This is a genomic window from Nocardia sp. NPDC056611, assembly GCF_042792755.1.
Classification (GTDB): domain Bacteria; phylum Actinomycetota; class Actinomycetes; order Mycobacteriales; family Mycobacteriaceae; genus Nocardia.
The window spans coordinates 1,232,172-1,345,410 of the sequence record NZ_JBHTVV010000001.1; the positions used below are offsets into that span (position 1 = coordinate 1,232,172).

Below are 113,239 nucleotides of genomic sequence, written 5' to 3' on the forward strand. Positions count from 1 at the left end.
AACGGCAAGCCGGCGATCAGACCCGCTACCACCCCGATGACCGCGCCGGTCGCGGCGATCGGGCTCACGGCGGTGGCGCCGACGCTCGCGCCGATGAGGGCGTCGGTGATCACGGTCTTCGCCGTGTACGTGGCCCGGGCATGGTCGACCCCGGCCGCTTCCAGGGCTTGCGCCACCACCGATTCCGCGCTCGCCGAGGTGTCGTTGATCTGCTGTGTCTGCTCGGGCGTGAGGAAGAAGGGCTGGTCGAGCTTCATGGTGCCGATCCGGATCGACGAATCCGGGATGGGGGTGGCGGGCTGGACGGCCGGGGCCGGCTCCTCGGCGAGAGCGGGTGCGGCACTCAGCAGGGACAGGGACAGGGGAAGTGCTCCGGCGACGGCGTAGGCCGCCGCGCGCCGAAATGCCGGACGAGCCGGACTTTTGGCCTGATGAAGGCCCATGGGAAACCTCATTCCGATGCATCGGTGTCTGTCGCATCAGGATTCGAAGCCGGAGCCGGTTCGGATATGTCTCGGTCCCAATTTGCTGGAGATATGCCGGTGCGCTTCGGGGTGGACCCGGCAAATCGGGAATGGGCATGGCAGAATCGAATTCGAATTTGCCTGGTCAGAACGTCATCGATTACTGCATAGGAGATTCGGATATGAAATTCGCTCGTCGGTTGGCCGCTGCCGGAACGGCGCTCGCCGCCTGTGGACTGGCGGCCACCGGGACGGCCGCGGCCGACACCGTCACCATTCCCTTCCAGATCGACGCCGCGCCATACGGAAACCCGAACGGCAGTTTCGACGCCTTCCCCGCCCGCTGCGCGGCGGTGCTCGGCGGACAGCCCGGGGCCGTGGTGGTCACCGGCGCCAAGTCCGGTGGCTGGGGCTGCTTCGTGTCCACGCCGGTCAACTGGATCAACCTGTCGACGGGGGCGACCGGGGTGGCGATGCTGTCCGACGGCCTGAACGGAATCCCCTCGGCCGCAACGATCGACACCGGCCCCGGCCGGGTGGCCCTGATGCTGGCGCCCGGCGGCACCTACACCCCCGGATTCGCGACGTTCACCGTGCAATAGCGCGACCGCACCGAACCGGCTAGGACGGTCCTGAATTCGTTGGTCTGAATCGCCTGCGTGACGAGCGAATGAGGATCTGTTGAGGTGTCCGGGGTGGTTGGCCGGCGGCGTCGCGCCTAGTGGAGATCGTCCGACAGGGCGGCGGCGACCTCCGCCAGCAGCGGCGCGGCGCGCTCGACGAGTTCTTCGGTCATTCGGCCGACCGGGCCCGATACCGAAATGGCGAGTCGGGCGGGGGCTTTCGGGACGGCGACCGCCACGCACCGCACTCCCAGTTCCTGCTCGCCTTCGTCCATGGCGTAGCCGGTTCGGGCGGCCTGGTCGAGCTGGCGGGCGAACTCCTCCGGGTCGGTGATGGTGGTGTCGGTGTAGCGGGGCATTCCGGTGCGCCGCAACAGCTCCCGGGTCAGATCCGGCGGGGATCCGGCGAGGATCGCCTTGCCGACCGCCGTGCAGTGGGGGAGGACCCGCCGTCCCACCTCGGTGAACATGCGCATGGAGTGGCGTGACTGTACCTGCGCCACATAGACGATCTGGTCGCCGTCGAGCATGGCCATGTTCGCGGATTCGCCGAGTTCGTCGACCAGTCGCGCCAGGTGCGGGCGTGCGAGGACGGACAGCATCTGGGAGGAGCTCTCGCCGAGTTTGATCAGCTTGGGGCCGAGCACGTACTTGCGGGACGGCTCCTGGTGCAGATAGCCCAGGTCGACCAGGGTGCGGACCAGGCGGTGGATGGTGGGCAACGGTAGCCCGGACTCGGTGGCCAGCTGGGACAGGCCCATCATGCCGCCCTCGTCGGCCATGAGTTCCAGCAGCCCGAACGCGCGCTCGATGGATTGCACACCCCCGGAACTGCCCTTCGGCTCCTTCGCTGCGGGCACCCCGGTCCTCCTTAGTTTTTCCGAATGCCGGAATAGTAGCCTGGGGCGCATGCGGCTACGCGCGGAGTTCACGACCGAACCGTTCCACGGCGAAGGGGAGGCCCCGCCGCATGCCCTGGCGGCGCTCGAGCTCGCCGAATCGGCCGGTCTGGAATGCGATTTCGGTCCGCTCGGCACCTCGGTGGCCGGGTCGGACGAGCGGCTGCTGCCGGTGCTGGGCGAGATCATGGTGACCGCCTTCGCGCACGGCGCCACCCGGGTGACCATGCAGGTCGAGCAGGATGACTGAACATTCGCCCGTGGACGCGTCGCATCCGGTCCTGGTGACCCTCGCGCCCCTGCTGGAGAAGACCGGTGCCCGCCTGGTGCCCGCCGGCGAGGCCGCCGCCGACGACGTCCCGCTGGTCTGGGAGGGCGAGACGTTGGCCTGCGTGCGTTTCGGTCAGCCGGAGGCCGACACCCTGGGCGGCCTGGAACGGCTGCTCGACGAGGTGGCCGGTGAATTGGGCGGCCCGCTGGCCGACCTGCCGCGTGCCGAGAAGCAGCGTGCCGTGCGATTGCTGGAGGAGCGCGGCGCGTTCACCTTCCGTAAGTCCGCGGAGACCGTGGCGGCGGCGCTGGGCGTCACCCGCTTCACCGTCTACAACTACCTCAACCGCGAGCGCGCCTGATCGGTCCCGCGGCTCGGGCATGGCGCTGACCGGGGAACTCTGTATATCTTCAACGAACTGTTGACGACCAGTGTGGCCCATGCCACTCTTCTCGGCTAGCGGAATGACCCTTCCGCGATCCGAGAGAGGCTGCGTTCCCATGGAAACAGAAGCGCCGGAACGACATCCGGTCGACGTCATCCCACCGCCCTGGCAGCTGGTCGCGGGCGGCCTGCAGCACATCGCCGCCATGGTCGCCGGAGTCGTGGCGCCCCCGCTGATCGTCGGCGCGGCCGTCGGGCTGGGCACGAGCGACACGGTCCTGCTCATCACCGCGAGCCTGTTCACCGCGGGCCTGGCCACCCTGCTGCAATCGCTGGGCTGGTGGAAGTTCGGTGCGCGACTGCCGCTGATCAATGGCGGCTCCTTCGCCGCGGTCGGCCCGATCCTGGCCATCGCCAAGGATGCCGCGCCGGGGGAGGCGCTGCCGGTGATCTTCGGCGCGACCCTGGTGGCGGGCATGCTGGCGGTGTTCGCCGCACCGTATTTCTCACGGCTGCACCGGTTCTTCCCGCCGATCGTGGGCGGCACCGTCATCTCGCTGATCGGGTTGTCGCTACTGCCGGTCGCGCTCGGCTGGATCAGCGGCACGGGGGAGGGTGCGATGGGGGAGGCGCATGTGCCGTTGAAGAACCTCCTCGACGCCGCGATCGCCCTGGTCGTTGTGTTGCTGTGTCATCGCTTCCTGAAGGGATTCGGGCGGCAGCTCGCCCTGTTGATCGGCCTGGTCGCCGGGTCCTTGGCGGGATGGCCACTGGGACTGCTGGATACCGGCCCGGTGCGCACCAGCGCACTGGTCGGCTTCATTCCGCCGCTGCACTTCGGTGTGCCCCAGTTCCAGATCGGCGCGATCATCTCGCTGTGCATCGTGATGCTGGTGGTGATGACGGAAAGTACGGCCACGATGCTCGCGCTCGGCGAGATCGTGGACCGGCCCGCCGAGGAACACCACATCGCGGGCGGTCTGCGAGCCGCTGGTCTCGGCACCATGCTGGCCTCCGTCATGGGCGGATTCGCTTGTGGCGCATTCGCGCAGAACGTCGGCCTGGTCGCGCTGACCAGGATGTACAGCCGTTTCGTGGTGGCCGCCGGCGGTGCCTTGCTGGTGCTGCTCGGGTTGTTCCCGGTGGCGAGCGCGGTGGTCGAGCTGGTGCCCAAACCGGCTCTGGGCGGGACGGGTCTGGTGTTGTTCGGGACCGTCGCCGCCAGTGGCATCCGCACCCTCGCCAAGGCCGATCTCGGCGACCCGGTCAATTCGCTGATCGTGGGCGTCTCGTTGTTTGTCGGCATGACTCCAACGGTGGCCCCGTCGTTCTATGCCGGTCTGCCGGGCCCGGTGTCGATCATCATGGCGTCCGGAATCAGTGCGGGCTGTCTGACGGCGCTGGTTCTGCACCAACTGTTCCGCTCGCGCACGACCCCCGCCCTGGCCCCCTCGGTCTGAGCCGAACCAGCGCTCTGACCTGCGGCCCGTGTATATATTCAACAAACTGTTGACGAGTTGTTGTGGCCCGTGACACTCTTCTCGGGTGGCGGAATCACCCTTCCGTCATCCGAGAGAGGTAGCGCCGATGGTGACGTTGAGCGAATTCAATTCGACAGCCGGTGAACGACTCCGGCCGGATCTGCTGACCTGCTGCGACGTGCCCGAATGGGCCGACGCCGTGCTGGCGGACCGGCCCTACGCCGATATCGACGGCGTGCTCGCCCGAGCCGACGAACTGGCCGCCGGACTGTCCGGCGCCGACGTGGACCGAGCCCTGGCCGCGCACCCCCGGATCGGCGAACGGGTCACCGGCACCGGCACCGGATCGGCGTGGTCGCGCCAGGAACAGGCCGGGGTCGGGCAGGACGTGGCCATCGCCGCCCAGCTGCTGGACGGAAACCGCGCCTACGAGAAGCGATTCGGCCGAGTCTTCCTGATCTGCGCCACCGGCCTGTCGGCCGAGCAGATCCTCACGAACCTGCACGAGCGCCTCGCCAACGACGATGCCGCCGAGGCGGCCGTGGTGGCCGGAGAATTGCGCAAGATCGCCGTCCTGCGCCTGCGAAAGGTCTTCGAACAATGAGCACCATTACGACGCACATCCTGGATTCCGCGCTCGGCAAGCCCGCCGCGGGCGTTCCGGTCCGGCTGGAACACCTCGGCCCCGAGACCCGGGTGCTGGCCGAGGGCAAGACCGATGACGACGGCCGCATCCGCGACCTCGGCCCCGAGGGGCTGGAGGCGGGGCACTACCGGCTCACCTTCGACATCGAGTCCTATTCCGCCGCAACGCGACAGACCTACTTCTATCCCACGGTGTCGATCACGTTCACCGTGGCCGGCGAGCCGGGCGAGCACTACCACGTGCCCCTGCTGATGAGCCCCTTCGCCTATTCCACCTACCGAGGAAGCTGAACGCACATGGCAATCAAGCTGGGACAGAACCAGTACGGCAAGGCCGAGAACCGGGTCGTGCGGGTCTACCGCGACACCCCGCGCCACCAGATCCGCGACCTGAACGTCTCCTCGGCGCTGCGCGGCGACTTCGCCGACGCCCACATCACCGGCGACCAGGGCGACGTGCTGCCCACCGACACCCAGAAGAACACCGCCTTCTCCTTCGCCAAGGAGAAGGGCGTGCACTCCATCGAGGAATTCGGTCTCACCCTCGCCGACCACTTCATCTCCCGCGCCCCCACCGCCACCGGCGCGCGCGTCGAGATCGAGGAATACGCCTGGGACCGCATCGAGGTCGACGGCTCCGGCCACGACCACTCGTTCGTGAAGTCCGGCCGGGGCATCCGCACCACCGTGGTGAACGTCGACGGCGTCGGCCCGGATCGGGTGGCGCACGTGGTATCCGGCGTCCGCGACCTCACCCTGCTCAAGACCACGGGCTCGGAGTTCCACGGCTTCTTCAAGGACAAGTACACCACCCTGCAGCCGACCAACGACCGCATCATGGCGACCTCGCTGGTGGCCAAATGGCGCTACAACCACACCGACGTCGACTGGGACAAGACCTACGACGCCATCCTCAAGACCATCCTGCGGCAGTTCGCCGTGGTGCACTCGCTCGCGCTGCAGCAGACCCTGTACTCCATGGGCCGCGCCGTGCTCGAGCAGTTCACCGAGGTCGCCGAGATCCGTTTCTCCGCACCGAACAAGCACCACTTCCTGGTGGACCTGAGCCCGTTCAATGTCGAGAACCCGGGCGAGGTCTTCATCGCCGCGGATCGCCCCTACGGCCTCATCGAGGCCACCGTCGAGCGCGACGACGCTCGTGAGTCCGGCAACGCCTGGCTCGCCACCCCCGGCTTTTGCTGACCAGGCAGAGCCTGATCCCCCTCTTCCTGATCTAGGAGGTGCGGCGATGGGTGATGACCAGAGCCGCGTGTCAGTGACCGTCACCCGACCCGAGGATGCGCGACATTCGTTGGGGCAGTTGGCGATCTACGGAACTCAACACATTCTGACGATGTACGGCGGAGTGATCGCGCCGCCGCTGATCGTCGGCGGCGCGGCCGGGCTCTCGGTGTCGGACATGGCGCTGCTGGTGACAGCGGGCCTGTTCGTCTCCGGCCTGGCGACTCTGCTCCAGACCCTGGGCATCGGGCCGATCGGCTCCAGATTGCCCATCGTGCAGGGTATTTCGTTCGCGAGCGTCTCGACGATGGTGACCATCGCGAGCGACGGCGGACTCCGGCCGGTGTTCGGGGCGATCATCGTCGCCGGATTGATCGGCCTGGCGTTGTCCAGCTTCTTCGCCAAGCTGGTGCGCCTGTTCCCGGCGGTGGTGACCGGGACGATCATCACGGTGATCGGACTCTCGTTGCTGCCCACCGCGTTCCGGTGGGCGATGGGCAACAATCCGAAGGCCGCCGACTACGGATCGGTGGGCAATATCGGTTTCGCCGGGCTCACGCTGCTCATCATCCTGGTGATCAGCCGGGTGTTCCAGGGCGCGATCTCGCGGCTGTCGATCCTGCTGGGCCTGGCGGTCGGCACGGTCATCGCCCTGCTCACCCACCATGCCGACTTCGGTGCGGTGAGCAAGGCGAAAATTGTTGCGCTGCCGCCGATCCTGCACTTCGGCGGCCCGACCTTCGAGGTCGGGGCGATCGTGTCCATGACCATCGTGGTGCTGGTGATCATGACCGAGACCACCGCCGACATCCTCGCCATCGGCGAGATCGTCGGCACCGAGGTGGATTCGGCGCGGGTGGCGGCCGGGCTGCGAGCCGACATGCTGTCCACCACGGTCGCGCCGGTGTTCGGCAGCTTCCCGTGCAGCGCCTTCGCGCAGAACGTGGGGCTGGTGGCACTGACCGGCATCAAGAGCCGATTCGTGGTCGCCGCGGGCGGTTTGGTGCTGGTGCTGCTGGGCCTGTTCCCGGTGGTGGGCGCGGTGGTGGCCGGGATTCCGTATCCGGTGCTGGGCGGTGCGGGCATCGTGCTGTTCGGATCGGTGGCGGCGAGTGGCATCCGCACGCTGGCGCGGGTGGATTTCACCGACAACCTGAACATGGTCATCGTCGCGGTGGCGCTCGGGGTCGGCTTGATTCCCATTGCGGCGCCGACGTTCTGGGACAAGTTTCCGACCTGGCTCGGGGTGATCATGCACTCCGGGATCAGTGCCACCGCCGTGGTGGCGATCGTGTTGAACCTGGTGTTCAACGAGATCACGCGCGGAAACAAGGCGGGCGCTTCGGTATTCGCCGCGGTCGAGGATCGGAAGGACGATCTGGGCGAGCGCCTGGAGGACGATATCCGCGACTGAGTCGCGCGAGATCCGCACCGGATTCCGCAACTTCGTATATTTCCCGCTCTACCGGCCGGTAGCTCCCGGAACTCTCTTGACGGGCCTGTTCCGGGAGCTCTAGCATTTTCATATCCCGAAAAAACATTTCCGCATTATGGAAAACAGCGGAGAACCTGCGGGAACGACTGGAGGGATTCCTGATGACCCACACGCTGAACTACGCCGTGAACTGTTCGCTGCTGTTCACCGAACTGCCCATCCTGGAGCGCCCGGAAGCCGTGCGCCAGGCCGGATTTGACGCCATCGAGTTCTGGTGGCCGTTCGCCGAGGCGGTCCCGTCGGACAAGGACGTGGACGCCTTCGTGGCCGCTGTCCAGAACGCGGGCGTGCGGCTGATCGGCCTGAACTTCTTCGCCGGTGACATGCCCGGCGGCGACCGCGGCCTGGTCTCCTGGCCGGCTCGCGCCGCCGAGTTCGAGGACAACATCGATGTCACCGTGGGCATCGGAGAACGCCTGGGCACCAAGGCCTTCAATGCCCTCTACGGCAACCGTGTCGACGACGCCACCGCCGAGCAGCAGGACGAGGTGGCCGTCGAGAACCTCTCCGCCGCGGCGCTGGCCGCTGCCCGCATCGGGGCCACCGTGCTGGTCGAACCCGCCTCCGGCGCACCCCGTTACCCGCTGCTGACCGCCGCCGACGGCCTGGCCGTCATCGACAAGGTGCAGGCGCATTCCGGGGTATCGAACATCGGCCTGCTCGCCGACCTCTACCACCTCGCCGTGAACGGTGACGACGTGGACAAGGTGATCGCCGAGCACACCGACCGCATCGCCCACGTGCAGATCGCCGACAACCCCGGCCGCAACGAGCCGGGCACCGGCGAACTCCAGCTCGAGCTCCAGCTCACCGACCTCGCGTCGCGCGGCTACCGCGGCTGGGTCGGCCTCGAGTACAAGCCTTCCGGCCGTTCCGAGGACGCGTTCGAGTGGCTGCCGCGCGAGCGCCGCGCCGCCAAGTAGCCGAAAACTTTTGACATTCAACGACTTAGGGAACAGATCATGACCAACATCGCTTTCATCGGCCTCGGCATCATGGGCAGCCCGATGGCCGTCCACCTGCAGAACGCGGGCCACTCGGTCAAGGGCTTCGACCGCAACCCTGCCCAGGCGCAGCCGCTGGTCGACGCGGGCGGCCGGGCCGTCACCTCCATCGCCGACGCCGTGCGCGGCGCGGACGTCATCGCCGTGATGGTGCCGGACTCCCCGCACGTGCAGGAGGTACTGGCCGGGGAGAAGGGCGTTTTCGAGACCGCCGAGCCCGGCGCGCTGATCATCGACTTCTCGTCCATCCGCCCGGACGTCACCCAGGAGCTGGCCAAGCAGGCCGCCGAGCGCGGCTTCCGGCTGCTCGACGCCCCCGTCTCCGGCGGTGAGCCGGGCGCGGTCAACGCCACCCTGTCCATCATGGTCGGCGGTTCGGCCGAGGACTTCGCTTCCGCCCAGCCGCTGTTCGACAAGGTCGGCAAGACCGTCGTGCACGTGGGCACCAATGGCGCGGGCCAGACCGTGAAGGCCGCCAACCAGCTCATCGTGGCCACCAATATCCAGGCCGTGGCCGAGGCAGTGGTCTTCCTCGAGGCCTACGGCGTCGAGCTGGGCCCGGCGCTCGACGTGCTCGGCGGCGGCCTGGCCGGTTCGGCCGTGCTGAACCAGAAGCGCTCCAAGATGATCAACCGCGAGTTCGCGCCCGGCTTCCGCATCGACCTGCACCACAAGGACATGGGCATCTTCACCACCGCGGCCCGCGAGGCCGGTCTGGTGACCCCGGCCGGCTCGCTGATCGCGCAGCTGGTCGCCTCGGCCCGCGTCAACGGCGACGGCCACCTGGACCACTCTGCCCTGCTGCGCGGCGTCGAGCGCCTGAGCGGCACGCTGGACAAGGAGAACTGAGTATGGCGCGCATGCGCACCGTCGACGCGGCGGTCCTGATCCTGGAGAAGGAAGGGGCCACACAGGCTTTCGGCCTGCCCGGCGCCGCGATCAACCCCTTCTACAGCGCCATGAAGGCGCACGGCGGCATCAAGCACGTGCTGGCCCGCCATGTCGAGGCCGCCTCGCACATGGCCGAGGGCTACACCCGGGCCCGGCCCGGCAATATCGGTGTCTGCATCGGCACGTCGGGGCCCGCGGGCACCGACATGGTGACCGGCCTGTACGCCGCCTCCGCGGATTCCATTCCGATCCTGTGCATCACGGGCCAGGCGCCCGTGGCCAAGCTGCACAAGGAGGACTTCCAGGCCGTCGACATCGCCTCCATCGCCAAGCCGCTGGCCAAGTGGGCGCACACGGTGCTCGAGCCCGCGCAGGTGCCGGGGGCGTTCCAGAAGGCGTTCTGGCTCATGCGCGAAGGCCGTCCGGGCCCGGTGCTGCTGGACCTGCCGATCGACGTGCAACTGGCCGAGATCGAGTTCGACATCGAGACCTACGAGCCGCTGCCGGTCGTGCGGCCCGCCGCCACCCCGGCGCAGGCCGCCAAGGTGCTGGCGATGCTCAACGCCGCGCAGCGTCCGCTGATCATCGCGGGCGGCGGCATCATCAACGCCGACGCCTCCGAGCTGCTGGTGAAGTTCGCGGAGCTGACCGGTGTTCCGGTCGTCCCGACCCTGATGGGCTGGGGCGCCATCGCCGACGACCACGAGCTGAACGCCGGCATGGTGGGTCTGCAGACCTCCCACATCTACGGCAACGAGTCGCTGCTGGCCGCCGACTTCGTGCTGGGCGTCGGCAACCGGTGGGCCAACCGCCACACCGGGGCGCTCGACGTCTACACCAAGGACCGCACCTTCGTGCACGTCGACATCGAGCCGACCCAGATCGGCCGGGTCTTCGCACCCGACTACGGCGTCGTCTCCGATGCCGGCGCCGCGCTGGAGCAGTTCATCGCGGTGGCCGAATCCCTCGACAAGGTGGGCGGTCTGACCGACCACCGCGCGTGGGTCGAGCAGGTGCGCGCCAAGCGCGCGACCGGTCAGCGCAAGACGCACTTCGAGAACGTGCCGCTGAAGCCGGCGCGCGTGTACGAAGAGATGAACAAGGCGTTCGGCCGGGAAACCCGCTACGTGACCACGATCGGTCTGTCGCAGATCCAGGCGTCGCAGATGCTGCACGTGTACAAGCCGCGGCACTGGATCAACGCCGGGCAGGCCGGGCCGCTGGGCTGGACCCTGCCCGCCGCGCTGGGTGCGGCCACCGCGGTGCAGGACGAGCCGGTCGTGGCGCTCTCGGGTGACTACGACTTCCAGTTCCTGATCGAGGAATTGGCCGTCGGCGCCCAGTTCAACATCCCGTACATCCATGTGCTGGTGAACAACTCGTACCTGGGCCTGATCCGTCAGGCGCAGCGGGCGTTCGACATGGACTACTACGTCCAGCTGGACTTCGAGAACATCAACTCGCCCGAGGTCAACGGCTACGGCGTGGACCACGTGAAGGTCGCGGAAGGCCTGGGCTGCAAGGCGATTCGCGTCTTCGAGCCGCAGGACATCGGTCCCGCGTTCGAGAAGGCCAAATCGCTGATGGCCGAGTACAAGGTGCCCGTCGTGGTCGAGTGCATTCTCGAGCGGGTCACCAATGTGTCCATGGGCGCGGCCGGGATCGACGCGATCACCGAGTTCGAGGAACTGGCCTCCGCCTTCGCGGACGCCCCGACCGCCACCGTTCCGCTGGACTAGAGGATTCCCATGGCTCGTGTGCTGATCGCCTCCGACAAGTTCAAGGGCTCGCTGACCGCGGCGCAGGTCGGGGCCGCCGTGCGAGCCGGAATCCGGCGCGGGCGACCCGATGCCTCGGTGTCGGTGGTGCCCGTCGCCGACGGCGGTGACGGCACCGTCGCCGCCGCCCTCGCCGCCGGGTTCGACGCGGTCCCGCTGACCGCGTCGGGCCCGACCGGGGAACCGGTGCTGACGGCCTACGCCCGCCGCGGCGACCTCGCCGTCGTGGAAATGGCCGACGTGTCCGGACTGGTGCGGCTGCCCGAAGGCCGCCCGCACCCCATGACCGCCACCAGCCGGGGCACCGGCGAGGTGATGGCGGCGGCGGTGGCGGCCGGCTGCCGCCGCATCGTGCTCGGGATCGGCGGCAGCGCCGGAACCGATGGCGGCGCAGGACTGTTGGAGGCGCTCGGCGCCCTGCTGCTGGACGACAAGGGGCGACCCATCGGCGACGGCGGGGCGGCGCTCACCCGGGTGCACTCCATCGACCTGACCGCCCTGCGTGAGCGGATGGACGGCGTCGAGGTCGTCGTGGCCTGCGATGTCGACAATCCGCTCACCGGGCCCTCCGGGGCCGCCGCGGTCTATGGACCGCAGAAGGGCGCCGATCCGGCCCAGGTCGCCGAGTTGGACGCCGCGCTCGGGCAGTGGGCGCGGCGGCTGGCCGGCGAACTCGGGTCGGATCAGCGCGACGTGGCGGGGGCCGGCGCCGCGGGGGGCGTCGGATTCGCCGCGCTCGCGGTGCTCGGCGCGACCCTGCGGCCCGGCATCGAATTGATGCTGGAACTGGTCGGTTTCGACGAACGGCTGGCCGGGGTGGACCTGGTCGTCACCGGGGAGGGCAAACTCGACGAGCAGACCCTGCACGGCAAGGCGCCCGCCGGTGTCGCCGCGGCCGCGCGGGCGGCGGGCGTGCCCGTGGTCGCGGTGTGCGGCCGGAACACCCTGCCGCCGGCGCGTTTTCACGCGGCCGGTTTCGCGGCGGTGTATTCCCTGCTCGAGATCGAGCCCGATGAGCAGCGCTGCCTGAGCGCCGGGTTGATGTTGTTGCAGCAGTTGGGCGTTCGCATCGCGGACGAGTACCTGCCGGGCGGTCGCCGCGTGGCCGCCACGGTATCCGAGCAGTCCGGAGGCGACGCGTGAAACTCATGCGAGTAGGGGCCAAGGGGTCCGAACGGCCCGCGGCCATCGACGATCACGGCGTGCTGCGCGACGTGTCCGCGGTGACCGCCGACGTCGACGGGGCGCTGCTGGGCGATCCGGTCGCGCTCGGCGCGATCCTCGGGGCGCTGGCTTCCGGCGCCCTGCCCGAGGTGGACCCCGCCGCCCGGATCGGGGCGCCGATCGCCCGGCCCGGCAAGGTGATCGGCGTCGGACTCAACTACACCGACCACGCCGCCGCCATCGGCGCGGCCATCCCGGAACGGCCCGTCGTCTTCCTCAAACCCGGCACCACGGTGAGCGGTCCCTACGACGCCATCGAACTGCCGCGCGACAGCGCCACCACCGACCACGAGGTGGAGCTGGGCGTGGTGATCGGCCGCCGCCTGCGCGACTGCCCCGACGCCGCCACCGCGCTGGGGGCGGTGGGCGGCTACGTCACCGCCAACGACGTCACCGAACGCGCCGGCATCGCGGGTGAACCGACCTGGGTGAAGGGCAAGTCCTTCGACACCTTCACGCCCATCGGGCCCTGGCTGGTCACGCCCGACGAGATCGCCGAACCGCAGGCGCTGAGCCTGCAGCTGTGGGTGAACGGGGAACAGCGGCAGGCGGGTTCGACCGGTGACATGGTGGCCGGGGTCGGCGAGGTGCTGCGCTACCTGAGCACGCTGATGACCCTGGAACCCGGCGATCTGGTGCTCACCGGCACGCCCGCGGGCGTCGCGGTCGGCCGCCCGGAGCCGAAACCCTATCTGCGCGACGGCGATGTCGTCGTCGTGGAGGTGGCCGGACTGGGCAGGCAGCAGACCCTCGCCACCGGGGTGCGCGGCTGAACCCGATGCGGTGACAGACTTCCCGCGACGACGCCGGACGCGCTGCTGGGGCGCAGACCACGTCGCCACGGGATGATTCGAACGGCCCGGTCGCTGTGGAGACCGGGCCGTTCGTCCCCTTTCCGGGTCAGGACTTGTTGCCGCCCAGGCTGAATCGCACACCGGCCGGATCGGCCACCGCCGCCAGCCGGCCGTACGGGGTGTCCTCCGGCGGGCGCACCACGCTGCCGCCCAGCTCCTGCACCTTCCGCACCGACGCGTCCACATCCTCGACACCGAAGTAGACCGCCCAATAGCCGGGCATGCTCGGCGGCAGGAAGCCCGAGGAATCCATCACGCCACCCAGCATCGGGCTCACGGAATGGATGGTGGTGTACCGGAATTCGGGGGTGTCGGCGATCGTGAACGGGTCCTGCCAGCCGAACGCCTCGCGGTAGAACTTCAGCGCGTCGTCATAGCCGCGGGTGTGCAGTTCGAACCACGACGGCGCACCCACGTGCCCCTCCCAGTGCCCGTCGCCGACGATGCCGCGCTGCTCGAAACCGGTCATGGTGCCCGGCTCCCACACGCCGATGCCGACGCCGCCATTGTCGCCGAACACCCCGAACTTGCCGAGCTCGGACACCGGCATCACCGGCACCACGGTCATGCCGCCCGCCGCGGTCACCTTCTCGGCCGTCTTCTCGGCATCGGTGCTGGCCAGGTACACCATCCACTGGCTGGGGCCGCCCGAGCCGTCACTTCCCATCCCGCCCGCCACGGCCTTGCCGTCCTTGCGGAAGGTGATGTAGTCGCCGTGCTCCGGCGCGATCTCGGCGGTCCAGCCGAGCAATTCGCCGTAGAAGGCGATCGCGCCCTCGGGGTCGGTGGTGAAGATATCGGTCCAGATCGGATCGCCGGGCTGCGTGGGGTACGACATGGTCAACTCCTCGAATCGGTGTTCGCTCGGTATTTCGGCCGCTGCGAATGGAGACGACGTTCGGCACCGGAAATCATCGCCGCCGCTCCCGCACGAGGCCGGGATGGCGGGACCGGCGTGTCAGCCGGGACGGCCGTCGTGGCGCGCGGGTACGTTCGAAGTGTTTGCCGCTCATTTGCTTCGGTCGACGACCCGGGGAGGAGGCCGCATGGGTTCGGTCATCGATGATGCGCCCTTCACCGCCTTCCACGCACGGCTCGCGGTGGCGTGCTCGGGCGGGCCGCTGCTGGACGGCTACATCCTCAGCATCGTGGGCACCGCGCTCATCGGCATGAACGCCGAGCTGGATCTGACCACCCGGGACACCCAGCTGATCGGGGCCGCCGCGCTGATCGGGATGTTCGTCGGCGGCGCGCTGTTCGGCGTGCTCACCGACAAGATCGGGCGCGAGATCATGTACACCGCCGACCTGGTGGTGATGGGGGCGTGCTCGATCGCGTCGTTCTGGGCCGAATCCATCTGGCTCATCGTCATATTGCGGTTCGTGCTCGGCATGGCCGTGGCCGCCGACTACCCAATCGCCACCTCGTTGCTCGGGGAATGGCTGCCTCTCAAACAGCGCGGGACGCTGCTCGGCTTCCAGATCGTGGCCTGGTATCTGGGCTCGGTGCTCGCCTACGTGGTCGGCTATCTGATGCTGACCTTCGGCGGCAACGGCAGCTGGCGCTGGCAGCTCGCCAGCGGGGCGGTGCTGTGCGCGTTATTCCTGATCATCCGCCAGAGCACCGCGCCCGAATCGCCACGGTGGCTGGCCCAGCACGGCAAACAGGACAAGGCCGCCGCCATGATCGAGCAGTACCTGCACGTGCGGGTCGATCCGGCCACCCTGGTCGAGGCGGGCGAGGAGGGGCATCCGGCGCGGCACGGGTCGCTGCGCGAACTGTTCCGGCCGCAGTACCGCAAGCGAACCGTGTTCTGCTGCGGCTTCTTCCTGTGCCAGGTGGCGGTGCTGTTCGCCATGCTCACCTTCGGGCCGCAGATCCTGGCCGCCTTCGGCATGCCGGCCGGCACCTGGATGGATACCCTGGGCACCGCCCTGATCAGCCTGGTGTTCCTGATCGGCTGCCTGCCCGCCATGCGCCTCATCGACACCATCGGGCGGCGGCCCACCATCGTGTGGTGCTTCGGGCTGATGATCCTGCCGGTGCTGTTCATCGGCCTCTGGCCGACCATGCCGACCCTGCTCGCCTTCACCATGCTGCTGCTCTACGCGTTCTTCTGCGGCGGGCCCAACGTGCTGGACTGGACGTATCCGAACGAGTTGTTCCCCACCCACATTCGCGCCACCGCCGTCGGATTCGCCACCTCCATCAGCCGGATCGGCGCGGCCCTGGGCACCTATCTGCTGCCGTGGTCCCTGGACCATCTCGGGATGGGGCCGACGTTTCTGTTCGCCGCGGTGGTCACCGCGATCGGTTTCGTCATCTGTCTGTGGGGCGCGCCCGAGACCAAGGGGCGCAACCTGGAATCGGCGGCCACGGTCGCGGCATGACACGGCCACCGTCGCGGCATGACACGGCCACCGTCGCGGCATGACAACTGTCATGGCCGGGAGGTGATGGTTGGCAGATTCGGCGCGGCGACGGTCTCCGTAGCGTCATTCCTGTAGCGCAGAAACCGATTACAGGAGTTCGCATCATGGCTGACAACACGCTCGCCGCGCCCGCGTCGCAGGCCCTCGAACGACCGAATGTGCTGCGCGTGCTCGCACCGACCATGCGCGACATCCTGGTGCCGCTGGCTGTCTACTTCGCCCTGCACGCCGCCGGGTACTCCGATTTCGTGGCCCTGCTGGCGGGGGCGTTGTGCTCGGGGGCGGTGGTCCTGGTGGAGGCGATCCGGGCGCGGCGGGTCGACGCCCTGGCCGCTCTGATCCTGGCGGGGTTCGTCTTCGGCATCGCGAGCTCGCTGATCAGCGGGGATGCCCGGATGATCATCGTGCGGGACTCGATCACCACCGCGGGGATCGGCGTGGCCTTCGGCATCAGCGCCTTGGTGGGGAAGCCGCTGACCTACGTCGCGGCGCGCAAGGCGTTCGCGGGATCCCCGGCGAAACTGGCCGACATGGAGCACAAGTTCCGCACCAACCCGGTGGTGCGGCGGCTGCACAACCGGATCGCCGTGATGTGGGGCGCGGGCCTGCTCGGCGAGTCCGTCCTGCGCGTGGTGCTCGCCTACCGGCTGCCCGTCCACACCATGGCCTGGCTGTCGAGCGCCCTCATGATCGGCACCACCGCGATCCTGATGCTGATCACGGTGCGAACCATCAAGCGGCTCAAGGCATCCGAATCGATCACCGAACCGGGTTACGCTGCGATGCATGAGTGAGGGATCGGTTCCGGAACGCACGCTTGCGGGAACCGCTCGGGTGGAAGCTTTCAGCGACGGGGTGATGGCGATTGCCATCACCCTGTTGATTTTGGAGATCCGGGTGCCCGAGCACGAGCCCGGGCGCTTGCTGCAGGCGCTCGGGCACATCTGGCCGTCGTATGTGGCGTATCTGGCGTCGTTCATGACGATCGGGGTGGTGTGGATGAACCACCACACCTTCTTCGGGCGGTTGCGGCGGATCGACCATGTGTTGCGGTGGTGGAATCTTCTGTTGCTGCTGGGGATTTCGCTGGTGCCGTTCCCGACCATGGTGGTGGCCGAGAACGTCGTGCACGGGACGCACCGGGACGCGGTGGTGGCGGTCGCCCTGTACGGGATCGTGGGGGTGCTGATGACCGTGCCGTGGGCTCCCATGTGGTGGCGGCTGGCGAAGCGGCCGGAGATGCTGAAGTCCGGCTTGGGGGCGGATTACGCGCGGCGGGAGAGCTGGCGGGCCTGGCCGGGGATTCTGGTCTACGCGGCGTGCATCGGGGTCGGATTCCTGTCGCCGATCGCGGCGCTGGTGCTGTATCTGCTGGTGGCGACCTTCTACGGGCTGAGCAACAAGGGGTGGACCGCTCCCTCGGAAGCCGATCCGGACGACGAGTAGCCCTTGCCAAATTAAGCGATTGTGATTAACTGCCGAAATGGACAGCACGAGCGTGGCCGATGGGCCCGTCACCCAGATCGCGTGGGTGGTCGAGGACATCGAGGCCGGAGAACGGTTCCTGACGACGACCATGGGCGTGAAGGGCTGGATGCGCATGCCCGACGTGCACTTCGGGCCCGAGACGTGCGTGTATCGCGGCGAGGCCGCCGACTTCACCGCGCACATCTCGCTGGGGTACAGCGGGGACATGCAGCTCGAACTCATCCAGCCGGTGACCGGGCGCTCCATCTACACCGAATTCCTCGAACGCGGAGGATCGGGCCTGCACCACATCTGCCTGGAGCCCCAGGACTTCGACGCCGCGCTGAAAGACGCCGAGACCCGGGGGATCCCGGTGGTACAACAAGGCGATATGAGCGGGCAGATGCGGTTCGCCTACCTCGACGGCGCGGACTCGGGCGTGCCGTTCATCGAACTCGCGGAGATCGGGCCGAATATGCGCGCGTTCTTCGAGCAGATCAAGAAGGGTGCGCAGTGAGCACGCAGATTCCGGAAACCGTTGCGGCGGAGTCCGTTACCGAATGGTCCGACGAGGTCGACGTGGTGGTCGCCGGATTCGGCATCGCGGGTGGGTGCGCGGCGGTCGAGGCGGCCGCGCGCGGGGCCCGCGTGCTGGTGCTCGAACGCGCCGGGGTCGCGGGCGGGACCACGGCCCTGGCGGGCGGGCACTTCTACCTGGGCGGCGGCACCGCCGTGCAACAGGCGACCGGGCACGACGACTCGGTCGAGGAGATGTACAAGTACCTGCTGTCGGTGGCGCGGGATCCGGAACCGGAGAAGATCCGCGCCTACTGCGAGGGCAGTGTCGAGCACTTCGACTGGCTGGAGAGCCTCGGGTTCGAGTTCGAGCGCAGCTACTACCCGGAGAAGGCGGTCATCCAGCCCGGTACACAGGGGCTGATGTACACGGGCAACGAGAAGGTGTGGCCCTATCGGGAACAGGCCGTGCCCGCGCCCCGCGGGCACAAGGTTCCGGTGCCCGGCGACACCCAGGGCGCGGCCATGATCATCGACCTGCTGGTGAAGCGGGCCGCCACGCTCGGCGTCGAGGTGCGCTACGAGACCGGCGTGACCAACCTGATCACCGACGCTGCCGGCGCGGTGGTCGGAGTGGAGTGGAAGAACCTCGGGAAAACCGGTGCGGTGAAAGCGAAGTCGGTGGTGCTGGCCGCCGGCGGCTTCGTCATGAACACCGATATGGTGGCCGAGCACGTGCCGTGGCTGACCGAAAAGCCGTTCGTGCTCGGGACGCCGTTCGACGACGGGCTGGGCATCCGGCTCGGAGTGTCGGCGGGCGGCGTGACCCGCATGATGGATCAGGCGTTCGTCACCGCGCCGGTGTATCCGCCGTCGAAGCTGCTGACCGGAATCGTGGTGAACCACAAGGGCGAACGGTTCGTCGCCGAGGACTCCTACCACGCGCGCACCTCCGCGTACGTGCTCGATCAGCCCGGCGCGGTCGCCTATCTGATCGTGGACTCCGAGCACATGGAACGGCCCATGTTCCCGCTCGCGCCGTTCATCGACGGCTGGGAGACCGTGGACGAGATGGCGACGGCGCTCGGAATCCCCGCCGACACACTGCGATCCACACTCGACCGGTACAACGAGAACGCGGCCCGCGGTGAGGACCCGGACTTCCACAAGGCCGCCGAATGGCTGCAACCGCAGGACCAGGGCCCGTGGGCGGCCTTCGACCTGACCCTCGGCAAGGCGCTGTACGCGGGCTTCACCCTCGGTGGGCTGCGCACCTCGGTCGACTCGGAGGTGCTGCGGGACAACGGATCACCCATCCCCGGCCTGTACGCGGCGGGCGCGACCGCCTCCACCCTGGCCCAGGACGGCAAGGGCTACTCCAGCGGTACCCAGCTCGGCGCGGGCTCGTTCTTCGGCCGCCGCGCCGGACGTCACGCCGCCAGTCGCTCCAGCTGACGGATCAGCTCCGAGGCGGACACGGCGTCGAGTGAGTCGAACGTGCCGCCCCGGAGCTCCACCGAGAGCACCCGCTGTAGCTCGGGCTCGTCGCGGAAACCGCCTTCGAGCCCGGGATCCAGCGTGACGACCACCTCCCGGACCGGTCCGAACCGGCGAGTGAGGACCTCCCGCGACACCTGCCAGCCCAGCTGTTGCAGACCGAACACCCGATCCGTGCGAATCTGCTGATCACTGAAGCGGGACAGGCGATTCGACTCCGCATCGTCGCTCGTGAGCAGGTTGATCGGTCGTTCCAGCTGCTCGAACGGCTGTCGTAATCGATTGTCGTCGAACAGGTCCCGCCAAGCCGCGAGCGTCTCACCGAGCTGAATCGGGTGAGCCACGCCCACCAACGCTTGGTCCGTCAGTTCGACCGGCGCGCCCTCGAGATCGCGCAGCACGCGTTCCTCGTCCACCCGGAACGCCCCCGTCACCGCGCCGCGGGCATCGAAGACCGCCCACACCAGCAGCCGCGCGGCCGGCCCGAGCGCGGGATCCTCGAGCACCAATCGCCGATGTGCGGCGGCCCGCCACCGCCTGCCGTCCACCATGGCCGCCTCGAGCCGCCGAATCTGATCGGTCGTCACCGACTTCGGCTCCGGCGCGACCCGTGCCGCCCCCTCGGACGCGCTCCCCAGACGTTCCCGCACCCGGACCCGCAGCGCCTCGGCGGCGGGCTCGACATCCTCCCCGGGCTCGATCACCCGCAGCCACGCCGTCATTCGCCCCGCCCGCGGATCGGGTTCCTCCACCCGCACCCCCACTCGGGCCGCCGCGACCTCGCTCGCGAACGCATGCCCGAATTCGACCATCCAGCTGTCGATGAACCGATCGATGAATTCCCGCTCCCGCCGCACCCCCGTGCGATAGGCCACCGCCGCGTACTGCGCGATGGCGAACGCCGCCGCCGCCCCCACCGCCGTCGCCGCCCGCTCCGGCGCCGCCACGTATCCGGCTGCGGCATCGGCGAGTTGATCCAGCCCATCCACCCGCGCGGCCGTCAGCACCGTCTCCACCGCCCCCCGATGCCGCCGCAACAGCTTGCGCACAGCCTCGGTCGCCTGCGGATCGGCCCACCGCTGCTCGTCGGTCATACCCGCGATCTTGCCGCCCGGTACCGACAGATCTCCGCGCCCGGCACCGACAGATCCCGCGCCACCGGGCGTCGGCGACCTCCCGTGGGGTCGCGCGACGGCTAGTCCGTGTCGCGGGAGATCAGGGCGACCGTCATGGGGACGAGGACTTCCACCAGGGAGCGCACGGGCGGTCGCGGGTCCGACAGCAGCCACTCGTGGGCGAGGCCGTTGATCGCGCCGATGAGGGCGCTGGTGGCGAGTTCGGGGGCGCCCCGGAGGGACGCGGAGTCACCGGCCAGGGGCTGCACGGCCAGGCGCAGGGTGTCGCCCCACAGGTGGCGGCGGGCGCGGCGATGCTGTTCCATGCGTTCGCTGACGCCGACGACCTCGACGAAGGCCACCTTGGCGCGGAACGGGTCGGCGCCGATGGAGTCGAGGAAGGCCGAGAGGGCCAGGGTTACGGTCTCGGTCGGGTCCGGGTCGGGACCCATGGAACTCAACGCGGTGGCGAGGGCGGCGGCCGACTGGTCCTGGATCTGGTCGTAGGCCGCGACCAGCACGTCCTCGCGGGTCTGGAACTCCTCGTAGAACTGGCGTTTGGACAGTCCGGCCGCGGCGCACACATCGGCCAGCGAACAGTTGGCGTAGCCGCGCTCGCCGAAGATTCGGATGGCCGCGTCGAGGAAACGCTGCCGGCGCTCGGCTTTTCGTTCGGTCACGGCGCGTCCGCCGTACTGCCTGCCTTCGATCGTCACTGTCGTTTCTCGATCGTCACGCCTGAAAGGTTACGGGTGCGGAGGCCACCGATTTCGGGGGCGGCGGCGCGGTACCGCGTTTTGTGAACCGCGCGTCAGCGTCGAGAACGCAAATGTTTCAGCGTCGAGGACGCAAATGTTTCAGCGTCGAGGACGCAAACCGTTCAGCATGTGGGTGACCATCTCGTCGAACAGTCCGTCCGCCTCCGCGGCGTCGACCAGCCCCGACCCGAGGATCGCGGCCAGCCCCTGCAGCGCCGCCACCGCGGACAGGCAGATCCGCCGCGGCTCGCCCGGCACCACCTCCCCGCGCGCCTGCGCGTCGGTGACCATCTCGATCGGCACGGTGAACGCGCGGGCGGCCGCCTCCTCGATGGCCGGGGTGGGACTGTTCTTGCGGGCGAACATGAGCGCCAGCAGTTCCGGATTGTCGATGGCGAACCGCAGATAGGTGTGGGCCATGGCGCGCAGGCGTTCCAGGAAGGTGCCCGCGGCCGCCGCCTTCTCGAATCCCGCGCCGAGCCGGTCGAATCCGGCGACGGTCAGCGCGTCGAGCAGCGCCTGCTTGTCGCGGAAATGCCGGGCGGGCGCGGCGTGGCTGACGCCGGTGTCGCGGGCCAGCTGCCGCAGCGAGAGGCGTTCGATCCCGCCGCCGCGCAGGGTCTCCTCGGCGCGGCGGAGGAGTTCGGCGCGCAGGTCCCCGTGGTGGTAGGAACGGGCGCGCTCGACCACCTCCCGGGCCTTGCGCTTGGTGATGCTCATGGTGAGAGCAGGATATCGGACACACTCCGGGATGTTGGCGTTGACTACTTTGTTGTCGCTGCCTACATTCGTGCCCATGGCGAATGAGAACCCGGTCCAGCGCGCCGTGCCGCTGCGCGGCTGGATCGGCCCGATGGTGGTGCTCGGCCTGCTCGCGGCCCTGATCGGCACCATGTACCTCGGCTACACCTCCGACCCGGAGAAGAACCTGCACGACTTCCCGGTCGCCCTGGTCAATCAGGACGTGGGCGACGTGATGGACGGCCGCACCGTCAATATCGGCGACCAGATCGCCGACGCGCTCACCGCGCGCATCCCCGCCGACAAGATCGACCTGCGCGTGGTCGGCATCGGCGAGGCTCGCCGGCAGTTGAGCGACGGCCAGGTCTACGGCGCCATCATCATTCCCGGCGACTTCACCAAGCGACTCTCGATCCTCGCCGCGGCCTCGGTGGTGCCCGGCGACGTGGAACGGCCGGTCATCACCGTGCAGACCAATCCGCGCGCCGGCACCTACGCCTCCTCGATCACCCAGCGCATCGCCGATCGGGCCATGGCGCAGGTCAATTCGACGGTCGGCGCACAGCTCACCGACCAGGTGAAGGCCAAGCTCGCGCCGCAGGCGGGCGCGCCCGCCACCGAATTGTCCGGCGCGGCACGGCTGCAGCTGGCCCAGCCCATCGATGTGGTCACCAGCCCGTACCGTCCGCTCCCGGCGGGCACCGGGCAGGGCCTGTCCGCGTTCTTCTACACCCTGGTCCTGCTGTTCGCGGGCTTCAGCGGCGCGATGATCATCCACTCCATGATCGACAACGTGCTCGGTTACGTCCCGGCCGAATACGGCCCGTGGTTCCGGGCCCCCGAGCCCGCCTCGATCAGCCGCTGGCGCACGCTGCTGGTGAAGTGGGCCATCGCCGCGATCACCGCGCCTTTCCTCTCCGGCATGTTCATGGGCATCGCGCGGATCTTCGGTATGCCCATCGACGAACCGCTGCCGCTGTTCCTCTGCGGCACGCTGGCCATCGTCGCGGTGTCGGTCACCGGGTTGTCGGTGCTGGCGGCTTTCGGCACCGCGGGCCTGCTGATCAATATGATCGTGTTCGTGGTGCTGGGTCTGCCCTCGTCCTCGGGCTCGATTCCGGTGGAAGCGATTCCGCGCTGGATCGCCTCGCTGTCGAGCTTCGAACCGATGCACCAGATCTATCTGTCGGTTCGCGCCATCCTGTTCTTCGACGGTCACCTCGAGGCCGGACTCGGTACGGGCATCTGGATGACGCTGTTCGGGCTGGCCTTCGGAGCGGTGCTCGGCGCGGTCGCCACGCATCTGTACGACCTGCGCGGCCTGTACCGGCTCGGCGTGCCGCACCGGCCGGTCGCGGTCGCCGTTAGCGCTGACCCACAGTGACTTTCGGCCCTGTTCGTTGTCGAGCTGTGACGGAGATACTGGCCTCGGGCACCGAATAACTCATCGCCGGGCGATGATTGTGGGGCGGTTCGATGGTGATGGCTTCGTCGCAGTTCGATCAGCTGACAGGACAGTTCCTGCGCGCCGTGCGCGACGCGGGCGGCGGATTGAACGCGGTGTGCACCGCGTGCGTGCGGGTGTTACCGGTGCGCCGCGCCGCCATCGTGCTCGAGGAACGCGACGCGGGCATGCAACCCTGGTGCGCCAGTGACGAATTCGCCGAACAGGTGGAGCGAGCACAGGCGACGGCGGGGGAGGGCCCCGCGGTCACCGCCGTGGCCGACGGGATGCCGGTGGTGGTCACCGATCTGAGCGCCGACTGCGAGCACTGGCCCGGCTTCGCCGAAGCCCTCTCCGGTACCCCGGTATGGGGCTCGCTGTTCGCGGTGCCCTTGCGGCTGGGCGCGATTCGGCTCGGCGCGGTGGACCTGTATCGCGAATCCGTCGGGCGGCCCGGGCCGCGGCTGTTGTCGGCGTCGCTGCACATCGCCGATCTGGTGACCGCCAGCCTGGTGCTGGCCACCGGCGACGACGCCCGCCAGTGGGCACAGCCGTTGTCCAGCCGATGGATTCACCAGGCGGCCGGCATGACCAGCGCACACCTCGGCATCGAGATCCCAGACGCCTACGCCCGCCTGCGCGGATACGCCTTCACCCATGGACTTTCGCTGGTGGAGGTGGCACGGCGGGTGGTGGAGCGCAGCATCCGGATCGAGGCCGAATGAGCGCAACTGTTCCGCGACACCCCGCCCGGCAAATACCATGGGCTGACGGCAAGAGCGGCACAGGAATACTTTCGTGGCGGGCGCCCGGCGTTCGCCGATGCGGGGTGAATGCGGTGTCCGACAGTGAGTTGCTGGTGACGGTGCTGGCCAGATTCGCGCGGCTGCTACCGGCGGCGAGCGAACTGCCCCAGATTCTGGACGAGTTGATGCGCAGCGCCATCGATGTGCTGGAACCGGGCGGGGTGACGGTGGCGCTGTCCGCCCAACTACGAGGCGACCGGTCCGAACTCTTCACCGGTAGGCCCGAGGACCTCCTGGATCTCGAGGTCTGCCAGCGCGACCACGACCGCGGACCCGGCGTGGTCGCGCACGCCTGCGGAGCGCCGGTGACCGTCACCGACATCGGCAGCTACGGCGACCTGTGGCCGGAGTACACCACCCTGGCCGGGCAGCACCGGATCGCCTCGGTCGCCGCCGTCCCCATGCGCCTGGACGCCACCGAAGCCGGTGTGCTGAGCCTGTATTCGCGCGAGGCCCGGCACTGGACCGGCCAGGACCTGTCGGTGGCGACGCTGCTGGCGGGCATGGCCGCCGGGCACATCGTCACCGCCAATCTGGTGCACCGCCACCAGCGGGTGACCGAACAGCTCCAGCACGCGCTCACCACCCGCATCGTGGTGGAACAGGCCAAGGGCGTGCTCGCCCACGCCCACCACACCACCCCCGACGCGGCGTTCGAGTTGATCCGCGCGCACGCCCGCCGCAACCGGGTGACGGTGCACGCGGTCGCGCACGGCATCGTCGCACTGGGGCTGCGGATCTGATCCACGCCCGGTTCGGCCGGGTTTGCCGGGATGATGTCCGGTTAATCGGATCGGTGCGGGCATCGGGAACCGGGGCGTAGCCTGGATTCTTGGCGGAACCGAAAGCCCCTGTCCCCGGCCGGTTTCCGCATAGGCCGTCCCAGTCCTCGACGGCTCGTTTCGACATATCCGTATCCGGACACCGTCGATCCGCTCGCTTCGTCGACCTGGGGGCAATCGTGAATTCCTCACGTGCACCACACCGTTCCGCTGCCCACCCGGCAGTCCGTCCGCAATCGGCCCACCCCGTCCGACCCTCGACCGTCCCTGCCCGCCGCTCCCGGCGCGGCAGCGAGTTCGACAGCCTCGTCCGCCGCATCGCCGAGCGGGACCGCGCCGCCTACGAGGAGCTCTACCGCCGCACCCGCGGCCTCATCTACTCCCGCGTCCTGAACATCGTGTGCGACTATGGATATGCCGAGGAAACCTGTCACGAGGTCTACCTGCAGGTCTGGCGCAGCGCCCCGAAGTTCGACCCGGCCCGCGGCAACGCGCTGACCTGGCTCACCACCCTGGCCCACCATCAGGCGGTGGACCGGGTCCGGCGCGAGTGCAGCGCGGCCGGGCACGAACACCGCTGGGGCGTCGGCGATTACCGCCCCGCCACCGATGTGGTGGCCGAGGAGATCCTGCGCCGCCAGGAGGAGCGCGCCATCCGCCACGGTCTGTCCACTCTCACCCCCAATCAGCGCGAGTCGCTGGTGCTGGCGTTCTACGGCGGGCTCACCTACCCGCAGGTCGCGGACCGGCTGGGGATCGGCCTGCCCGCCGTGAAGGCTCGCATCCGCTCCGGCCTGGCGCAGCTGAAAGTCGCACTGGCATAACCGGATACATCCCCGGGGGAAGGGGGTCTCAGTGCGCGGCGGTCGCCTTGAAGCCGCGCGGAACCAGGATCACGGTGAGCACCGCGACCGCGCCCACCAGTCCCGTGGAGATCCAGGAGGTGGTGGTGAGCGCCGCGTCGTAGGCGTGCTGGGCGATGCGCAGCACCTCGTCGCCGGCGGGTCCGCCGATCCGCTCGGCGACGTGGGCCGCGCCGCCCACCGAGCCCTGCGCCTCGGCCAGATCGTCGCCGTGCAGCGGCAATCCGGTCATATGGCCGGTGAACAAACGGCCGTGGATGCTGCCCAGCAGCGCCACACCCAGACCGATGCCCAGTTCGTAGTTGGTCTCCTCGACCGCCCCCGCCTGCCCGGCGCGCTCGGCGGGCACCGAGGCGACCAGGACGGCGGCGGCCGTGGTGATCGCGATGCCGTCACCGATGCCCAGGCACAGCAGCACCAGGGCGACGATCGGGTAGGTGGTGTCGGGAATCGCGGCCAGCACCGCGAAACCCGTTGCCAGCGCGCCCAATCCGAAACCCATCAGCGCGCGCACGCCCACCCGCCGCATGAGCCAGGGGGTGGCCAGCGAACCGAACAGGGTGGCCAGCGCGGCGGGCAGGGTGCGCATACCGGCCTCCGACGGCGAGTAGCCGTGAATGTATTGCAGCCACAAGGAGATCAGGAACAGAGCCGCGCCGATGGCCAGCATGGCGAGCAGGGTGGCGAGCGCGGCGGCGGTGAAGGCGCGATTGCGGAACAGCCGCACATCCAGCAGCGGGTCGGGTGACTTCGACTGCCGGTAGGCGAACAACCCCAGCAGGAGTGCCGACGACACCATGATGATCAGATCGACCGGGGCCGGATTGCCCTTGGCCACATGCTTGATGCCCCACGCCAGCGCCACGATGCCCAGCACCGACAGCGCCGCGCCGGTCCAGTCCAAGCGGCCCTGCTGCGGGGCCCGGTACTCCGGCAGCAGCCACAGTCCCGCGGCCACGGTGAGGATCACCACGGGCACATTGAGCCAGAAGGCCGCCGACCAGCCGAACGCCTCGACCAGATGACCGCCGACCAGCGGGCCGATGGCCGCGCCACCGCCGGCCACCGAGGCCCAGATGCCGATGGCGAGGGTGCGTTCGTGGTCATCGGTGAAGATATTGCGGATCAGCGAGAGCGTGGACGGCATCACCATGGCTCCGCCGACGCCGAGCAGCGCCCGGCCCGCGATGAGCTGGGCGGGGGAGTGCGCGGTCGCCGCGATCACCGAGGCGACGCCGAAGAGCAGGAAGCCGAGCAGGAACAGCAGTTTCCGGCCGTACCGGTCGCCGATCGCGCCGCAGGTGATCAGCAGACCGCCCAGCACCAGGCCGTAGAGGTCGACGATCCACAGCTGCTCCATGGGGGTGGGCGCCATGTGATCGATGAGCGAGGGCAGTGCGACATTGAGGATGGTCGCGTCCATCGCCACCAGCAGCAGGCTCGCGCAGAGCACGGCGAGCATGGCCCACCGGCTCGCCGGTGCGGACCGCACCGGGTCCGCCAGATCTCTCGCCTGTTCCCGGGGTGGAATGCGGCCCACGGTTCCCGCCTCCTCGACTAAACCTCTGTCCGGTTGTTGGCAACAACCTGGCTAAGCCTAGTCGAGGCGCTCGGCGGAACCGTGGCCCGACGGTGGGGAACTATCGGCTCGCGTTCTGCTTGGCGAGCAGGTCGCGGATCTCGGTGAGCAGTTCCAGCTCGGTCGCGACCTTCTCCTCCTCGGCCTTCGCGAAACGGCTCTTGATGGTGTTCATCGGCAGGATGAGCACGAAGTAGAGCACCGCCGCGACGCACAGGAAGTTGATGCCCGCGCTGATGATCGGCCCGAGGGCGACGAAGGTCGACGGCTTGTCGGCCAGTAGCTGGAAGCCCAGACCGAACTCCTTGTTGCCGCCGAGGGTGGCGAGCAGCGGCTCGATCACGCCCTTGGTCACCGAGGTGACGATGGCGGTGAAGGCGGTGCCCATGACCACCGCCACCGCGAGATCGATGACATTGCCCCTCATCAGGAAGTCTTTGAAGCCCTTGAGCATGATGCGCGCAGTTCCAATCCGAGACGTTTTCGTTATGTTCTGGATGGGAGTTTAAATGCTGGTCGGAGCCTCGTGTGCACACGGCACACCCCCTTGACGCGCGTCACCCCGATCACCGGAAGGGTGCTGGCACATATTTGGCAAACCGGAGGGTCCGAATCAGCGCCCGCGACCCGGCTTCGAGCTCGCGGCATCGGCCCGGAAGGTCTTCACCAACGCCACGCACATGGCCAGCAACACCACGCTGAACGGCAACGCGATCAGGATCGCCACCGTCTGCAAGGTGGTCAGCGCGGCCGTGCCGGTGCCGCTCGCCACCAGCAGCGCCGCCGCCACCGCACCCTGTGCGGCGGTCCAGAACGCGCGACTCCAGGTCGGCGGCTCCGGATTGCCGCTCCGAGGACAGCATGTTCACCACCAGCGCCCCCGAATCTGCGGAGGTGACGAAGAACAGCACGATCACCAGGATCGCCAGCCCCGCCGTGATCGATCCGCCCGGCAGCGTCTGCAGCAGCTCGAACAGCGCGCTGTCGCGATCGGGTCCGTCCGGACCGACCAGCCCGCCGCCGAACATCTCGCGGTGCAGGCCGGCCCCGCCGAACACCGCGAACCACACGAAGGTCAGCAGCGTCGGCACCAGCAGCACCCCGGCCACGAACTCCCGCACCGTGCGCCGCGCGAGATGTGCGCGATGGCCAGCCCCACCACCACGTAGATGGCCCACGGGTGGATGCCCCAGTGCAGGAACGTCTGCACCATGGCCGAATCCGCGCGCTGCGCCGGGGTGGACCCGACCCCGGGGCGCGGGTCCTCGTAGTGGAACAGCGGCTCGGCCACGCCCCAGAACACCAGGCCGATCCCCATGCCCGCCGCGAACAGCATGGAAAGCCAAGCGCCGATGGAGTATTCGGCCTTCTCGCCGTCCTCGCCGAGGGTGATGTCGCCGAACCGGCCCAGACCCAGCCAGATCGCGAACACCACGAACAGGCTGACGATCAGGATGTAGTACCAGCCGAAGCCGCCGATCACATTGTCCTGCAGCGCTTTCGCCTGCCGGGCCGCGGTGTCGCGGAAGACGATGGCGTACACGGTGAAGGCGGTCACCCCGAACACATGCGAACAACCCCGGTTCCGGGCCGTGTGGCCCGGAACCGGGGTTGGCTGAACTACTTTCCGGCCCTGTTCTTCAGCGCGGTGACGATTTCGTTGACCGCCGCCAGCACGTCCTGTGCGGCGTGGTCGAGGTTGGCCCGCACCTGTTCGAGGGTGACCTGGAGGTCCTCGGGAGTGATCTTGTCGGCGAAGGACTTCGCCATATCGGCGAGGTCGGCGGCCGCGGTCTGAGCTCGATCGGCCAGTTCGGCGGCGGCGCCGCTGGCCCGTTCGGCCAGCTGCCCGGTCACCGCCCCGGCCCGCTCGCGCAGGTCGGCGGCGGTGACCCCGAGATCGGTGGTCAGGTCGTCGGCGGTGGTGCGCAGGTCGTCTGCCAGGCGTTCGGTCGCGTCCTCGAACTTCGAAGCGCCGTCGCCGAGATCGTCGTCGTTGGTCGGCATGGTCGAACCCCTACTTCGATCCGCGGTCGAACATCCCCTTGACCTTGTCGGTCAGGCCGCCCGCCCATTCCTTGACTTCGTCACCGGCCTTCTCGGCCCACTCCTTGACCTCGTAGCCCGCCTTCTCGACCCATTCCCTGGCGTCCTCGGCTCCGCCCTTGAAGGCCTCCTGCGCTTTGCCGCCCAGATTCTGGGCCGTGCCCTCGGCCTGCTGGCCCGCCTCGTTGCCGTCGCTGAAAGAAGTCATCGAACCTCCTACGTGGGTGGTCACGCCCGGAAGAGCAGCGATCTTTCAGCAACCGATACTAGTCGGTTTGTCCTACCCTCGCGCGGACTCAGTTCACCGGGCCCAGGACGCGTTCGATGTAGGCGTTGGTGAACCGGCCCTTGGGGTCGAAGCGGCCGCGCACCTCGGCGAAGCGGTCCCACTCCGGGTAGCGCTCACGCAGCGTCTCGGCGGTTTGGAAGTGCCGCTTGCCCCAGTGCGGGCGGCCGTTGTAGCGGTCGAAAACGCGTTCGCAGGCGCGGAAATACGGCTCGTAGTTCATGCCCTCATACTGGTGGACCGCGATGTAGCAGGTCTCGCGGCCGCCCGCGGGGGACAGGAAGGCGTCATCGGGGGCGACCCAGCGCACCTCGATCGGCATCGGGGTGTCGAAATGCTTGGCCACCTCCTTGATCTCGCGGATGGCGTCGACCGAATGCTCGCGCGGGATGGCGTATTCCATCTCGGTGAAGCGGAACAGCCGGGGGCTGGCGAAGACCCGGTAGGAGCGTTCGACCTGGCGGCGGTAGCTGCCCGCGTAGGCCGCGCTGCGCTGGACCATCGGGATCAGGCTCGGGCGCCACCGGGTGAGTTTGCACAGCGCGTCGAAGGTGTAGTTGGTCATGAGGATGTCGGAGAACCAGTCCATGGCCTTGCCGCGCGGTTGCTCCGGGAGCTCGACCCGGTTGTTGCGCTTGGTCATGGCCAGCGGGCTGTGGGCGAACATGTAGAACTCGAAGTGCTCGTTGTCCTCGACGTAGCTGTCCAGATCGGCCAGCACGTCCTCGACCGGGATCGGCCGCTCGATGCCCTCGAGCACGAACGACGGCACCATCTGCAGCGTCACGGCCGTGACGACGCCCAGCGCACCGACGTTCACGCGCGCGGCGCGCCAGCCGTCGGGATCGGTCTGCTCGTTGAGCTCGACCCGGCTGCCGTCGGCCAGCATGAGCTCCACCGAATGCAGTGCGGCGGAGAGGTTCTGCAGCTTGGATCCGGTCCCGTGGGTACCGGTCGCGGTGGCGCCGGCGATCGACTGCACGTCGATGTCGCCGAGGTTGGGGAAGGCCAGGCCCAGCGGGTGCAACGCGTTGCTGGCGGCGTTGAGGGTGATGCCGGCCTCGGCGCGGACCAGGCCGGTGGCGCGGTCCACGTGCAGGATCTTGTCGAGCTGGTTCAGCCGCATGAGCGTGCCGTCGGTGAGCACGGTCTCGGTGAAGGAGTGCCCGGATCCGGCGACCCGGACGGTGTGGCCGTTCGCTTCGGCCTGAGCGAGTACTGCCGCGACGTCCTCGGGCGAGCTCGGTTCGGCGATGGACGCCGGGGTACAGCTCTGATCCCCGGCCCAGTTCACCCAAGAGTTGGTCATGCGACCAACTTTAAACCGCGAGTGTGATGCGCGCTACCGTTTGCGCGGGTTGAAGGCGGCCGCCTTCGCGCGCTCGACCTCGTCCTCGGACAGTGGACGCTGCGTGAGCGGCAGGCGAGGCACGCTGTCGCCGCGCACGCCATTGAGGATCACCGCCATGTAGCGCTCCCACACTTCGGGATTGACCGGCCGCGCGAAGCCCGCGATGCCGTCGACCATGTTCACCATGGCGAAGAAGTCGGCCGGTTCGATATCGGGCTGCAGCACGCCCGCGTCCTTGGCGCGCGCGATGACCGCCTGCATGCCGGGCCGGATCTGATCCTTCATGCACACGAAGCGTTCCATGCTGTCGTGCAATTCCAGGATCACCTCGCTGAAGCCCCGGTTGGCGGCGACGTGACGGCAGGAGTACTCGAACAGGTCGGTCAGGCCCTCCCACGGATCCGGGTGGTGCAGCGCCACGTTCACGGCCTCGGCCAGTTCGGTGACCATCTGGTCGAAGACCTCGGAGATGAGCTCCTGCTTGTTGGCGAAGCGGCGGTAGACCGTGCCGACGCCGACGCCCGCCCGCTCGGCCACATCGTCGAGGGTGACGTCCAGCCCGCGATCGGCGAACAGCTCGCGGGCGGCCGCGATGATGCGCTGCTGATTGCGGGCGGCGTCCGCGCGCAGACGCCGAGGTGGGGGCGCGGTGGTGACGTGATTCACAGGCTAATCCTATCAGCAATCGGGATTATCCGGAGGAGTTATCTCCGTTTAGCTGATAGCTTGATCGATAAGCGGAGATGGTTTCTCCACTAAGTCTAGGGGACGAGGACACCAACCATGACTACAGCGCTCGAGAAAGACGTCACAGCCCCGGCTGCGCCCGAGGACAAGGCAGGGCGGCGCGGATCGCACGCCCTGCGCTGGTGGGTGCTCGCCGTACTCGGCGTCGCCCAGCTGATGGTCGTGCTCGACGCGACCGTCGTGAACATCGCGCTCCCGCACGCGCAGGCCGATCTCGGCTTCTCCAACGGCGACCGGCAGTGGGTCATCACCGGCTACGCGCTGGCCTTCGGCTCGCTGCTGCTGCTCGGCGGACGGCTCTCCGACCTGTTCGGCCGCCGCACCACCTTCATCACCGGCCTGATCGGCTTCGCGGTCGCCTCCGCGGTCGGCGGCGCGGCCGGCAACTTCGAGGTGCTGGTCGGCTCCCGCGTCGCGCAGGGCGTGTTCGCCGCGCTGCTCGCACCCGCCGCGCTCTCGCTGCTGACCGTCACCTTCACCGAACCCGCCGAGCGAGCGAAGGCCTTCGGCATCTTCGGCGCCATCGCGGGCGCGGGCGGCGCGCTCGGCCTGCTGCTGGGCGGCGCGCTCACCGAATGGGCCTCGTGGCGCTGGGTGATGTACGTGAACCTGGTCTTCGCGGCCGTCGCGCTGGTCGGCGCGATCCTGCTGCTGGCCAAGCACACCGCCACCACCCGCCCCAAGCTGGACTTGCCCGGCACCGTCACCGTGACCGCCGCGCTGTTCGGCATCGTCTACGGCTTCTCGCACGCCGAATCCGACGGCTGGACCAACGGCGTCACCCTGGCCTTCCTGATCGGCGGCGTCGCGCTGCTGGGCCTGTTCGTGTGGCTGGAACAGCGCGTCGCGCACCCGCTGCTGCCGCTGCGCGTGGTGCTGGACCGCACCCGCGGCGCGTCCTACGTCGCCGTGTTCACCATCGGCATCGGCATGTTCGCCATGTTCCTGTTCCTCACCTACTACATGCAGCAGCAGCTGGGGTACTCGCCGATCCGCACCGGCGTCGCGTTCCTGCCGATGGTCGCCGGCATGGTCGCCGCCTCCACCACCGTGCCCGCACTGCTCATCCCGCGGGTGGGTCCGAAGGTGACCGTGGTGACCGGATTCCTGCTCGCCACACTGGGAATGGCGCTGCTGACCCGCATCGGCGTGGACACCGGTTACGCGAGCCACATCCTGCCGAGCCTGCTGCTGATGGGCCTGGGCCTGGGTATGGCGATGTCCACCGCGTTCAGCGGTGCGACCGCGGGCGTGGAGCACGCAGACGCCGGCGTCGCCTCGGCCATGGTGAACACCAGCCAGCAGGTGGGCGGCTCGATCGGCACCGCGCTGCTGAGCACGCTGGCCGCGACCTCGTTCAACGACTATGTGGCCGGGCACGTTCCGCCGTCGCCGCGGGTGCTGGCCGAGGCCGCGGTGCAGAGCTACACCACCACCTTCTGGTGGGCCGCCGCGATCTTCGTGGTCGGCGCGGTGGTCACCGGGCTGATCATGCCGAACAAGGTACCGGTCCCGGCCGAGGGCGAACCCGTTCTCGCGCACTGAGATCCGAACCCCTGGACACCGTGGTCCGACCATGAAAGCGGCCCCGCTCGCCGATCCGAGCGGGGCCGCTTCGTTTTCCTTCTCACCGCGATCAGCGGCAGTTGGAGGGCGGGGCCAGGCCCGCGAACCGGTCGGACAGATAGTTCATGGCGTTGAGCGTGCCGGGGAAGATGGCGGTGCCGTGGTCCGCGCCCGGGATGACGCCCCGGGGAACGGGTGGGCGGGCACCTGGCGGGAGTTCAGCACGTCGCCGTTTCGAGCGGCGTCGAGATTCCCTGCGGCGTAGTAGAACCCGTCCGGATCGCGGAGGGGGAAGATCGCCCCGGCGTGCGCCGCGGGCGCGGCCGCCATGACGGCCACCAGGACCGTCGCGATTCCGAAGCTCTGGACCAGCATATTTCTGATCGGCTGGCGCACCGCCAACTTGGCTCTCCTCCAGGCCGATGGGACAACACCGGGCAAGCCGCACTATCCTCGCAGTTCCGGGCTGTTGTTCGGGCTCAGCAACACGCCAGACAGCGGCGATTGGGCCAGGCAGATCGAAGGGAGGGTGATGGCGGCGAACACCGCGGGCGTCGACGTCGCCCTGCTCGGCGTCATCGCCCTGGGAGGCGCGATCGGGGCGGAGGCGCGCTACGGGGTGAGCGTGCTGCTGCCGCAGCGCGGTGCGATCCCCTGGCACACCTTGGCGGTCAACGTGATCGGTTGCTTGCTCATCGGGGTACTCATGGTCTGCATCACCGAGATCTGGGCGGCGCACCGGCTGCTGCGGCCGTTCCTCGGGGTCGGTGTACTGGGCGGATTCACCACCATGTCCACATACGCCGGGGAAGTTCGTACACTGCTCGAATCGGGCCGAATCGGCTACGGGCTCGGCTACCTCGGGGGGACGGTGGTGACCGGGCTGATCGCGGTCGTGCTGGGCGTGGGTGCGACACGATGGATATCGGGAACGGCGCGACGATTGGGGGCAGGACGATGAGCACGGAGTCCGACACCGACGCGGTCGGGCGGTGGATACCGGCGTCGCGGCTGACGGTGCTGCTCGGCGAGGACGACACCTATCGGCATCGGCCCCGCTATCACGAGATCGTGCGGCGTGCCCGGGATGCCGGATTGGCCGGGGCGAGCGTGTGGCGCGGCGTCGAGGGGTACGGGGTTTCCTCCCAGATCCACACCACCCGACTGCTCGATCTGGCCGAACGGCTGCCGGTGATGGTGATGATCATCGACGACACCGACCGGTTGCGTTCTTTCGTGGAAACCAATGCGGACCTGCTGGATTCGCTGACCGTCGCGCTCTCGCCCGTCGACCTCTTCGACGGGGTGCGGCGGTGACCGCGCTGGCGGTGATCCTCGGCGCGCTACTCGGTGCGCCCGCCCGATATCTGGTGGATCGCGCGTTGGCCCTTCGATTCGATAGTGTTCTCCCCCTGGGCACACTGACGGTGAACATGGGCGGTTCGGCCTTGCTGGGCGCGTTGATCGGTGCGGGGGCAAACCATTGGCTCTTCGCGGCCGCGGGAACGGGCTTCTGCGGCGCACTGACCACGTTCAGTACGTTCGGATACGAAACGGTTCGATTGGCCGAGGAGGGCGCTTACAGCTATGCGGTGGCGAACGTCGTGATCGGCGTCGGCGCGAGCCTGGCCGCGGCCTACCTCGGTGTCCAACTCGGGCAGTGGGTACGGCCGTGATCCTGATGACCAGCCGGGCGCAGGCGATACGGAAGGGAGGTGCGGGCATGGCCCACGATCGAGCCGGACGACCGGCGCGGGCCACGGACCTCGAGGACATCGCGCACCTGGTGACCGCCTACTACAGCCGCATCCCGGATCCGGCCGATCCCGCGCAGCTGGTCTCCTTCGGCACCTCCGGGCATCGCGGATCCAGCCTGGACTGCGCGTTCAACGAGGCGCACATCCTGGCCATCACGCAGGCCATCGTGGAATACCGGGCCTCGCGCGGCATCACCGGGCCGGTGTATCTGGCCCGGGACACGCACGCGCTGTCCGAGCCCGCCTGGACCACCGCCCTGGAGGTGCTCGCCGCCAACGATGTCACCGCGGTCATCGACGCCCGCGACAGGTACACGCCCACACCGGCTTTGAGCCACGCCGTGCTGCGCCACAATCGGGGCGGCACCCGGCATCAGGCCGACGGCATCGTGGTGACGCCCTCGCACAATCCGCCCCGCGACGGCGGTTTCAAATACAACCCGCCGCACGGCGGCCCGGCCGACACCATCGCCACCGACGCCATCGCCGCCCGCGCCAACGAGCTGCTGCGCACCGGGCTCTCCGAGGTCAGGCGCACCTCGCTGGCGCACGCGCTGGCCACCAACGTGGAGCGCTACGACTATCTGGACCGCTACATCTCGGACCTACCCAACGTGCTGAACCTGGACGCCATTCGCGGCGCCGGGATTCGGCTGGGCGCGGATCCCATGGGCGGGGCCTCCGTGGACTACTGGGAGGAGATCGGGCAGCGCTACGACCTCGAGCTCGAGGTGGTGAACCCGTTCGTCGACCCGACGTGGCGGTTCATGACGCTGGACGCCGACGGGCGGATCCGGATGGATCCGTCCTCGCGCTACGCCATGGCCTCACTCGTGGCGATTCGCGACGATTACGACATTTCGACCGGCAATGACGCGGACGCGGACCGGCACGGGATCGTGACTCCCGATGCGGGACTGATGAATCCGAACCACTACCTGGCGGTGGCGATCGAATACATGATCGCCAACCGGATGGGGTGGGACGCACTGACCAAGATCGGCAAGACCGTGGTGACGTCCTCCATGATCGACCGGGTGGTCGGCGTGCTGGGGCGCGACGTGTACGAGGTGCCGGTCGGGTTCAAATGGTTCGTGCCCGGATTGTTCAGCGGCAGCCTCGCTTTCGGCGGCGAGGAGTCCGCGGGCGCCTCGTTCCTGCGCATGGACGGCACCGTCTGGACCACCGACAAGGACGGCATCCTGCTGGCCCTGCTGGCCGCGGAGATCACCGCCGTCACCGGCCAGAGCCCGTCCACCCGCTACACCGAACTCGAGAAGCGCTACGGCTCACCCGCCTACGCCCGCGTCGACGCCACCGCCACCGCGGAACAGAAGACCCGCCTCGCGGCGTTGACGCCGGACATGATCACCGCGACCGAAATCGCCGGCGAACCCATCACCGGTATCCAGACCCGCGCCCGCGGCAATGGCGCGGCCCTGGGCGGGCTCAAGATCACCACCGAGAACGCGTGGTTCGCGGCCCGGCCCTCCGGGACCGAGGACAAGTACAAGATCTACGCCGAATCCTTCGAGGGCCCCGAACACCTCGTACAGGTGCAGGCGGCCGCGGAGGAGATCGTCGGACACGCGTTGTCCGGTGGGTAGTGCGGCGTTCGGCCGGATGTTCGGAATGAGTGGATCGGTGTGTGTGGTGGAGTTGTCGCGGTGTGCCGGGGCGATAGCGCGACTAGGTCAGCGCGAGGTGTCGACCGGTGAGTGACGTGCTGGAGACGCGGCGGCGGCTGCCCGTGGAGATCTGGGTGCTGGTGGGCTCGGCCTTCACCATCGCCATCGGGTTCGGTTTGGTCGCACCCGCCCTGCCGCAGTTCGCGCGAAGCTTCGATGTCGGCGTGGCGGCGGCCTCGTTCATCGTGAGCGCGTTCGCGTTGATGCGCTTGATCTTCGCCCCCATGGCCGGGCGGCTGTTGCAGAAACTGGGCGAGCGCCCGGTCTACCTGACCGGCCTGCTCATCGTCGCGGTCTCCACCGGCGCGTGCGCCCTCGCCCAAAGCTATTGGCAGCTCCTGGTTCTGCGTTCCCTGGGCGGCATCGGATCCACCATGTTCACGGTGTCCTCCCTGGGCCTGGTCATCCGCATGTCCCCGCCCGCCGAACGCGGCCGCGTCTCCGGCGTCTACTCCACCAGCTTCCTCATCGGCTCCATCAGCGGCCCGCTGGTCGGCGGCGCCCTGTCCTTCCTGGGCCTGCGCGCCCCCTTCCTGATCTACTGCGTAGCCCTCCTGATCGCCAGCCTCATCGTCTATGTGGCCCTCCGCGATTCCCCCTTGGCCCTCCCGGAGAAGACCGACGGGGCCCCCACCATGTCCTTCCGCGAAGCCGCCGCCCGCCCCGCCTACCGAGCCGCCCTCTGGGCCAACTTCGGCAATGGCGCAGCGGTATTCGGCGTCCGCATGGCCCTGGTCCCCCTGATCGTCGTAGAGGTCCTGAAACAGGATGCCGCCCTGGCAGGCGTCGCCCTCACCGCGTTCGCCCTCGGCAACGCCTCGGTCCTGTTCCTCTCCGGCCGCTGGTCGGACACCCTGGGCCGCAAACCCTTCCTCATCGCGGGCACCCTGGTCTGCGCCGTCGGCACCGCAGGCATCGGCCTCGCCTCGACCCTGCCCTGGCTCCTCGCCGCCTCCGCCCTCGCCGGCATCGGCTCCGGCATGTTCACCCCCGCCTTGCAGGCGGCGGTCGCCGACATCATCGGCCCCGGCCGCCGCGGCGGCCCGGTCCTCGCTGGCTACCAGATGTCCGCCGACCTCGGCACCTTCCTCGGCCCGTACGCCATCGGCCTGCTCGCCGACCGCGTCTCCTACGGTGTGGCGCTCGGCGTCACCGGCGTCCTCCTCGCCTCCGCCTCCGCGGTCTGGCTGGTCGTGCCCGAGACCCTGCGCCGCAAGGAAGCCGCGCTCGCCGTCGACCGTTAGGGGCGGGTATCGGTGGGGTGGGGGTGTCGGGCAGAGTGGTGCGGGTGAGCAATCCGACTTCGAAGCACACGCCGCGGCCGGTGTCGAGCAAGACCACCTATGCGCTGGCCGGTGTGGCGGTGGTGGTGATCGTGCTGATCGTGTTCGCGGTGTTCCAGTGGAACCGCGGTGGCGGGGACGCGGTGCGCAACGACGGGTACGGGTCGGCGCACGATCCGGCCGTGGAGGTGGCGCTGGACTCCGACGGGGCCATCGTGCTGGGGAAGCCCAAGGTGGCGAAAACCCTTGACATCTACGAGGATCCGCTGTGCCCGGCGTGCGGCCAGATGGAGAAGGTCAACGGCCAGGAGATCGCCCAGCAGGTCGACGAGGGCAAGATCGCGGTGCGGTACCGGCTGGTGAACTTCCTCGACTCCCGCTCGGGCAGCAAGGACTACTCCACCCGCGCCGTCGCCGCCAACGAATGTGTGGCGCAGGACGGGAACGGCCCGGTGTACGCCAAGTTCCACGAACTGCTCTTCACCACGAAGCAGCCCTCCGAAGGCGGCTCCGACCACGACAACAAGGAACTCGCCGCCATCGCCAAGGAAGCGGGCGCGAGCGACTCCGTCGCCAAGTGCATCACCTCCGGCGACCGCGCCGACACCGCCCGGGCCCACGCCACCGCTGCCCTGAAGGCCCTCGGTGACGCTCTAAACGGCCCGGCGGCCACCCCGTCGGTCTTCCTCGACGGCAAGAAGGTCGACCGCGGCAACGCGGACTGGGTCCTCAGCGCCACGAAATAGGCTGCGGAACAGCGGTCTTCGAATAACCGGTTCAGGCCGGGCAGCGACTCCTGCGAGTCGGCTGCCCGGCCTGTCTCATGCGGTGGCATCCACTGCGATTGGGTGGGGTGCGGCCCATCGAGGGAACGGGGACTGTGAGCCGCACCCCGGGCAGGGGGCCGAGCCGGGGCTCGGTCCCTTGGTTCGGGGGGTGGACGGTCAGTGGGGGACCGGATGGGAGGGGGATTCGGGGATGTCGTTGTCGGCGGTGGTGCGGGACAACTGGGGGTGGATCAGGACATGGGATTCGAGCGGGTAGGCCAGGTCGGTGGTGAAATAACTTCCGGCCGTGGCGGGTTCGGTGGGGACCGGGCGGAGATGAGGCGGCCTGGCGGGAGCGTCTATGTCGGTGTGGGGGAAGAGGTAGCGGGCGCCCTCACGGATGGTTTCGTGGGTTTCACCGCTCGGGTCGATCCAGCGCATGCGGTCGGTGTCGGCCAGGAAGACGCGCCACGGGTGTTTTCCTTTGTCCGCCAGGGACTTCAGGCGGTTGTGATGGGTGCAGAGCACGGCGCGGTAGCCGGAGTTCGGTTGCGCGGGGAGGTGGGGGAGCGGGCCGAACTGGATGAGTGAGGTTTCGGCCGCGGGCATGGTGCAGCCGGGGAAACGGCAGAATCCGTCGAGGGCGCGCACCTCGCGGGCCGGGGCGTTCGAGAAGGGGCGCACCGCGGCGACTTTGGCGCGTGTGCGCCGTGGCGCGGCCGGGGGAGCCGGTTCGGTGGGCCGGGCGGGCCGTTCCTGGGCGGCAGGGCTGTCGGTGGTGGCGGGACCATCGGTGGTGAGGCGGCCGCGATCCACCCGGGGTGCGGTCGGGGTGTCGTCCTGCACGCGACGCTCGCGGAGGTGGGCGGCGGCCGCTCGCTCCCAGGGGGCTTCGGCGGCGATTCGCGTCCGCCGGGTCCGGCGCGGGCTCGGAATGCCGCCAGCGATCACGGATTCCTTTGTCTCCGAAGCGCTCTTCTCAGGGGGCGAAGGGGCGTCGTCCTCGCTCGGGCCCGGAGTGGCGTCCTCCGGGAAGTACTCGGGGATGACCTGGAACCGGGCGTGTTCGGCGAGCGAGCGGGCCAGGTCGGCGTCGATGGGTCCGTAGCCGGAGAGGAAGGCGGGATCGTCGCGCAGGCCGAGGAGGGTTTCGGCGGACACGCCGACCTGGATGAGTGGACGGCGAGGCGTGGTGGGAGTGCCGGCCTTGGGGCAGTCGAGTTCCTTGCCGCATTCGCAGAACAGGCGGCCCGAGCCGTCGGCGAGGGCGATGAGGGCGTCGGCCCGGCGCTGGGACATGGTGCGCGGATCGTCCTCGCACACTTGCAGGCTCATCTCCCGCAGCCGCATGGCGAGCGCCTGCGCTCCCGCGGCGGGCAGCAGCCCGTCGAACACTGCCATCCCGTCCTGCACCGCGCGAATCCGGACGTCGCGATCCTGTTCCCGGGCCTCACGCCGCCGCGTCTCGCCGTCGGGATCGAGCCGCGTCACCCAGCGCTGCGCGGTCTGCCGCAACCGGACCGGGTCGGACCGTAGCGCCGCGTCGATCAGCTTGGGCTCCAGGACTTCTCGTATTTCCCGCGGCATCCCCCGCAGGCAGTCCGTGATCACCTGCACCCGGGACAGATCGATCCGTCCCGCCGCGAACGCCAGTTTGGTCTGGGGTAGCGAGTCCAGCGCGAGCCCGATGTCGATGAGCGCCGCCGCCACCCCCTCCGGCACCTGTACCGCTACCGCGATCTCCGCCGCCGCGAACTCCCCGGCCCGCACCCCGCCGGCGCCCGGTGCGGCGTTCGCGGCCCGATGGCGGCGATACACCTCCCGCACCGCTGTGATTTCCGCCGCCTGCGCGAACGCCGCCGCCCCGTGTGCCCGCCGCAGCGCGTCGACCAGCTCGTCCTCGCCCATCGCCTCCACCTCTCGGCTATCGAACATGCGTTCGAGACTACCTCCCGATGATCGTCACCGCCAGCCTCTGTGCAGGCGATTTGGTTTGTTCCGCATCGGTCGTGTAACTTCGTTCAAGCAAGCGGGGCAACGCCCGGCTGGCAGAGAAGTGAATACGGGGCTATGGCGCAGCTGGTAGCGCACCACACTGGCAGTGTGGGGGTCAGGGGTTCGAGTCCCCTTAGCTCCACTTCGAAAGACCCGGTCCATCAGGACCGGGTCTTTCTGTATTTGCCCCGTATTCTGAGTCCTCGCGCCGATGCGGGTAGGCGCGGGCGCACGTACGAATCTGGTTGGGCGGAACGGCCTTCGACTACCGGGCGACCCTGGCCGCCGCGCTGAACTTCGTCCACGATTGCCGCCGGAGATGCTGGTGCGCAATCGAATTGAAGATGCACGAGCTCGAGGGGGCGCTGCCGGACACGCGGTTGCCGAATGAGCGACTGTTCTTCGATCCGGAACCTGTTCGGCCCGTCGGACGATAACGGCGCGAGCCGTTCAGGATCGAGTCTGATCGGCCACCCAGGTCGCGATTTGCAGGCGCGAGGTGAAATCCAGCTTGGTGAGAATATGTTCGACGTGCCCTTCCGCGGTGCGCTGCGAGATCACGAGTTGAGTGGCGATCGCCCGGTTGGACAAGCCTCGGGCGACGAGCTCGGCGACCTGGCGCTCACGTTTGGTCAGCGTCGCGCCGGGACCCCGAGTGGGGGTGGGTATGCCGGATCGCTCGCGAAGCGCGTACGCCACAGCGGAGTCGAAGGTCATCGCGGCGCCTTCCCGGCGACCCGCCTCGAACACTTTCGCGCCGAGCGCCTCCCGAGCGCGGCGCTCGCAGTCTTCGCGGTGTACGAGCAGAACAGGAAATACGAACGCCGAACTGCCGGACACGCTGACCAAGGCATCGGCGGCGCCCATCAGCACAGCCGCGCGTCGATCGGGGTGCCGCTCGGCCGTGACCCAGGCCAGCGCCTCGGTACAGGCCGCCGCGACCAGCGGATCCGCCACCAGCCGGGCCAACCGGATGCCTTCCTCGAGTAACCGCACAGCGCGGTCCGGCTCGCCTCCGCGCCACACCGTGTACCCCGCCGCCCACAGTGCCCAGGACCGGAGCATGGTTTCGTGAGCGGATTCGGTGATCGCCAGCACCTGCTCGAAATACCCGGTCGCCCGCGCCGCGTCACCCAGGATCGCGCAGGACCATCCGAGCGAGATCAACGCATCCAACTGCAAGGCGAGCTCACCGAATGCCGCGTAGATCTCGACGGCGTCGGCTACGAGGCGGTGGGCGTGGTCCACGTCGGCGTCGCCCGTCATCAGAAGGGTGTTGCCCTCGGCGTGGGACAGCAGAGCCGCGACCACCGGATCGGTGGTGTGTTCGGCCACCAGCCTGAGTTGTGTCATCTTGTCCGTGGCGTCGTCGAAATCGCCCTGCAGCGCGGCCATTGCCTGGGCCACGTGGAGTGACTTGGCTCGATCGATGGTCTGTGCCCCGGTGGTGCGGTCGAGTGCCCGGGCGGACCACCGGCGACCTTCGCTCAGCTGTCCGCGCATGATCCAGAAGGGATAGAGGGCGGTGGTCATCCGCACGGCGGATTCCTGCCCCTCGGACACCGAGACTTCCAGTGCTTTCCGGAGATTCGGCAGTTCCCGATCCAATCGGGCAGCCCAGTGCAGCTGGTGCGGTCCGATCCATTCCGCCTCCGCCCGCAGCGTCAGTTGCAGACACCAATCGTAGTGTCGCCGAACGGAATCCGCGTACTCTCCGCGTTTCTCGGCCTGCTGCCGGCCGTATTCCTGGACGGTCTCGAACATCCGGAAGCGAACCGTGTGACCGACCTCCTCGCGGATCAGAATCGACTTGTCGACCAGTGCGGACACCGTGTCGAGCAATTCCGATTCCGGCAGGTCGCCGCCGCACACCTGCTCGGCGGCGTCGAGCTCGAAACCGCCTGCGAAGACCGATAACCGGGTCCACAGCCGTTGTTCGTCCGGCGTGCACAGGTCATAGCTCCAGCCGATACACCAGGCCAGGGTCTGCTGCCGCAGTGGGGCGCCACGCCGCCCCCGCGTCAGCAGACCGTAGCGGTCGTCGAGCCGGGTCAGAATCTGTTCGAGCGATATCGTGCGCAGCCGGGCCGCGGCCAGTTCGATCGCCAGCGGCAGCCCGTCCAGCCGTGCGCAGATCCGGGTCACGCAGGCTCGGTTGTCGGCGGTCATTTCGAAACCGGGCACCACCGCGGCGGCCCGTTCGGCGAACAAGGCCACGGCGTCGTCGCGAGCGGCTCTCGGCGCCGGACTGACCGCCGGATCGGGAATCGCCAACGGGGGCACTGCGAGTACCGTTTCGCCGCTGACATCGAGGGCCTCGCGGCTGGTCGCCAGAATCCGCAGGCGCGGGCTGGCCCGGAGCAGTGATTCACTCAGTTTCGTGACCTCGTCGATCACCTGCTCGCAGTTGTCCAGCACGATCAGCAGCTCGCGCGTGGACACGTACCCGATCAGCATGTCGAGCACCGGCCCGGCCCCTCGGCTGCGCAGACCGAGAGCCTTGGCGACGATGTCCACCAGCAGTGCCGGATCCCGGACCTCGCCCAGTTCGACCAACCACCCGCCGTCGGCGAAACCCTTTTTCACCTTGTGCGCGACCCGCAGTGCGAGCCGCGACTTTCCGACCCCGCCGATCCCGGTCAAGGTCACCAGACGGGATCCGGCGAGCAGGTTCTCGACCTCGGTCACCTGATTGCGGCGACCCACGAAACTGGTCAATTCGAGCGGCAGATTCCCGGCGCCGTGCACCACCCGCTCCGCCGATCCCGCGTCGGCGGAGCCGGTCGCGGGCTCGGCCGGCAGGGGCACGCGGTCGGCGGGCAGACCAAGCCGTTGCTGGACCTGCCGGAGTTGGCCGCCCAAGTCCGCCGCCGTGGGACGGTCGAGCGGATTCCGCGCCATCGCACCTTCGATCACCGTGCACACGTCCTCGGGAATGTCGTTGTCGCGCAGATCCGGAATCGGCTGCCGGGTGATCCGCAGGAACTGGGCGACCATCTGTTCCCCGCTGCGGCGTTCGAAGGCCGCGTGACCGGTCAGTGCGCAGAACAACGTCGACGCCAGCCCGTAGACATCCGAGGCCGGGCTCGGGGCCTCCCCACCGAGCACCTCGGGCGCGGTGAAGGCTGGTGAACCGGTGATCGTGCCGGTCCTGGTCTCGAATCCGCCGGTGATGTGCGCGATCCCGAAATCCGTCAACGCCGGCTCACCGTAGTCGGTCAGCAGGATGTTCCCCGGCTTGATGTCGCGGTGCAGCACGCCGGTGCGATGCGCGGTTTCGAGCGCACCGGCGATCTTCACCCCGAGGTGCAGCACCTCCGGCAGCGACAGCGGACCGTCACGCTGGATGCGCGCTTGGAGCGATCCGCCCGAGTGATACGGCATCACCAGATAGAGGTTTCCGCTGCGGGTGGCGCCGACCTCCAGCATGTCGACGATGTTCGGGTGCCCGGTCAGCCGCCCCATCGCGCGCTGCTCGCGCAGGAAGCGTTCCCGATCCTCGTCGAATTGCTCGGTCAGCACCTTCACCGCCACCGTGCGGTCCACACCGACCTGGCGACACCGGTACACCGCTCCGAACCCGCCCCGCCCGATCTCCACCGCGTCCTCGAAACCGGCAGTACCCAGTTCCGTGATGACATCGACGCCGACATCACGCTGGGTTGGGTAGGGATCGTTCTCGACCATCGGATACTCGTGATCTACCAGCGGGCACCAGCCAGAATATCTCCATGCGACGTTCGGATGCCGCCGCCAGGTCCCGATCAGGGCAGGGTGGCCGGGCGCTGAAGGCCACATCCACACATCGGTGAGCCGATTCGGGTACGGCAACACGATTCATCATTCGGACGCCGGGTCGTAATAAGAGTGGCCTTCGGCAATCTGGACGTGGGCGCCGAAAACCCCGGTGAGCCCGCATAGGGGAGCTGAGGGAATTCGGTGAGTGAAACAAATCGAGAAATATTCGGCTTCGATCTTGCGTCAGATTCTCTCGTTTCAGTATTTCGAATCCCGTCAGCATTCGCCGCGGCAGTTCGGCACGGTCGTATACTCCCGTTATGGCGGATGAGCGGTCCTCCACAGAATTCCCCGAGTCGCCCGTTCTCGTGGTGCAGACGCGAGAACACGTTTATCGGCTACGCGCCGGGGGCGTGTACAACATCGGCCGCGATCCGACCTCCGACGTTGTTGTCACCGATCCGCGTGTCTCGTCTGTGCACGCCGTGCTGGAGCGAGGATCGGACGGTTGGGAAATCGAGGACGCGCACAGTCTGAACGGCACTTTTTTCGACGGTCAGCGCGTCGAGCGGATGCTGATCGACCACGACGAGACCTTCAAGCTGGGTCATGCCAAAGATGGTGCGCGGCTGTCCTGCTCGCTGGAATCACCCAACCCCGCCCCCGCGCCCGAACCCGATGACGATTTCGGCGGGGACACGATGGTCGTCCCGAATCCTGGCTATGACTTGGACGATGAAGCCACGGTCACCCTGTTCGAGCCGGGCCTGCCGCGGCGAGTGTCGCGGTCGTCGCCTCCGGCTACCCAGCCCACCGCGGTGGTACGGATCGTCTCGGGCACACTCCGGCTCGGACGCGCCGCCGACAACGACATCGTCGTGCCCGACCTCATGGTGTCTCGCCATCACGCCGAACTACAGGTGATCGCCGAAGGCAAATATCGAGTCGTCGACCTCGACAGCCACAACGGCACCTATGTCAACGGCCACCGGATCGAGACCGCGGACCTGTCCGAATCCGACTTGATCGGCATGGGACACACCACCTACCGGCTCGTCGGCAACGAACTGCGCGAGTCCGTCGATACCGGTGACATCTCGGTCTGTGTCCAGAACCTGATCGTGCGGACATCGGAAGGCAAAGTGCTGCTCGACGACGTGACCTTCCCCATCGCGCAGCGCTCACTCGTCGGGGTCATCGGACCCAGCGGAGCGGGCAAGTCGACGCTGTTGGGCGCGGTCACCGGGATGCGGCCCGCGACCGAGGGGACGGTCCGCTACGACGGACGCGATCTGTACACCGATTACGACGAGCTGAGACACCGGATCGGGTTGGTTCCGCAAGAGGACATCCTGCACAACCAGCTCCCGACGCGACGCGCCCTGCTCTACGCGGCCGAGCTGCGCTTCCCCGGTGACACACGCAGGGAGGAGCGCGAGCAGCGAGTCGACGAAGTCCTCGACGAACTCGGCTTGTCGCGGCATGCCGACACCCGCATCGATCGGCTCTCCGGCGGGCAGCGCAAACGGGTGAGCGTCGCATTGGAACTGCTGACCAAACCGTCGCTGTTGTTCCTCGACGAACCGACCTCCGGCCTGGATCCCGGCCTGGACAAGACGGTCATGGAAATGCTGTCCGAACTCGCCCACGACGGGCGGACCGTCATCGTCGTCACCCACAGCGTGGCGAATCTCGATTCCTGTGACCGCCTCCTGGTGCTGGTGCCCGGCGGCAAGCTGGCCTACTACGGACCGCCCGCGGAGGGGTTGCAGGAGTTCGGGCAGCGCACCTGGGCCGAGGTGTTCCAGGCATTCGACCGGGACGAGGACCGCGACTGGGCCGGTGAGTTCCGGAACTCCCCGCGCTTCGAGAACTACGTCGCTGTCGGGCCGATCGACGACATCGGACCGGCGGAAGTACACGCACCGGCTTCGCCGCCGCCCCCGCGGCAGTCCAAGCTCAGCCAGCTCAGCACACTGTGCCGGCGGTATCTGGCGGTTATCGCCTCGGACCGCAGTTATCTGGCCTTGCTCGGCGTGATGCCGCTGCTGCTGGGCGGTTTGATCGCCGCGGTCCCGGCGGGCGCGGGATTCACCGGGGCGCCGGGTACCAACACCGATGCCTCCACCAAGCTGATGATCCTGGTTTTCGGCGCCTGCTTCGTCGGCACCGGCAACGCGATTCGCGAGATCGTCAAGGAACAGACGATCTACCGCAGAGAACGCGCGGCTGGACTGTCGGCCGGGGTCTATTTGATGTCGAAAGTGCTGGTCTTGGGTGTGATCACCGTCCTTCAGGCGGCGGTGTTGTTCTTGATCGGCTCCATCGGCACGAGTTTTCCGCCGAGTGGGTTATTCACTTCGGCCCAGCTGGAGTTGGTCTTGGCGATGGCGATGCTGGGCATCGCGTCGCTGACGCTGGGCTTGCTGGTGTCGGCTTCGGTGAGCACCTCGGAAAAGACACTGCCCCTGCTGATCGTGCTGTCGATGGCGCAATTGGTGCTCACCGGCGGGCTGGTGCGGCTGCCCGGCACGCCCGTTCTGGAACAGCTGTCCTTGGTGTCGCCGTCCCGGTGGGGCTATGGCGCCGCAGCGGCCAGCATCGACCTCGATACCCTCTCGCCGCACGATGGCGGGCCCGACCCGCTGTGGAAACACACCATCGGCACATGGCTGCTCGATATGGGAGTCCTCGCCGGTCTCGCCGCGATCTTCCTCGCGCTGGCCTGGTATCGGCTGCACCAGCTGCAGCCACGGCGGCGCGGTGCCCCTGCCGCTCGGATGTGAGCCTGCTCCAGGACTACCGCACCGGTGGAGCCTTCGCGTTGCCCGCGGTGTGAGCCGGACGTGGTGCGTGACCGTCATGGTGGACCATGGACCCTCGGTGGAGGTACTGACGAGTGTCCACCACCATTCAGGGTCGGTGTCACCAGTTACGGCTGAGGAAACTCCTGGCTACCGTTGAGGAGGAAGTCCTTCCTCGGAAAATGGTGCAAGGAGTTGATCAAATGAAAGCAAGAATCGCCGGGACCGTAGCCGCGACCGCGATCATGCTGTCGCTCGGCCTCGCCGGAGCATCGGCGGCGTCGGCCAGCGAACCGCAGGCTACGCCCGTGGATGGATCTGTCGGCATCTGTTTCACCTTCCCGTTGCCAGGATCCGCAGACTTGGTGTGGTGCCTCTGAGGAAGAGGCTCGGAGAAAGGCGTCCCGCGGCGTCGCATGGGAAAGGCCCGGTCCAGCAGGACCGGGCCTTTTCGGTGGCTACGCGTGTGGCGGTCAGAGCGTGCCGTTCTCGATGTCCCGCTTCAGTGCAGCCTGGTACGCCTGGTGGGACGAGACGCCGTTGCTGACGGTGAAGTTGAGCAGCAGGGGGTTGCAGCTGAAGGTGATGTGTTCGTTCACCGCGGTGGTGCCGTTGCCGTTGTCGGTGAAGGTCACCTTCTGATGCGTGATGACACCGGGGGTGTCGTAGCTGTCGGTGAGGTAGTACCGGTCGGCCGGGAAGAGGCGCTGCTCGGCCTGGGTTTTCGCGGGGTAATCCACCGAGCCCATGGGGACGTTCTCCAGCGCGGTGAAATCGATGGTCGTGCTCACGCCGTCGCTGCAGGTGCGGTGGGTGATGATGTCCTTGAGGAACGGGTGGCGGCCGATGTCGTTGCGCAGGTTCGAGTAGACCGTCCACACCTTGTCGATCGGGGCGTTGATGGTGATCGGCAGGTCGACCGTGCGCGAGGCGGAACCGGAGTTCCCGCTCTTCTCCGCGGCCTGGTACGACGCCCATCCGGTCTGCCAGCCGGCGGTATACGAGTTCGGGGTGTCGGTACAGGTTGGTGCGGAATCCGCCTGCGCGACCGGTGAACCTGTCGCCGCGAACGACAGGGCCATTGCGCATCCCACAAGATATTTCACGGCCGGACTGTAACGTGTTCTTGCGATGTTTGCTCGCGCCGTCACGGATTCGAGACCGACCGGCAGGATCGTGCGGCGGATCACCGGCCGATCGGCCGCCGGGCGTCGAGTTGCGCGCGGTCCGCCGCGGCCCGGCCCGCGTCCCAGCCCTCGGCGCTGCGGATGGTGATGCCGCGATTGCGGGCCTGCGGAAACAGCTTGTCGAAGGCCGCGTCGACGGCGAGCTGATGCGAGGCCAGCACAGGTAGCAGCCGTTCGGGGTCGGGTGATTCGGCGATGGTGGCCGCGGTGGCCGCCGCGAGCCGTTCCCCGATACGGGTGGCGTAGGCGACCAGGAACGATTTCCGGAAGGTCCGGCTACGCGCCCCGTCGTCGGGGGTGTCCTGTCCGCTCGCGATCATCGCCCGGGTGGCCTGCACCAGCAGCGAGGTGGTGAGCAGTTCGATGGCCTCCAGATCCGCGTCGTCCCCGACGATGGTGACGAACCCCCATTCCGAGGCCACGATGGCGCGACTGCGATTGGCCTTGGCGACCACATCCACCAGCAGCGCCTTCGCGTCGACGTACGGGGTGTCGAGCCAGATCCGCCGCGCCCCAGGCAGATCGGGCACCGCGGTGTCGGCATCGACCAGCACCCGATCGAGCGCGTACTTGGTCATCAACTCCTGCGCCTTGGCCGACAAGGTCTCGGCCTCCTCGGGAAACGAGGTCGATTCGGCTTTCGCGAGCAACCCCCGCACCCGCCCGAGCACCTTCTCGTCGACGTGATGATGCACCCCGGCCCGCGGCCGCGCACTGCCCGGCAACGGCCTGATGAGCTCCAGTTCCGGCAGCAGAAGCAGCAAGGCGAGCGCCTCGACCACGGTCGTGATGGCCTCGCGCGAGGTCAGCAGGTGCTTGGCCGCCCACTGCCCGAAGAACGGTTGCGAGTCCGACCACCAGACCCGGGCCTCGATGGCGTCGAGCTGCTCGACCCACGTCTCGTCCATGGTGTCGGCCGCGAAGGGCCGCACATGGTCGGCCATCACATCGACGAGGAACCCGACCGCGAACTCGTCAGCCCGCCGCGCCGCCGCCTCGTGCACATCCCCCGGCAGCCACCCGTGCTGAAACACCCGCCGAATGACGTGCCGCCCGGCCAGGTGCACCCCGGATCCGACCACGTGATCCGACAGCCCGCTCTCCGCGACCTCCGCGGCGAACCGCCCCGCGATCCCGGAATCTCCCCGAGCCGTCTTGCTCCCCGCTCCCACCCGCGCCGCGGCCATCGCGGCCGCCAGCACCGCGTTCCCGACTTCCTGTGCGGTCGGCTGCTCTCCCTCGCCGGTCAGGAAGCGAACGTCACCCAGTTGCGCACGCAACTTGGCGGCCCGGTGCTTGCGATTCGGCTTACCCACGGCCATCAAGCCTATTTCACGGCCGGGCGGCCACGGTCGCGTCCCGTGGGGCTGCCGGTCACGCCGAGCGCGACCGGCAGCCCGGCTCAGCCGGCGTCGGTGGATACCGGTTCGGGCGCAGCGGTTTTCGTGCGTCCGGGCACCCACCAGTTGAGGCGGCCCATGGTTTGCATCAGGGCCGGGACCAGGATGGTGCGGATGACGGTGGCGTCGACCAGGACGGCCAGGGTGAGGCCGAGGCCGAAGAGCTGGACGAAGGAGACGTGGGCGAAGACCATCCCCACGAAGGCGATGGCCAGCAGCGCCGCCGCCGCGGTGAAGATTCGTGCGGTGCGGGCGATGCCCACGGCGACCGAACGCCCGGTCTCGCCGGATTCGAGGTATTCCTCTCGGATTCGGGACAAGAGGAAGACCTCGTAGTCCATGGATACGCCGAAGGCCAGGCAGAACATGAGGATCGGCATGGTGGGGACGAGGTATCCGGTGGGGGTGAAGCCCAGGGCGCCGGAGAGGTGGCCGTCCTGGAAGATCCAGACCATGGCTCCGAAGGTGGCTGCCAGGGAGAGCACGGTGAGGACCAGGGCCTTGATCGGGAGCACGACGCTGCGGGTGAAGATCAGCAGGACGACGAACATCGATATCGCGATCAGGGCCAGTGCCAACGGGACTCGTGCGCCGAGGGCGTGGACGGAGTCGGCGTTGCGGGCGGCGGGGCCGCCGAACCGCACCGGTCCGGGGGCGGGAACCGCCCGGAGGCGGTCGAGTTGTTCGGTCGAGGCGGCCGAGTAGGGGTCGAGGCGGGTTCCGATGCGCAGGTAGGTTCCGGCGTCCCCGGCCATGACGGGTTGCGGCCCGGCGACCGGGAGTCCCCCGGCGTAGACGCCGCCGCTGGACAGCACCGAGCTCACGCCCGGGACCTGGGACAGGGTGCGCGCGTAGTCGGCCACGCGCGCGGTGTCCCCGTGGGTGTCGGGCAGGACGGCGAGGATGCCCGCGGTGAGGTTCTCGGAGAAGCCGGTGCGGGAGGCGTCGCCGACCTCCCGGCTGGATCCGGAGGCCAGTACCCGATCGTCGGCCCACCCGAAGCGCACGCCGAGGAACGGCGCCCCGAGCAGCAGCAAGGCCGCGACGACGGCCGCGATGGCGAGGACCGGCCGCTGCATGACGCCCATGGCGAAGCGATACCACCGGTCCCGCTCCACCGGCTGGGGGACGGGATCGGGCCGGCCGAGCCGTCGGCGCAGCCACTGCCGCACGTCGAGCGCCTCGACGCGAGTGCCCATGAGCGCCAGCGCCGCGGGAAGCACCAGCAATGTGGTGAACACCGCCGCGGCGAGCACCGCCAGTCCCGCGTAGGCGAACGACCGCAGGAAGTACAGCGGGAACACCAGCAGCGCCGCGAGTGAAAGCGCCACGGTCAGACCGGAATACAGCACGGTGCGCCCGGCGGTGCGGACGGTGCGGGCGACCGCGTCGACGGTGTCGGAGCCCGCCGCGATCTCCTCCCGGAATCGGCTCACCATGAACAGGCTGGAGTCCAGCGCGACCGCGAATCCCAGCGCCGTGGTCATGTTGAGCGCGAAGATGGAGACGTCGCCGACCGCCGCCAGCACCCGCAGCACGGCCAGCGCCGCACCGATGGTGACCACGCCGACCAGCAACGGCAGCATGGACGCGACGAGGCTGCCGAACACCAGCACCAGCGCGATGCCGGCCAGCGGGATCGCGATGGATTCGATGAGCACCAGGTCGAGGGTGATCTGCTTGCTCATCTGCGCGAGCGCGACGGCTTCACCGCCGGCCCGGACCCGGACTCCGTCCTGGCTGCCGTTGTACTTGTCGGCCAGGGTGCCCGCGAGTTTCGGTGCGGCGGTGTCGTCGCCGCGCGCGTAGGCCACCAGGACCGCGCTGTGGCGGTCGGTGCTGCGCAGCGCGGTGCGCATCTCGGTGGGTACGCTCCAATATGACTGCACCCCTTGGAGATCCGAGTTCGCTGTCAGTTCATCGGTGATGCGCTGTCCCGCCGTGGTGGCGGCGGGCGTGTCGATCCCGTCGGGTGCGGTGAGCACCAGCACCACATTCGGCGCCGCCCCGGGGAAGTGGTCTTCGAGATACCGGTCGACCCAGGTGGATTCGGAGTCCGGCGCCTGGAAGCCGCCGGACTTCAGATGCATCGGCGCCGACCACCCGATGGCGTAGCACAGGATGGCGGCGAGCCCCGCGAGCACCAGGACGGCACGCGCGCGCCGCTGGGCGAAGTGGGCGATGGCGAGCAGCACGCGCGCTCACCGCCGTTCGGCGGGCGGCACCCGCCGCGCGGTCCGGACCAGGTCCTCGGAGACCTGCCACAGTTCGGCGGCCCGCTCGGGGTCGTAGGACTCGGGCGCGCTGGGCACTTCGGTCGCGCCGGTGAAGTACTTGCCGGTGGTGCCGGCGAGGTCGGGTCCGGTGATCAGCCAGGCCAGGTCGGCGGCCGAGCGGGCGACGGTGCGGGCGATGGGCATGACCCGGATGAGCACCGGCGCGAGCAGGCGGAATCCGATGCGGGCGGGCGCCGAATAGCCGCGGGAGAGAGCGGTTTCCGGCATCAGACCCGGGTCGAAGGCGTTGACGGTGATCCCGCGATCGCCCCACCGGGTGGCCAGCTCGTAGGCGAAGTACACATTGGCGAGCTTGCTGGTGGCGTAGGCGACCCGTCCGTCGCGTCCGGAACCCTCACCGGGAGTGGCGAGTTCGCGGGGTGCGCGCCATTGCGGCGCGGGGAACCCCATCGATTTGCGCGGCCCCTGATGCACGTCGCTGGACACCACGAGGACCCGTGACCCCACGTCGAGCAGGTCCGCGCACCCGGTGACGAGCGCGAAATGCCCGAGATGATTGACGGCGAAGGTCAATTCGTAGCCGTCCTCTGAGCTGCGCACCCGGTCCACGATCTGGAGACCGGCATTGCACACGATCGCGCCGAGCCGCGGCTGTTCCCGGCGGTGCAGGGCTTCCACCGCCGCCCCGACCGACTCCAGTGACGCCAGTTCCAGTTCCAGCAGTTCCACCTGGGCCGTGGGCGCGTATTCCAGGATCCGCTGCCGAGCGGCCTCCGCCCGCTCGGTGTCACGGCATCCGAGAATCAGTGGAACACCCTTGGCGGCCAGAATTTTCGCGGTTTCGAGGCCGAGCCCCGAGGTCGCGCCGGTGATGAGAACGGGAAGGCTCATGCCGCGTTCTCCAGCCACTTCATCGTGAACTCGTCGATGGCGGCCGCGGTGCTGGTGAACGTCTTGCCCATATCGGCCTCGATCAGCCTGCCGATCAGGGGAACCCGGGCTTCGATCTGCCCGGACATGGTGAATTCGCACCCGCTGTCGGTGCGTCGCAGCACCAGGTCGGCGCCGAGTTTGATGGTCATGCCCTCGACCTGCCCGTCCATCCGCCCGCGGGCGATGCCGTCGGCGGGTTCGGACCAGGTCTCGCTGTAGGTGTAGCGCACGCCGTTGGGCCGGAAGGTGGCGGCCGGGCCGGGCAGGGACGAGGCCGGGATGACGGTGTTGACGGTGACCAGGGTGCGGTTCGGGGTGATCTCGAAGGCGGCCAATTCGGCGTCGGCGCCGTCGATTTCGAGAATGCGCTGTTCCCAGTAGTCGCGGGAGCCGAGGGCGCGATGGAACTGGACGTCGCTGTACGGGTACGGGGTGGTGTGCTGCACGGAACGCGGCATGGTCAGTCTCCCAGGTGCTTGGCGTAGATGCGGTGGATGTCGAGCATTCGGTAGAGGGCGCGGTCGGCGTCGTCGCGGCCGACCTCGGAGAGCAGGTAGGCGTCGACGAGCCGGTCCATGGCGTCCTCGACCTCGTCGGCGCTGAGTTCGGGGTGGTCGGGGGCGATGAATTCGGTTCCGGCGGAGGTGTGGTGGCCGAGGTCGCGGAAGACGCCGGCGGCGGTGCTGTCGAGCCGGTCGAAGGTGAGGTCGAGGCTGGCGCGGATGTCGAGGGATTGGTAGGACACGACTTCGAGGCGGCGTTGTTCGTCGCTGATCCGGGCCAGCATGCGGGCGAAGGTCCAGTGCGGTCGCGCCGACATCCGGCAGGCGACGGCGCGCAGGGCCAGCGGGATGCCCGAGCAGTGGTCGGCGACGCTGCCCGCGTCCTCCCATTCGGGCAGCACCCGCGCCCGGCCGACGGTGGCGACCAGCACTTGCAGGCCCTGGGTGCGGGACAGCTCGTGCAGGACGTAGGTGCGGACGGTGGTGAGTCCCAGGGCGAATCGGCTGGTGATCAGCGCGGTGCTGGATCCGCCCGCGGGCAGCAGCGGGATGATCTGCGATTCGGTGACGGCGTTGTCGAGGATCACCAGGACCCGTCGCCGCGCCAGCCGCGCCCGGTAGAGGTTGGCGCGTTCGGCGAGGGTGGCGGGCATGGCGTCGGCGGGGATGCCGAGCGCGGTGAGCAATCGGCCGAGCACCGTCTCCGGGGTGGCGTTCGGTCCTTCGGCCAGGTCGGCGAACAGCATCCCGTCGGGGAAGCGGTCGCGCAGGCAGTCGGCGGCCTGCAGCACGAGCGCGGTCTTGCCGACGCCCGCGCCGCCGGTGACCAGCACCGGCCGCGGGGACGGCTCGTCGGTGAGCATGCCGGTGAGGGTGGCCAGTTCGGCGTCGCGCCCGCTGAATCCGAGCGGGGCCAGCGGCACCATGTCGGGTGCGATGCCGAGGGTGACGGTGGGCGGGTCGCCGCGCAGGATCTGGCAGTGCAGGTCCCGCATGCCGGGGCTGGGGTCGGCGCCGAGTTCGTCGGCGATGAGCCGCCGCGCCAGTTCGTACTGCCGCAGCGCCTGGGCGGTCTCGCCATTGAGGAAGTAGGCGCGGATCAGCCGCTCCTGCAACCCTTCCGCGAGCGGTTCCTCGAGCAGGGCGGTGTGCAGCCGGTTGATCACCAGTGAGTGGTTGCCGCGCCGGATCTCGGCGTCGGCCCAGTCGGCGGTGACCTCGTGCTTGAGCCGGTGCAGCGAGTCGCTGAGTCGCCGGGCCCATTCGCTGTCCAGTCCGGTCATGGCGCTGCCGTTCCACAGGTTCAGCCCCGCGGCGAGTTGTTCGACGCGGCCGGGGTCGTCGATGTCGGTGGCGCGGGCCCGGTCCACCAGGTCCATGAAGTGCCGCAGGTCGACGGAATCCGGTGGGGTGGACAGGGTGTAGCCGCCGGAGCCGCGGTTGACCTGGACGGGTGGGCCGCCGTGCCCGGCGGTGGCCTCGGTGAGCACCCCCCGCAGCCGGGCGACGTAGGTGTAGACGGCGTCGCGGGCGGCGACCGGCGGGGAATCACCCCACACGCGGTCGATGAGCGTGTCGATGGAGAGCGGCCGGCCCGAATCCACCAGCAGTGCGGCCAGCAGGCTGGTCTGCCGGGGCGGCCCGAGGTCGACGGGTTTGCCGTGGACGTGGAGCTGTACCGGGCCCAGGAGCTTGAACTGGATCATTGTCACGCCTAACTTCCCCCTGGTTTGGTTGCGGCGCAGCCCATTACATGGACAGCGCCGCGAGAAAGAGTGCGACCAGGGCGATTCCCTGCAGGACGACGCGGACGACGATGACGCTGTCCCAGGTGCGCTGCATCTCGCGGACGTCGGCGGGGACGCGGTCGGCGATGACCGCGGCGGTGAGCTGCTTGTTGACCGGCGCGCTGATCCGGGCGTAGATGCCCAGCCAGACTGCCAGGGTGGCGACGGCCAGCGCCGCGAAGCCCCCCGCGGCGGTCTTGCCGTCGAGAAACGCCAGGCCGGTGGCTACGACCGCGGCGACCACGCCGACCGCGCCCGGGATCGGCATGCGTTTGTCGGCGACCTCGTGGATCCGGCCGGTGACCGCGGCCAGGGCGCGGTCGTCGATGCGGGCGAAGGCCGTCCGCAGCACCAGGGCGCAGAAAAAATCGGTGCCGTAGACGACCGCGGTCGTCAGAATTGAAATACCTATGGCTGACTGGAACAGAATTTCCATTAGCAAATCCTCGGCGAATGGCCAAGGGCGAGAACGGCTACCGCCGATTCTCCACCTCGGCGTCGGTAGTGGTGATCGTCGCAAATTGTCGTGAACATTATGTTGCACCGTGTGGTGCAAGACATTTCACCGAAATGTGATTGTGGCGATGGCCAGTTCTCGCCCGGTGCGCTTTGTGATCGGTTATGGGGCGGTAGGGGGTTCGTTACTCCCGCAACGCCGCGGCTACCAGAATTCCGCCGGCCAATCCCGCTGCTGTGAGCAACTCCCAGGTGTCCGGCGGCCCGGTCACGCCGAGGCGCCCGCGCTTGTTCAGCGTCACCGTGGCATCCACCAGTTCGAGTGCGACGCCGAGCACGAACCAGTGCCGCACCGGGTGCCCGCGCCGCAGCGACCACACGGTGCCGAGCCCGATCACCACGTCCCGGGTGCCGAACGCGCGGGTGGGCAGGGAGGAGGCGTTGTCGTCGTATTCGCCCGACCACGATTTGGAGACCGTGGCGGGCTGGGTGAGCATGCCGGTGCCGATGGCGATCCGGGCCAGCGCCTGCGACCATGCCATCTGCCGGACCATGCCCTGCACACGGCGGTGGGCTAGCATTGAATTACCGTTCATCGTAAGGGTTTTCCTCCTGGCAGGCGGCCTCGTCGACGGCGACCACGACCTTTCCGCGGGCGTGTCCGCCCTGGCTGAGCAGATGCGCCCCGGCGGCCTCGGGCAGCGGGAAGACCGCGCCGACCGGCACCCGGAACACGCCCTTGGCGGCGAGCGCGGCGACCACGGGCAGGTCGCCGGTGTCGGGCCGGGTGAACACGTAGGAGCCGCCGAGTTCGCGGGCCTTCGGGTCGACCACGGAGGCGAACCGGCCGTGCGGGGCCAGCAGCGGCAGCACGGTGCGCTGGATGCGTTTGCCGACCGCGTCGAGCAGCACGTCGATCCCGTCGGGTGCGAGGGCGCGGACCGAATCGGCCAGTCCCACCGTGTAATTCACCGGCTCCGCACCCAGCTCACGCAGGAATTCGTGATTGCGCTCGCTGGCGGTGCCGATCACCCGCGCACCCAGGTGCACCGCGATCTGCACCGCCACGCTGCCGACGCCACCGGCCGCGCCGTGCACGAGCACGGTCTCCCCGCGCTGCACGTCGAGCACCCGCACCAGGGCCTGGTAGGAGGTGAGCGCGGCCAGCGGCATGGCGGCGGCCTCGGCCCAGCCCATGTTCGGCGGTTTGATCGCCAGCGCCCGCACCGGCGCGGGCATCACCTCGGCGAAGCTGCCGCGGCTCAGGTAGTCCTCGCGCACGCAGCCCACGACCTCGTCGCCGACCGCGAACTCGTTGACGCCGATGCCGATCTCGCGCACCACGCCCGACACGTCCGCGCCCGGGACGATGGGGAAGACGGTGTCGGCGAACGGATCCAGATAGCCCTCGCGGGCCTTCCAGTCGATCGGGTTGACCGCGGCGGCCTTCACGTCGAGCAGCACCCCGTCGAGCGCCATCTTCGGAATGGGCAGCTCACCGTATTCGAGGACCGACGCGTCGCCGTAGCGCCGGTAGAAGACCGCCTTCACGAGCGCACCGCCGCACCGATATAGGTGGAGGACAGGTCCGCGGTGGTGAACATGATCAGGTTGCCGTCGCGCTTCTTGCCCAGAATGGTCAGCCCGCGCTGCTTGGCCAGCGGCTTCAGCCCGGCGGCGTCGAGGTGCCGGGCCAGCTCGGCGGGTTTGATGAACTGGTGGTGATGGTGGGTGCCGCGGGCCACCATGCCGGTGAGGTACTCCGGGATCCAGATCATCACGATGCGGGCCAGCAGGGTGCGATTGATGGTGTCGTAGCAGAAGATTCCGCCGGGCTTGAGCACCCGCGCGATCTCACGCACCGCCATGGCCGGGTCGTCCACGTGCTCGAGCACGTCCACGCAGGTGACGACGTCGAAGGTGTGGTCCGCGTAGGGCAGCGCCTCGGCTCGTCCGACGGAGTATTCGATGTTCTTGCCGGTCGATTCGGCGTGCGCTCGGGCGGCGGCGACCAGCCGGGCGGAGGGGTCCATCCCGCTCACCTCGGCGCCGCGCCCGGCCAGGTACTCGGTGGTGAAGCCGCCGCCGCAGCCGACGTCGAGCACCTTCTTGCCCGCCCAGTCCTGGACGAACTTGTCGAAATACTCGAAGCGCGGGCGCTGGAAGGAGGTGAGCCCCTTCATGGCGGAGTCGTCGTCCCACCAGGATTCGGCGAAGTCGCCGAAGAAGTCGGCCTCGGTTTGGGATTGCTTCATGTCAGACACCGTCTTTCTGCAGTGATGCGGTCGGTTCGGGGGTGCGCCAGCGGGTGGCGTAGGCGATCTGGTCGCGTTCGGCGATGCGGAAGACGAGCCACGGCCACACCAGCCGCATGCCGAGTTCGCGCAGCCGGATGAGCAGCGGGTTCTCCACCGCGCCGAGGCGGCCGATCCGCCACGCCACCTTCTGGAGTCCGGCGGTGCGGGCGCGGCGCTGTTTCTCGTAGCGGCGCAACGCCGTCGCCGGGTCGGTGGTGTCGAGTTCCTCGGCCAGAACGAGGGCGTCCTCGAGGGCCTGGCACGCGCCCTGGCCGATATTGAAGGTGATGGGGTGGGCGGCGTCGCCGAGCAGCGTGACCCGGCCGGCGCCCCAGCGTTTGTCGGGAGCCCGGTCCAGCACGTCGCCGCGGATGATGGCCTCGGGCGGGGTGGCGGCCAGGATCTCCTCGACCGGGGCCATCCAGCCCCGATGCCGTTGCGCCAGTAATTCTCTGGGGTCGCCGTCGTCGTGGCCGCCGGGTTCGCCGTTGGCCACGCTCATCCAGTGCACGACGCCGGGGGCGACGTCGTAGAAGGTGAATCGGGTGCCGGGCCCGAACAGCGCGTAGAAGGTGCCGGGCGGGATCTTCTCGTGCCGCAGTTCGGCTTTGCCGCGCCAGGCGATGTAGCCGGTGTAGCGCGGCCGGGCCATGCCGAGCAGTCCGTTGCGGACCATGCCGTTGATGCCGTCCGCGCCGATGAGGACGTCGCCGCGGACCCGGTCGCCGTCGGACAGTTCCACGGTGACGCCGGTGTCGTCCTGTTCGAAGCCGACGACGGCTGCGCCCGTGCGGATCTCGGCGTCGTCGCCGGTGGCGGTGACCGCCGCGCTGAGGATCCGGTGCAGCACCGACCGCTCGACCGCGATGGTCGGGCATCCGTACTTCTCGATGAATCCGCCGACCGGCCACGCGCCGAACAGGTCCCCGCGCCAGGTCCCGAAATGGGTGATCTGCTGCATGGGGGCGGTCTCGAGCACCTCGCGCAGCACGCCGAGGCGTTGCAGCGCGATGGTGCCGTTGGTCCAGATGTGCAGTCCCGCACCGCCGTCGCGTAGTTCGGTGGCGCGTTCGAAGACCCGCACGCGCAGGCCGCGCTGTCGCAGCGCGAGGGCCGCGGCCAGGCCGCCGATGCCGCCGCCGGAGATGAGAACGGTCAGTGGCCGCTGCGTCACGGCCGGCCCGCTTCGGTCGGGGACGCCGCTTCGGTCAGGGACGACACGGTGGCCGCCAGTTCCGCGAGGTCCATGCCGCCGCCCTTGCGGCGCCGGCCCTTGCGGCCCAGCGCGCCCGACATCAGCCAGCCCAGGCCGAGCGCCTCGAGCATGGCGGATTCGACGCCGATGCCCCAGCGTTCGCAGATCAGGCCGTCGGCCAGCCGCCACACCACGACGCCCTTGAACTCGATGGCCTCCCCGGTGGGGTCCATGCCCAGGAATTCGCCGGTGAAGGTGCCGCGCCAGGTGTTGTGGATGACCACGTAGTCGGCGTGCGCGCTGAGCGCCTCGATGGTGACGTGCAGGTCCGGGAAGCCTTCGCGCAGACCGGCGATGGTGTACTTGACGCCCGCGGTGCCGTCGGGCGCGCCGGGCAGCGGCTGGTGGTCGACCATGTCGGGGGAGTAGATCTCGTCGACCACCGAGAAGTCGCCTTGGTTGACGAATTCGTCGAAGACGCGGCGGATGATGCGCGCGTTCTCCTCCGCCGTGAACACGTGATCAGGCGACATGGTCGATCACCTCGGCGGATTCGGCGAACGGGGCTTCCCAGCGCAGCGACAGACCGGCGTAGAGGTAACGGCTGGCCTCCACGGCGAGCAGCAGCAACTGGTCGCCGGGCCGGACCCGGCCCTGGACCCAGCCGTCGTCGAGGGCCAGCGGCACCGCCGCGGAGCCGGTCGCGCCGACGGTGGCCAGGTTCTCGACGATGTTCTTGGCCAGCACCGCCTGGTCCTCGGGCGAGACTCCGGCGGCGTCGAATTCGGCGGTGAAATAGTCGGCATTGCCTTCGGGCAGCACGCAGGCGTCGATCTCGGCGACGGTGAGCCCGGTGCGCGCCAGCATGTCCTTCATGCCCGCCACGAACACCTGCGGCCCGAAGGTGGCGGTCCCGTTCACGTCGAGCTTCATCTCCACCAGGCGCTTGCGCTTGGCCTGATCGAACACCGGCTCGTGGGTGCCGCCGCCGACGATCTGCATGCCGGGCTTGCGGTCGCCACCGAGACAGGCGGTGGCGAAACGGAATTCGCCGTTCGGGTCGGTGCTGCCGGGTTCGCCGGCGCGCAGCACGACCGCCCCGGCGCCGTCGCCGAAGGAGTTGATGACCAGCCGATCGCGCATGCGCACCAGTTCGGGGTCCATGCCGAGGTACATCGGAACCAGCAGCGGCGAAATGGATTCCGCGCCGATCACCACGGCCGTCGTGTAGGTGCCGTCGGCGAGCAGGCGGCGCGCGTAGTCGAGGCCCTGCACGAAACCCGTGCAGGCGGCCCGGAATTCGATGGACGCGCAGTGCGCGAGCCCGAGCCGCTCCTGCACGTAGGTGACCACGGCGGGCAGCTGGTATTCGGGGCTGGCCGAGGACATGACCAGTAGATCCACCTCGGCCGGGTCGATGCCGGCGCGGGCCAGCGCCCGCCGCGCCGCCGTGGTGGCCATGGCGGAGGTGCCGGTGGTGTGGCGGCCGGTGGCGGGGTCGATGATCCAATGCCGTTGCCGTACTTGGATGTTGTCGAGGACCTCGGCGGGCATGGGCCCGCACAGGCGCTCGAGGGTGGCGTTGTCGATCGGGTCCCCGGGCAGGTAGGAGCCGGTGGACAGGATCGACACGTGGCGTGTGTCGAGGTTCGGCATGGTGTCTCCGTTCACGATTCGATGTGTGCGTTCACGATGGGGTGGGTGCGTCGGGTCACTGCGGTGCGGCCGCGGGGTGGGTCAGCACGAAGCTGGTGTGGGTGCCGCCCAGCGACGAGCCGTTGACCAGCACCGGGCCGTGGTCCGCGCCGTGCGCCCACGAGGTGATGGCCAGCGCGGCGGCCAGCTGCGCGCCCGCGCCGATGGGATCGCCGAGCACCCGCTTGGGCTCGTGCCGGGCACAGGCCGGCTTCAGGCCGAGCCGATCGACGGCCCGGCGCTCGGGACCGTCCACCGCGGGCAGCCCCGCCGCGGCGGTCCAGACCGCGGTCAGCTCTTCCGGTTTCACCCCGGACGCGCCGAGGGCATCGCGCATGGCCCGTTCCACCCCGTGCCCGCGCGGATCCCAGCGTGCGATGCCGAGCGCATCGCAGGTGGTGGCGTAGCCCGCGAGCACGGCCAGCGGTGTGACCCCGCGGGCCCGCGCGGTCGAGGCCCGTTCCAGCAGCAGGGTGACGCTGCCCTCGGCGAGCTGGAATTCGCGGCCGTGACGACCGGTGAACACTCCCGCGCCCCGGTAGGCGTCGAGCGCGTAGGGCGAGAGCTCGTCCGCGCCGGTGCAGAGGACGGCGTCGGCTCGTCCGGCCCGCAACAGGTCGAAGGCGGTGCCGAGAGCGGCAGCGCCGGCGGCGTGACCCGAGGTGAGAGTCGACGTCGGCCCCTTCGCGCCCAGCGCCATCGCCACCTGCCCGGCGGCGGCATTGAAGACGGTATTGGGGAAGATCGCCGGATTGCCTTGCAGCGGACCGCCCAGCACCGTCGGCTCGAAGAAGCGGGAGATGCTGCTCATCGGACCGACACCGGTGCCGAGCACCACGCCCACGCTCTCGTCGGCGGTGAGCCCGGCCGCCGTGAGCGCCTGCTCGCTGGTCGCCACGGCCAACTGGCCGAGGCGATCCATCCGCCGCCGCGCCTTCGCCGGAATGGCCGCTCCCGGGTCGGTGCCCACTCGCACCACCCGCAACCCGTGGTGCGACTCGGCAATTCCGGCCCCGGCCCGCCATGCGGCCCAGAGCTGTTCGGGGTCGGCCGCCGCACCCATGAGCACGCCGATCCCGGTCACGACGACCTCATCGAACTCGTCGGCCGCACCGGGCACGTGCTCATCGCCGGTTCCCGCCGGTCGTCCGTACACGACACAGGCGTTGGCCCCGGCGAAGGCGAAATTGTTCGAGGCGGCGACCCGCATGGGCAGGGCCCGGGCCTGGTTCGGCGCGGGATCCAGCCCGCACGCCGGGTCGGTCTCGGCGAAACCGGCTGTCGGCGGGATCATCTCGTCGCGCAGACCGAGGATGGTGACGATGGCTTCGACGGCTCCCGCCGCGCCGAGCAGGTGGCCGATCATGGATTTGGTGCTGCTCAGCACCACGTCCTGTGCCGCGTCGCCGAGGGCGGCGCGGACCGCGTTGCTCTCGGCCGAGTCGTTCTTCGGGGTCCCGGTGCCGTGCCCGTTGATGTAGGGCACGTCGGCGGGGGTGAGCCCGGCGGTGTCGATGGCGGCGCGGATGGCGCGCGCCGCGCCCGCGCCCTGGGGATGCGGGGCGGTGGCGTGGTAGCCGTCGGCGGACATGCCGTAGCCGAGCACCTCGGCGACGATCGGGGCGCCGGCCGCGAGGGCCACCTCGGCGGAGGCCAGCACCATCATGCCCGCGCCCGCGCCGAGCGAGAGACCGTCGCGGTCACGGGAATACGGGCGCGCCGGTCGCGAGGACAGCGATTCGACGCTGTTGAAGCCGTAGTACGCCATCTCGCTGAGCGCGTCGCTGCCGCCGACCAGCATGGCGTCCGCGCGTCCGGCGCGGATCTGTTCGACGGCGTGGGCGAGAGCGTGGGCGCTGGACGCGCAGGCCGTATTGACCGACAGCACGGGACCTTTCAGCCCGAAGGCGGCGCTGAGGGCCTCCGCGCAGAACTGCGGTGACACCAGCAGCAGGTGCCGGTCGTCACCGAGTCCCAGTTCGTCCGCGCCGACCGTGCGTCCGGCGTCGACCGCGCGGCGGACCGCCTTCTCGGCGCTGCGGATCCCGCTGTTGCAGCTGCCGAAGGCCACACCCCAGCGGTGGGCGGGGAGCGCGTCCGGGCGGGGCGCCGCGCCCGCCTCCAGCACGCCCAATCCCGCGCCCGCCATGGCTTCCTCGGCGGCGATGAGCGCGTAGTCGATGGCCGGTTCGGGGTCGGTGAGGCCGAGCGGGGCCAGGTAGTCGTATTTGGGGCGCGGCGGGTCGAGGATCTCGCCGCCGATGGCCGCGGGCAGTCCGGCGACGGCGAATTCGCGCAGCGGCCGGATGGCGACCTCGCCGCCGCGCACCCGCTGCCACAGTTCCTCCGCGCCGGCGCCGTGTGCGGTGATCGCGCCGAGCGAGGTGATCACGATGCGCCGGGGCGCCGGACGATGGGTTTCGTGCATGGCCGAAAGTCCTGTCGATCAGTTCGATTGGGTGAGGGTGAGCGCCACGGCCTGGCCCTCCAGGCCGCGGGCCAGGGCCAGCGCGACCCTCGGCCGGGCGTGCCGGGCCGCACCGCTGACGATGTCGAGATCGCATCCGGGGGCCGGGTTCTCGTGATTGGCGGTGGCGGGCACCACGCCGGAGTCCAGGGCCAGCGCGGCCAGGGCGGCATTGAGCGCGCCCGCGCCGCCGACCAGATGCCCGGTCTGGGGTTTGACGCTGGTCACGGCGGCCCGGTCGGCGGCTCCGCCGAGGGCGGTGCGCAGCGCCCGCACTTCGCTGGTGTCGCCGAGCGCGGTGGCGCAGCCGTGCGAGAACACGCAATCCGGGCCCGCCGCATCGGCATCCGACAGCGCCGCCGTGATCGCGCGGACCAGGCCGCGCCCGTCCGGATCGGAGGCGGGCGGGCGCACGCAGTCGTTGCCCATGCCGTAGCCCGCGAGCTCGGCGTAGATGTGCGCGCCGCGCCCCAATGCCCGATCACGATCCTCGAGCACCAGGATCGCCGCACCGTCGCCGATCACGGAGCCGGTGTGTTCGTGGTCGAACGGCCGGAACGCCTTGGTGTCCAAGTCGTTTCGCGGTGACAGCACGCCGAGTCCGTCCAGCTTGGCCATGGCCCACCAGTTGGTGGCGTCGTCGTAGCCGCCCGCCACGGCCAGATCGGCCTCCCCGCGCCGGATGGCGCGCATGGCCCGCCCGATCGCGGTCGCACCGGAATCGGCCGCGCCCGCGTAGAAGGCATTGGGTCCGCGCAGGCCGAACAGCGAGGAGATGTGGTAGGTCCCGCCGTTCTGCAAACCCTCCACATACGCCAGCGGCGGCACGATCGACCGGGCCAGTTCACCCAGTTTGCGCATGTCCGGCTCGCCGTCCACGCCCCGAATGGCCTCCATGTCGGCGATGGAGTCGTCGCGCTGGCAGATGTCCTTGTTGCCACCGAGATACAGCCCGGTGCGGTGGCCGAGGTCGCTGCGCTCGAGCCCGGCGTCGCGCAGCGCCAGGGTGGCGGCCGCGACGCCGTACTGGTCGCCGCGGGTGGAGGTGCGCATGGACCGCAGCGACAGGAACTTGCCCGGATCGAAGTCGGGGATCTCCGCGCCGAGCCGGGTGCGCAGCGGTGACGGGTCGTAGGCGCGCAGCGGGGCGATGCCGGTATGCCCCGCCACCAGCGCGTCCCAGGTCTCGCGGGCGCCCTCGCCGAGCGCCGTGACCAGGCCGACGCCGGTGATCACCACGCGCCGCGCGGTCACGGCGTCACCTCGGCGGCAAAGCCGTTCGCGACCGGCATCGCCGCGGCGGGGCCACCGATCGCCGCGGCGGAATCGCCATGCACCGCGGCGATCGGCCTACGCGCCAGGCGCAGGTTCTTGATGGCGGCGGCGGTCCGGCCGTCCACCGTGGCGGTCGCCCGCCACACCGACTCGTCCGGATCGGTTCCGGTGCTGACGCTCTCGACGGTCAGGTGCACCTGATCGCCCGGCGTGATGAAGCGCCGGAAGCGCAGCCCGTCGGCGGCGCGCAGCCGCAGCAGGGGATCACCGGCGGCCATGACGGCCAGCGCGATCAGGCTCTCGGTCAGCAGCACGCCGGGCAGGATGGGGCGGCGCGGGAAGTGGCTGTCGAAGAACGGCAGGGTGCCGGTGACGTTCAGCAGGGCCTCGGCCCGAAGGCCGGGGCTCACCACCAGGATTCGATCGAATCCCGGGGTGCCGATGCCCGCCGCCGGGAGGTCGGCGGGCGCGGGGTGGGACGCGGTCATGGCTGCTCCCTGAGTTCGGGGGTGTTCGGGGGTGCGCCCACCACGAGGCAGGTATTGGAACCGCCGAACGCGAGGGCGTTGATCATGGCCGCGCGCACCGGCATTCGGCGCGCGCGATGGGGGACGTAGTCGAGATCCAGGGCCCGATCCGGGGTGTCGAGATTGCGGGTGGGCGGCACCACCGCGTCCCGGATCGCGCCCAGCGCCGCCAGCAGGTTCAGGGCCGCGGCCCCGGCGGTGAGGTGCCCGGCCATGGATTTGGGCGAGGACACCACCAGCCGGTAGGCGTCGTCGCCGAACACCTTCTTGATGGCCCGGGTCTCGGAGACGTCATTGCCGGGCGTGCTGGTGCCGTGCGCCGCGATGTAGTCGATATCGGCTGTGCCCAAACAGGATTCGGTCAGCGCGGATTCCATCGCCTCGATCGCGCCCGCACCGTCCGGTGGCGAGTCGGTGATCCGCCAGGCGTTCATGGTGGACCCGTAGCCGAGCAGTTCGCCCAGGATCGGCGCCCCGCGCTCGAGCGCGGAGTCGTGGTCCTCGAGGACGAAGGACACCGCGCCCTCGCCGATCACGAACCCGCTGCGGTCGGCGTCGAAGGGGCGCGAGGCGGCGGCGGGATCGTCGTTGTAGCGGTCGGTCATCGCGCCCAGCAGCCCGAAGCCGAGGATGTCGGCCCAGGTGGTGAGCGAGTCGTAGCCGCCGGCCACCATCATGCGGGCGTCGCCCTCCTGGATCAGCCGGAAGGCCTCGCCGAGGGCGTGTCCGGATCCGGCGCAGGCGGTGTGGATGCCCACCATCGGACCGGTCGCGCCGATCAGCCGGACCATGGCGTTGAGGGCCAGGTTCTGATTGCCGGTCAGGGTGGCCGACGGTGCGGGCCGCACGAACGCGTCGGGTTTCCCGGTACGGGAACGCAATTCGGAGACCCGCAGCACCATCTCCAGGTCGGGTCGGCCCACGCTCGCGCCCATGGCCACCCCGCGATCCGAGGGCGGATAGGGCTGCTCGGCGTCCAGGCCCGCGGAGCGCAGGGCCTCGCCGACCGCAGCCAGCCCGAACAGGCCGGGCCGGGACACCCAGCGCCGGTCGGCGGCGGCCGGGATCGCGGTGGCCGGATCGAAGGAGTCCGGGACCAGCCCGGCGATCCGGACCGGGAAGGTGGTGCAGTCGAAGGTGGTCAGCGGGCCGATGGCATTGCGCCCGGCCACCAGTCCGTCCCAGGTGGACGGCGCGTCCACGCCGAGCGGGGTGACCGCGCCGACGCCGGTCACCACCACCCGCCGGGGTCCGGCCGGGGTGCTCATCCGACCAGCTCCTCGCCGAGCAGGTGGCGCGCCATCCGTTCGGTGTCGGCCGGGTCGTCGAGCCGGTCGGCGTCGATGAGGGCGCACATGATGTTGCGGGCGTCCATGATTCGCTCGCCGTCGACCTCGATCCAGCCGTCCACCACCGCCGCCTCCGGCGTCGCGTGCACCACCCGGGCCGTCATCCGCAGCACGTCACCGGGTACCGCGTCGCGGTGCATGGTGACGTCGCCGACGGTGAGCAGCGCGGCGCGTTTGGTGTGCGCCGAGCTGAGCAGCACGAGCCAGGCCCCGGCCTGGCACAGCGCCTCCAGGGCCAGGCCGAAGGGCAGCACGGGGCCGGTGGCGGACGGCTGCCAGACGTTCTCGTAGACCGAGGTGAGTTTGCGAGCCGTGATGTGCTGCAACGGTTCCCAGGACTCGATTCGGTCGATGAGATGAAATCGCATGGCAGTCACGTCCTTTCCGATTCAGCGGGATGCCGGGGTGTTCAGCGGGAGACCAGGCGGCCGTTGCTGAGCTGCACCGCGAGGCCGCCGTCGACGCGCAGCAGCTCTCCGGTGACGTAATCGGCGGCGGGACTGGCGAGCCAGGCCACCGCCTCCGCGACCTGTCCCACGTCGCCGTAGCGGCGCATCGGGACATGGGTGCGGCCCTTGCCGTTGTCGCGTTGCAGCAGGTCGCCGATGAGATCGGTGGGGATGACGCCGCCCAGCACGGCGTTCACCCGCACCCCGAACCGGGCCATCTCCACCGCGCAGGCCAGGGTGAGGGCGTTCATCGCGCCCTTGGAGGTCGAGTAGTTGGACTGCCCGGTGAGACCCTTCTCGCCCATGATGGACGAGACGTTCACGATCGCGCCCTCGCCCTGGGACATGAGATGCCCGGCCGCGGCGTGCGTGCAGTTGAAGGCGCCGCCCAGGTTGACCTGGATGACCTTCCACCATTCGGCCGGATCCATGTCGTGCAGCAGCCCGTCACGGGTGATGCCCGCGTTGTTGACCAGAATGTGCAAGCCGCCCAACTGATCCCGGGTCTGCTCCACCAGATCCTTGGCCGCCGCCAGCTCGGACACGTCCGCGCCGACGGCGACCGCGCGGCCGCCGAAGTCCGCGATCTCGGCGACCACCTCGAGGGCTTCGTCCTTGTGGGAGCGGTAGTTCACCGCGACCGCCGCCCCGCGCCGGGCCAGGGTGAGTGCGACGGCCCGGCCGATGCCGCGGGACGCGCCGGTGACCAGCGCGACCTTGCCTGCGAAATCCTGCTCCGGCATCAGGCGACCTCTTCGGCCTCGGCCGGTGCGGCGGCGCGCTGGGCGACCAGGTCGACCAGGTTGCGTACGGTGACCAGGCCGAGCACCTGCTCGCCGCGCAGCGGGCCGTTGAGATTGCTGCGGTCGAACTGCGGCAGCACCTTCTCCAGGTGGGCGAGCCCGATCTCGGAGACGATCTCGTTCTCGTCGCCGAACTCGTCGTCGGGGATGCCGCCCTGCAGCAGTTCCTGCACGTCGGCGACGGCGATCTTGACGCCGGTGTCGCGGTGGATGCGGAACAGGATGTCGAGCAGGTCGATGGATTCCGCGCCGAGCTCGTCGATCAGGGTGGCGTCGAGGGTCACCTCGGACTGGTCGATGCCGAGGGCGTCGGCGATCGCGTCGGTGACGGCGGGCGCGAAGTCGGTGGTGGTTTCGGGCATGGTGATTCCTTCTTTCTCGGTGAGGGGTTGGTGGGGACCCCCGCGGCGCCTGCCGCAGGGGTGTGATCGGTGGGAGTCCGGTGGGATCTGGCCTGGCTCAGGCGTATTCGGCCGGGTTCAGGCGTATTGGGCGACGGCCGCGGCGATGCGGCGAGAGTCCTGGGTGCTGCGCACGGTGGCGTCGCTGACCATGCGGTTGGCGAGCCCCGACAGCACGCGTCCGGGGCCGATCTCGAGGTAGTCGGTGCAGCCGAGTTCGGCGGCGGTGCTGATCACCTCGATCCAGCGGACCGGGGCGGTGAGCTGGCGGTGCAGCAGTTCCCGCGCCGCTTTGCCGCTCGAAATCGGTTGTGCGGTCACGGAACTGATGACGGTGGTGGTGGGATCGCGGAAGTCGGCCAGGTGCAGCCCGGCGGCGAACCGCTCCTCGAGGGACGCCATGAGCGAGCAGTGGAACGGTGCGCCGACCCGCAGCGCGACCAGCGAGCCCGCCCCCGCGGCGCGCAGCAGCTCGGTGGCGGCCGCGACCGCCTCCGCCGTCCCCGAGATGACCGACTGATCCGGCGCGTTGTAGTTGGCGAGCTCGACGACCCCGTCCACGCCCGCGCAGATCTCCTCGATCCGCCCCGCGTCCACCCCGGACACGGCCGTCATCGCGCCCGGCACCGCCGCCGCGATCTCGGCCATCAGCTCACCCCGCAGCCGCACCAGCGTCAACGCGTCGGCGAGATCCAGCACTCCGGCCGCGGCCAGCGCCGCGAACTCCCCGAGGCTGTGCCCCGCCACCAGGTCGGGCGCGAACCCCTCGGCCCGCAGGACCTCGAAGGTGGCCAGCGCCGTGGCCAGAATCGCCGGCTGCGCCACCTCGGTGGCCCGCAACTGCTCCGCGTCCCCCTCCGTGCACAGCGCCCGCATCGGCAGCCCCAGGCACTCGTCGGCCCGCTCGAACACGGCCCCCGCGGTCTCCGGGTGCTCCCGAATCAAATGCGCGGCCATCCCCTCCCGCTGCGATCCCTGCCCGGGAAACATGGCCAGCACCCGCCGTTGCCCGTCCGGTGCCCCCGGCGCGGCCAACTCCTGGGCCGCCGCGATCAGATTGGCGTTCATGATGTCTTCCGAATCGTGCAGGTAGCCGATGGCTACTCGGGGTCAGATCCCGAACGTCGCTGTTCGCGTCCCGAGTATGTGAATCCCGGCTCGAGCGGTCCTCGAGGAAAACCAAACACGCAGTAACCATCCCGGCGAGACAGGTGTTTCGAGCCGCTGGCGCAACGTCCCCGAGGGCGCGGATGGGAGGCCCTGAAACAGGACTGTAACGAGTTCTATTGCAGCAATGTCTTGCTACGTGTGCCCGGGAACAGGACGGAAATGCAATTGTCGCATCACTCTGAAATATGTTGTCGCACAAGGTGTTACACGTGATCAATGAGGCGATTCCGGGTCCGATTGGGTTCGGTCGTGACGGGCGCGTGTGGTGGCCGCCTGGGGTGAACGAGTTCTAATCTCGGCTTCGATGGCAGCGTTCGATATCCATCGAATCCGTTAAGAGACAAGGGGAACCATGAACTCGAGCGATCGACCTCTGGTGCGGCTGTCGGCCGGTTCCATGTCGGGTACGGAAGTTCAGGCGATCGGGGGGACCGGGCAGAGCGAGGTGGTCCGGGCCGCGACAGTGTCGCTGCTGATCGGGGATCACCCGCGCATCGGCGGTGTCGATGCCGACCATGTCGAGCGGCTGGCGGAATCGCAGACCCGGCTGCCGCCGATCCTGGTGCACCGCCCGACCATGCGGGTGATCGACGGGGTGCATCGGCTGCGGGCGGCCGAGCTGCGCGGCGACGCGCAGATCGACATCGTGTACTTCGACGGCACCGAGGCAGACGCCTTCGTACTGGCGGTGCGGGCGAACGTCCATCATGGTCTGCCACTGTCGTCGGCCGACCGCGCGGCAGCGACGCTGCGCCTGTTGCGGACTCATCCGCAGTGGTCGGATCGCGTGCTCGCCTCGGTCACCGGCCTGGCCGCGAAGACGATCGCGGCGATGCGAACCGATTCCGGGGGTGCGGTCCCGGCGGTGGAGTCCAGACTCGGGCGGGACGGCAAGGTCAGGCCGGTGGACAGCGCCGCCGGACGGGCGCGGGCGAGTCGATTGCTCGCCGCCCGACCGGACGCCTCACTGCGCGAGATCGCCAGTGCCGCCGGAATATCCCCGGCCACGGTCCGGGACGTCCGGGCGCGGCTGGATCGCGGTGAGGACCCGGTGCCGTCGCGGGCCCGGCGCACCCCGAAGCCGGTCCAGGTGCGCGGGCAGACCGCCGGCGATCTGCTCCGTGCGATGTATCGTGATCCCTCCCTGCGGATGTCCGGTTCCGGTCGCTCCCTGCTGCGGCTGCTCAGCTCGCAGCTGCTCGACGACCGCGCCCGTGAACAACTGGTCATGACCGTACCGCCACACTGTGCCGATCTGGTCGCACAGGTCGCGCTCGAATGTGCCGCGGGCTGGCGGAGATTCGCCGATGAACTGGCGGCGAGCCCCCGTTCAACCGACGACCGAATCGCAGTTGAACGCGGTTGAACACAGCATTGCCCAGGAAAAGCAGATCCCTCTAATCTCTGGCCATCGATCCGCGAGCCTCGGATTCGAGTGGATGTCAGAACGGAAAGGGTTGCCGACTATGTCCGAAACGCAATCAACACGATCCATAGAGTTGCCGGACGGCACTGTCGCCGTGGTCAATACATTCCGTGCCGAAAACACCGATGACGCACCGGTTGTCGTGGTCTGGCCGGGTATCGCGGCGTCCGGCGCGCTGTATTCCGGATTGGCGGCCGAACTGAGTCGCCAGGGCTGCACCGTCGTGGTGGGTGAATTGCACGGTCAGGGGAATTCGTCTCCCCGGCCGCCGCGTTCGAGTCGCTACGGCATGCACGACCAGGTCATTTACGACTACCACCTGACCACCGAGTACGCGCGTGGTCTCTCGGCCGGGCGCCCGGTCTACGTCTTGGCCCACAGCTTCGGCGGCCAGCTCGCCGTCTGCCATGTCGCCCGTGATCAGCGCATTGCCGGGCTGATCCTGGTGGCCTCGGGGTTGGCGCCGGTGTCGGAGCTGCGGGCGCTGTCGACGCGGCGCTGGCTGGGCGCCCGGGCACTGTTCGGCGTCATCGCCCGGATCGGCTGGCTGCCCGCCACCAAGATGCTGGGTCGGCCGACCCGGGGTCTGACCACGGACATCGCGAATATGGTGTTGTCCGGGCGGTTCGAGCCGCGCGGGGCGGAATTCGATTACGAAGCGGCGATGGGCCGTAGCGAGACACCGGTACTCGCGATCAATTTCGCGGCCGACCGCCGGGTCTCGATTCGTGAAACGGATCTGCTCGTCGGCAAATTCGGCCGGGCGCCACTGCGGCGGGAGGTCATCGACTCGGGGTTGGGGCACATGTCCTGGTTGAAATCGCCACAGGCGGTCGCCGAGATCGCCGTGGAATTCATTCGCGAACTGTCGGCGGACCAGCCGGAGAAGGAAACTCGGGCAGTCGCCTGAGTGCGCGATCATTCGATCTTCTATTCGTATCGAGGTGAAACACACATGACCGAGGTCAAAGGCTGCCCGGTGGACCATTCGCAATCGAATGTCCTGGGCGGCGACGGTGAAACACTCCCCATGCCGGGTACCCGCGACAAGTACGGCTTCGCCACGGCGGTGAACACCAAGAAGAACGGCCTGCTGGGGGTGGTCGAGCAGCTCTGGCGCGAGCACGGCGATGTCTCCGAGCTGCAGGTCGGTCCGCGCCGATTGGTCGTGCTGGCCCATCCCGACCACGTCCGGATGGTGACGCTCGAGCAGATGGACAAGTACACCAAGGGCGCGAGCTACGACCCGGTGCGCAAGTACTGGATGGGCGAGGGCGTCGCGACCAGCGTCGGCGCGCAATGGAAGTCGCAGCGTCAGGTGCTGGCGCCCTTCTTCACCCCGAAGTCGGTGCGCGAGTACGTGCCGTTGTTCTTCGAGGACGTGCAGTGGTTCAGTACCCGCTGGACCCCGGAGTCCGCGGGCGGCGAACCGGTGGACATGGTGCCCGAGATGGCGACGCTCACCGCCTCCATTCTGCTCAAGACGTTGTTCAGCACGGCGGGCCGGGATGTCATCGCCCAGTTGAAGGGCGCGGTGGAAACCATGATCACGTACACCTCCGGGCGCAATACCGACAAGTTCAAAGCGCCCGAGTGGGTTCCGACATCTGGTCGCCGCGGCTACGACCAGGCGCGGCAGCGGGTCGACGAGTTCATTCTGGGCGTGATCGCGGAACGCCGGCGGATGCCCGCGCAGGACCGTCCCGACGACCTGCTCACCAAGATGATCGCCAATGAGGCGAAGTTGGGCCCAGCCGATCGGGCCGACATGGTCCTGCGTGATCAGTGCGTGACGATGTTCATCGCCGGATACGAAACCACCGCTCGCACTTTGGCATTCGTGTGGTATCTGCTGGCCAACAACCCCGAGTCGGCGGTCCGGCTGCGCGCTGAAGTGGATGCCCTGCCCGACGATTTCACCGTCGACGACCTGGAGCACGCGCCGTACTCACTGTGCGTGATCAAGGAGGCGCTGCGTCTGCATCCGCCCGCGCCGCTGTACCTGCGTGATGTCGTGGAGCCGGTGCGCATAGGATCGTATGTGGCGCAACCCGGTTCGATCGTGGTGGTCGCACCCTACCTCACCCATCGGCATCCCGATTTCTGGACCGATCCGGAGCGATTCGATCCGGACCGATGGGCCGACAATGCCGAGAAGAGCATGCACCCCTTCGCCTTCCATCCCTTCTCGGCCGGACCCAGGGTATGCATCGGCAAGAGCTTCGCCTATCTGGAGGCGCAGATCCTGCTGGTCACTCTGGCTCGGCTGTTCGCTCCCGAGCGGGTCCCCGGCTACACCCCGAAATGGCGGATGCGCGGGGTGCTCGGGCCGGAGGGCGGCATGCCGATGACCATCAGGCGGCGAGTCAAGTGACCGTAACCGACGACAGGACAGCCGCTTCCGTGACCGCGGCTGCGCCGGAGAAGTTTGTGGTCGCGGTTCCGCAGGAGACGCTCGACGACTTGAAGGCGCGCCTGCTCGCGACCCGCTGGCCCGCCGATATCCGGGAGGAAGAGACCTATTACGGCACCAGCGTCGCGTACATGAAGGAGCTCGTCGCGTACTGGATCGACGAATTCGATTGGCGCGCCGCCGAAGCCGAGATCAACAGCTACGACAACTACCGTGCGATCGTCGACGGCGTCCCGATCCACTATCTCCGGGAACCGGGCCGGGGCCCCGCGCCGATTCCGCTGATCCTGACGCACGGCTGGCCCTGGAGCTTCCGGGAATGGTCCCGGGTCGTCAAGCAGCTGGCCGATCCCGGCAGCTACGGCGGCGATCCGGCCGACGCCTTCGAGGTGATCGTGCCCTCGCTGCCCGGCTTCGGGTTCTCCGCGCCCACCGGGCGGACGGACCTGAACTTCTGGAAGATGTCCGAACTCTGGCACAGCCTGATGACCGACCATCTCGGCTTCGGGAAATACGCGGCGGGCGGCGCGGACTACGGGGCGCTGGTGACCGCGCAACTCGGCCACGCGCGAGCCGCCGACCTGCACGGCATCTGGCTCGGGCACCCCGTACACCTGGATGTGTTCCAGGGTGAACGGCCCTGGGACGGCACCGGCGGGTTCATGGTCCCGCCGGGGGTCCCCGACGAGATCCGGGACGGCATCCTCGCGTTCCAATACCGCTACGCCTCCCACAGCGCGGTCCACATCCTCGATTCCCAGAACCTGTCGTTCGGCTTGGCGGACTCGCCGGTCGGCATGCTGTCGTGGATTCTGCGGCGCTGGACCGAATGGAGTGAATCGGGCGGGGATGTCGAAAGCGTCTTCCCCCGTGACCATCTGCTCGCCAACGCCACCATGTGGTGGGTCGGCAACACCATCACCACGTCGATCCGCGCCTATATCAATGCCAACCGCTACCCGTGGACGCCCGCCCACGACCGCACGCCGATCATCGAGGCGCCAACGGGTTTCACCTTCCTCGGCTTCGAGAACCCGCCCGGCGTGACCACGGCCAACCGTGCCCGGGTCTTCCTCGACGATGCGCGCCACCGCGGTTGGTACAACCCGGTCCATATCGGCGCGCACGAACACGGCGGCCACTTCACCCCGTGGGAGAACCCCGACGCCGTCATCGAGGACATTCGAGCGACCTTCCGCACGCTCCGGTGATCGAGGAGAACACCATGGATCTCGGAGTAGCCCCGCCCACGACCGGCAGATCGGCGAGGATCCGGCCGTGCTCGCGGGCCGGGGTATCGACCACGTGATCTTCACCAACACCGCGCCGGTCGATCTCGAGGAGGAACTCGACCTCCTGCGTCGGCCGGCCGGGACGGTTCGGTGATACCGCCCGTGGTGGCCGGGTCGGCGTTGCCCCGGCCGCCACGCGGTGGACTCGTCACGCGGGCTGCTGGGTCTCGCGTTCGATGACCAGCGCGACGTGTAATCGGCTGGGGCAGTCCAGCCTCGTCATGACCTGCCGCAGGTGGTTCACGACCGTCCATTCGGCGATCCCCAGGCGATTGGCGATCATGCGGTTGGTCATGCCCTCGGCGACCAGCAGCGCCGTCTCGAGCTGCCGCTTGGTCAGCCGGGACAGCAGCGGAGATCCCAGATCGGCGCGCGACAGCAGCGGTATGGACAGCGCATAGGCGATGGCCTCGTCGATGTCGAGTACCGCGCCGATGGTGCTCACCGCCGGATCGGCCGAATTCCCCGCGATCCGGGACAGCGAACAGCTGGCCCGGATCCAGTGGGTCGCCGCCGAAAGCCGGTGTGTCTGTTCGGAATACTCGACGCCGGCGGCATCGTAGGCCCGGGCGCAGCCTTCCAGCGCCGTCACCATTTCCAGCAGGCTCATCACCGGTTCGGGTGTCCGCAGCACGAGATGGAAGACTTCCAGCGCGCGATGCGGCGACCGGGCGCGCAGCAGGGTCCGGCCGAGCGTGTTCAGGACTGTCAGCCGATCACGGCGGCGGGGCAGGGCGGCCGCGTGATCACGCAGGGCCGACCAGGTTTCGTCGTCCTCTAGCGGCACGTCGCCGAGTCCGATCACCGCCTCCATGAGTGCGGCGACCGGCTGCTCCGCGGGTGAGGCTGCGGCCGAAGGGAATCGAGCGAGCAGCGTGCGGGCCCGCTGGGGCTTTCCGGTCTCGTGATGGACCTGGGCCAGAGCGCGGCCCGCCCGATGGACAAGGCCGGGGTCGGTACGGCGGGTGTCGGTATTCCGGGCGGAGACGACCGGTGCGAGCAGTCGTTTCGCGTCCTCGAAACGCCCGGATCGCAGTGCCCAGCGGCCCAGGAGCTCACGACCCGCGGCCATCAGCGTGGGCGGGTGGGCTCCGGAGTCGACCGCCGCCATCAGGGTGGCCACGATGGCCTCGGCATCGGCGAGCAGTCCCCGTTCGATCCAGACGTCCTCCAGCTCGGACAGCAGCTCGATGGCGTCCCGATACGCGTCGTGGTCGATCAGGTACCGGACGGTGGCGACGATGTCCGGCAGCCAGCGGTCGATCAGGCGTAGCGCCTCGGCGCGGCCGTCCGGCTCGGCGAGCAGCCGAGTGATCTCGCGGGCCAGCAGACGGAGTCCCTCGGCGCGCCGGAAGCGCACTCGTTTCGCGAGGACCCGATCCTCGAACAGCAACTGGCGGCAGAACGACCGGGTGAAGCCCGAGATCGCATAGGTGTAGTGACCGTTCTCGGCGACCGAGTGGTCGAGCAGGCTGCGGTCCACGAGTTCGGCGAGCTTGCCGGCGATCGGATCACCCCGCTCGCCGCTGAGCAGCAGCACCTCCTCGAGATCGGTGAGGACGCTGGAAGCGGCGACGTGCAGCAGCACGAAGAGGCCCATCTCGTCGAGATCGCTCAGCGCCCACTCCACGCATGCGCGAATGCTGCGGTGCCGCGACGGGACATCGACGAACGGCGAGGGCGGCAGCTGTTGCCCGGAGCGGATCCGATCCAGCGTTCGTTCGGCTCCGAGTCTCCCAACCGCGGTCGCGGCGAGCTCCAATCCCACCGGTACGCCGTCCAATTCGGCCGCGATCTGCTCGAGCTGCGATCGGTCCGCGGCGATGGCCGCGTCGCGGAACCGGGTTTCGACGCAGTTCCACAAGAGCTGAGCGGCGGGACTGGCCTCGGACCCGTCGGAGGCGATGGACAGCGGCGGAACCAGGTAGAGCACCTCCTGATACAGGTCGAGAGCGTGGCGGCTGGTCGCGACCACGGTCAGCCCCGGGCACCGGACCAGTACCGCGGACAGTCCGGCCGCGAGATCGCGGGCGACGAGATCGCAATTGTCGGCCAGCAGAATCATCGGTTCCACGCCGATTCGCGCCGCCACGGCATCCGGTCCGGGCGGGGTGGCGTGCGGCTCGGCCGGGCGACCCAGTGCGTCCAGGATCGTCCCCCAGGCTTGCTCGCCTTCGCTGGTCTCGGCCAAATCGACTGATATGAACCGACTCTCGGCATTCCGCACGGCGGTGGCGGCCAACCGGCTCTTGCCGACACCGGCGCCCCCGGTCACGGTGAGCAACCGGATGTTCTGATCGAGGACGAGCTCACGAAGGTCGGCCAGCTGCGATGCCCGTCCGACCAGGACGGGACTGCGACGGGTTTCGGGCATTCTCCACCGTTCCTGGGTCGGGAGCTCGGGTGGACGACGTGCGGCCAGACCGGTGATTCAGTCGGCGACGCTGCCTGATGCTTCCGACCCTAGTGAACGAGGCTCCTCCCGCGGACCGCCGCGAGGGTGACAGATTGTTGCTCTCGCCGGTGAATCCGCACGATGTTAGGTTCGGTCTCCCCTCGCCGGTGACCGCGGACACGGCCGGGGTGGTTGACGGGGGTGCGGTGGGGGCGCATGGTGGGCCGATGGGCGAAGACGCGCGGGCCGGTCTGAAGTTCTCCAGTCTGGACAGTCCCCTGTTCGACGGGGCGGGGGCCACCAAGGGGGAGCTGATCGACTATCTCGAGGCGGTGGGGGAGCGGATGGTGGGGGCGCTGCGGGAGCGGCCGTTGTCGGTGGTGCGGGTGCGGCCGGGACAGGAGCCGTTCATGCAGAAGAATCTGCCGAAGTACACGCCGGAGTGGGTGCGGCGGAAGACCTTGTGGGCGGGGAGCTCCAAACGGGAAGTGTCGTACGCCTTGTGCGATGACGTGCGGACACTGTTGTGGTTCGGGAATCAGCGGGCGGTGGAGTACCACGTCACGCTGCTGCTGGCGGAGGATCTGGTCGACTACTCCGGTGGACCCACCCATCTGGTGCTGGATATCGATCCCGAACCGGGACAGCCGTTTTCGCGGGCGGTGGCCGCGGCCGAGCTGATTCGGCGGGCGCTGGCGGACGACGGGCTGGCGGGGGCGGTGAAGACCAGTGGGTCCAAGGGGGTGCACATCTTCGTGCCCGTGCGGGCGGGGGTCGATATCGAGGACGCGGCGGCCGCCACCCGGGCCATCGCGGCGCGCGCCGAACGGCTCGACCCGGACCTGGCCACCACGGCCTTCATTCGAGAAGACCGGGGCGGCAAGGTTTTCCTGGATTCCACCCGGGCCGGCGGGGCGACGGTGGTGTCGGTGTACAGCCCGCGGGTGCGGCCGGGCGCGACGGTGTCGTTCCCGGTCGGCTGGGCCGACCTGCCGGAGATCGATCCGCGCGATTTCACCGTGCGCACCGCCGCCGCCATCCTCGGCGACCGGGATCCGTGGGCCGAGGCGATGCCCGAACCGCAAACGCTCCCGGCGGATCTCATCGCCGAGGGCCACACCATCCCGGTGGCGCGGGTGCAGGCCATGCACGAAGGCAAACGCCGCGCCCGAGCCCGCCGCACGGACTGACCTCCTCCTGCTCAGGCCGCGTCGCGGTCGAGCCTCCGTTCGCTGCCCTCGACCAGCAGCCGGTAGGCCCGGTCCGTCAGCGCCTGGAACCCGGCGGCGCGCGGGTCGCGCGGCGGATCCAGCGGCACCCGGATCTCGCCCTTGATCCGCCCGGGATCGTTGTCCAGCACCAGGATTCGGTCCGCGAGCAGGACGGCCTCCTCGATATTGTGGGTGACCATCAGCATGGTCCGGGTGGGGAAGGCGGTCTCGGTCCACAGCCGCATGAGCTCGCCCCGCAGGTTCTCGGCGGTCTGCACGTCCAGCGCGGAGAACGGCTCGTCCATGAGCAGGACCTCGGGTCGCAGCACCAGGGCCCGCGCGAAGCCGACGCGCTGGCGCATTCCGCCGGAAAGCTCCTTGGGACAGGCGTTCTCGAAGCCGCCGAGGCCGATCATGTCGATGGCGTCGGTGACCCGTTCGGCGCGTTCCCGGCTCGGCATGCCCTGGGCGCGCAGCCCGAGCTCGATGTTCTGCCGCACGGTCAGCCACGGCAGCAGCGCGAAGTTCTGGAACACCATGGCGGCGCTCGGATGCGGCGCGGTGATCCGCTCGCCGTGCAGCCGCGCGGATCCCGACGTCGGGGCGACCAGTCCGGCCATGATCCGCAGCAGCGTGGACTTCCCGGACCCGGACCGCCCGATCAGCGCGACGATCTCGCTCTCGCGCAGCTCCAGCGAGACCTCCGAGAGCACCGGCAGCGGCGCACCGGCGGGCCCGGTGTAGTGCTTGCTGACGCGGTCGACGGTGATGATGGGGGTGGACATGGCTGTCCTCCTTTCGAAAACGGTTTCAGTTCAACGAGAAACGCTGTTCGGCCCGGCGCTGCAGCCGACGCCACACCAGCCGGTTGATGGTCACGGTGACGACGCTCATCACCACGGTGCCCAGCAGCACCTTCGGAAACATGTCCGCCGCGGTGGCATTGGTGATGTACGCGCCCAGCCCGTACGCCTGCAGATGGGTGCCGCCCGCCTCGACCACCTCGCCGACCAGCGTGGCGTTCCAGGCCCCGCCGAACGCGGTGATCGCGCCGACCACATAGCCGGGGGCGATCGCGGGCAGGATCAACGACTTCCACCGCAGCCACCCGTGCACGCCGAGATCGTCCATGGCCTCGCGCAGATCGGTCGGGATCTGCCCGGCCGCGGCGATCACGTTGAACAGCACGTACCACTGCGCGCCCAGAGCCATCAGCACGATGCCGCCGATGTTCAGCGAGACGCCGGTCCAGGTGAGCGCCGCGATCACGAAGATGAACAGGAACTGCGCCGGGAAACTGGCCAGCACCTGCACCACCGGCTGCGCGAACCGGCACACCCGCGGGTTCAACCCGATCCACACCCCGACCGGCACCCACACCACGGTGGACATCACCAGCAGCACGATCACCCGGCTCAGACTCGCCAGGCCCATGAGCGTGGCGGGCCCGAATTCGGCCAGCCCGACGGTCCTTTCGAAGTAGGCGGCCAGCGTCCAGGTGCCCCAGGCCAGCGCCGCCAGCAGCAGCCCGAAGAAGACCACGTCCCCGGCCCGGCCGCCGGGACGGTCGTCGTAGGCGGACCGGGTGCTGCGCCCGAACACTCGCATGACGCGATCGATCCCCTCACCGACCGGTCGTGTCACCCGCGCCAGCCGCCCCGGCACCGTGCTGCGCCGCAGCAGGTCCAGCACGAGACTGCGTGGGACTTCGGCGCTTTCGGTGTGCTCCACCCGGAACCGCTCCGACCACGCGGTGAGCGGCCGCCAGAACAGCACGTTCACGACGACGATGGTGGCCACCATGACCAGCGCGCCCAGCAGCAGTCGCGAGACCTGCCCCTGCGAGGTCGCCGCCGCGATGAAGCTGCCCATGCCCGGCAGCGCCTCTTCCCGCCCGGACACCGTGATCACCTCGGACGCGGCGAGCATGAACCAGGCGCCGCCGAAGCTCATCATCCCGTTCCAGATCAACGGCACCATGGCGGCCGGCACCTCCAGCTGCCACAACCGCTGCCAGCGGGTGAGCCGCAGCATGCGGGCGGCATCGTCGAGCTCCCGCGGCAGGGTGCGCACCGCCTGGTAGTAGGCGAAGGTCATGTTCCAGGCCATCGCGGTGAAGATGGCGAACACGCACACCGCCTCCGCGCCCAGGAAGGAGCCGCGGAACAGCGCCACGAACGCGGTCACCGTGATGGAGACCAGCGCCAGCACCGGCACCGATTGCAGCACGTCCACCATCGGGACCAGCACCTTCTCCGCCCGCCGCGAATGCGCCGCCCACTGGCCGACGACCAGCGTGAACAGGATCGAGGCCGCCAGCCCCAGGAACATCCGCAGCGTGGTGCGCGCCGCGTAGTACGGCAGTTCCCGGGGATCGGTCGACACCGATTCCGGTCCGGAGCCCGGCGTCCACGGCACCGACATATCGCGGAACAGCCGCAGCGCCACGGCGATCAGGAACACGGCCACGCCGAGCACCAGAAAGTCGCCGGCGCGCAGCCGGTTTCGCGGACGCGGCGTCGGCTGCCGTGTTTCGGGACGGTTGGGAATGGTGATCTGGAGCGTCATTGGATGAATCCGCATCTAATCGACAAAGGGCGCGCGGAAATAGGCGCACGCCGAATCACGCGAAAGGGTGATGGGGGCGTCGCCGAATACCGGGAAATTACGAGTGCGCGACAGGAGGTCCGGGGTCGTCATCGGTTGTCATCCGACCGGGCACCTCCTCACACAGTTCATACGCGGGTTCATCAGCGCACACGGGGGAGGTCGATCCGGGGAATCCGGGGAGGACGCACACCCCTCTCGTCAGAGCTTCGGCACTGCACGACGTGTTCCGAATCGGAAAGCCACTTTGGATTACCCCTTAATCCGGGGAAATCTGTCCTAACCTTGGGCGTCTCTCGACGTCGTCAGATCAGTGGCCTGTGTTCGTGCAGGAGCCTCGCCTATCGAGGTGCGTTATCGACGGTAGTAAAGCCCCGATGAGTTGTCAAAGTGTGTACCCGCACGACCGGTCCGATTCGCCTAGTCTGGTCCGCGTGACGAGAGCGACGCGCGTGGCGGTGGGGATCGCCTTGATCGGGCTGGCGGTCGCGGGGTGCGGGAACTCCTCGGATCAGCGGGCCGCGGCGACCATGACCGCAGCGCCGAAGGCGGCCGCGCCGTCTCCCGACACCATCGGCCTGTGTGGCGGCGCATCCGACGCCGAGGTGGTCGAGGCCACGGGATCGACCGGTGCGCAACGGGTTTCGGCCAATCCGATCGGCTGCGCCTGGCAGCCCGCCGCGGGCGGCGACTACGCCGTCACCTTCCACTGGTTCCGGGGCAGCTCATTGCAGGACCGCCGCGACCAGGTCACCACCGGCAGTCCCGCCACCGTCCGGATCGCCGGGCAGCCGGGCATCGAATGGCGGGGCGCGCAATCCTGTGAGGTCGCGGTGGCATTCGGCGACACCGACTTCATCGACTGGTCCGAACGGTCGAGCGCGCGCGCCTGCCAGGGCGTGGAGCAGCTGGCCGCGGCCACCCTGACACAGGCGGGGCAGAGTTGATGGCGCGCCGCGGAGTGCGAATCACGGTGGCGGCCTTGGTGATCGCCGCCCTGTCCGGGTGTTCGCACGCCGACCGGCAGGCCGACTCCCGTCCCGCGGCCGATCCGAACCTGCTGGCGGGCTGTGGCCCCCTGGAGGATCAGAAGCTGGCCGCCGCCATCGGCGTCACCGGTATGCGGCGGCAGAGCGAGCCCACGGTGTGCGACTGGACCGCCATGAATCCCGGTGGCGGCGTGGTCGACATCACTTATGCCTGGCTGCGGGACGACACGCTCGCGCGGGAGGTGCGGATCGCCGACCGGTTCGGATACCGCGTGGAGCGGCTCGTGGTGCGGAACTTCGGCGGCATGTACTGGCGGGATCCGGCGGATCCGGGTGGTTGCGCGGTGACGGTGGCCGATACCGGCACCGTCACCTGGTGGGTGCGGAACCGCGATCACACCGCGTTGCTCGATCCGTGCACAGCTGCCATGAATCTGATGAACGCGACGCTCTCGGTCGACGGCATCTGACGCGCGCGGGAACCGATCTCAGTGCTCGAGGAACGTGGCGACGATGTTCCAGAACATGTTCGGGTCCACGGTGTGGAAATCCCAGCTCTCGGTGAGGTTGTGAGTGGTGCTCACGATAGACTTGATATCGAAGTCGTGCCGGGTGGCGGTGCCCTTGGCCTCCACGGCGGTGACGACGTAGGCGGTGGCGGTTTCTGCGGTGTGGGGCACGAGGAAGCTCCAATCGAGTACCGGTCCGGGGGAACGCGTGACAGTGTCCTGGCGTTTCCGTCCAGTCTGATTTCCGTCCGCTCCGCGCGGGAGTTCCGAAAGCGCCAAACCGGTCCGGGACACGCCAACCTTGCTGTGGGGTTGCCGGAATACCGTACGGTAGGTGCGATTTCGGCTCCTCAACGGGGGTCTTCGGGTTCCGGATCAGCCTGGTCCCGCCACCGCTGCACCGCCCGCCGCAGGCTCGCCGGATCCGCGTAACCCAGGAATTCCGCCTGCTGGGCGCGTGGAAGGTGTTCGGCGCGTTGCAATCTGCGGCGGCGTGCGTGATCCACCTCACGCCGCCAAGTGGTTCCGGCCTCGGACAGCCGGCGCTGGAGTGATCTCGGCGACGTCAGCAGCCGCCGCGCAACCACTTCCAGCGTCGCCGCGCCATCGGCGAGAGCCAGATCGATGGCGTCGCCGAGCTGCTCGAGCCAGGTCACCCCGACCTCCGGGGTGGCGGGCAGGGTGGCCGCGTAGGTCAGCAGCACCGCCGTCAGCTCCGGATCGGCCGACTTCATCGGCAGCGCCAGATCCGCGGCCCGCAGCGTCAGCGCGTCCGCCGGGGCGTCGAAATCGATTGCGCGGGTGCCGAACAGCTCGGTGACGGTGGCGAGATCGGCGGGCGCGGCCTGCCGGAAACTCACCCGCGCCGGCACCACGGGGCAGCGGGTGGCGGCCCGCGCCCGCCCCACGAGCAGCGCGAAAGCCGCCTGTATCAACAGTTCCCGGCCCCGGCAGTCGTCCACCGCCGACCGCACCTCGTAGCAGACCTCCTGCTCGTCGCGGCGCGCGACGCGGAAGCCGTGACTCGTGGTGAGACTGCCGGTATGGCGCACGCACGCCTCGAGCGCGTCGCCGAGCGTGGCCGCGGACAGGAACAGATATTCGAGCAGCCCGAACTCACCGGTGGTGCTCTCGTCGGACACGCGCAGCGCGATATCGGGATCCCCGGTCTCGCGCTCGATCAGCTCCCACACCCGCAGGCAATACCGGGACGACACCCGGGTGCCCTCACCGCCTTCGCGCCAGGCGGGCACGCCCGCCGTCCGGGCGATCCGGTCGGCGTCGAGTCCGGCCCGCACCGCCCGCTCCAACGCGAACCGGGCCATGAGAATGCTGTCGTGACAATCGGATCGAGTGTTCACGGCCGACCGTCACCACGCGGCCCGGCGGCGAGCGTTCGCCAGCTCCCGACTCCAGCTGGTTCCGGCCGCGGCCAGCCGCCGCTGCACGGTGCGCGGGCTGGTTCCCAGCCGGCGCGCGATATCGGATAGTGAGACGGTGTCGAGGGACACCGCCGCCGGGAAGCCCGCGGTGTCGCGATCCGGTCCGGGTGGGGCCGGATCGCTCAGTGAATCGAGTTCGGCCGCAAGTAGATCGACCCAGGCCTGGGCGGGCGGCGTGGACAGGGTGGCGACGGCCGCGCCGCGCCGCAGCACGGCGGCCAGGCCCGGATCGGCCGAATGCTGCGGCCGGTCGAGGTCCGCGCGGCGCAACGTCAGGCTGTCGACCTCGGCTCCGAAATCCACTGCCGCCGTGCCGAAGAACTCCCGGTAGGGACCGTGTCGTCGGGGCGCGCGTTCCCGCAGGGTGACCGCCACCGGCGCTATCCGCGCCCGCGCGGCCAGCCGGGCCCGGCCGGTGAGGTAGGCGAAACTCGCCTGTGCGGCGACCTCCGCGCCCCGGCCCCGCGCCGCCGTCTCCGACGCGAACGTGACCTGCCGGTCGGTCTCGGCGACCACGGCCACCCGCCGGTTGCCCGACAGCCGCGACCCGAATTCCCCTACGGCCCGGAAGCCTTCGCCGACCGTCGGCGCGGTCGCGAGCAGATAATCCATCATCCCCAGTTCCCCCATTCCATATCGTTCGGCCGCCCGCAGTCCCACGTGCGGCACATCCACCCTGCGCTCGAACAACTCCCACAAACGGGGATAACACTGCCCCGGAACACTTCCCGCCGAGGCTTCCAGCGCGCCCGGCCCGATCCCCGCCGCCCGCGCCAACGCCACCGGATCCACACCCGCGGCCCGAGCCCGGGTGAGTACGAAGCGCGCCAGCAGCACGCTGTCCGATCCGGTCACCCATCCACCTTCGAGCCTGGAGATCCGGTACCGCGGTCGATCCCGGGCGTCATAGCGCGTCGTCCGGGGGCGGCGTCCCAGGCTCGGGGTCTTCGAAATGCCGCTTGCGGGCCCGATCGACCTCCAGCCGCCAGGTGGTGCCGGATTCGGCGAGGCGGCGCTGGAGGGTGCGGGGGCTGGTGTACAGGCGCCGCGCGACTTGTTCGAGCAGCGCGTCGGTGCCGTCGAGCACCTCGGCCAGCACCGTGGCCACCCGGTCGGGCCATTCGGTGGCGCGCGGGGGCGGCGGCGGCATGGTGGCGGCGTGGCGGCGCAGCACCGCCGCCAGCATGGGGTCCGCGGTGATCTGCGGCCGCTCGAAGTCGGTATTGCGATAGGTGATGCGGTCCATCGGGGCGCCGAATTCCAGGCTGGCCGTGCCGAATTGCTCGGTGAACGCGTCCAGCCGCCGCGGCGCGCGCTCGCGCAGTTCGACGCACACCGGATCCATGGGCTGCCCGGTGATCTGGCGCATGCGCGAGACCAGCGAGGTCAGCGCCATCTGCACCGACAGATCACGTCCACGGCCCGCCATATTGACGGTGTAGACGTCGAAGGTGGATTCGGTCTCGGTCTGCGCGCCGGCCTCGATGCGGAAGTTGGTGGAGATCGAGCCGACGTAGGGTCCCAGCACCCCCAGCCCCGCGCCGACGGTATCCGCGGTCGAGATCAGGTAGTCGATCAGCCCGAATTCGCCGAGCCGGTAGCTGCCCGTGGCGCGCAGCGTGGCCTCCGGGTCGCCGAGTTCGTGCTCGAAGAGCTCCCACAGGCGCGGGAAGTAGTCACTCGACACCCGGGCGTCCCCGTCGGCCAGCAGCCAGCCCGGTATCCCGGCCTCCCGCGCCAGGCGGGCCGGATCCAGGCCCGCCGAGGCGGCGCGGGACAGCACGAAGCGGGGCAGCAGCACGGAGTCGGAGGTGTGCACGTGCCAATGGTGAGGGCAATTCCGGGCTGGAAACCCGGAATTCGCGGAACTGTGAGCGAGCCCGCTCGTCAGGCTCGGATGAAGGTGGCGGCGATGCCCCAGAAGCGGTCTCGGGCGACCGCGCGGAAATCCCATGTCTGCATGATGTTGTGGGTGGCGCTGACGATCCCGGACACGTCGAAGTCGTCGCGGGAGGCGGTTCCCTTGGCCTCCAGGGCGGCGATGACGTAGGCGGTCGCGGACTCCACGGTGTGGGACACGGGTGTTCCTATCTGTCGCAGGGGCAGGGCGGGTCGGTAGGGGTGGGGCGGGTTCAGCGGGTGGTGTCGGTCAGGACGTCCTCGTAGCGGTACTCGGTGGGGATGGTGACGCCTTCCGCGTGCGCCTGTTCCTCGCGGTGGCGCAGGTCCACGCGGCGGATCTTGCCGGAGATGGTCTTCGGTAGTTCGGTGAACTCCACCCGGCGGACACGCAGGTAGGGAGCCAGGTGGTCGCGGGCGTATTCGAGGATGGCGCGGGCGGTTTCGGCGTTGGGTTCCCATCCCGCAGCCAGCGAAACGTATGCCTTCGGCACGGCAAGCCGCGTGTCGTCCGGTTGCGGGACCACAGCGGCCTCCACCACGGCCGGATGCTCGATGAGCACGCTCTCCAATTCGAACGGCGACACCTTGTAATCGGAGGATTTGAACACGTCGTCGGTGCGTCCGATGTAGGTGATGTAGCCGTTCGCGTCCCGGGCCGCGACATCGCCGGTGTGGTAGTACCCGCCCGCCATGACCGCGGCATTGCGTTCGGGATCGCCCAGGTAGCCGGTCATCAGGTTGACCGGCCCAGCGGACAGGTCCAGGCAGATCTCGCCCTCGTCGGCGAGCTGCCCGGTGATCGGATCCACCAGCGCCACCGGCACACCCGGCGCGGGACGGCCCATGGAGCCGGGCACCAGCGGCTGTCCGGGCGTATTGCCCACCTGCAGGGTGGTTTCGGTCTGGCCGAAGCCGTCACGGATGGTCAGGCCCCACGCCTTCTCCACCTGCGCGATGACGTCGGGGTTCAATGGTTCACCCGCGCCGAGGATTTCGCGCAGCCCGGCCGGACGCTCGCCCAGATCGGCCTGGATGAGCATGCGCCACACCGTGGGCGGCGCGCAGAACGTGTTCACTTCGGCCCGGCGCAGCTGCGCGAGCAGGGCGGCGGCGTCGAAACGCGCGTAGTTGTAGACGAAGACGGTGGCCTCGGCCAGCCACGGCGTGAAGAAGCAGCTCCAGGCGTGCTTGGCCCAGCCGGGCGCGCTGATGGCCAGGTGTGTGTCGCCGGGCCGGACGCCGAGCCAGTACATGGTGGTCAAATGACCGACCGGGTAGCTGATCTGGGAGTGCTGCACCATCTTCGGCTTGCTGGTGGTGCCGGAGGTGAAGTACACCAGCAGCGGATCGGTCACCTCGGTGACCGACCGGAACGGACCGGCCGACTCGACCGCCGCGGCATCGGCATAGCTCTGCCAACCGGAGACGGCGCCGCCGACCACGATTCGGGTGTAGTCGCCGGGCACCTCGTCGAACTTGCCCGCGTCGCCCTGGTTGGCGATGACGAAACGCGCTCCGGCCCGTTCGATCCGGTCGCTCAGGTCGGCCGGGCCCAGCGCGCCGGTGGTCGGCATGATGACCGCACCCAGTTTGGCCACGGCCAGCATGGCCTCCCACAGCTCGACCTGATTGCCCAGCATGAGCATCACTCGATCGCCCTTGCCCACGCCCAGCCCGGCCAGCCAGGTGGCCACCCGATCCGAGCGCTCGGCCATCTCGGCGAAGCCGACCTGCTGCTCGGACCCGTCCTCCTCGACGATCCAGAGCGCGGGCCGGTCGTTGCCGCGGGCGATGACGTCGAACCAGTCGATCGCCCAGTTGAATTCACCGGACAGTCGTGGCCACTCGAAATCGCGCACCGCCGCGTCGTAGTCGGTGGCGGCGGCCAGCAGCCCGTCACGGGCCGCACGATAGGCCTCGGTATTGACGTTGTTCACGCGTTCTCCTCGGTCGTTCCCAGTAGCCGCGCGCTGATCTCCCGCATCTCGACCTTGCGAATCTTGCCGGTCACCGTCATCGGGAACTCCTCGACGACGTGCACGTAACGCGGCACCTTGAAATGCGCGAGCTTGCCGGTGCAGAACTCGCGCAGGGTCTCGGCGGTCAGCTCCTCCGCCCCGGGCCGCAGCCGGACCCAGGCCATCAGCTCCTCGCCGTACTTGGCGTCGGGCACGCCGATCACCTGGGCGTCGAGGATGTCGGGATGGGTGTAGAGGAATTCCTCGATCTCGCGCGGGTAGATGTTCTCGCCGCCCCGGATCACCATGTCCTTGATCCGCCCGGTGATGGCGACGTACCCGTCGGCGTCCATGGTGGCCAGGTCGCCGGTATGCATCCAGCGCGCGGAATCGATGGCCTCCGCGGTCTTCTCGGGCTGACCCCAGTAGCCGAGCATCACCGAGTAGCCGCGCGTGCACAGCTCGCCCGCGGTGCCGATCGGCACCGTCACCCCGGTCACCGGGTCCACGATCTTGACCTCGATGTGCGGCCCGGCCCGGCCCACGGTGGCGGTGCGCTGCACCAGCGAATCGTCGCGGCGGGTCTGGGTGGACACGGGGGAGGTCTCGGTCATGCCATAGCAGATGCTCACCTCGCGCATGCCCATCCGCTCGATGACCTGCTTCATCACCTCCACCGGGCACGGCGATCCGGCCATGATGCCGGTGCGCAGCGAGGACAGGTCGTAGGCGTCGAAGTCCGGGTCGGCCAGTTCGGCGATGAACATGGTCGGCACCCCGTACAGCGAGGTGCAGCGTTCGGCCGCAACGGCTTCCAGGGTGGCGCGGGCGTCGAAGGCCGGGGCCGGGATCACCATGGCCGCGCCGTGCGTGGTGGCCGCCAGATTGCCCATCACCATGCCGAAGCAGTGGTAGAAGGGGACCGGGATGCAGATGCGGTCCTGCTCGGTGTAGCCGCACAGCTCGCCCACGAAATAGCCGTTGTTGAGGATGTTGTGGTGGCTGAGCGTCGCGCCCTTGGGGAAACCCGTTGTGCCGGACGTGTACTGGATATTGATCGGATCGTCGGTGGACAGCGCCGACTGCGCCGCCGCCAGCAGGTCCGGATCGGCCGCGCGCCCGGTGGCGAACAGGTCCCGCCACTCGGTGCTGTCGAGCAGCACCACCTGCTCCAGCTCCGGGCACTCCGGGCGAACCTCGTCGATCATGGCCGCGTAGTCGGAGGTCTTGAACGCGGGCGCCGCGACGAGCAGCCGGATCTCCGCCTGAGTCAGCACGTAGCGCAGCTCGTGGGCCCGGTAGGCCGGGTTGATGTTCACCAGGATCGCGCCGATCTTGGCGGTCGCGTACTGGGTCAGCGTCCACTGCGGGCAGTTCGGCGCCCAGATGCCCACCCGGTCGCCCTTGCCGATCCCGGCCGCCAGCAGGCCCAGGGCCAGGGCGTTCACCTCGTCGGTGAACTCGCGGTAGGTCCAGCGGATGCCGGTCGTGTAGTCGATGAGGGCCTCGCGGTCCGGATGCGCCGCCGTGGTCCGGTCCAGGTTCGCCCCGATGGTGTCCCCCAGCAGGGGAGCGTCCCAGACTCCGAAGGTGTAGCTCGTGCTCTCGGTCACACCAGTAGGATCTACGTCACACCCAGCCTCGACTACCCCCGAAAGGGGCTACCCGATGACTACCGCCGCCGACGGGCTCCTGCGCCCCAGCGACGGCGACGCCCTGCGCGCTGAGCTGCGCGCGCTCGCCGCCCTGAGCAAGCTGCCGGTCGTCTTCGGGGGCGAGGTGCACGCGGGCACGCTGGTGCTCAGCGAGTTCGTCGGAACCCGGACCAACGGCATGCGGGGGCTGGCGGTCGCGCACAGCTCCGGGCTGGGCGGTTCGGCGGTGGCGACGGGCCGCCCGCGCTCGGTGGCCGACTACCGCTCGGCGTCCACCATCACCCACCACTACGACGTCCCGGTCCTGGGGGAGGGCCTGCGCTCGGTGGTGGCGGTGCCGGTGGTGGTCAAGGGCGAGGCGCGCGCGGTGATCTACGTCGCCAATCGCGAAACGGGGGTGATCGGCGACGGAGTGGCCGACGAGATGGTGCAGGCCGCGCGGCGGCTCAGCACGGAACTGGCCATCCGCGACGAGGTGGATCGGCGGCTGCGGCTGTCCTTCGCACGGGAGTCCATGAACAGCGCCAATGTGATTGCCACCGAACAACTCCGGGATCTGCACGCGGAACTGCGGGGGATCACCCAGGTGGTCTCCGATGCCACCGCGCGGGCGCGGCTGCGGGACGTCACGGAGAAACTCGCCCGCCTGGTGTCGGGGGTGGCGGCCGCCGACGACGCGGTGACGCTGGCTCCGCGCGAACTGGACGTGCTGTCCCATATCGCCCTGGGTTGCACCAATGTGGAAGCGGCCCAGCGGCTTTCGGTGAGCCCGGAGACGGTGAAGAGCTACCTGCGCAGCGCGATGACCAAACTGGGCGCGCACAATCGCCACGAGGCGGTCGTGCGAGCACGCCGCCTCGGGCTCCTTCCGTAAACGCTTCCCCCTGGATGGGGCTTCAGCTGCCCCGGAGAATCGAACTGCTTCTCCACGGGTGGGCCTTCAGGGACTTACCCCTGAAAGCCCCGAGAGTCGGCCGGCTCAGTCCGCCACCAGGTGACGAATGGATTCGCCGCCCTTGGCGTGATGCAGTCTTCCGAACCTGCTGTCGAGCAGGTGTGCCATGCTGTCGGCGGCCCCGGTGTAGGCGTCCTCGACGGTGGCCGCGCGATGCGTGGTGGCGACCGGTGGCTGGCCCTTGGGCCGGGCCTCGAGGGTGCACTTCTTGTCTTCGGAACCACCCTTGTGGCCGTTCACATCGGTGATGTGGGCCTCGACCCGGGTGAGATGATCCGCGAACCGGTCCAGAATCGCAGCGATGGTATCGGTTGCATCCTGGGCGATCGCGCCGCCACCGACGTTCTTGTCGGCGAAGACCTGGATTTGCATGGCTGGCATCTCCAATCTTCTCGGTAATAGCCGAGAACTTGCTGACACCTTCGACCATACCTACCCCGGCTGAGACTCGCCTGTGGGATCGCTCGCGTGGGACCGGAATCACCGCGCGGCGACGGGGTTCACCGCGTGGCGAGGTCCAGCACGGTCAGGGCCAGGTGCTCGGCGGCCTCCGGGTGTCCGAGGGCGCGGGCCGCGGCGGAAACGGCTGCGCGGGTCTCGGATTCGGTGAGCAGCTCGGTCAGGGCGGCGCGCAGATTGGCGGCGGTGGCGTCCTCGCCGACCAGGGCGCGGGCCGCATTGTGGTCGGCCAGGATCCGCGCGTTGCGGATCTGCTCCCCGCCCACCGAATGCGGGTAGGGGATCAGCACCGACGGCTTGCCCAGGGTGGTGAGTTCCGCGAGAGTGCCCGCGCCGGAACGGGATATCACCACATCGGTGAGCGCCAGCACGTCCGGGAGCTCCGGGCCGATGAACTCGCGCACCAGGTACCGGCCGCGCACGTCCTCGGGCAGGGTGGCGGCGAAGTCGCGCACCTGCTCGAAGGACAGCCGCCCGCACTGGTGAATCACGTTGGCGGAGTGCAGCAGTTCGGGCAGCAGCTCCCGGATCAGATCGTTGATCTGCACCGCGCCCTGCGCGCCGCCGGTGATGTAGACGGTCGGCAGGCCGGGGGCGTAGCCGTCCCAGTCGAGGGCCTTGACCGCCGCGGCGGGGTCGCCGGCGGTGAGCGCGGGCCGAATCGGGTTGCCGGTGACCAGGGCCCGGCCCCGGACCTTGGCGGGCAGCATGGCGATGGAGGCCTCGGAGGACAGCGCGATGCGGTCGGCCATCCGGGCCAGCAGCAGGTTGGCCTTGCCGATGCCGGTGGTCTGCTCGTGGATCACCAGCGGGCGGCGGCGCAGCGCGGCGGCCATGCCGATGGGGGCGCACACGTAGCCGCCGGTGCACAGCACCGCGTCCGGCCGGAAGCGGCCCACCACGCCCTGGGCGGTGAGCACGCTGACCGGCACCCGCAGCGCGTCGCGGGCATTGTCCTTGTTGAGCATTTTCAGCGGATTGCGGTCGCGCCGCAGCTTTCCGGCCTTGATGCCGGTGAAGTCGATGTCGTTCTCGGCCGCCACCCGCTGTTCGAGACTGTCGGGCACGCCGACCCACAGCACCTCGGCGGTGGCGTCGGCCTCGGCGGCCAGATCGCGCAGCGCCCGGACCGCGGCGACCGCCGGATAGGTGTGGCCGCCGGTGCCGCCGCCGGCGACGATCACCCGGACCCGGCCACGATCGCCCAGCCGCTGCAGGATCGGGGTGCGGTCGGCGGCGGGATTCGACATGGACGATCCTCCTGGACGGGGTGGGTCGGGTGGGTGGGGCAGCGCCCAGGCTATCCCGGGAACGGCTCCGGGATCCGGTCCGGGAGGTACCGGTCGGTCGGAGAAGATTGCGAGGTGTTGGCGAGACGGCTACAGGCCTTTACCATGGTTGTGACACTGATCACGTTGTCGCAGTAAGAGTCACGTCTTCGCAGTGCAGTTCCGACGCGGTCCCGTTCGGCTTTCCCCGAGTAGCGATATTTCCCCAAAGCAGTGCTCACCGGCATGTCCTATTGACCAGCCCAGCGAGAGGGCCCCGCAGTGAAGCCCTTCACCCTGCCCGATTTCTATTCCCCGCACCCCGCCCGGCTCAATCCCCATCACGACTACGCCCGCGTCCACGCCGCCGCGTGGGCCGAGCGCCTGGGCATGCTCGGTGAGCCCGGGGTCGACGGCAAACCCATCTGGGACGCCGAGAAATTGGAGCGCATGGGGTACGCGCTGCTGTGCGCCTACACCCATCCCGATTGCGACGCCGAGACTTTGACGCTGCTGACCGAGTGGTACATCTGGGTCTTCTACTTCGACGACTGGTTCCTCGACGCCTACAAGCGCACCGGCAACCGCGCCGAGGCCACCCGCTACCTGGCGCGCCTGGAAGAGTTCATGGCCGAACCGGGTTGTCCCGCACCGGAACCGGAGAACGCCTCGGAGGCCGGGCTGGCCGACTGCTGGGCCCGCACCGTGCCCGTCATGTCGGAGGACTGGCGGCGGCGCATGCGCCGCTCCACCCACAACCTCATGGTCGAATCCCTCTGGGAATTGGACAATATCGCCCGCGACCGGGTCGCCAATCCGGTCGAGTACATCGAGATGCGCCGCCGGGTGGGCGGCGCGCCCTGGTCGGCCGCGCTGGTGGAATTCGCCTGCGGCGCCGAGGTGCCCGGCCGTTTCGCCGAGGAGCGCCCGCTGCGGGTGCTGTGCGAAACCTTCTCCGACGCAGTGCATCTGCGCAACGACCTGTTCTCCTACGAACGGGAGGTGCGGGTCGAGGGTGAGAACGCCAACATGGTGCTGGTGCTGGAACGGTTCCTGGGCTTACCCACCCAGGCGGCCGCCGAGCTCACCAATGACGTGCTGACCTCCCGCCTCAAGCAGTTCGAGCACACCGCGCTCGCCGAGGTGCCCCCGTTGTTCACCGAACGCGCGGCCACTCCCGAGGAGCAGCTCGCGGTGACGCGCTACACGCTGGGACTGCAGGACTGGCAGTCCGGTGGGCACGAATGGCATCTGCGGTCCAGTCGCTACATGAACAGCGGCGTCGATCGGGGGCCGACCGGCCTGGGCACCGCCGGCGCACGGCTGCGGCCCGGGCTGCGGGTACAGCTGAATCAGCATGTGCCACCGCCCCGGGTGGCGGGTCCGCTGCCCGTCAACGGGCTGGAGATGCCCTACGTCGTGGGGGTGAATCCGCACGTGGAGCTGGCCCGCGCCGATGTCGCGGAGTGGGCAGCCTCGGTGGGACTGCTGGATCCGCGGGTGGGCTGGACAGCGGAATCGCTGGCCGACGCGGACTTTCCTGCGCTCCTGGCGATGGCCGACCCCGAGGCCGACGCGGAGACCTTGAAGCTGCGCTCGCGCTGGTGCACCTGGGGCAGCTACGCCGATGATCTGGGGACCCGGGTGTTCCGGGCCGATCCGGTCTCGGGACGGGATCAATTGCGGCGCTTACCTCTTCAGCTGAGCGAGAGCGCGCCGGCGCCGTCCAGTCCGCTCGAATTCGGTCTGGCCGCGCTGTGGCGGGACACGTCGGCGGTGTGCGACGACAGCGGCCGGAATCGATTGCGTGCGGCGCTGATCGAACTCGTCGACGGCTGGATCACCGTGCTGGAGAACGAGACCCGGAACCGTTTGCCGGACCCGGTCGACTATCTCGAATTGCGGCGGATCACCTCCGGTGGTCCCTTGTTCGGCGCGCTGGATGCGCTCCATTCGCCCGGAGTTGTCTCGGATCCGGCGGTCGCGGACCTCGCGGACTCCGGTATCGTCCGGCAGCTGCAACATTCGGCGCAGGACTACACCGGTCTGGTCAATGATCTGTACTCGTATCAGCGGGAAATCGAATATGACCACGAACTGCACAATCTGGTGTATCTGACGCAGTCGTTCCTGGGCTGTTCGCGGGAGCGCGCGTCGGCCATCGTGGTGGACCTGGCCAATGAGCGGCTGCGGCAGTTCGAACTCGTTGTCCGCGATCAGCTTCCGGGCTTCATGGCCGATCATCAACTGTCGGAGGAGGTTCGGGCCGCGCTGCTGACGCACGTCGATCGGCTGCGCGATCACATGGCCGGAAACCTGCACTGGCACATCAGGACCGGACGTTACTCCGAGGCAGCGCCGCGCGTGTCTCGGACCAGGCCGGCGCTCGGCCGCCCGCCGGGGCCGTTCGTCAGCGTGCACGCCGCCCCCGCGGCTCGTCGCTGAGCGGTCGGCACCCACATCTCGCGGGGCCCGGTGTCCATCGGGTCGGCGCGCCGACCCGGTCGGGTCCGGCGACCACGAGTCCGCAGCAGTTCACTGGAGGTTGCCATGAGTTCGTCGACAGCGGCCGGCGCCGCCTTCTCTCATCGGAAAGGCGCGCGGGACAGCGGAATCGGGCCCGACGAGCGGGCCACACACCTGTTGCGGCGGGCCAAGCGCCTCACCCGGCCGCTGCTGCGGGCCGCGTTCGACACCCTGCCCAGCGAACTGCGCCTGATGGCCGAGTACCACGTGGGCTGGTGCGACGCGAACGGTGCGGTGACGGAGGGGGAGTCGGGCCGGGGACTGCGCCCGGCGCTGGTGCTGGCGGCCGCCGCGGCTCTGGACACCGAGCCCGCCGCCGCCGTGCACGCCGCGGCCGCGGTCGAGATGGTGCACAACTTCACGGTCATCCACGACGACATCGTGGAGGGCGGCGCCGTGCGCCGGGGGCGTCCCACGGTGTGGCAGTTGTGGGGTGTGGACGACGCGGTGCTGGTCGGGGACGCCCTGCACAGCCTGGCCATCTGGACCCTGGCCGACGCCCCGGCGACCGCGACGCTGGACAGCATCGCGCGGCTGGCGGACGTGGTCATCGAGCTCTGCCTGGGCCGGCATCACGACCGGGCCCAGGAATCCGCTCCGGCCGGGTCGCTCGAGGAGTGCCTGGAGACGCTGCGCCACCAGCGGGCGGCCCTGCTGGGGTGCGCGTGCGCCATGGGCGCCTTGTGCGCTGGCGCGCCCTCGGAGGTGGTGGCGGCCATGGACCGGTTCGGCCGGGAGCTGGGCATCGCCTGTCAGCTGTGTGACGACCTGCGCGGGATCTGGGGTGAGCCCGGCAATCCGAGCCGACCGGTCGGCCATGATCTGATGCGGCGCAAGCACTCCTTACCCGTGGTGGCGGCCCTCGAGTCGCCGACGCCGGCGGGCCGCGAGTTCGCCGAGCTCTACGCCTCGGCTACCGCTCTGGATCGGGAATCGGCCGCGCACGCCGCGGATCTCATCGCACGTGCGGGTGGAAAGGCTTGGGCGCAAGCGGAATCCCTGCGGCATATACGCGCCGCCGCGGACATGCTGGAGGGACGTCCCGCCGCGGATCTGCTGGCCTTGGCCGAATGCGTCGTCCCGCACGATCGGTGACGCCTCGATCATCGCGCCGATTCGACATCGGACAAATCAATTCGACCGGGCGGTTCATATTGCGCCGCAATATAATTCCGTCGGGAACGATTGTGACTCCGCGCTGTCTCTGTCAATAAGTCTTAACCCCGGTGGCGTGCATGTAGCGGATCGCTTGCGCTGGTGATGCTGGATCCCACCCCGGCGAATTCGGTAGCCGCGAAGGGACTTAAGTACTCGATTCGCAGGAATCCATTGCTCCAAAACTGCTGGGCTGTCACGATATCCCACACGCGGTGAGCGGGGTCGATGCGATTCACCGTCGAAATATCTACCAGGCGTGCGCGTTTCGCTGTCGGTCGCGCATTCGCGCCATGTCGTTCTGCCTATTTCCCCAGGAGTTCGCGCATGACTACGGGACCTGTCGCCGGGCGCCTACCGGCGTTGGACCGCGAATCGGCCCGCGAACTGGTCCGGGAACTGGCGCAGGCCGCGGCCACCACGCGGACCGGGGTACTGCGGGTGACCGGGGAGCCGGGTGGCGACCTCCACGTCGTCCACGGGCTGGTGGTCACGGTGGACTCGCCCGGCGCGCCCGGGGTGCGCGAATTGCTCGCGCGCCCCGGGCGCACCTCCACCGGAGAGGCCGATCTGCGCGTGGTGACCATGATGGCCGCCGTGGACGGCTGTTTCGCCATCGCCTCGGGCTGGATCGGCAACTGCTTCTGGCAATCGGACGCCGACCTCGAATCCACCGACGCGCCCCACACATTCGAGGACGCCGCGGCGCAGGTGCCCGGCTTCGAACCCGGGTGGATCCTGCTGGAGACCGAACGGCGGCTGGGCGCGCTCGCCCACGGCCGCGTCTCCCCGCACCGCAATCACCTGCAGCTCACCGAACGCGGCCGGGTGTTGCTCAGCGGCCCGGGCAGCGGCCACCGCCGCGAGATCCTGCTGTGGTCCAACGGCCGCCGCAGCTGCCGCGATATCGCGAAGTTGTTGTGCCGCAGCCTGTACGCGGTCACCGTCGAGGTGGTCCGGATGCTCGACGACGACCTGCTCGTCATCGCGCCGGTGGAAGTCGATCCGACCCCGCTCGACCCCGCGCCCGCCCGTGGCCTGACCGGCCGCACTCTGCTGCCGCGCCGCCGCCGCGGGGCCAGCGGCATCAATGACGCGCTCCCGCCCAGCCCGCCCCAGCCCATGCTGCGCGGCGGCCAACGAAGCCTCACCCCAAGGAAATCAGAGAGGACGCAATGAACAATCCGAGCGGAGCCGGCGCGCCCGGCAGCATGACGGATCGAATCGCGACGCTGGTCAAGGTGCTGCGATCGGACGTGCCCGACTGCATCGCCGCGGGCGCGATCGATATGTCGACCGGCATGTTGCTGGCCGTGGAGACCGTCGACAACCACCCCACCGAAGTGCTCGATCTGCTGGCCGCGGCCACGCTGGAGCTGTTCCAGGGCCGCAATGTGGTCATGATCGAGAACATCTGGAAGGAGCGCCGCGGCATCCGCTCCGACCGCCACTACTTCCAGGAGATCCTGGTCAACAGTGACAACCTCACCCACCTGTTCGTGCGGACCGAGAGCCGCGAGGACGTGGTCGTGGTCGTGGTGTGCCGCAAGTCGGTCAATGTGGGCATGCTCTTCGCGCAGGCCCGGCGGGTGCTCAAGGATGTCGGCAGGCTGTGACCACGTGGCTCGGCGCGGACCGGTCAGGGAATCCGGGCCACCGCGCCGAGCATGGACACCGCCTCCGGTCGCGGATGCGGCCGATACTCCTCCGGCCGCCACAGCGTGACCGCGGTGATGCCCGGCGGGACCAGGGTGAAGCCGTCGAAGAACTGGGCGAATTCGGTGCTCGAGCGTAGTTGGAAGGGCACGCCGCTGCGGGTGTTGGCCTCGGCCGACCGGGCCAGATCGTGCTCGTCGAAATAGTCGTTGGTGGCGTGCGACATGACCAGGTAGCTGCCCGGCGCCAGCGCGTCGGTGAGCGTGCGGATCAGCTCGTAGGGGTGCTCGTCGTCGGGCATGAAGTGCGCCACCGCCACCACCATGAGCGCGACCGGCTGACTCAGGTCGATGGTCGAGCGTAGATCGGGGTGGTCGAGGATGTGCTTCGGGTCGCGGAGGTCCGCGTCCAGGTAGGCGGTCCTGCCCTCGGGGGAGCTGTCGAGCAGGTGCCGGGCGTGCACCAGCACGATGGGGTCGTTGTCGACGTAGACGATGCGGGATTCGGGGGCGATGCCCTGGGCGATCTCGTGCACATTGCCCGCGGTGGGCAGGCCGGTGCCGATATCGAGGAACTGGCGAATTCCGGCCTCACCGGTCAGATAGGCGACGGCGCGCCGCAGGAAATTCCGGTTCTCGACCGCGGCGAGCTGGACCGTCGGAAAGGCCTCGGCGACCGCGTCGGCGGACTCGCGATCCGCCGGGAAATTATCCTTACCACCCAGCCAATAGTCGTACCGGCGGGCCGGGTGTGGTTTGGTGGTGTCGACGCGCTCTGCCGCTGAATCCGAGTTCACAACGCTCCCAATCCTTTTCGGCTACTGTCTGACTATGTCAGCTCCAGTTGCGGATCGGTAGCGGCGGTCCCGCGCCCGCGCCGCGACATCGCCGGAAGGTTCGTCATGCAGTTGCGATACAGCCCGTTCGATTTCGAAGTCCATTCCGATCCGTACCCTTACTATGCCAGGTTGCGCAGCGAGGCCCCGGTCTACCGGAACGAGACCGACGATTTCTGGGCCCTGTCGCGCCACGCGGACGTGCTCGCCGCCCTCCGCGATTCGGATCGTTTCTCCAGCAAGAACGGCTTGCGCATGGAGCCCGCCTTCTGGGGCCCGCAGGCCGAGCGCTTCTTCTCCTTCGTCGCCATGGACCCGCCCAAGCACACCCGGCTGCGCGGCCTGGTGACGCGGGCCTTCACCGCGCACCGGGTGCAGGCGCTGGGGCCGCGACTGCGCGAGATCGCGGTCTCGATGCTGGAACCGCTGCTCGCGCGCGGCAGCTTCGATCTGATGGCGGAGTTCGCCGGACCGTTCCCGACCGAGGTGATCTCCGAGTTGGTCGGCGTGCCCGAGGGCGATCGGGAGATGCTGCGCAAGCTCGGCATGGAGATCATGTACACCGAGGAGGAGTCCACCGACCTGCGGCCCGAGGCCATGCAGGCGATCGGCGCGCTGGTCGGCTACTACACCGAGCTGACCATCGAGCGCAGCAAGTCCCGCCAGGAGGACCTGCTCTCCGGTCTGCTCGACGCCGCCGAGGGCGATGATCGGCTCACCCCCGAGGAGATCGTGGGCGTGCTGATTCTGCTGGTCGGCGCGGGTATCGAGACCAGCATGCTGACCTTCGGCAATGCCTGGAACGCCGCTGCCCTGCACCCGGAGGCCCGCCGCGCCGCGCTCGACGGCCGGATCGACGACTGGATCGCCGAGGCCATGCGCTGGGATCCGGCCACCCAGACCCAGCTGCGCACCACCACCGAGGCGGTCGAGCTGCACGGCGTCACCATCCCCGCCGACGCCCGCGTGCTGCTGCTCACCGGCGCCGCCAACCGCGATCCGGAGGTCTTCGCCGACCCGGACACCTTCGACCTGGACCGCGACACCTCCGCCTCGCTGGTCTTCGGCAGCGGCCGCCACCACTGCCTGGGCTCCAACCTGGCGTTGCTGGAGCTGCGCACGGCCCTGCAGGAAATCGCTTCCCGCGTAGCAGATTTCGAGGTGGACGCCGCGGGCAGCAAGCGCATCCATGCCTCCAACAACCGCGGCTTCGCCACGCTGCCGACCACGGTCACGCTGCGCTGAGCTGACGAGGGTTACCGAGCTGATCAGGGCTTGCGGGCGATTCCCCGGATCGCCCGCAAGCGCCCGTCTGCGAGCGCCTCGGTCAGGTGCTCGATCTTGGCCGGGAAGTTCGCGACGAAGGATTGCAGGCCAACGGGATTCGGCGGATTCGCCAGCACCATCCGCATGACGGCGGTCGCCTGCTCGGTGAGGTCCTCCCACTGTTCCACGGTCAGGCCCGATCGTTCGACGGCCGCGCGCAGTTCGCCGGCGGTCACCAGATGACTCTGGTCCGCGCGGTCCGCCCACGGAAGCGGGAAGTCGGGCTCACCCTCGGATGCCGTGGTGATATCCCAGATGGCCAGCAGGCCACCGGTATCCAGCACCCGATGCGCCTCGCGGTAGAGGCCGTCCTTGTCGGCGATGTTCATCTGCACGTGCTGGCTGATGATCGCATCGAAGCTGTTGTCCGCGAACGGTAGATCGGTGACGTCGCCCTGTCGCACCGTGATCCGATCATCCAGTCCGACAAGCTTGTTGATCCATCGCGCCGTCTCGCAGTAGTCCTCGGTCAGGTCCACGGCCGTGACCCGGCATCCCCGGCTGTCGGCGATGAATCGCGCGGTCCCCCCGATCCCGCTGCCGGCATCCAGCACCCGTGATTCCGCGGTGATTCCCGCCAGCCCCACCAGCGCGCCCGTGGCGATCCGGCCCATGGTGTGGAAGTCCTCCACCAGGGTGAGATCGGTGAGCCGCACATGGTGGAGGTCGTACCCCGCCGTGACCAGAGCATTTTCGATGCCGGTCCGGGAGACGCCGGACAAATAGGGAGTGTCGATCGAAATATCGTTCATGTCAGCACTCTTCTTCCGAAGGCTGGATGGTCAACTAGTAATCAGCCGATGCTTACATATCCGAGTATGCGACTGTTTCGGCTCCGCCGCCAGGGTCCGGTGGTCACGGCCCGTACCCACCACGGGAACCCAGCTCTCGAGATTCTCTCAGCGAAGGCGTGGCAACCTCGATGACATGCCGTCCACACCGCCCACGCCGAAGGAGACAGCGCCGACGACACCACCGGCCGACTACACGCTCACCGGTGTGTTCATCGCGTCCGTGCTGGCGGCGGTCATCATCGCCCTCACCTGCGTGGTGGTCTGGGCTCACGGTCCCGCCGGACCCGATGCGGCCTGGTTGCACTGGTTCATCGACCACCGCACCGACACCTGGACCACGGTCGCGAAGGCGATCAGCGATGCGGGCGGCACCACGTCGGTCACGGTCTACGCGACGCTGGCCTGTCTGCTCCTGGCCTGGCGCAGGTATTGGGACCGGGCCGTGCTCGTCGCCGTGACCTCGGCCGGGGCGGGCCTGATCGTCTTCTTCGGCAAACTCCTGATCGGGCGCGACCGCCCGCCAGTAGTCGATCACCTCGTCACCGAGACGAACCACTCCTACCCCTCGGGCCACGCCCTCGGCTCGACGGTGGTGATCGGGATCCTGGTCGTCGTCGCACTGCCCTGGCTCCGGCCGGTCGCCAGGGCCGTGGTGACCGCGTTCGCCGTCCTGTTCGTGCTCGCCGTCGGCTTGTCGCGTCTCTACCTGGGCGTGCACTGGCCGACGGACGTGCTGGCCGGATGGCTGATGGGCGCGTGCTGGCTCACGATCTGCCTGACCCTGAGCCCGCTGACCCGCCTGGTGACCGATCGGCTGCCCGGCCGGGACTGAAACCTACCGGGGGACCTGGGTTCCGGCGGACCAGATCCGGCGGATGCGCGTCGTCGCGGTGATGTCGGTGAGCGGATCCGCGTCGAGCAGAACGAGATCGGCACGCAGCCCCGGGGCGATCGCCCCGCGATCCGCGAGACCGAACCGTTCGGCGGGCCCGGCCGTCGCGGCGTGCAGGGCCTCGGCGGGGGAGAGTCCGGCCGCGACCAGCAGTTCGAGTTCGTGGTGCAGGCTCGACCCGAACGCGGGATTCATGGGGACGCCGGGATTGGCGTTGGCGTCGGTGCCCGCGAGGATCGGGATGCCCGCGGCGTGCATGGCGGCAACCGACGCCAGACACGCGCCGAACGCGGCGGGGAAGCCCCGGACCGCGGCCATCCCTTCCATCATGGTGAGGGTGGGGACGACGATCGTGCCCTCGGCGGCGATGCGCTCGATGGTGGCGGCCGGGAGCGGATTGCCCGCGGGGACATGGGTGATGACATCCGCGCCCGCGTCCAGCGCCATGGTGTACGCGCCGGGGGTGGCCGCGTGCGCGATGACGAGCAGGCCGCGGGCATGGGCCTCGGCGACGACAGCTTTGGCCGAGGCGGCGTCCGGGCCGCCCTCGCCGGGGGCCTCCAGCACCAGCTTGATGTAGTCGGAGCCGGTCGAATGACGCCGGGCGACAGCCGGTTCGGCCTGCTCCGCGCCGCGGATGATGGCGGGTTCGCCGAGGAACTTGCCGTGCATGCCGTCGGGTCCGACGATGGCGCGGCCCGCGCTGCGAATATCGCTGGTGCCGACGGTGTTCCGGAGGTCGGCGACCACCTCGGGCTCACAGGCCATGTCCAGGCCGGTGGTGACGCCGTGCGCGGCGAGCAGCGCCGGGGTGTCGTGGTCGCGAATGTGGACGTGGGCGTCGATGAGGCCGGGCAGCAGGACCGCGCCCGCCGCGTCGATGCGGTCGGCCCCGGTGTCGTCGGCGCCGATGATCGCGCCGTCGATGACGATCGTGGTCGGTTCGGTCAGGCCGCGGCCGTCGAAGACGCGCACATTGTCGAGGGCGGTCCGGCCGGCGCTGGAGGTAGTCACCGGTCCAGCATGCTCCCGGTTCGGGCTGTGCGGCAGCGCAATCGGATCGACGGCCTCCGGTTCAGCGGCGGCGGGGCAGCAGGCGGCGGGACACGTGGGCGGTCAGGTCCTCGGCGATCGGCGGCACCGGGGCGGTGGGGCGCGCGGGCGGCGGCGGGGCCGAGCGGGCGTCGCCGGAGATCCGGATGAGCAGCGCCAGAATGATGTAGTTGGCCAGCAGCGAGGAACCGCCGTAGGACATGAACGGCGTGGTCAGGCCGGTCAGCGGAATCAGTTTGGTGACACCGCCGACCACCACGAACAACTGCCAGCCGATGGAGAACGCCAGTCCGCCGCCCAGCAGTTTGCCGAACGCGTCGCGGGTGGTGAGGGCGGCGCTGAAACCGCGCACGCACAGGATCAGGAACAGCGCCAGCACCCCGGCCAGCCCGGCCAGTCCGAGTTCCTCGCCGATGGTGGAGATGATGAAGTCGGTCTTGGCGAACGGCACGTCCTGTGGCCGGCCATTGCCCATGCCGGTGCCGATCAGCCCGCCGGTGCCCATTCCGAACAGGCCCTGCGAGATCTGGTATCCCGTCGTGTAATACGTGGCCAGCGGGTCCTGCCACACCTGTACGCGCACCCGCACGTGTGCGAACAGCCCGTAGGCGATGATCGCGCCGACCGAGAACATGGCCAGCCCGATCAGCAGCCACGACGCCCGCCCGGTCGCGATGTACATCATGGCGAGCACGGTCCCGAACACCAGCAGCGAGAAGCCCAGGTTCTTCTCGTACACCAGCACCAGCACCGCGACGAAGGTGACCAGCAGCAGCGGGGCCAGATCGCGCAGGCGCGGGAAGGTCATGCCCAGGAAGCGTTTTCCCGCCGTCGTGAACAGATCCCGGTTGGCGACCAGGAACGCGGCGATGAAGATGATCAACAGCACCTTGGCGAACTCACCGGGCTGAATCGAGAAGCCGCTGATCAGAATCCAGCTCTTGCCGCCGTTGACTTCACTGAAGCGGGACGGCAGCAGCGCGGGGATGAGCAGCAGGATCACTCCGGCCAGTCCACAGGTGTAGCCGTATCGGGCGGGTTTGGTGTGATCGGGCACCAAGGCCAGTACCAGGACGAACAACGCCATGCCCAAGCCGGTCCAGATCAGCTGGTGCGCCGAATCCGACGAAGGGATCGGCTTGCCCGCGTGCGCGGCCTGCGCCGCCTCCGCCCGATCGAGCCGATCGATGAGAACCAGCCCGATCCCGTTGAGCAGCACCACGCACGGCAATAACACCGGATCGGCGGCCGGCGCCCACCGCCGCACCGCCAGATGCGTGACCAACACGAACACGGTGAAGACGACCAGCGCCCGAATGCTCTGCCCGTCGAACCCGCTGCCGGTGGTGGAGGTCATGGCCAGGTACGCGAACCCGGTCAGCGCCAGCGCCGCCGCGCACAGTAGCAATTCGGCGTTGCGCGGAACCCGTCCGCTCGACCTCGCCGGGGCAGGGCTGTGCCGAATTGCGCTCACACCGAACAGTATCGCGCGCGTCCAGAGGAACAGGAGCCAAAGCGGCAGGGCTGCTCGCGGTCAGTACGGTTGCGCGGTCGAGTTCCAGCTCACGGCCAGTTCCGCGGCGGCCGCGCGCGGGAACGAGACGTGTGTGGCGTCGCCGTCGGAGGTGTAGCGCTCGGCCGGGTTGGCCGCCAGCCAGTCGAGCCAGTAGCCGGAGTCGAACGCGACGGGGCCGCGGCCGGACCGGATTCGGGGGATGCCCGCCGGGTCCAGGGCCGCCGTGAAAGGCGAGGCGGCCGGGTTGGAGCCGACCAGCAGGACGCCGCCGAACCGGTAGGGCGTGCCGTCCCAGCTGCCCGCGCGGGCCAGGGCGTGGTCGGCGGGATAGACGCCGAGCGGCAGGGCCATGGATCGGATGGTGGTACCGGGGGCGGCGGTGGTGATGGCGCGGATGTTCTGGACCAGTTCGCGTTGCACGTCGGCGGGCGGCAGCTGGCCCAGATTGGCGTGGGTGGCGGTGTGCGCGCCGATGTCGTAGCCGTGGCGGACCAGCCAGGGCAGGGTGCGGGCGTCCTCGCCGAAGGGTTCGTTATTGATGAAGAAGGTGGCGGTGGCCGCGAAATCCGGGTGGCGGGAATGGAATTGCTCGAGCAGGCCGACGGCGCAGTCGGGGGTCGGGTCGCCGGACGGGGTGAGGGTCAGCTGGCTGCCGGTGGAGTCGTCGAAGGTGAGGACCACCGGATGGGTGCCCGCGGGTAGGTCGATGACGCCCGACAGGTACTCGGTGATGGTGATCGGACGGTAGCCCTCGGTGTGGAGCCGCTCCAGTTCGGCGGTGAACTTCGCCGGGGTCTGGTCGTATTCGCCGCCGGGAGCGGCTTCGACGCGGTGGTACATGAGGATCGGGATCCGGCCCAGCTCATTGGCGGCGACCGCGGCCGGATCCGGTGGCCTGGCCGCCGCCGGGGGCGGGGCGGGCGCGGCCGCCGGGCTCGGAGCGGTGGATCCTCCGCACGCGGTGGCGGTCGCGCACAGCAGCGCCGCCGTGACCATTCGCAGCATGGTCGACGCCTTCATCGCCGCAACGCTACGCGGCGACAACGGTTTTGACGTGATCTCGGTGAAAATCGGACTTTGTTCGCATACAGGCGAGATAGTGATGCCCAACAGCCGTCTGTGGAAGTTGGTGTCTAGGTTGCTCATGCGACTCCGGTCGATCCGCCGTCGGCGGTCCGCCCTGCTCGCGATCGGCGCGGTGCTGTGCCTGGTGCTCGCCGCGGTGGTGTTCGTCTTCGGCCGCAGCCGCCCCTCGGCCGCCGTCCAGCCGCCCACCCTGGAACTCGCCCCGACCCCCGCCGCCACCTCCTATCGGGACCCGGTGCTGGTGCGCGGCAAGGCGATCGGCGCGAAACAGGTCGCCATCGGCGACCAGTCGGTGCGTCCCGGCCCGGACGGCTCCTTCGAGATCCGGCTGCCGCACGGTCCGGTCGACGCCACGGTGGTGGCCACCGGTGCGGCGGGGGACACCGTCGTCAGCCCGGTGAAGGTCGAGGTGACGCTGCCGCGCATCCGCGCCGTCCATGTCACCGCCTACGCGTGGGCCTACGACCCGATGCGGGAGGCCGTGCTGGATCTCGCCCGTCAGGGCCGGATCGACACCGTGCAGCTCGACATCAAGGACGAGGACGGCATGATCGGCTACGACTCGCAGGTGCCGCTGGCCCGCGAATCCGGTGCCGCCACCACGATTTACGACGCCCCCGCCGCACTGAAGCAGCTGCACGACATGGGGTTGAAGGTCATCGGCCGCATCGTCGCCTTCCGCGATCCGACCGTGGCCGTGTGGGCCTGGCGCAACGGCCATCCCGACTGGGTGATCCAGAACGCGGGTGGCCAGCCGTACTCCAGCGGTTACGGTGCGATCGCGTTCACCAACTTCGCGAGCCCCGAAATCCGGTCCTACAACCGTGATCTCGCCGTCGAGGCGGCGAAGCTCGGCTTCGACGGCGTCATGTACGACTACATCCGCCGTCCCGACGGCGGGCTGGGCGGCATGCAGTTCCCCGGGCTCTCCGAATCCCCGTCGGACTCGATCGCCAACTTCCTGCGCGACTGTCGGGAGCCGATCCACCAGGCCGGTGCGTCGTTGAGCGCCGCGGTGTTCGGTATCGCCGCGACCCGGCCCGACGAGATCGCCCAGGACATCCCGTCGATGGCGCGCTACTCGGATTTCCTGGCGCCCATGCTGTACCCGTCGCACTGGCACGCCGGGGAATACGATGTCGCGAGCCCGAACTCGCAGCCGTACGACATCGTGTTCCGGTCCCTGCAAGACTTCCGGGCGCGCACGGCAGGGACCAGCGCGCAGGTGATTCCGTGGCTACAGGACTTCAGCCTGGGCGTCTCCTACGGTGACGAGCAGGTGAAGGCGCAGATCGACGCCACCTATGCGGCGGGGTACAACGGGTTCTTCCTGTGGAACCCCGCGGTCACGTACCACCCCGGGGCGATGATCCCCAACTAGCCGGTGCTCAGCCCCGATTCAGGGTCGCGCCGAGCGGGGCGACGGTGAGCTGCGATCGGGTGGCCTGCACGGTCACCTCGAAAACCGGCGTGCCCGTGAGGGGTCCGTCGACGAAGCCCGCCACCCATCAGCTCCCGATCTCATAACTCAGATCCGCCGGCAGCCACGGATCCTGATATGAGATCCGAGATCCGTCCTGGGACAACGCCACCAACTCGACCAGCCCCGCCGTGGTCGGACGGTTGTACCCCTTCGCATCCTCGAAACTCGTCGACATCCGATGACTGATCGCCCACCGGCTCGACGCGATCGGCGGGCCCCGGCCCCCGGCAGCTGCTCACCCGGCCACAACCAGATCGGCCCGCCATACGAGAACGTCCAATTGCACACCATCGGCCCCGACAGCAGATTGTCCATCGAGTAGATCCACCCGTTCCGATCCGCGGCCACGAGCATGTTCCCGTCCACCGACACCGCGGTGACCTGCCCGTCCAAACACCCGGGTGTCGGCACCTTCCGCCACGTACCCCCCGACTCCCGAGGCCGCGTGTACAACGACCCGTCCCGCAGCACAACCTTCGCGAAGCCGTTGAAACCCTGTGTCCCATCCTGCAACTCGACCCGCGCCGGGAAACTCACGCCCTCGAGCGCACCAGGCAGATCATCGAACTCCGCCACCCCCACATCCCCCCTCGCGACACCCCCGCCACCCAGCACCACCACCCCCACGGCAACCGCCGCAGCCACCGACCTCAACCCCGAGCGCCCCGTCATCCGTGCAATCTAACCCACCCCTTCCCGTGAAAGACCCACCTTTACCAGGCGATTTGCACACCCCCAACCCTCATGGTGTACCTTCGTCCAGTCGCCGGGTAATCCCAGCGACAACCACAAGGGGCTATGGCGCAGCTGGTAGCGCACCTCACTGGCAGTGAGGGGGTCAGGGGTTCGAATCCCCTTAGCTCCACCAATCGTGGCATTACACGAACCGACTCCATTGGGGCTGGTACCGCAGAAGCGGTACCAGCCCCAATGTCGTTCCGGGGTTGGGGGATGCGGAAGGTGGGGACGAGACGGTCGGGGCTGGTGATGGCGACCTGGGCGACGACAGCCTCGATCAGTGCCTTCGCCTGGGTACGAGTGCCGGTGGTGATGATGTCAGCGATGCGGTCGGCGATGCCATCCAGCGCCGCGGGTTCCGGGGCTGTGGGTTCGTTCGCCAATGTGGCGGTGAGTTGGTCACGGCGGGTGGCGAGCTGGGTTGTCTTGGCGCGCAATTCGCCGTGTCACAACCCAACCCGCTGACGGTCGAAGGGCGATATCCAGAGTGTATGGCCGCATAGAATCGCGTTCGTGCCTGTCTTGGCCTCATTGGTGGCTCGCTGTCGCGGTTTGGAGCGGCGAGCGCGTCGGCCCACTCACGCCATGCTGTGAAACGGTCACACAGGCCCGTCGTAGCGCCAACCCTGGGGCTCACATGCCGTTAGGCCAGCGCCGCATCGCGTAGGTGATGGTCTTGTGCTCCCAGCCGTCCTTCCACGAGAAGTGGACCGTCTTGCCGACCCCCTCAAACTCCCAGCGCATGAAACCGGGACGTTGAATCGACCCCCGAATTGGATTCTCAGGTGCGTTGAACTCCTCTAGTTCCCGGCCTTGATTGAACAGAGTGATCCCGAATTCAGCGCCAGCCAGGCGAACCGTACCTCCGCGAATCGCATTGGTCCCGTTGGCCAAGAACGGCTGCGCAGACCACCAGTCGGAAAGTACCGGCTCAGGGTTGCTGAAGGGGTCGAAGATGAGTGGGCTGTCCACTTGGCTTGCCACGCACACTCCCCATGTCTCCGGCCACTCGGCACGGCAAAGCAAGATATCTACTGCCTCCGGGGGTATCGGCGTAGACACGCGGCCGCCGTTTCCTGTGAATGCGTTCGCGGCCGCATGGTTCAACAGGAGCTTCAAGACCCACCTCTGGAAATCGTTGCCCGAGATATGCATCTCGGCCTCATCTCCCCAATCACCCGCCCCACCGCGCCACTCAAGCGCGATGTCCCGAATGAACCGAGCAAAACTGATAGCCGCGTCATCCGCAGGGTGAAGTCCGTGGTTGTGGCTGGTGCAGAGCACATTGGCGACGAACTTCTTGGGCTTGACGGGGCGCACGATCCCCGCTCCGTGATTGTGCTGGATCGTGACGTTCGGGTCATCGAAGGTGAACAGTTTGATCAACCCGTGGGATACGTAGTGCTCACCCGAGATTGTGGCTGAGCAACCCCCACGGGTATTCGCGTAACAACGCGGGTGACGGTATTTCGGATCACCCTCTTGATACAGCTCAATGATCTCGAATACCTGATCCGGCGGATACAAACCGCCATCAACACGGGCCGGTTGGCTGGGAGTCTCCCCAATTCTCACCTTGACGACTGCGCCGGGGCGCGTTGCACGGTTGGGAATCTGGTGAATTTCGATGATCTGCGCCGGAACATTGAACTTGCCGTCATCCGAATGGGCGCTGATGAAGAGTCCCAGGTGGTCGCAGGTCAGGTCCTTTGCAGCGATTTCATACTGCGACACAACTCCGCGAGACGAGTCGCCACCTATCAAATCGACGCTGCGGAGCGTGGGTTCTCTTAGCTCCAGGGCTTCGTCATCTGGCGCGTTGAAGCACCCGATGACACCTGACAGCCGATACACCCATGTCCGCCGCACACTGCCCTCTGGTACACCGATGAACCGCGCGACCGGGCCGTACTCGTGCTCAAGAACCCAGTCGATCTCGTCTACTGTCAGCGGTCTTGTCTCGCGATCGTTGAAGATCGTGTCGCCGACGCGAACAGCCAGAACCGGTATGGCGATTGGGGAATCCGAAGTCATGCCGAACAGTACCGCCTCGATCTGTGCGTAATCAGGCTAGTCGCCGACGAGCTTGGCTGCGTCGGGGTAGATCACCAGTGCGTTGGCCTTACCAACGTTGGCCCGGGCGAGATAGTAGGTCTGGGCCATGGTCTCTATAGCTGCGTCCCGCGTGCTCGCTCTGCGTCGCAGCTTCGGAGACCGGTTGCTGATCTCCTTCACCAGCACTACGCAACACGTGCCCGAGGGGCGTCAACTCCCGTGCTCATTCCGAAGGTCATTCCTCAGTCCCGACGAACCGAAGCGCGGAACATGTGGACGTGGACATGGAAGCTGCTATCAAGTGGACTCTTGATTGGTGCCGGGAACACGGCTACAACCCGTTTGTCGATGACGCTATGGAGTTGATCCATATGGTTCGACTCGGCACAGCCAGCGAGGCCGAGTTACATACTCGAGCCCGTGAGCTCACGATCGAGTGTCAACTTCGGAGCGTCGTTTACGAGCTCACGGACGAGGCAGAAGCCCTGATAGAGAACGCATTCGACGAATCGGAACAGCCGCCTTGAGCTGGGCGGCCTGCTCTGACCCCAGAGAGATGCTCGTCCTAGGCTACAAAACGTCGGATGCTGCGTAGGGCGCCTAGCGGGTTCGCGCATTGCCAACAAACAAAGAGCCGCAGGTCATTGACCTGCGGCTCTGCCGTTCTGTGGGGCGCGCTGAACGGATTCGCGGGGGTGGTGACGCCTACCGCCGGTTGATCAGGCCGGTTTGGGTTTGGCCGTCGTCATCGGCGTTTACGGGCATATTCCATGGGTCGTAGCTGTTGCCGTTCGGGCCGGGTTGCAGGGACTTCATCAGTTCACCTCCTCCCCAACCGCTGTCGGTTTCGGAGGGCGTCTGGGGAGCGCCGTCTGTTGGGATGGTGTATCTGGTGCCGGTGTCCGCGCAGATCACGTCGGCGATCTTGACCAGGGCCGCTAGATCGTCGGGCTCGAAATGGTCGACGCTCGGGGCGATCACCTCATTCACACATTCGGCGTAGGCGAGATTCATCAGGCGATTGATCACTGCGCCAGGGCGCTTCGGGTCGCCGAAGTAGCCCAGGACCACCGACCACCCGCACTTCTCAGCGAGCGTGTGAATGCGTGCCTCGTCCTGCCGCCACTGCTCGCCAGAGACGTCGGCGCGGAGGAATCCGATCACGTAGTTGGTCATGGTCGTGTCCCGGCGTATTCGCGATATACGGGCCGAGTGATCGCAAGGCGACCACGATTGGTACAGCGCCAGCGCGCAGGTCCCTGCAGGGTGCCCATCGCGAGCCCGGTGCGCGACAGTCGCAGCAGCGCCCGGTGGATCGAGGTCTCGGGCAGCGTGGTCGCGCGGCAGAGTTGTCGCACGGTCAGCGCTTGGGACGAGTCCAGGTTCGACAGTGCGCCAAGCACTTTCGCCTCCGGTTCGGTGAACGCCATCGTTCACCGCCCTCGGCTGATCGGGACGTAGATGCGTGGCGGTTCGGTGTCAAGTCGCGCCTGGATGTCAGCGACGGTAAGCCGAGTCGCGGGACGGTCACTGCCAGAAAGAAAGCGGCCGGTTGCGGCGGCGGCGAAGACCACTGGCGAGACGAGCGTGATGGCAAGAAGGATGTCCATGTCCGGCAGCTCCCGGTACTCGGCGGTCGTTGCAGCGCACCCGATGCGGCGCGGGTGGTCAGGTTTCGGGACCAAGCGGGGATTCGCTTGATCAGGAAAACCTTCTCCAGGAGGCGGAGATAGCGGGCAACGGTGTCCTTGGGCAGGCCGAGTCATTGCCGAGCGCGCCGGGCACCAGAAGCTGACCGGATCTCGCCGCGACGAGGTTGGTCAGGGTGAACATCTCTGCGGAACGTTCGATCTCGGACAGCTGCATGACGTCTCGGTTGATCAGATCGGCGACGTAGGAGGAGAAGAATCGGGAACGCCGTTTACCCTCTCGCGCAACGGCTTCTGGGAACCCGACGCGTGCGATCCGTTCGATGTAATCATCGCGATTCTCGGTCCCATCGTGCCGTAGCTGGGGTCCGCGCTCGAAGGCGCAATCGATGAATCTGATGGGCGCGCCGTCGATTTCGGCTTGGGACAGCGGCCAGAGTTCGATCGTCTCCATGCGCCCGGGGAGGGCATCGGGAACGCTCCGAAGTGCCATGACGTGAGCCGAACCGGTCAGTAGGAACCGGCCGGGTCGTCCATCGGCGTCGACGGTCTCCTTGATCGCCAGCAACAGCTCCGGTACTGGCTGCACTTCGTCGATGATCAATGGGGAATCGTCGAGGACGAACTGCGTGGGGTCGCAGACTCCATGCGCGATTTGCCGCAGAACAAGTGCGCGATCTGCCGCAACTTCCGTGCGCGATCTGCCGCAATGATCGTGCGCTTCTTGCCGCAGCTGGAGCCGCTGCTTCGCTAGAGCGTCGTCATTGAGTCGGCGCCTTTGTCTGCAGATGATTCGTTGCGATCGGGCAGTGGGAGCGGTGGCGATCACCGGGCACCGCCAACCAGGCCTGACCGGGAAACAACCGCTCGAATCATGACGTCCGGCCCATCAACCAGCACGGCCCCATCGTTCGTTTCCAGGTCGAGGGATGCGGAAGGTGCGGTGTGTCGAGTGATCGGCAGGCATTGGACTTCTGATATGTAGGTGGTTGTCCCCGCACGGGCGTGCGGTTTACTTGACCGACTGTGCGAGCGTGGTTGAGAGGCGAATTCTGTTGTTGGTGCGACTATTCCGGCGTTCGATCACTGCACTTGTCGTATCGGTGACCGTCATCGCGCCGGTGGGTGTGTACAGTTCCGCCGCGCCCGGGCCGGGAAACGAGCCGCAACCGCTGGGGTTGGAGCGGTTTCAGGGGCAGCCGATCGATTGGCGGGCTTGCGGGACGACGGAGTTGGATGCGGCCGGCGGGGAGTGCGCGGACGTGGTGGTGCCGGTGGATTACGGGAAACTCGACGGGCGCACGACGACAGTGGCGATATCTCGGGTGCGAGCGAGTGATCCGGAACGACGGCGAGGGGTGCTGCTGTCCAATCCCGGCGGACCCGGCGCGGAGGGGTTGGACAGTCTGGATCTGCTCGGTGATGTGCTGAGCCCGGAGGTGCTGGCCGGCTATGACCTGATCGGAATGGATCCGCGTGGTGTCGGGCGATCGGGGCGGACTGGGCGGTGCGGGTGGCCGGTGGGCGAGATGATCCGATCGGCGGGCGTGGATCTGCTGGGGTTCGCGCACGACACCGTGCAGTCGGCGGGAATGGCTGCCTCGTGCCTGGTTCGTGATCCGGAGTTGTTGCGGCAGTTCACTACTCGCAATACAGCACGGGATATGGACATCGTCCGGAGCGCGCTGCGCGAGGAGAAGATCAGCTACTACGGGACGTCCTACGGGACCTACCTGGGTGCGGTGTACACGCAGATGTTCCCGCAGCGGGCAGATCGCATCGTGCTCGACAGTGCCATCGATCCGGATCGGTATTGGGAAGGGCTGGTGCAGGATTGGGGGCCGGCGGATGAGATCGCATTGGATGATTGGGCGGCGTGGGCGGCCACGCGGGATGACACGTATCGGTTGGGTGCGACACCGCAGCAGGTGCGGGCCGGAATCGAGGAGCTGGTGCGGGCTGCGGCACGGCAGCCGATCGTGGTGGACGGTTTCGCTGTCGACGATCATTGGCTGCCGTTCATCCTGCACGGGACGCTGATGAACTATCGGATCAATGCGGCTGTGGCCGAGACCGTCCGGGAGCTCGCCGACGCCGCGGGCGGGCCGCCGACCACATCTCGGTCGCCTCGGCTCGCGGCCATCGTGGCAGCGCTGCGCGACGGGGAGAACTCGACGCTGGCGCAGATCGCCTGCGGGGACGCGGGTGCGATGACGGATCTGGGTTCGTACTGGCGCAATATCGAGGACAGCCGGGTCACGCAGCCGGTCTTCGGCGCGTTGGCGAGCAATGTCGAGCCCTGTGCGTTCTGGCCACGGCCAGTGGAAGCGCCCACCGTTGTTCGGAATTCGGTGCCCGCGCTCATCGTTCAGGCGACCGGAGACCCTCGTACCCCGTACGCCCACGGACTGCGGCTGCACCAGGACATGACGGGGTCGCGGATGGTCACGCTGCAGGACGTCCGCATTCACATGACCTTCCGGCCCAAGTTGAGCGCCTGCGTGAACGAGGCCATCAACACCTACTTCGACGCCGGGACGCTGCCGGAGTCGGATACGACCTGCCACGCCGATCCATCGA

Annotated in this window: 106 protein-coding genes, 2 tRNA genes, 1 pseudogene and 1 riboswitch (2 of these 110 only partly in view); of the genes and pseudogenes, 49 read left to right on the forward strand and 60 right to left on the reverse strand. The window is 68.7% G+C overall.

Annotation, left to right across the window (positions count from 1 at the left end):
- Positions 1–443: the 5' portion of a hypothetical protein gene (locus ACFRAQ_RS05640; RefSeq protein ID WP_379094505.1), read on the reverse strand. It extends 157 nt beyond the left edge of the window; the window shows 443 of its 600 coding nt (coding positions 1–443); its start codon is at positions 441–443; the stop codon falls past the left edge of the window.
- A gap of 203 nt (positions 444–646) precedes the next feature.
- On the opposite strand from ACFRAQ_RS05640, the gene ACFRAQ_RS05645 reads away from it, so the two are divergent.
- On the forward strand, positions 647–1,066 hold the full coding sequence (locus ACFRAQ_RS05645) for a hypothetical protein (RefSeq protein WP_379094507.1): 420 nt from the start codon (positions 647–649) through the stop codon (positions 1,064–1,066).
- Between the two features lie 116 nt (positions 1,067–1,182).
- Here ACFRAQ_RS05645 and ACFRAQ_RS05650 read toward each other — a convergent pair whose 3' ends face one another.
- On the reverse strand, positions 1,183–1,947 hold the full coding sequence (locus ACFRAQ_RS05650; RefSeq protein ID WP_379094509.1) for an IclR family transcriptional regulator: 765 nt from the start codon (positions 1,945–1,947) through the stop codon (positions 1,183–1,185).
- 49 nt (positions 1,948–1,996) lie between these two features.
- Between ACFRAQ_RS05650 and ACFRAQ_RS05655 the strand changes: the two genes are divergently transcribed.
- The 12 genes from ACFRAQ_RS05655 (at position 1,997) to ACFRAQ_RS05710 (ending at position 13,174) form a co-directional block, all read left to right on the forward strand.
- A complete protein-coding gene (locus ACFRAQ_RS05655; protein WP_213559929.1) occupies positions 1,997–2,236 on the forward strand; it encodes a thiamine-binding protein in 240 nt (79 codons plus the stop codon).
- On the forward strand, positions 2,229–2,618 hold the full coding sequence (locus tag ACFRAQ_RS05660; RefSeq protein ID WP_379094511.1) for a helix-turn-helix domain-containing protein: 390 nt from the start codon (positions 2,229–2,231) through the stop codon (positions 2,616–2,618). The genes ACFRAQ_RS05655 and ACFRAQ_RS05660 overlap by 8 nt, the downstream gene beginning before the upstream one ends.
- A 139-nt stretch (positions 2,619–2,757) precedes the next feature.
- Entirely contained in the window at positions 2,758–4,101 is a 1,344-nt protein-coding gene (locus ACFRAQ_RS05665; protein ID WP_379094513.1) for a nucleobase:cation symporter-2 family protein, read from the forward strand.
- Between the two features lie 127 nt (positions 4,102–4,228).
- Positions 4,229–4,726: a 2-oxo-4-hydroxy-4-carboxy-5-ureidoimidazoline decarboxylase gene (gene uraD, locus ACFRAQ_RS05670; protein WP_379094515.1), complete on the forward strand. Its 498-nt coding sequence runs from the start codon at positions 4,229–4,231 to the stop codon at positions 4,724–4,726.
- Complete coding sequence (uraH, locus tag ACFRAQ_RS05675) at positions 4,723–5,058, forward strand: hydroxyisourate hydrolase (protein WP_357278953.1); 336 nt, start codon at positions 4,723–4,725, stop codon at positions 5,056–5,058. Before uraD ends, uraH begins: the two co-directional genes overlap by 4 nt.
- A 6-nt stretch (positions 5,059–5,064) precedes the next feature.
- A complete protein-coding gene (gene pucL, locus ACFRAQ_RS05680; RefSeq protein WP_379094518.1) occupies positions 5,065–5,970 on the forward strand; it encodes a factor-independent urate hydroxylase in 906 nt (301 codons plus the stop codon).
- 46 nt (positions 5,971–6,016) lie between these two features.
- Positions 6,017–7,423: a nucleobase:cation symporter-2 family protein gene (locus tag ACFRAQ_RS05685; RefSeq protein WP_379094520.1), complete on the forward strand. Its 1,407-nt coding sequence runs from the start codon at positions 6,017–6,019 to the stop codon at positions 7,421–7,423.
- 182 nt (positions 7,424–7,605) lie between these two features.
- Complete coding sequence (locus tag ACFRAQ_RS05690) at positions 7,606–8,427, forward strand: hydroxypyruvate isomerase family protein (protein ID WP_379094522.1); 822 nt, start codon at positions 7,606–7,608, stop codon at positions 8,425–8,427.
- Positions 8,428–8,466: 39 nt separating this feature from the next.
- Complete coding sequence (locus ACFRAQ_RS05695) at positions 8,467–9,357, forward strand: 2-hydroxy-3-oxopropionate reductase (protein WP_379094524.1); 891 nt, start codon at positions 8,467–8,469, stop codon at positions 9,355–9,357.
- A gap of 2 nt (positions 9,358–9,359) precedes the next feature.
- Positions 9,360–11,138 carry a glyoxylate carboligase gene (gene gcl / locus ACFRAQ_RS05700; protein WP_379094526.1) on the forward strand — a complete coding sequence of 593 codons (1,779 nt, stop codon included), beginning with the start codon at positions 9,360–9,362 and terminating at the stop codon, positions 11,136–11,138.
- A gap of 9 nt (positions 11,139–11,147) precedes the next feature.
- The gene (locus tag ACFRAQ_RS05705; RefSeq protein ID WP_379094528.1) at positions 11,148–12,320 is read left to right on the forward strand and encodes a glycerate kinase; all 1,173 of its coding nucleotides are present in this window, start codon (positions 11,148–11,150) and stop codon (positions 12,318–12,320) included.
- A 5-nt stretch (positions 12,321–12,325) separates the two neighbouring features.
- Positions 12,326–13,174: a fumarylacetoacetate hydrolase family protein gene (locus ACFRAQ_RS05710; RefSeq protein ID WP_379095846.1), complete on the forward strand. Its 849-nt coding sequence runs from the start codon at positions 12,326–12,328 to the stop codon at positions 13,172–13,174.
- A gap of 127 nt (positions 13,175–13,301) precedes the next feature.
- On the opposite strand, the gene ACFRAQ_RS05715 is transcribed toward ACFRAQ_RS05710, so the two are convergent.
- Positions 13,302–14,093, reverse strand: coding sequence for a VOC family protein (locus ACFRAQ_RS05715; RefSeq protein WP_379094530.1), 792 nt, complete (start codon positions 14,091–14,093; stop codon positions 13,302–13,304).
- 208 nt (positions 14,094–14,301) lie between these two features.
- On the opposite strand from ACFRAQ_RS05715, the gene ACFRAQ_RS05720 reads away from it, so the two are divergent.
- The 5 genes from ACFRAQ_RS05720 to ACFRAQ_RS05740 all read left to right on the forward strand — a co-directional run bounded on the left by ACFRAQ_RS05720 (position 14,302) and on the right by ACFRAQ_RS05740 (position 19,125).
- The gene (locus tag ACFRAQ_RS05720) at positions 14,302–15,645 is read left to right on the forward strand and encodes an MFS transporter (RefSeq protein WP_379094532.1); all 1,344 of its coding nucleotides are present in this window, start codon (positions 14,302–14,304) and stop codon (positions 15,643–15,645) included.
- A 146-nt stretch (positions 15,646–15,791) separates the two neighbouring features.
- A complete protein-coding gene (locus ACFRAQ_RS05725) occupies positions 15,792–16,481 on the forward strand; it encodes a VC0807 family protein (RefSeq protein ID WP_379094534.1) in 690 nt (229 codons plus the stop codon).
- Positions 16,474–17,133, forward strand: a complete 660-nt coding sequence (locus ACFRAQ_RS05730) for a TMEM175 family protein (RefSeq protein WP_357278928.1) — start codon at positions 16,474–16,476, stop codon at positions 17,131–17,133. Before ACFRAQ_RS05725 ends, ACFRAQ_RS05730 begins: the two co-directional genes overlap by 8 nt.
- Before the next feature lie 37 nt (positions 17,134–17,170).
- Positions 17,171–17,671 carry a VOC family protein gene (locus ACFRAQ_RS05735; protein ID WP_379094536.1) on the forward strand — a complete coding sequence of 167 codons (501 nt, stop codon included), beginning with the start codon at positions 17,171–17,173 and terminating at the stop codon, positions 17,669–17,671.
- Complete coding sequence (locus ACFRAQ_RS05740) at positions 17,668–19,125, forward strand: FAD-binding protein (RefSeq protein WP_379094538.1); 1,458 nt, start codon at positions 17,668–17,670, stop codon at positions 19,123–19,125. The genes ACFRAQ_RS05735 and ACFRAQ_RS05740 overlap by 4 nt, the downstream gene beginning before the upstream one ends.
- Here ACFRAQ_RS05740 and ACFRAQ_RS05745 read toward each other — a convergent pair.
- From ACFRAQ_RS05745 to ACFRAQ_RS05755, 3 genes are all read right to left on the reverse strand, one after another.
- Positions 19,101–20,261 carry a DUF4132 domain-containing protein gene (locus ACFRAQ_RS05745; protein ID WP_379094540.1) on the reverse strand — a complete coding sequence of 387 codons (1,161 nt, stop codon included), beginning with the start codon at positions 20,259–20,261 and terminating at the stop codon, positions 19,101–19,103. The two genes, ACFRAQ_RS05740 and ACFRAQ_RS05745, sit on opposite strands and share 25 nt — an antisense overlap.
- A gap of 101 nt (positions 20,262–20,362) precedes the next feature.
- Positions 20,363–20,998 carry a TetR/AcrR family transcriptional regulator gene (locus tag ACFRAQ_RS05750; RefSeq protein WP_379094542.1) on the reverse strand — a complete coding sequence of 212 codons (636 nt, stop codon included), beginning with the start codon at positions 20,996–20,998 and terminating at the stop codon, positions 20,363–20,365.
- Positions 20,999–21,139: 141 nt separating this feature from the next.
- Complete coding sequence (locus tag ACFRAQ_RS05755; RefSeq protein ID WP_379094543.1) at positions 21,140–21,760, reverse strand: TetR/AcrR family transcriptional regulator; 621 nt, start codon at positions 21,758–21,760, stop codon at positions 21,140–21,142.
- A gap of 76 nt (positions 21,761–21,836) precedes the next feature.
- Here ACFRAQ_RS05755 and ACFRAQ_RS05760 point away from each other — a divergent pair, with 76 nt between their 5' ends.
- From ACFRAQ_RS05760 to ACFRAQ_RS05775, 4 genes are all read left to right on the forward strand, one after another.
- A complete protein-coding gene (locus tag ACFRAQ_RS05760; protein ID WP_379094545.1) occupies positions 21,837–23,165 on the forward strand; it encodes a DUF3533 domain-containing protein in 1,329 nt (442 codons plus the stop codon).
- Positions 23,166–23,263: 98 nt separating this feature from the next.
- Positions 23,264–23,950: a GAF and ANTAR domain-containing protein gene (locus ACFRAQ_RS05765; RefSeq protein WP_379094546.1), complete on the forward strand. Its 687-nt coding sequence runs from the start codon at positions 23,264–23,266 to the stop codon at positions 23,948–23,950.
- Positions 23,951–24,063: 113 nt separating this feature from the next.
- A complete protein-coding gene (locus ACFRAQ_RS05770) occupies positions 24,064–24,774 on the forward strand; it encodes a GAF and ANTAR domain-containing protein (protein ID WP_379094548.1) in 711 nt (236 codons plus the stop codon).
- 218 nt (positions 24,775–24,992) lie between these two features.
- Entirely contained in the window at positions 24,993–25,637 is a 645-nt protein-coding gene (locus ACFRAQ_RS05775) for a sigma-70 family RNA polymerase sigma factor (RefSeq protein ID WP_379094550.1), read from the forward strand.
- Positions 25,638–25,665: 28 nt separating this feature from the next.
- Here the strand turns inward: ACFRAQ_RS05775 and ACFRAQ_RS05780 are convergent, their stop codons facing one another.
- The 9 genes and pseudogenes from ACFRAQ_RS05780 to ACFRAQ_RS05820 all read right to left on the reverse strand — a co-directional run bounded on the left by ACFRAQ_RS05780 (position 25,666) and on the right by ACFRAQ_RS05820 (position 31,604).
- Positions 25,666–27,216 (reverse strand): MFS transporter, encoded by a 1,551-nt coding sequence (locus ACFRAQ_RS05780; protein ID WP_379094552.1) that lies wholly within the window; start codon positions 27,214–27,216, stop codon positions 25,666–25,668.
- A gap of 100 nt (positions 27,217–27,316) precedes the next feature.
- On the reverse strand, positions 27,317–27,709 hold the full coding sequence (gene mscL, locus ACFRAQ_RS05785; RefSeq protein WP_379094554.1) for a large conductance mechanosensitive channel protein MscL: 393 nt from the start codon (positions 27,707–27,709) through the stop codon (positions 27,317–27,319).
- Between the two features lie 159 nt (positions 27,710–27,868).
- Positions 27,869–28,045, reverse strand: coding sequence for a BCCT family transporter (locus ACFRAQ_RS05790; RefSeq protein WP_379095849.1), 177 nt, complete (start codon positions 28,043–28,045; stop codon positions 27,869–27,871).
- A 109-nt stretch (positions 28,046–28,154) separates the two neighbouring features.
- Positions 28,155–28,433: pseudogene (locus tag ACFRAQ_RS05795) on the reverse strand (BCCT family transporter); the annotation flags it as partial.
- Entirely contained in the window at positions 28,331–28,813 is a 483-nt protein-coding gene (locus ACFRAQ_RS05800) for a BCCT family transporter (RefSeq protein ID WP_379094556.1), read from the reverse strand. The pseudogene ACFRAQ_RS05795 and the gene ACFRAQ_RS05800, both read right to left, overlap by 103 nt.
- A 62-nt stretch (positions 28,814–28,875) precedes the next feature.
- Positions 28,876–29,262, reverse strand: a complete 387-nt coding sequence (locus tag ACFRAQ_RS05805) for a hypothetical protein (RefSeq protein ID WP_379094558.1) — start codon at positions 29,260–29,262, stop codon at positions 28,876–28,878.
- Between the two features lie 10 nt (positions 29,263–29,272).
- Positions 29,273–29,509: a hypothetical protein gene (locus ACFRAQ_RS05810; protein ID WP_379094560.1), complete on the reverse strand. Its 237-nt coding sequence runs from the start codon at positions 29,507–29,509 to the stop codon at positions 29,273–29,275.
- Positions 29,510–29,597: 88 nt separating this feature from the next.
- Complete coding sequence (locus tag ACFRAQ_RS05815) at positions 29,598–30,896, reverse strand: D-arabinono-1,4-lactone oxidase (RefSeq protein WP_379094563.1); 1,299 nt, start codon at positions 30,894–30,896, stop codon at positions 29,598–29,600.
- 33 nt (positions 30,897–30,929) lie between these two features.
- Positions 30,930–31,604 (reverse strand): helix-turn-helix domain-containing protein, encoded by a 675-nt coding sequence (locus ACFRAQ_RS05820; protein WP_357278890.1) that lies wholly within the window; start codon positions 31,602–31,604, stop codon positions 30,930–30,932.
- 117 nt (positions 31,605–31,721) lie between these two features.
- On the opposite strand from ACFRAQ_RS05820, the gene ACFRAQ_RS05825 reads away from it, so the two are divergent.
- Positions 31,722–33,230 carry an MFS transporter gene (locus tag ACFRAQ_RS05825; RefSeq protein ID WP_379094565.1) on the forward strand — a complete coding sequence of 503 codons (1,509 nt, stop codon included), beginning with the start codon at positions 31,722–31,724 and terminating at the stop codon, positions 33,228–33,230.
- 144 nt (positions 33,231–33,374) lie between these two features.
- Here ACFRAQ_RS05825 and ACFRAQ_RS05830 read toward each other — a convergent pair whose 3' ends face one another.
- On the reverse strand, positions 33,375–33,653 hold the full coding sequence (locus ACFRAQ_RS05830) for a hypothetical protein (RefSeq protein WP_379094567.1): 279 nt from the start codon (positions 33,651–33,653) through the stop codon (positions 33,375–33,377).
- 130 nt (positions 33,654–33,783) lie between these two features.
- Between ACFRAQ_RS05830 and crcB (ACFRAQ_RS05835) the strand changes: the two genes are divergently transcribed.
- The 6 genes from crcB (ACFRAQ_RS05835) to ACFRAQ_RS05860 all read left to right on the forward strand — a co-directional run bounded on the left by crcB (ACFRAQ_RS05835) (position 33,784) and on the right by ACFRAQ_RS05860 (position 38,725).
- Positions 33,784–34,212 (forward strand): fluoride efflux transporter CrcB, encoded by a 429-nt coding sequence (gene crcB, locus ACFRAQ_RS05835; protein ID WP_379094569.1) that lies wholly within the window; start codon positions 33,784–33,786, stop codon positions 34,210–34,212.
- A complete protein-coding gene (locus ACFRAQ_RS05840; RefSeq protein WP_379094571.1) occupies positions 34,209–34,568 on the forward strand; it encodes a DUF190 domain-containing protein in 360 nt (119 codons plus the stop codon). The genes crcB (ACFRAQ_RS05835) and ACFRAQ_RS05840 overlap by 4 nt, the downstream gene beginning before the upstream one ends.
- The gene (gene crcB / locus ACFRAQ_RS05845) at positions 34,565–34,927 is read left to right on the forward strand and encodes a fluoride efflux transporter CrcB (protein WP_357086534.1); all 363 of its coding nucleotides are present in this window, start codon (positions 34,565–34,567) and stop codon (positions 34,925–34,927) included. Before ACFRAQ_RS05840 ends, crcB (ACFRAQ_RS05845) begins: the two co-directional genes overlap by 4 nt.
- Before the next feature lie 47 nt (positions 34,928–34,974).
- Positions 34,975–36,615 (forward strand): phosphoglucomutase (alpha-D-glucose-1,6-bisphosphate-dependent), encoded by a 1,641-nt coding sequence (gene pgm / locus ACFRAQ_RS05850; protein WP_379094574.1) that lies wholly within the window; start codon positions 34,975–34,977, stop codon positions 36,613–36,615.
- A gap of 107 nt (positions 36,616–36,722) precedes the next feature.
- Positions 36,723–37,940 carry an MFS transporter gene (locus ACFRAQ_RS05855; protein ID WP_379094576.1) on the forward strand — a complete coding sequence of 406 codons (1,218 nt, stop codon included), beginning with the start codon at positions 36,723–36,725 and terminating at the stop codon, positions 37,938–37,940.
- A 44-nt stretch (positions 37,941–37,984) separates the two neighbouring features.
- The gene (locus ACFRAQ_RS05860) at positions 37,985–38,725 is read left to right on the forward strand and encodes a DsbA family protein (RefSeq protein WP_379094578.1); all 741 of its coding nucleotides are present in this window, start codon (positions 37,985–37,987) and stop codon (positions 38,723–38,725) included.
- Positions 38,726–38,923: 198 nt separating this feature from the next.
- On the opposite strand, the gene ACFRAQ_RS05865 is transcribed toward ACFRAQ_RS05860, so the two are convergent.
- Complete coding sequence (locus ACFRAQ_RS05865; RefSeq protein WP_379094580.1) at positions 38,924–40,681, reverse strand: DUF222 domain-containing protein; 1,758 nt, start codon at positions 40,679–40,681, stop codon at positions 38,924–38,926.
- 129 nt (positions 40,682–40,810) lie between these two features.
- On the opposite strand from ACFRAQ_RS05865, the gene ACFRAQ_RS05870 reads away from it, so the two are divergent.
- Positions 40,811–40,883: transfer RNA gene (locus ACFRAQ_RS05870), tRNA-Ala, on the forward strand.
- A 308-nt stretch (positions 40,884–41,191) separates the two neighbouring features.
- Here the strand turns inward: ACFRAQ_RS05870 and ACFRAQ_RS05875 are convergent.
- Positions 41,192–44,428, reverse strand: coding sequence for a protein kinase (locus tag ACFRAQ_RS05875; protein WP_379094582.1), 3,237 nt, complete (start codon positions 44,426–44,428; stop codon positions 41,192–41,194).
- A gap of 371 nt (positions 44,429–44,799) precedes the next feature.
- Between ACFRAQ_RS05875 and ACFRAQ_RS05880 the strand changes: the two genes are divergently transcribed.
- On the forward strand, positions 44,800–47,265 hold the full coding sequence (locus tag ACFRAQ_RS05880) for an FHA domain-containing protein (protein ID WP_379094584.1): 2,466 nt from the start codon (positions 44,800–44,802) through the stop codon (positions 47,263–47,265).
- Positions 47,266–47,756: 491 nt separating this feature from the next.
- Here the strand turns inward: ACFRAQ_RS05880 and ACFRAQ_RS05885 are convergent, their stop codons facing one another.
- The 21 genes from ACFRAQ_RS05885 to fabD form a co-directional block, all read right to left on the reverse strand.
- Entirely contained in the window at positions 47,757–48,389 is a 633-nt protein-coding gene (locus tag ACFRAQ_RS05885) for a hypothetical protein (protein ID WP_379094586.1), read from the reverse strand.
- 80 nt (positions 48,390–48,469) lie between these two features.
- Entirely contained in the window at positions 48,470–49,786 is a 1,317-nt protein-coding gene (locus ACFRAQ_RS05890; RefSeq protein WP_379094588.1) for a DUF2786 domain-containing protein, read from the reverse strand.
- Positions 49,787–49,872: 86 nt separating this feature from the next.
- Positions 49,873–52,065, reverse strand: coding sequence for an MMPL family transporter (locus ACFRAQ_RS05895; protein WP_379094591.1), 2,193 nt, complete (start codon positions 52,063–52,065; stop codon positions 49,873–49,875).
- 6 nt (positions 52,066–52,071) lie between these two features.
- Positions 52,072–52,998, reverse strand: a complete 927-nt coding sequence (locus ACFRAQ_RS05900) for an SDR family NAD(P)-dependent oxidoreductase (protein ID WP_379094593.1) — start codon at positions 52,996–52,998, stop codon at positions 52,072–52,074.
- The gene (locus ACFRAQ_RS05905; RefSeq protein WP_379094595.1) at positions 52,995–53,498 is read right to left on the reverse strand and encodes a DUF2505 domain-containing protein; all 504 of its coding nucleotides are present in this window, start codon (positions 53,496–53,498) and stop codon (positions 52,995–52,997) included. Before ACFRAQ_RS05905 ends, ACFRAQ_RS05900 begins: the two co-directional genes overlap by 4 nt.
- A 2-nt stretch (positions 53,499–53,500) precedes the next feature.
- Positions 53,501–55,249: a BTAD domain-containing putative transcriptional regulator gene (locus tag ACFRAQ_RS05910; RefSeq protein ID WP_379095852.1), complete on the reverse strand. Its 1,749-nt coding sequence runs from the start codon at positions 55,247–55,249 to the stop codon at positions 53,501–53,503.
- Between the two features lie 43 nt (positions 55,250–55,292).
- Positions 55,293–55,766: a DUF1772 domain-containing protein gene (locus ACFRAQ_RS05915; RefSeq protein WP_357278848.1), complete on the reverse strand. Its 474-nt coding sequence runs from the start codon at positions 55,764–55,766 to the stop codon at positions 55,293–55,295.
- A gap of 205 nt (positions 55,767–55,971) precedes the next feature.
- Positions 55,972–56,328 (reverse strand): hypothetical protein, encoded by a 357-nt coding sequence (locus ACFRAQ_RS05920; protein WP_379094597.1) that lies wholly within the window; start codon positions 56,326–56,328, stop codon positions 55,972–55,974.
- Positions 56,329–56,371: 43 nt separating this feature from the next.
- Positions 56,372–57,337 (reverse strand): NADP-dependent oxidoreductase, encoded by a 966-nt coding sequence (locus tag ACFRAQ_RS05925; RefSeq protein WP_379094599.1) that lies wholly within the window; start codon positions 57,335–57,337, stop codon positions 56,372–56,374.
- Positions 57,334–58,041, reverse strand: coding sequence for a bifunctional 2-polyprenyl-6-hydroxyphenol methylase/3-demethylubiquinol 3-O-methyltransferase UbiG (gene ubiG, locus ACFRAQ_RS05930; RefSeq protein ID WP_379094601.1), 708 nt, complete (start codon positions 58,039–58,041; stop codon positions 57,334–57,336). Before ubiG ends, ACFRAQ_RS05925 begins: the two co-directional genes overlap by 4 nt.
- 1 nt (position 58,042) lies before the next feature.
- Positions 58,043–59,257, reverse strand: coding sequence for an FAD-dependent monooxygenase (locus tag ACFRAQ_RS05935; RefSeq protein WP_379094603.1), 1,215 nt, complete (start codon positions 59,255–59,257; stop codon positions 58,043–58,045).
- Positions 59,254–59,811 (reverse strand): ester cyclase, encoded by a 558-nt coding sequence (locus ACFRAQ_RS05940; protein ID WP_379094605.1) that lies wholly within the window; start codon positions 59,809–59,811, stop codon positions 59,254–59,256. Before ACFRAQ_RS05940 ends, ACFRAQ_RS05935 begins: the two co-directional genes overlap by 4 nt.
- The gene (locus tag ACFRAQ_RS05945; RefSeq protein WP_379094607.1) at positions 59,801–60,934 is read right to left on the reverse strand and encodes a 3-oxoacyl-ACP synthase III family protein; all 1,134 of its coding nucleotides are present in this window, start codon (positions 60,932–60,934) and stop codon (positions 59,801–59,803) included. The genes ACFRAQ_RS05940 and ACFRAQ_RS05945 overlap by 11 nt, the downstream gene beginning before the upstream one ends.
- 55 nt (positions 60,935–60,989) lie before the next feature.
- Entirely contained in the window at positions 60,990–63,401 is a 2,412-nt protein-coding gene (locus ACFRAQ_RS05950; RefSeq protein ID WP_379094609.1) for a beta-ketoacyl synthase N-terminal-like domain-containing protein, read from the reverse strand.
- 18 nt (positions 63,402–63,419) lie between these two features.
- Positions 63,420–64,694, reverse strand: coding sequence for a beta-ketoacyl-[acyl-carrier-protein] synthase family protein (locus ACFRAQ_RS05955; RefSeq protein ID WP_379094611.1), 1,275 nt, complete (start codon positions 64,692–64,694; stop codon positions 63,420–63,422).
- Positions 64,691–65,203, reverse strand: a complete 513-nt coding sequence (locus ACFRAQ_RS05960; protein ID WP_379094613.1) for a 3-hydroxyacyl-ACP dehydratase FabZ family protein — start codon at positions 65,201–65,203, stop codon at positions 64,691–64,693. The genes ACFRAQ_RS05955 and ACFRAQ_RS05960 overlap by 4 nt, the downstream gene beginning before the upstream one ends.
- Positions 65,200–66,510, reverse strand: a complete 1,311-nt coding sequence (locus ACFRAQ_RS05965) for a beta-ketoacyl-[acyl-carrier-protein] synthase family protein (RefSeq protein WP_379094615.1) — start codon at positions 66,508–66,510, stop codon at positions 65,200–65,202. Before ACFRAQ_RS05965 ends, ACFRAQ_RS05960 begins: the two co-directional genes overlap by 4 nt.
- Positions 66,507–66,959, reverse strand: coding sequence for a hypothetical protein (locus ACFRAQ_RS05970; RefSeq protein ID WP_379094617.1), 453 nt, complete (start codon positions 66,957–66,959; stop codon positions 66,507–66,509). Before ACFRAQ_RS05970 ends, ACFRAQ_RS05965 begins: the two co-directional genes overlap by 4 nt.
- A 41-nt stretch (positions 66,960–67,000) precedes the next feature.
- Complete coding sequence (locus tag ACFRAQ_RS05975; protein WP_379094619.1) at positions 67,001–67,783, reverse strand: SDR family NAD(P)-dependent oxidoreductase; 783 nt, start codon at positions 67,781–67,783, stop codon at positions 67,001–67,003.
- Positions 67,783–68,205 carry an acyl carrier protein gene (locus ACFRAQ_RS05980; protein WP_379094621.1) on the reverse strand — a complete coding sequence of 141 codons (423 nt, stop codon included), beginning with the start codon at positions 68,203–68,205 and terminating at the stop codon, positions 67,783–67,785. The genes ACFRAQ_RS05975 and ACFRAQ_RS05980 overlap by 1 nt, the downstream gene beginning before the upstream one ends.
- A 117-nt stretch (positions 68,206–68,322) precedes the next feature.
- Positions 68,323–69,312 (reverse strand): ACP S-malonyltransferase, encoded by a 990-nt coding sequence (gene fabD, locus ACFRAQ_RS05985; protein ID WP_379094623.1) that lies wholly within the window; start codon positions 69,310–69,312, stop codon positions 68,323–68,325.
- Between the two features lie 454 nt (positions 69,313–69,766).
- Here fabD and ACFRAQ_RS05990 point away from each other — a divergent pair, with 454 nt between their 5' ends.
- Genes ACFRAQ_RS05990 through ACFRAQ_RS06005 form a run of 4 tightly spaced genes read left to right on the forward strand, consistent with a single transcriptional unit; the run spans position 69,767 to position 74,464 of the window.
- Positions 69,767–70,780 carry a ParB N-terminal domain-containing protein gene (locus ACFRAQ_RS05990; protein WP_379094625.1) on the forward strand — a complete coding sequence of 338 codons (1,014 nt, stop codon included), beginning with the start codon at positions 69,767–69,769 and terminating at the stop codon, positions 70,778–70,780.
- Positions 70,722–71,750, forward strand: a complete 1,029-nt coding sequence (locus ACFRAQ_RS05995; protein WP_379094627.1) for an alpha/beta fold hydrolase — start codon at positions 70,722–70,724, stop codon at positions 71,748–71,750. Before ACFRAQ_RS05990 ends, ACFRAQ_RS05995 begins: the two co-directional genes overlap by 59 nt.
- A 45-nt stretch (positions 71,751–71,795) precedes the next feature.
- On the forward strand, positions 71,796–73,214 hold the full coding sequence (locus ACFRAQ_RS06000) for a cytochrome P450 (RefSeq protein WP_379094629.1): 1,419 nt from the start codon (positions 71,796–71,798) through the stop codon (positions 73,212–73,214).
- Between the two features lie 29 nt (positions 73,215–73,243).
- Positions 73,244–74,464, forward strand: coding sequence for an epoxide hydrolase family protein (locus ACFRAQ_RS06005; RefSeq protein WP_379094631.1), 1,221 nt, complete (start codon positions 73,244–73,246; stop codon positions 74,462–74,464).
- Positions 74,465–74,693: 229 nt separating this feature from the next.
- On the opposite strand, the gene ACFRAQ_RS06010 is transcribed toward ACFRAQ_RS06005, so the two are convergent.
- Complete coding sequence (locus ACFRAQ_RS06010) at positions 74,694–76,919, reverse strand: ATP-binding protein (RefSeq protein WP_379094633.1); 2,226 nt, start codon at positions 76,917–76,919, stop codon at positions 74,694–74,696.
- 248 nt (positions 76,920–77,167) lie between these two features.
- Here ACFRAQ_RS06010 and ACFRAQ_RS06015 point away from each other — a divergent pair, with 248 nt between their 5' ends.
- Positions 77,168–78,130: a DNA polymerase domain-containing protein gene (locus ACFRAQ_RS06015; RefSeq protein ID WP_379094635.1), complete on the forward strand. Its 963-nt coding sequence runs from the start codon at positions 77,168–77,170 to the stop codon at positions 78,128–78,130.
- Between the two features lie 11 nt (positions 78,131–78,141).
- Here the strand turns inward: ACFRAQ_RS06015 and ACFRAQ_RS06020 are convergent, their stop codons facing one another.
- Both ACFRAQ_RS06020 and ACFRAQ_RS06025 read right to left on the reverse strand, forming a co-directional pair.
- The gene (locus ACFRAQ_RS06020) at positions 78,142–78,936 is read right to left on the reverse strand and encodes an ABC transporter ATP-binding protein (protein ID WP_379094637.1); all 795 of its coding nucleotides are present in this window, start codon (positions 78,934–78,936) and stop codon (positions 78,142–78,144) included.
- Between the two features lie 25 nt (positions 78,937–78,961).
- Positions 78,962–80,719 carry an ABC transporter permease gene (locus ACFRAQ_RS06025; protein WP_379094639.1) on the reverse strand — a complete coding sequence of 586 codons (1,758 nt, stop codon included), beginning with the start codon at positions 80,717–80,719 and terminating at the stop codon, positions 78,962–78,964.
- A gap of 225 nt (positions 80,720–80,944) precedes the next feature.
- A riboswitch (M-box (ykoK) riboswitch) is annotated at positions 80,945–81,114 on the reverse strand.
- A 78-nt stretch (positions 81,115–81,192) separates the two neighbouring features.
- Here ACFRAQ_RS06025 and ACFRAQ_RS06030 point away from each other — a divergent pair.
- Together ACFRAQ_RS06030 and ACFRAQ_RS06035 are read left to right on the forward strand one after the other, a co-directional pair.
- Complete coding sequence (locus ACFRAQ_RS06030; protein ID WP_379094641.1) at positions 81,193–81,705, forward strand: DUF3558 family protein; 513 nt, start codon at positions 81,193–81,195, stop codon at positions 81,703–81,705.
- Complete coding sequence (locus tag ACFRAQ_RS06035) at positions 81,705–82,217, forward strand: DUF3558 family protein (protein ID WP_379094643.1); 513 nt, start codon at positions 81,705–81,707, stop codon at positions 82,215–82,217. The genes ACFRAQ_RS06030 and ACFRAQ_RS06035 overlap by 1 nt, the downstream gene beginning before the upstream one ends.
- Positions 82,218–82,235: 18 nt before the next feature.
- Here ACFRAQ_RS06035 and ACFRAQ_RS06040 read toward each other — a convergent pair whose 3' ends face one another.
- The 7 genes from ACFRAQ_RS06040 to ACFRAQ_RS06070 all read right to left on the reverse strand — a co-directional run bounded on the left by ACFRAQ_RS06040 (position 82,236) and on the right by ACFRAQ_RS06070 (position 89,171).
- On the reverse strand, positions 82,236–82,427 hold the full coding sequence (locus ACFRAQ_RS06040; protein WP_357086464.1) for a hypothetical protein: 192 nt from the start codon (positions 82,425–82,427) through the stop codon (positions 82,236–82,238).
- Positions 82,428–82,606: 179 nt separating this feature from the next.
- On the reverse strand, positions 82,607–83,581 hold the full coding sequence (locus tag ACFRAQ_RS06045; RefSeq protein WP_379094645.1) for an AraC family transcriptional regulator ligand-binding domain-containing protein: 975 nt from the start codon (positions 83,579–83,581) through the stop codon (positions 82,607–82,609).
- 45 nt (positions 83,582–83,626) lie between these two features.
- Positions 83,627–84,553, reverse strand: coding sequence for an AraC family transcriptional regulator ligand-binding domain-containing protein (locus ACFRAQ_RS06050; RefSeq protein ID WP_379094647.1), 927 nt, complete (start codon positions 84,551–84,553; stop codon positions 83,627–83,629).
- 49 nt (positions 84,554–84,602) lie between these two features.
- On the reverse strand, positions 84,603–85,517 hold the full coding sequence (locus ACFRAQ_RS06055; protein ID WP_379094649.1) for an AraC family transcriptional regulator ligand-binding domain-containing protein: 915 nt from the start codon (positions 85,515–85,517) through the stop codon (positions 84,603–84,605).
- Between the two features lie 68 nt (positions 85,518–85,585).
- Positions 85,586–85,777 (reverse strand): hypothetical protein, encoded by a 192-nt coding sequence (locus tag ACFRAQ_RS06060; protein ID WP_379094651.1) that lies wholly within the window; start codon positions 85,775–85,777, stop codon positions 85,586–85,588.
- Between the two features lie 53 nt (positions 85,778–85,830).
- The gene (locus tag ACFRAQ_RS06065) at positions 85,831–87,537 is read right to left on the reverse strand and encodes an AMP-binding protein (RefSeq protein ID WP_379094653.1); all 1,707 of its coding nucleotides are present in this window, start codon (positions 87,535–87,537) and stop codon (positions 85,831–85,833) included.
- Positions 87,534–89,171 carry an AMP-binding protein gene (locus tag ACFRAQ_RS06070; protein ID WP_379094655.1) on the reverse strand — a complete coding sequence of 546 codons (1,638 nt, stop codon included), beginning with the start codon at positions 89,169–89,171 and terminating at the stop codon, positions 87,534–87,536. The genes ACFRAQ_RS06065 and ACFRAQ_RS06070 overlap by 4 nt, the downstream gene beginning before the upstream one ends.
- A 55-nt stretch (positions 89,172–89,226) precedes the next feature.
- On the opposite strand from ACFRAQ_RS06070, the gene ACFRAQ_RS06075 reads away from it, so the two are divergent.
- Positions 89,227–90,087 carry a response regulator transcription factor gene (locus ACFRAQ_RS06075; RefSeq protein WP_379094657.1) on the forward strand — a complete coding sequence of 287 codons (861 nt, stop codon included), beginning with the start codon at positions 89,227–89,229 and terminating at the stop codon, positions 90,085–90,087.
- Positions 90,088–90,192: 105 nt separating this feature from the next.
- On the opposite strand, the gene ACFRAQ_RS06080 is transcribed toward ACFRAQ_RS06075, so the two are convergent.
- On the reverse strand, positions 90,193–90,549 hold the full coding sequence (locus ACFRAQ_RS06080; RefSeq protein WP_379094659.1) for a ribosomal subunit interface protein: 357 nt from the start codon (positions 90,547–90,549) through the stop codon (positions 90,193–90,195).
- 119 nt (positions 90,550–90,668) lie between these two features.
- Positions 90,669–91,877, reverse strand: coding sequence for a glycosyltransferase (locus ACFRAQ_RS06085; protein ID WP_379094661.1), 1,209 nt, complete (start codon positions 91,875–91,877; stop codon positions 90,669–90,671).
- A gap of 300 nt (positions 91,878–92,177) precedes the next feature.
- Between ACFRAQ_RS06085 and ACFRAQ_RS06090 the strand changes: the two genes are divergently transcribed.
- The 4 genes from ACFRAQ_RS06090 to ACFRAQ_RS06105 all read left to right on the forward strand — a co-directional run bounded on the left by ACFRAQ_RS06090 (position 92,178) and on the right by ACFRAQ_RS06105 (position 97,192).
- Positions 92,178–94,340, forward strand: a complete 2,163-nt coding sequence (locus tag ACFRAQ_RS06090) for a germacradienol/geosmin synthase (protein WP_379094663.1) — start codon at positions 92,178–92,180, stop codon at positions 94,338–94,340.
- A gap of 105 nt (positions 94,341–94,445) precedes the next feature.
- The gene (locus tag ACFRAQ_RS06095) at positions 94,446–95,516 is read left to right on the forward strand and encodes a polyprenyl synthetase family protein (RefSeq protein ID WP_379094665.1); all 1,071 of its coding nucleotides are present in this window, start codon (positions 94,446–94,448) and stop codon (positions 95,514–95,516) included.
- A 387-nt stretch (positions 95,517–95,903) separates the two neighbouring features.
- Positions 95,904–96,755: a hypothetical protein gene (locus ACFRAQ_RS06100; RefSeq protein ID WP_379094667.1), complete on the forward strand. Its 852-nt coding sequence runs from the start codon at positions 95,904–95,906 to the stop codon at positions 96,753–96,755.
- Positions 96,752–97,192 (forward strand): hypothetical protein, encoded by a 441-nt coding sequence (locus tag ACFRAQ_RS06105; protein ID WP_379094669.1) that lies wholly within the window; start codon positions 96,752–96,754, stop codon positions 97,190–97,192. Before ACFRAQ_RS06100 ends, ACFRAQ_RS06105 begins: the two co-directional genes overlap by 4 nt.
- Positions 97,193–97,215: 23 nt before the next feature.
- On the opposite strand, the gene ACFRAQ_RS06110 is transcribed toward ACFRAQ_RS06105, so the two are convergent.
- Complete coding sequence (locus ACFRAQ_RS06110) at positions 97,216–98,028, reverse strand: SAM-dependent methyltransferase (protein WP_379094671.1); 813 nt, start codon at positions 98,026–98,028, stop codon at positions 97,216–97,218.
- A gap of 171 nt (positions 98,029–98,199) precedes the next feature.
- On the opposite strand from ACFRAQ_RS06110, the gene ACFRAQ_RS06115 reads away from it, so the two are divergent.
- On the forward strand, positions 98,200–99,312 hold the full coding sequence (locus ACFRAQ_RS06115; protein WP_379094673.1) for a cytochrome P450: 1,113 nt from the start codon (positions 98,200–98,202) through the stop codon (positions 99,310–99,312).
- A gap of 23 nt (positions 99,313–99,335) precedes the next feature.
- Here the strand turns inward: ACFRAQ_RS06115 and ACFRAQ_RS06120 are convergent, their stop codons facing one another.
- Positions 99,336–100,145: a class I SAM-dependent methyltransferase gene (locus tag ACFRAQ_RS06120; protein WP_379094675.1), complete on the reverse strand. Its 810-nt coding sequence runs from the start codon at positions 100,143–100,145 to the stop codon at positions 99,336–99,338.
- Positions 100,146–100,320: 175 nt separating this feature from the next.
- Here ACFRAQ_RS06120 and ACFRAQ_RS06125 point away from each other — a divergent pair, with 175 nt between their 5' ends.
- Entirely contained in the window at positions 100,321–101,019 is a 699-nt protein-coding gene (locus ACFRAQ_RS06125) for a phosphatase PAP2 family protein (protein WP_379094677.1), read from the forward strand.
- 3 nt (positions 101,020–101,022) lie between these two features.
- Here ACFRAQ_RS06125 and ACFRAQ_RS06130 read toward each other — a convergent pair whose 3' ends face one another.
- The 3 genes from ACFRAQ_RS06130 to ACFRAQ_RS06140 form a co-directional block, all read right to left on the reverse strand.
- On the reverse strand, positions 101,023–102,093 hold the full coding sequence (locus ACFRAQ_RS06130) for an amidohydrolase family protein (protein ID WP_379094679.1): 1,071 nt from the start codon (positions 102,091–102,093) through the stop codon (positions 101,023–101,025).
- Between the two features lie 61 nt (positions 102,094–102,154).
- On the reverse strand, positions 102,155–103,606 hold the full coding sequence (locus ACFRAQ_RS06135; protein WP_379094681.1) for an FtsW/RodA/SpoVE family cell cycle protein: 1,452 nt from the start codon (positions 103,604–103,606) through the stop codon (positions 102,155–102,157).
- 60 nt (positions 103,607–103,666) lie between these two features.
- Positions 103,667–104,668, reverse strand: coding sequence for a polysaccharide deacetylase family protein (locus ACFRAQ_RS06140; protein ID WP_379094683.1), 1,002 nt, complete (start codon positions 104,666–104,668; stop codon positions 103,667–103,669).
- Positions 104,669–104,792: 124 nt separating this feature from the next.
- On the opposite strand from ACFRAQ_RS06140, the gene ACFRAQ_RS06145 reads away from it, so the two are divergent.
- Both ACFRAQ_RS06145 and ACFRAQ_RS06150 read left to right on the forward strand, forming a co-directional pair.
- The gene (locus tag ACFRAQ_RS06145; protein ID WP_379094685.1) at positions 104,793–106,115 is read left to right on the forward strand and encodes a putative glycoside hydrolase; all 1,323 of its coding nucleotides are present in this window, start codon (positions 104,793–104,795) and stop codon (positions 106,113–106,115) included.
- An 894-nt stretch (positions 106,116–107,009) separates the two neighbouring features.
- Positions 107,010–107,085 (forward strand) — tRNA-Ala (locus tag ACFRAQ_RS06150).
- A 503-nt stretch (positions 107,086–107,588) separates the two neighbouring features.
- Here the strand turns inward: ACFRAQ_RS06150 and ACFRAQ_RS06155 are convergent.
- Positions 107,589–108,989, reverse strand: coding sequence for a hypothetical protein (locus ACFRAQ_RS06155; protein WP_379094687.1), 1,401 nt, complete (start codon positions 108,987–108,989; stop codon positions 107,589–107,591).
- Between the two features lie 299 nt (positions 108,990–109,288).
- Between ACFRAQ_RS06155 and ACFRAQ_RS06160 the strand changes: the two genes are divergently transcribed.
- Complete coding sequence (locus ACFRAQ_RS06160) at positions 109,289–109,537, forward strand: hypothetical protein (protein ID WP_379094689.1); 249 nt, start codon at positions 109,289–109,291, stop codon at positions 109,535–109,537.
- Between the two features lie 178 nt (positions 109,538–109,715).
- On the opposite strand, the gene ACFRAQ_RS06165 is transcribed toward ACFRAQ_RS06160, so the two are convergent.
- The 3 genes from ACFRAQ_RS06165 to ACFRAQ_RS06175 form a co-directional block, all read right to left on the reverse strand.
- Positions 109,716–110,186: a hypothetical protein gene (locus ACFRAQ_RS06165; RefSeq protein WP_379094691.1), complete on the reverse strand. Its 471-nt coding sequence runs from the start codon at positions 110,184–110,186 to the stop codon at positions 109,716–109,718.
- The gene (locus ACFRAQ_RS06170; RefSeq protein ID WP_379094693.1) at positions 110,183–110,440 is read right to left on the reverse strand and encodes a hypothetical protein; all 258 of its coding nucleotides are present in this window, start codon (positions 110,438–110,440) and stop codon (positions 110,183–110,185) included. Before ACFRAQ_RS06170 ends, ACFRAQ_RS06165 begins: the two co-directional genes overlap by 4 nt.
- Before the next feature lie 271 nt (positions 110,441–110,711).
- Positions 110,712–111,263: an AAA family ATPase gene (locus ACFRAQ_RS06175; protein WP_379094695.1), complete on the reverse strand. Its 552-nt coding sequence runs from the start codon at positions 111,261–111,263 to the stop codon at positions 110,712–110,714.
- A gap of 628 nt (positions 111,264–111,891) precedes the next feature.
- Between ACFRAQ_RS06175 and ACFRAQ_RS06180 the strand changes: the two genes are divergently transcribed.
- Positions 111,892–113,239, forward strand: partial view of an alpha/beta hydrolase gene (locus ACFRAQ_RS06180; RefSeq protein WP_379094697.1) — the 5' portion only. The gene runs 8 nt beyond the window's last position; only the first 1,348 of its 1,356 coding nucleotides appear in the window; its start codon is at positions 111,892–111,894; its stop codon lies off the right edge, out of view.

What these genes read in the sequence shown, in the direction of transcription:
- ACFRAQ_RS05645 (WP_379094507.1), top strand. Translation starts at nt 647, where the DNA reads ATGAAATTCGCTCGTCGGTTGGCCGCTGCCGGAACGGCGCTCGCCGCC.
- ACFRAQ_RS05655 (WP_213559929.1), top strand. Translation starts at nt 1,997, where the DNA reads ATGCGGCTACGCGCGGAGTTCACGACCGAACCGTTCCACGGCGAAGGG.
- ACFRAQ_RS05660 (WP_379094511.1), top strand. Translation starts at nt 2,229, where the DNA reads ATGACTGAACATTCGCCCGTGGACGCGTCGCATCCGGTCCTGGTGACC.
- ACFRAQ_RS05665 (WP_379094513.1), top strand. Translation starts at nt 2,758, where the DNA reads ATGGAAACAGAAGCGCCGGAACGACATCCGGTCGACGTCATCCCACCG.
- uraD (WP_379094515.1), top strand. Translation starts at nt 4,229, where the DNA reads ATGGTGACGTTGAGCGAATTCAATTCGACAGCCGGTGAACGACTCCGG.
- uraH (WP_357278953.1), top strand. Translation starts at nt 4,723, where the DNA reads ATGAGCACCATTACGACGCACATCCTGGATTCCGCGCTCGGCAAGCCC.
- pucL (WP_379094518.1), top strand. Translation starts at nt 5,065, where the DNA reads ATGGCAATCAAGCTGGGACAGAACCAGTACGGCAAGGCCGAGAACCGG.
- ACFRAQ_RS05685 (WP_379094520.1), top strand. Translation starts at nt 6,017, where the DNA reads ATGGGTGATGACCAGAGCCGCGTGTCAGTGACCGTCACCCGACCCGAG.
- ACFRAQ_RS05690 (WP_379094522.1), top strand. Translation starts at nt 7,606, where the DNA reads ATGACCCACACGCTGAACTACGCCGTGAACTGTTCGCTGCTGTTCACC.
- ACFRAQ_RS05695 (WP_379094524.1), top strand. Translation starts at nt 8,467, where the DNA reads ATGACCAACATCGCTTTCATCGGCCTCGGCATCATGGGCAGCCCGATG.
- gcl (WP_379094526.1), top strand. Translation starts at nt 9,360, where the DNA reads ATGGCGCGCATGCGCACCGTCGACGCGGCGGTCCTGATCCTGGAGAAG.
- ACFRAQ_RS05705 (WP_379094528.1), top strand. Translation starts at nt 11,148, where the DNA reads ATGGCTCGTGTGCTGATCGCCTCCGACAAGTTCAAGGGCTCGCTGACC.
- ACFRAQ_RS05710 (WP_379095846.1), top strand. Translation starts at nt 12,326, where the DNA reads ATGCGAGTAGGGGCCAAGGGGTCCGAACGGCCCGCGGCCATCGACGAT.
- ACFRAQ_RS05715 (WP_379094530.1), bottom strand. Translation starts at nt 14,093, where the DNA reads ATGTCGTACCCCACGCAGCCCGGCGATCCGATCTGGACCGATATCTTC.
- ACFRAQ_RS05720 (WP_379094532.1), top strand. Translation starts at nt 14,302, where the DNA reads ATGGGTTCGGTCATCGATGATGCGCCCTTCACCGCCTTCCACGCACGG.
- ACFRAQ_RS05725 (WP_379094534.1), top strand. Translation starts at nt 15,792, where the DNA reads ATGGCTGACAACACGCTCGCCGCGCCCGCGTCGCAGGCCCTCGAACGA.
- ACFRAQ_RS05730 (WP_357278928.1), top strand. Translation starts at nt 16,474, where the DNA reads ATGAGTGAGGGATCGGTTCCGGAACGCACGCTTGCGGGAACCGCTCGG.
- ACFRAQ_RS05735 (WP_379094536.1), top strand. Translation starts at nt 17,171, where the DNA reads ATGGACAGCACGAGCGTGGCCGATGGGCCCGTCACCCAGATCGCGTGG.
- ACFRAQ_RS05745 (WP_379094540.1), bottom strand. Translation starts at nt 20,261, where the DNA reads ATGACCGACGAGCAGCGGTGGGCCGATCCGCAGGCGACCGAGGCTGTG.
- ACFRAQ_RS05755 (WP_379094543.1), bottom strand. Translation starts at nt 21,760, where the DNA reads ATGAGCATCACCAAGCGCAAGGCCCGGGAGGTGGTCGAGCGCGCCCGT.
- ACFRAQ_RS05760 (WP_379094545.1), top strand. Translation starts at nt 21,837, where the DNA reads ATGGCGAATGAGAACCCGGTCCAGCGCGCCGTGCCGCTGCGCGGCTGG.
- ACFRAQ_RS05765 (WP_379094546.1), top strand. Translation starts at nt 23,264, where the DNA reads ATGGCTTCGTCGCAGTTCGATCAGCTGACAGGACAGTTCCTGCGCGCC.
- mscL (WP_379094554.1), bottom strand. Translation starts at nt 27,709, where the DNA reads ATGCTCAAGGGCTTCAAAGACTTCCTGATGAGGGGCAATGTCATCGAT.
- ACFRAQ_RS05805 (WP_379094558.1), bottom strand. Translation starts at nt 29,262, where the DNA reads ATGCCGACCAACGACGACGATCTCGGCGACGGCGCTTCGAAGTTCGAG.
- ACFRAQ_RS05810 (WP_379094560.1), bottom strand. Translation starts at nt 29,509, where the DNA reads ATGACTTCTTTCAGCGACGGCAACGAGGCGGGCCAGCAGGCCGAGGGC.
- ACFRAQ_RS05815 (WP_379094563.1), bottom strand. Translation starts at nt 30,896, where the DNA reads ATGACCAACTCTTGGGTGAACTGGGCCGGGGATCAGAGCTGTACCCCG.
- ACFRAQ_RS05825 (WP_379094565.1), top strand. Translation starts at nt 31,722, where the DNA reads ATGACTACAGCGCTCGAGAAAGACGTCACAGCCCCGGCTGCGCCCGAG.
- crcB (WP_379094569.1), top strand. Translation starts at nt 33,784, where the DNA reads ATGGCGGCGAACACCGCGGGCGTCGACGTCGCCCTGCTCGGCGTCATC.
- ACFRAQ_RS05840 (WP_379094571.1), top strand. Translation starts at nt 34,209, where the DNA reads ATGAGCACGGAGTCCGACACCGACGCGGTCGGGCGGTGGATACCGGCG.
- pgm (WP_379094574.1), top strand. Translation starts at nt 34,975, where the DNA reads ATGGCCCACGATCGAGCCGGACGACCGGCGCGGGCCACGGACCTCGAG.
- ACFRAQ_RS05865 (WP_379094580.1), bottom strand. Translation starts at nt 40,681, where the DNA reads ATGTTCGATAGCCGAGAGGTGGAGGCGATGGGCGAGGACGAGCTGGTC.
- ACFRAQ_RS05875 (WP_379094582.1), bottom strand. Translation starts at nt 44,428, where the DNA reads ATGGTCGAGAACGATCCCTACCCAACCCAGCGTGATGTCGGCGTCGAT.
- ACFRAQ_RS05880 (WP_379094584.1), top strand. Translation starts at nt 44,800, where the DNA reads ATGGCGGATGAGCGGTCCTCCACAGAATTCCCCGAGTCGCCCGTTCTC.
- ACFRAQ_RS05900 (WP_379094593.1), bottom strand. Translation starts at nt 52,998, where the DNA reads ATGAGCCTTCCCGTTCTCATCACCGGCGCGACCTCGGGGCTCGGCCTC.
- ACFRAQ_RS05905 (WP_379094595.1), bottom strand. Translation starts at nt 53,498, where the DNA reads ATGCCGCGTTCCGTGCAGCACACCACCCCGTACCCGTACAGCGACGTC.
- ACFRAQ_RS05910 (WP_379095852.1), bottom strand. Translation starts at nt 55,249, where the DNA reads ATGATCCAGTTCAAGCTCCTGGGCCCGGTACAGCTCCACGTCCACGGC.
- ACFRAQ_RS05915 (WP_357278848.1), bottom strand. Translation starts at nt 55,766, where the DNA reads ATGGAAATTCTGTTCCAGTCAGCCATAGGTATTTCAATTCTGACGACC.
- ACFRAQ_RS05920 (WP_379094597.1), bottom strand. Translation starts at nt 56,328, where the DNA reads ATGGCATGGTCGCAGGCGCTGGCCCGGATCGCCATCGGCACCGGCATG.
- ubiG (WP_379094601.1), bottom strand. Translation starts at nt 58,041, where the DNA reads ATGAAGCAATCCCAAACCGAGGCCGACTTCTTCGGCGACTTCGCCGAA.
- ACFRAQ_RS05940 (WP_379094605.1), bottom strand. Translation starts at nt 59,811, where the DNA reads ATGTCGCCTGATCACGTGTTCACGGCGGAGGAGAACGCGCGCATCATC.
- ACFRAQ_RS05945 (WP_379094607.1), bottom strand. Translation starts at nt 60,934, where the DNA reads ATGCCGAACCTCGACACACGCCACGTGTCGATCCTGTCCACCGGCTCC.
- ACFRAQ_RS05950 (WP_379094609.1), bottom strand. Translation starts at nt 63,401, where the DNA reads ATGCACGAAACCCATCGTCCGGCGCCCCGGCGCATCGTGATCACCTCG.
- ACFRAQ_RS05960 (WP_379094613.1), bottom strand. Translation starts at nt 65,203, where the DNA reads ATGACCGCGTCCCACCCCGCGCCCGCCGACCTCCCGGCGGCGGGCATC.
- ACFRAQ_RS05965 (WP_379094615.1), bottom strand. Translation starts at nt 66,510, where the DNA reads ATGAGCACCCCGGCCGGACCCCGGCGGGTGGTGGTGACCGGCGTCGGC.
- ACFRAQ_RS05970 (WP_379094617.1), bottom strand. Translation starts at nt 66,959, where the DNA reads ATGCGATTTCATCTCATCGACCGAATCGAGTCCTGGGAACCGTTGCAG.
- ACFRAQ_RS05975 (WP_379094619.1), bottom strand. Translation starts at nt 67,783, where the DNA reads ATGCCGGAGCAGGATTTCGCAGGCAAGGTCGCGCTGGTCACCGGCGCG.
- ACFRAQ_RS05980 (WP_379094621.1), bottom strand. Translation starts at nt 68,205, where the DNA reads ATGCCCGAAACCACCACCGACTTCGCGCCCGCCGTCACCGACGCGATC.
- fabD (WP_379094623.1), bottom strand. Translation starts at nt 69,312, where the DNA reads ATGAACGCCAATCTGATCGCGGCGGCCCAGGAGTTGGCCGCGCCGGGG.
- ACFRAQ_RS05990 (WP_379094625.1), top strand. Translation starts at nt 69,767, where the DNA reads ATGAACTCGAGCGATCGACCTCTGGTGCGGCTGTCGGCCGGTTCCATG.
- ACFRAQ_RS05995 (WP_379094627.1), top strand. Translation starts at nt 70,722, where the DNA reads ATGAACTGGCGGCGAGCCCCCGTTCAACCGACGACCGAATCGCAGTTG.
- ACFRAQ_RS06000 (WP_379094629.1), top strand. Translation starts at nt 71,796, where the DNA reads ATGACCGAGGTCAAAGGCTGCCCGGTGGACCATTCGCAATCGAATGTC.
- ACFRAQ_RS06010 (WP_379094633.1), bottom strand. Translation starts at nt 76,919, where the DNA reads ATGCCCGAAACCCGTCGCAGTCCCGTCCTGGTCGGACGGGCATCGCAG.
- ACFRAQ_RS06015 (WP_379094635.1), top strand. Translation starts at nt 77,168, where the DNA reads ATGGGCGAAGACGCGCGGGCCGGTCTGAAGTTCTCCAGTCTGGACAGT.
- ACFRAQ_RS06020 (WP_379094637.1), bottom strand. Translation starts at nt 78,936, where the DNA reads ATGTCCACCCCCATCATCACCGTCGACCGCGTCAGCAAGCACTACACC.
- ACFRAQ_RS06025 (WP_379094639.1), bottom strand. Translation starts at nt 80,719, where the DNA reads ATGACGCTCCAGATCACCATTCCCAACCGTCCCGAAACACGGCAGCCG.
- ACFRAQ_RS06035 (WP_379094643.1), top strand. Translation starts at nt 81,705, where the DNA reads ATGGCGCGCCGCGGAGTGCGAATCACGGTGGCGGCCTTGGTGATCGCC.
- ACFRAQ_RS06045 (WP_379094645.1), bottom strand. Translation starts at nt 83,581, where the DNA reads ATGGCCCGGTTCGCGTTGGAGCGGGCGGTGCGGGCCGGACTCGACGCC.
- ACFRAQ_RS06075 (WP_379094657.1), top strand. Translation starts at nt 89,227, where the DNA reads ATGACTACCGCCGCCGACGGGCTCCTGCGCCCCAGCGACGGCGACGCC.
- ACFRAQ_RS06080 (WP_379094659.1), bottom strand. Translation starts at nt 90,549, where the DNA reads ATGCCAGCCATGCAAATCCAGGTCTTCGCCGACAAGAACGTCGGTGGC.
- ACFRAQ_RS06085 (WP_379094661.1), bottom strand. Translation starts at nt 91,877, where the DNA reads ATGTCGAATCCCGCCGCCGACCGCACCCCGATCCTGCAGCGGCTGGGC.
- ACFRAQ_RS06095 (WP_379094665.1), top strand. Translation starts at nt 94,446, where the DNA reads ATGAGTTCGTCGACAGCGGCCGGCGCCGCCTTCTCTCATCGGAAAGGC.
- ACFRAQ_RS06100 (WP_379094667.1), top strand. Translation starts at nt 95,904, where the DNA reads ATGACTACGGGACCTGTCGCCGGGCGCCTACCGGCGTTGGACCGCGAA.
- ACFRAQ_RS06105 (WP_379094669.1), top strand. Translation starts at nt 96,752, where the DNA reads ATGAACAATCCGAGCGGAGCCGGCGCGCCCGGCAGCATGACGGATCGA.
- ACFRAQ_RS06120 (WP_379094675.1), bottom strand. Translation starts at nt 100,145, where the DNA reads ATGAACGATATTTCGATCGACACTCCCTATTTGTCCGGCGTCTCCCGG.
- ACFRAQ_RS06125 (WP_379094677.1), top strand. Translation starts at nt 100,321, where the DNA reads ATGCCGTCCACACCGCCCACGCCGAAGGAGACAGCGCCGACGACACCA.
- ACFRAQ_RS06140 (WP_379094683.1), bottom strand. Translation starts at nt 104,668, where the DNA reads ATGAAGGCGTCGACCATGCTGCGAATGGTCACGGCGGCGCTGCTGTGC.
- ACFRAQ_RS06145 (WP_379094685.1), top strand. Translation starts at nt 104,793, where the DNA reads ATGCGACTCCGGTCGATCCGCCGTCGGCGGTCCGCCCTGCTCGCGATC.
- ACFRAQ_RS06155 (WP_379094687.1), bottom strand. Translation starts at nt 108,989, where the DNA reads ATGACTTCGGATTCCCCAATCGCCATACCGGTTCTGGCTGTTCGCGTC.
- ACFRAQ_RS06165 (WP_379094691.1), bottom strand. Translation starts at nt 110,186, where the DNA reads ATGACCAACTACGTGATCGGATTCCTCCGCGCCGACGTCTCTGGCGAG.
- ACFRAQ_RS06170 (WP_379094693.1), bottom strand. Translation starts at nt 110,440, where the DNA reads ATGGCGTTCACCGAACCGGAGGCGAAAGTGCTTGGCGCACTGTCGAAC.